A 91,139-nucleotide genomic window follows, 5' to 3' on the forward strand; every position below is an offset into this window, starting at 1 on the left:
AACTGTGCGCGGCGTTGTGCTTCGGTGTACTGTCCTGGATTTCGTTGGCGAAGGTCGATGCAGGCGTGGCGGTGGCCGTCGGGATTGCCCCGCTGCTGGTGATGCTGGCGGGAACGGTGGGTGCCGTCGTTGTCGGAGTCCGCCTCGAGTTCGCTTTTGCGATGTTGTCCAATCTTCGCCCCTACGGGACGGACTGGATCTACCTCGTGCCGCGTCCGCTCATCACACCCACGTACTACTTCCTGAGGCTTCCCGACCAGATTCCGGTGTCCTTGCTGAGTGACGTGCCGCCCGCTTTTCTCAAGGCGGCGACGTCCGGGGAGATGGCTGTGCACAAAGCGACTGCCACCCGGCTGGCGCGGGTCTTCCGTCATCACGGAGCGACCTTGGTCGCTTGCCGCGCGCTCGCGGATACGAGGCTCGGCAAAATGGTGCCGGTGACGCCGGATAATCCCGCCGCCTGGAATGACCTATCCTCCGACCGTCCGCGTTGTCTGCTGTTTCCCCCGCTGATCCCGGCTGATCTGTCGGATCCTGTCATCGGCTGATTCGATGTGTGGCCTGCACGTCGGGTCGTTCCGAGTTCCACCACCGAGTCGTCGCGATCTCGAATTCCTCCCAGAAGATCTCGTTGGACTCTTCGCCATGCCCGAGACCATTGCGTAGCACCTCCCAATCCAGCCGATCCGAATCGCCCGCCGAGGTGATGATCGGGCGGAGGTGCTCCACGATATGGGCGACATCGCCATTATTGGCGCGAATCGCGGCCCAGAAGCAGTCGTTGCGGAATTCTTCTTCGAACAGCGTGCAGATCCGGCGGGGCAGCGGGCGTCGCGGGCTGTCGCCGGTCGGTTCGCCGTACGGATCGGATGCCAGCTCGGCGGGAAGCGACGAGTGATAGTTCTCCCACCAGGAAAGGTCCGGAGGGTAGTTCTGTGGCGCATATGCGAAGGCCATCGACGGTATCGACTCCGACGATGCTCGCCACGCGTAGCGAATGGCGGCATATCCGCCCGCAGACCATCCGTTCCAGACAATGGCCGCGAGATCGTTTCGCCGGGCGAGGTCGACCGCCAACCGGAGCAGATCATCCGACATCGGCTCGGCCTGGAGGAACCAGCCGATACGGGATTCTGGATGCATCCGTAATACCGGGTCGGAGACGAAGACGGTGATCGCGCCCAGCTCCGCCGATGAGGCGAAGCGGCCGAAGATCGGGGGCTGGTACTTGGGCCGCGTCACCATGCCGTGGAAATTGACCAGTAGATAGGGCTTGACACGCGTGGTCGGGTACGCGACGGCGTATTCGAGTGTGCGGCCGCACTCAGCGCCGGCCGGACCTTCATTCAGGGTTCCGCGCTCGATATGCGCGTACCTGCGTTGTGAATCTGTGTAGTTGGTCATGATCCCCCGTGAAACCAGCCGCCCTGGAAAGGAATCCGGGCATCCTCAGCATATCGTTGCTCCGGGCGGATAGTCCGGCGGTGGCCGCAGAGTTCGTGCGCACCGACGACACCCTTGTCGATATCTAGAACGCGTTCTAGATTCGATGGCGTGACGCAGGAGTCGGCAGAAGTTCTCGGATTGTGGAATATCGCCGCGGCCCAGCCGCGGCGAATCGCACTGGTCGCACCTTCGGGACGGATGGTGACCTTTCGGGAACTGGCCACCCTCGCCGACCGGTACGCGGGTGGCCTGCGGGCGCTCGGCCTGCGTCCCGGTGCCACGGTGGCAAGCATGCTGCCCAATGGCGTCGAGGCGGTCGCGATGTATTTCGCGGCCTATCAGAGCGGGCTGTATCTGGCCGCGGTGGACTGGCATCTGACCGTGCCGGAGATCGCCAACGTGCTCCTCGACAGTGGGGCCGAAGCGTTCGTCGCAGGGCAGCGGTTCGCCGAATCCGCCCGGCTCGCCGCCGACGCCGCGAGATTGCCCGTCGCGGCGCGGTTTTCCGATGGCGAGATCGAGGGGTTCAAATCACTGGCGTGGCTCGGGGCGGCGGGTATCCGCAGGCCGGGTGACCGCACGGTGGGTGCGTCGATCTGCTACGACGTGCGAACACCGCAGCAGCTCACCGGAATCCGGCGCCCGCTCACCGGGGCCGATCCCGATGTGGTGGCACCGCATTCGACCGGATTCTTCGGTTTGTTCGCGCTCGCGCCGCACAGTGAACATGTGCATCTGTGCGGTTCGGCGCTGTCGGGTGCCGAGGCGCTCGACTTTCTCACCGTCTCGATCCAGCTGGGCCATCGCGCGGTGCTGATGGATGGCTGGGATGCCGCCGAAGCCTTGCGATTGATCGAACGGCACCGGGTGACCCACAGTTTCGTGACACCGGCGCAGTTCGACCGCCTGCTCGCGTTGCCGGAAGCGATCCGGCTCCGATATGACCTGTCGTCGCTGCGCCGGATCGTGCACGGGCCCGCGCCGTGCCCACCGGCGACCGAGCAGCGCATGCTCGACTGGTGGGGCCCGGTGCTCACCGGCTACCGAAACGCCACCGAGGGCGTCGCGGTGCCCGGCGACCCGGACCGCCACTCGAATCTGATTCCCGGCTGACCGGTGTTCAGGCGGCTTCGCGCAGCTCCGGCTCCAGGCCGAACAGCGGGAACAGCTTGTCGGTGTCGAGGAAGAAGTTGAGCCCGGAGATCTCGCCGTCGGTGAATTCCAGGACGGTGATCGACCACGGCACCCACACGCCGGGCTCATCGCCCGGCTTGTAGTGGCCGAAGGCGGGCAGACCATTGGCGCCTTCGAGCCGGACCAGACGCGAATCCCGGCAGGCCGAGCCGTGGCCGAGCATGAACTCCGCGACATTGGCCGGCCCGGACACCCAGAACTCGAGCGGCGGCATGGACAGCGCCACATCGGTTTTCAGCAGTGTGGTGAGGCTGTCCATATCGTAGGACTCGAACGCCTTGACGAAATCGTCGATCAGTTTGCGCTGATCGTCGTCGGACTCGTCATAGGTGTCGGTGACCGCGGGCTGGACCTTGGACATGGTGGCGCGGGCGCGCTGCAGGGCGCTGTTCACCGAAGCCGGCGACATGGTGAGCGCCTCGGCCGTCTCGTTGGCGGAGAAGCGCAGCACCTCGCGCATGATCAGGATGGCGCGCTGCGTGGCGGGCAGATGCTGACAGGCCGCGACGAACGCCAGCCGCAGCGTATCCTTGGCGCTGGCGTGCTCGGCCGGATCGGCGCCGAAAGCCAGGGCGTTGGGGATGGGCTCGACCCAGACGTAATCCGGCTGCGGTGCGGTGAGCGGTGAATCCGGGCTCGACGGACCGGACATATCCATCGGCCGCGCCCGGCGCTGCGGACCGTCGAGCATGTCCAGGCAGACATTGGTGGTGATCCGGTACAGCCACGACCGCAGACTGGCCCGGCCCTCGAACCCGTCGTAGGCCTTCCAAGCGCGGGTGAAGGTTTCTTGCACCGCGTCTTCGGCCTCGAACGAGGATCCGAGCATGCGGTAGGCGTAGGCACACAACTCGCGGCGGTGTACCTCGAAAGTATCCATGACTTCGGCGGTGGCTGCGCCCGACGTCTCGCTCATGGATGTCACTGTGGCACAAGCCACCGACAACAAACAGACGTCGAAGCGGTCGTTTGCCGATGGAAACACCACCTCAGTCACACATCTCACCAGTACCGCCAGTAACGGGTATCGGCATTCTGAACCCGGATTCGGCGACAGCGATGAGTTTGCGAAACGGCCCCCGTCTCTATGGGTGAAGCGAGCAAACAACGACCGAGAGGCCGAAATAATGAGCAGCAAGATGATCTTCGTCAATCTCCCCGTGACCGACCTGCCGCGGTCCAAGAACTTCTACGAGGCGCTCGGCTGGAAGGTCAACCAGGACTTCACCGATGAGAACGCCTCCTGCATCGTGATCGACGACAACATCTGCCTGATGCTGCTGACCAGGGAGTACTTCGCCACCTTTGCCACCCGCCCGATCGCCGATACCGCGGCGACAACGAGCGCGGGCTACGCGCTCTCGCTCGGCAGTGCGCAGGAGGTGGACCAGCTCACCGATGCGGCGGTGGCGGCAGGCGGGCGTGAAGAGGTCAACGAGGACAAGCGCGCCCAGGAGGCCCAGGTCGGCATGCACGGACGCACCTTCCTCGACCCCGACGGCCACCAGTGGGAGCCCTTCTGGATGGACTACCCGGGCGCCAACTGACCGCACACAGCGAACGTCCCCGGCGCGTCGAGCCCGCCGGGGACGTTCGTGGTTTCGGTGCGATTCAGTTGCCGGTGAAAGTCGGCTTGCGCTTCTCGGAGAAGGCCTTCGGGCCCTCCTTGGCGTCGGCCGACTTGAACACCGCCATGCCGAGCTCGGCGTCGATCTTGAAGGCGTCCTCCTCGGGCAGGCATTCGGTTTCGCGGATGGTACGCAGGATCGCCTGCACCGCAAGCGGGCCGTTGGCCGCGATCTTCTCGGCCAGCTCCAGCGCCTTGTCCAAGGCGGTGCCGTCGGGCACCACATGGCCGATCAGGCCGATCTCCTTGGCTTCGGCGGCGGTGACGTGCCTGCCGGTGAGCAGGATGTCAGCGGCGACGGTGTAGGGAATCTGGCGTACCAGGCGCACGGCCGACCCGCCGAGCGGGAACAGGCCCCAACGCGCCTCGGACACGCCGAACTTCGCGCTCTCGCCCGCGACGCGGATATCGGTGCCCTGCAGGATCTCGGTGCCGCCGGCGATGGCGGGGCCCTCGATGGCCGCGATCAGCGGCTTGGTGAGCCTGCGGCCCTTGAGCAGCGCCTCGATCTTCGACAGATCCCAGCCGCCGCCGGAGAACGAATCGCCGGGATGCTGCGAGGTCATCGCTTTCAGATCCGCGCCGGCACAGAAGGCGCCGCCCGCGCCGGTCAGAATCGCGACCCGGATATCGGGATCGCTGTCCACCTGATCCCAGGCATCACGCATGATCGCCATCATCTCGCCGGAGAGGGCATTGCGGGCCTCGGGGCGGTTCATGGTGACGATGAGAACGTGGTCGCGCTTCTCGACGAGGCAGTGCGGCATCGCGGAAATCTCCTGGCTCGAGGACGTGGTGTGAAAGGCACCCTTGTCAGGAACGATAACACGTTCTATTTTTAGGTCTGTGAGCTACAACATAGCGGACCTCATCGAGCACACCATCGACCTCATGCCCGACCGCGTCGCACTGGTCGACGACGTTCGTGAGGTCACCTATGCCCAGTTGGAGGAGCGGACCAACAAGCTAGCCCATTACCTGCAAGAACAGGGCGTCCAGCCGGGCGACAAGGTGGGCATCTACTCGCGCAACACCATCGAGGCCGTCGAGGCGATGGTCGCGGTGTTCAAGGCGCGCGCAGTGATGGTCAACGTGAACTTCCGTTACGTCGAGAACGAGTTGCAGTACATCTTCGAAAACTCGGACATGGTCGCGTTGATTCACGAGCGTCGCTACAGCGACAAAGTGACCGCCGTGCGGCCGAACGTGCCAAGTTTGACGACCGTGATCGTGGTCGATGACGATACCGCCGGACAGGTGTCCACCGCAGCGGATTCGGCCGATTACGAAACCGCCCTCGCCGCTTCCTCGGGCGAGCGTGACTTCGGTGAACGTTCCGCCGACGACATCTTCATGCTTTACACCGGCGGCACCACCGGCATGCCCAAGGGTGTGATGTGGCGCCAGGAGGACTGGTGGCGGGTGCTCGGCGGTGGCACCAACTTCGGCACCGGCGAGAAGATCGAAGACGAATGGCAGCAAGCCAAGACGGGCGCGAGCGGCGCGCAGATGGTGCGCTACCCGATCCCGCCGATGATCCACGGTGGTTCGCAGGCCGCGACCTTCCACGGCCTGTTCGACGGCGGCAAGACCATCATGCTGCCGGAGTTCAACGGCCACAGCGTGTGGCAGGCGATCGACCGGCACGGCGTGAACATGATCTTTATTACCGGCGACGCGATGGCCCGCCCGATGCTTGACGCACTGCGTGAGGGCAACCCGGAAACCGGTGCGGCCTACCAGCATACGAACCTGTGGGCCATGGCGAGCAGCGCCGCGTTGTTCTCGCCCACGCTCAAGGACCAGTACCTGGAACTGCTGCAGACCACCATGATCACCGACTCGATCGGCTCCTCGGAGACCGGGTTCGGCGGCTTGGCAGTCGCGGCCAAGGGTGCGACGCACACCGGCGGACCGCGGGTGAAGATCGACGCGTCCACCGAGGTGCTCGACGACGACGGCAACCCGGTCGCGCCGGGTTCGGGCCAGGTCGGCATGATCGCCCGTAAGGGCCATATCCCGCTCGGCTACTACGGCGACCCGGTCAAGACGGCCGCGACGTTCAAGGAGTTCAACGGGGTCCGCTACTCGATCCCGGGTGACTACGCCCGCGTCGAGGAGGACGGCACCGTCACCCTGCTCGGCCGTGGTTCGGTGAGCATCAACAGCGGCGGCGAGAAGATCTACCCGGAAGAGGTCGAGGGCGCCCTCAAGACTCATCCCGAGATCTTCGACGCCTTGGTCGTCGGTGTCCCCGACGAGCGCTGGGGCCAGCGGGTCGCCGCGGTCGTCCAGTGTCGCGGCGACAAGCGCCCGACTCTCGACGAACTGCGCCCGGTCCTGACCAAGGAAGTCTCGTCCTACAAGATGCCCCGCAGCCTCTGGTTCGTCGACGAGATCAAGCGTTCCCCGGCCGGCAAGCCCGACTACCGCTGGGCCAAGGCACAGACCGAAGACCGCCCCGCCGACGAACACGCCGACGCGAGCGGCAAGTAGCCACACCCTCGATCAGGGCCGCCGCGAACACCGCGGCGGCCCTGATCGTCGTTTCCGCGCACTTCACTCGATGACAGAACGAAATCGGCCCGCCGGATGTCCGGCGGGCCGATCTCGTTGTCGGACGACTCAGGCCGAGTCGGCCAGGTGCTGCGCGAGGGGGAGTAGGTGGTCGGGGGTGGGGCCCAATGCGAATTCGTTGTGCTTGGCGGCAGTGAAGTAGTTCTGCACGATGTGGTCGCGGTCGATGCCGACGCCGCCGTGGACGTGTACGAGGGTGTGGGCCACGCGGTGGCCTGCTTCGGCGGCCCAGAACTTGGCGGTATGGACCGCCGGTGCCGCGGGCAGGTCTTGCGACAGTTGCCAGGCGGCCTGGGTGACGGTCAGGCGCAGGCCGCCGACATCGATGTAGGCGTCGGCCAGGCGCTGGGCCACGGCCTGGAAACTGCCGATGGCCTTACCGAACTGTTCGCGTTCGCGGGCGTAGTCGGCCACCAGTTCCAGTGCGCGTTCCAGGGTGCCGAGCTGCTGGGCACTCACGCCGAGCCAAGCCCGAAGCAGCAGCCAATCCAGGATCTCGGCGCCGGTGTCCACGGTGCCGAGCAGTTCTGCGGGGGTCTCGGCGAGTTCGACGGCGAATTCCGCGCTGCGGTCGACCACCTGCTGGGCGGTCACCTGCACAGAGGAATGCGACGGGTCGACCAGCAACACCGCGGTCTGCCCGGACACGGTGGCGGGCACCAGGATCCGATGCGCGCGGTCGGCGACCGGGACGGTGGTCTTGAGGCCGGTGACGCGCCAGCCGTCGGCGGTCTCGGTGGCGGTGGTGTCCGGTTTTCCGGTATCCCAATTCCGTTCCTCGGTCAGCGCGGCACTGAGGATCACCTCGCCCACGCCTGCCTGCCGGGCGAGTTCCTGCTGGTCGGGGCTGCCGTAGCGCGCGAGCGCGCCCGCACCGAGCACGATCGAGGACAGATACGGTGCGGCCGCGACGTACCTGCCGAGTTCACGCAGAATCGAGGTCTGCTCCAGCACGCCGAAATCGTTGCCGCCGACTGATTCCGGTAGCGCTGCCGCGAGCACACCGGTCTCGGCCAGTGACTGCCACAGCGGTTCGTCGAAGCGCACCGCGGCGGTATCGAGTTCGCGCAGCCGGTCGTCGGTGACCAGCTTGGCGCATACCTCGCCGGTCAGCCGGGCCAGATCGCCCTGGGCCTCGGTAGGGGTGAAATCCATGGTGAATACCTACTTTCGAAGTCCGGTCTCAGCGGGCGGAGGCGGGCTGCTTCAACGCGGTCATGGCGATGATGTCGCGCTGGACCTCGTTGGTGCCGCCACCGAAGGTGAGGATCAGCGCCGCGCGGTGCATCCGCTCGAGCCGGCCACGCAGCACCGACCCGGGGGAGTCCTGGCGCAGGTAGGCCTGCGGTCCGAGGACCTCCATCAGCAGCCGGTAGGCCTCGGTGGCCAGTTCGGTGCCGTACACCTTGCACGCCGAGGCGTCCCACGGACGCGGTGCGGCGTCACCGCCGGCATCGGCGCGGCTGGCGATCTCCCAGTTCAGCAGCTTCAGGTATTCGACCTTGGCATGGACGCGGGCCAGGTTCAGCCGCACCCATTCCCGATCGATCACCCGCGAACCATCCGAGGAGGTGGTCTCGCGCGCCCACTCGACGGTCTGGCTCAGTGCGAGCGCCAGCGGCGCGGACGAGGTGAGCGCGACGCGCTCGTGGTTGAGCTGGTTGGTGACCAACGGCCAGCCGCCGTTCTCCTTACCGACCAGCGAGGTCGCGGGTACGCGCACGTCCTGGTAGTAGGTGGCGCTGGTATCCGGCCCGGCCATGGTGTGCACCGGGGTGTAGGAAAAGCCTTCGGCGTCGGTCGGCACGATCAGCATGCTGATGCCCTTGTGCTTCTTGGCCGTCGGATCGGTGCGGCAAGCCAGCCAGATGTAGTCGGCGTAGGCGATGAGGCTGGTCCACATCTTCTGGCCGTTGATGACGTAGTCGTCGCCGTCGCGCACCGCGGTCGTGCGCAGCGAGGCCAGGTCGGTGCCCGCACCGGGCTCGGAGTAGCCGATGGCGAAGTGCAGCTCACCGGCGGCGATCTTCGGCAGGAAGAACTTCTTCTGCTCGTCGCTGCCGTAATGCATGATCGTGGGCGCGACGGAGTTGATGGTCAGGAACGGCACCGGCGCGCCCGCGATGGCGGCCTCGTCGGTGAAGATCAGCTGATCCAGCATCGGCCGATCCTGGCCGCCGAACTCTTTGGGCCAGCCGAGGGCCAGCCAGCCGTCGCGACCCATCTCCTGCACGACCTCGCGGTACACGTTGCCCTGCCCGTATTCGCCGGTCTGCGCGCTGAGCGCGACGCGGCGTTCGGGAGTGATCAGCTTGGCGAAGTAGTCGCGCAGCTCCGCTCGTAGCTCTTGCTGCTGCGGCGTGTAGGCGATGCGCATGGGCGTTACCTCGGGCCTTCATTCATCGAAAATGGACACGCGGATAGGAAACCGGCGTTCCGATCATTGCATATCGACTGAAACATGTTCCAGTATTGATAGTGGATCCACTCGATGTCGGCCCGAACGGCCGCATCGGCTTGTTACTCTTCGGCGAGAGCCGCGGTGAAGGAGTTCTGATGAAGGTCAGTGTTGATCTCGACCAGTGTGAAGCGAACGGAATCTGTGTCGGAATCGCCCCCGACGTGTTCGAACTCGACGATGAAGACGTGCTGCACATCGCCGAGGGCGAAGTGCCCGCCGATCGTGTCGCCGAGGTGGAGGACGCGGTCGCGCAGTGCCCGAAAGCGGCGTTGAAATTATTGTGATCGACTCTTGCCGTGAACTGGAACACGTTCTAAAGTCGGCTCGGTGAACGATAACGATGTGAGCCTTGCCGGACGTGTTGCGATCGTGACAGGGGCGGGTGCAGGCCTCGGCCGCGCCGAGGCGCTGGCCCTCGCCGGTGCCGGCGCCTCGGTCGTCGTCAACGACCTGTCCGACTCGGAGGCCGTGGCTCAGACCATGGCCGACATTCGCGCGCTCGGCGCGAAGGCGGAATTCGTCGCGGGCAGTATCGCCGAACGGGCCACCGCCGACGAGCTGATCCGTACCGCCACCGAGGCGTTCGGCGGGCTGGACATCGTGGTCAACAACGCGGGTATCACCCGCGACCGGATGCTGTTCAATATGTCCGACGAAGACTGGGACGCGGTCATCGCGGTACATCTGCGTGGCCACTTCCTGCTGTGCCGCAATGCGGGCGCGTACTGGCGGGCCAAGTCCAAGGAGGCCGGCGGGCCGGTGTACGGCCGCATCGTCAACACCTCCTCCGAGGCCGGCCTGCTCGGGCCGGAGGGGCAGGCGAACTACGGCGCCGCGAAGGCGGGCATCACGGCGTTGACATTGTCCTCGGCGCGCGGCCTGTCCCGCTACGGCGTGCGAGCGAATGCGATCTGCCCGCGGGCCCGCACGGCGATGACCGAGGCGGTGTTCAGCGACGCTCCCGAGGGTGTCGTCGATCCACTCTCGCCCGATCATGTCGCGCGGTTAGTGGCCTATCTGTCCTCCCCGGCGGCTGAATCGGTCAACGGCCAGGTGTTCGTGGTGTACGGCCCGATGGTCGCGCTCATGGCGGCGCCGGTCGTCGAGCAGCGCTTCGACGCACCGGGTGAGCAGTGGTCGGCCGGCGATCTGGCCGCCACGCTGGGCGGGTACTTCGCCGAGCGGCCCGAAGGTCGTACGTTCTCTGCAACAGCACTACACGAACTGGGCTGACCAGCCCGGTTGACCGCAGACCGTCCCATTTGCTTTCTGAACGGCCGTCCAAGAGTTGATCAGTCGTCCAGCAGTTGGTAGACATGAGGATCGTATGTGCCAGGGCTCACAACCGTGATGCTCACCACGTATGAAACAGGTTTCAATCCGAGTCCTCGGATTGAGATGAAATAGCACTTCAAATGGGGCCAAAAGCCCTCGCGGAATTCGGTGAACATGTTCTACTTGTCCGCGGCGGAGTTGCGGCAACGCGCCCGCCGGCTGGATCGGTATTCAGGCAAGGAGGATCGGCGATGAACGAAGTCCTTGCCGTGCCACTAAGGGCTGTCGGCGGGTTCTTCGAACTCACCGCGGACGTGGTGCGCGCGAGTGTGCGCCGGCCGTTCCAGCTGCGTGAATTCATTGACCAGTCGTGGTTCGTCGCCCGCGTATCCATCGTTCCGACGGTGCTGGTCGCCATCCCGTTCACGGTGCTGGTGAGCTTTACGCTCAACATTCTGCTGCGCGAGATCGGCGCCGCCGACCTCTCCGGCGCAGGTGCCGCATTCGGCTCGGTCACGCAGGTCGGGCCCATGGTCACCGTGCTCATCGTGGCCGGAGCCGGCGCCACCGCTATCTGCGCGGACCTCGGCGCTCGCACGATCCGCGAGGAGATAGACGCGATGCGGGTCCTTGGAATCGACCCCATCCATCGACTGGTCGTGCCGCGTGTGCTCGCATCGATGTTCGTCGCGGCCCTGCTGAACGGCCTGGTAAGCACGATCGGAATTCTCGGCGGCTTCCTTTTCTCGGTGTTCCTGCAGGACGTCAATCCGGGTGCGTTCGTCAACGGCATCACGTTGCTGACACATTTCCCGGAACTGGTCATATCCGAGGTGAAGGCGACCCTGTTCGGCCTGGCCGCCGGCCTGGTCGCGTGCTATCTGGGGCTGAACGTCAAGGGAGGGCCCAAGAGTGTCGGAGACGCCGTCAATCAGACTGTTGTCTTCTCGTTCATCGTGCTGTTCGTGTTGAACGTCGTCGTGACCGCCGTTGGCCTCAAGTTCGCGATGCGGTGAGAATATGGCATTCGTAATCGCATCCCGCTTCCCGCGGATGACCAATCGTGCCCGCCGGGCCGTTGCAGCGTTCGATTCCATCGGCAACCATGCGGTCTTCTACCTGCGATCGGTGGCGTCGGTACCTCGCGCACTGATGCACTACCGCACCGAAACCATCCGGCTCATCGCCGAAATATCCATGGGGACCGGAGCTCTGGCGGTCATCGGCGGCACCGTCGCGATCGTCGGGTTCCTGACCTTCGGTGCGGGTAGCGTCATCGCCATCCAGGGCTACAGCTCGCTGGGCAATATCGGCGTCGAAGCTCTTACCGGCTTCTTTGCCGCATTTATCAACGTCCGAATCGCGGCCCCGGTGATTTCGGGTATCGGGCTGGCGGCGACGCTTGGAGCCGGTACGACCGCGCAGCTCGGCGCCATGCGGGTATCGGAGGAAATCGACGCGTTGGAGGTCATGGCGATCCGTCCGGTGCCATTCCTCGTCGGTACTCGCATCCTCGCGGGCATGATCGCCATCGTTCCGCTGTATTCACTCGCGGTCGTCGCTTCGTTCCTGGCGAGTCGTTTTTCGACAGTGGTCGTCTACGGACAGTCGGCGGGCGTATACGACCACTACTTCGAAACGTTCCTGATTCCCAGTGACATCCTCTGGTCGTTCGCGCAGGCGATCTTCATGGCCGTAGCGGTCATGGCGATACACACCTACTACGGGTTCCACGCCGCCGGCGGACCGGTCGGCGTCGGCGTCGCGGTCGGCAATGCGGTGCGGGCCTCGCTGGTCGCGGTGGTCATGGTGACGTTGTTGACGTCGCTGGCGATATATGGCACCTCCGGCAACTTCCATCTCTCCGGGTAGGGCATCGAAAATGGCGGGTACGCACGATCGAAATGCGGCCGGGGGCCCCATGGGCGCCGGCCCGGTTTCGAAAGAACGACGGAAAGACACTCTGGAGAAGCCGTGGGTCATCCGGCTCGCCGGTATCGGTATGGTGCTGGGCCTGGTGGCTGTGGTTGTCGTCTGTCTGGTCATGTTCATGGGCGGTTTCGAGAACACCGTCAGGGTCTCGGTCGACACCGCTCGCGCGGGGCTGGTGCTCGATCCCGATGCCAAGGTCCGAATTCGCGGTATCCAGATCGGCACGGTAGCCGGAATCGAGAACACCGCCGACGGTGCACGGCTGGAGTTGGCGATCGATCCCGACCAACTGGAGTTGGTGCCGTCGGATGCTGTCGTTGATATTCGCTCCACCACGGTGTTCGGCGCGAAGTATGTCAACTTCGTCGCGCCGCCGGATGCTTCGACAGAGCCGATGCAGCCGGGTGCGGTTGTGCAGGCGACCCAGGTGACCGTCGAATTCAACACGCTGTTCCAGCATCTCAATGACGTCCTCGGCAAAATCGATCCGACCAAGCTCAATGCCACATTGACCGCGATCGGCTCAGCCCTCGACGGCCGTGGAGACACACTGGGGCAGCTACTCGTCGACAGCGAGGCATACCTGCGTGATATCAACCCGATCTTGCCCGCGCTCCAGGCGGACCTGCAGAAGACGGCCGCAGTGAGTGGGCTGTACGCCGACACCGTCCCGAACCTGTTGCGTACCACCGATAATGCCGTGGTCACCAGTGCGACGATCGTGGACAGCGAACAGAACATCGACGCGCTGCTGGCCAACCTCATCGGACTCGCGAACACCGCGACCCCGCTGTTGAACGACACCGAGGGCCCGATCGTCGAAGCGCTCAGGCTCCTGGAACCCACCACGGGACTGCTCAATGAGTATCGTTCGGGGCTGTACTGCACCATCGTCGGCCTCGGCTCGAACATGCATATCGTCAATGACATCTTCGGCGGTCGCTATCCGGCCGTCACGATGAACGCAGGTGTCATGCCCGGCGGCGAACCGTACAAATACCCGGAGGACCTGCCGAAGGTGAACGCGACCGGGGGCCCGCACTGTGAAGGAATCTTGGATCGTGTACCCGGTGTCAACGCCAATTACCTGGTCACGGACACCTCTCAGGGTCACGTCTGGCAGCCGGCGACGCAGCCACACGTGAACGCCACTGTCTTCGAGTTGCTGTTCGCCGGAATGCCGGGGGTGAAGTGATGAGGTTCAAACCACGGGCTGTCACAGTCAAGCTCGGGTTGTTCACCTTGGTGATGGTGCTGATCCTCGGCATGCTCGGGGTGGTCTTCAGCCAGATGCGATTCTCCAGGGAGAACGGGTACCACGCGGTGTTCACCAGTTCCTCCGGCATCCTTCCGGGGTCGCAGGTTCGCATCGCGGGCGTTCCGGTCGGCTCGGTGAGCGAGGTCTCGGTCGGCGACGACAATCTGGCGCACGTCGAATTCGATGTCGATCGCAAATACCGGCTGTATGAGAGCACCGAGGCCACCGTCCGATACGAAAATCTCGTCGGTGACCGTTATCTCGAACTGCTCGAGGGCCCCGGTAGCGCGGAGGTGCTCGCCGCCGGCGGCACCATCCCCTTGGAACAGACCAAGCCCGCACTGGATCTGGATCTATTGCTCGGTGGCTTCAAACCGCTGCTGCGTGGCTTGAATCCGGCGCAGGTCAACGACCTCACCGGGGCGTTGCTGAAGATCTTCCAGGGTCAGGGCGGCACATTGGTCTCGCTGCTGAACAGTTCGGGCTCGTTCACCCAGACGCTCGCCGATCGTGATGCCCTGATCGGCAGCGTGATCGAGAACTTGAAGACCGTGCTGTCCACCATCGACGAACGCGACGAGCAATTCGCCACCACCCTCGACGAGCTGCAGCGTTTGATCAGTGGGCTGTCCGCGGACAAGGATCCGATCGGTGACGCCATTCCGAGGCTCGCCGGAGCCACCGGCGATCTCACCGAACTTCTGCAAACGGCGCGACCAGATCTGAAGAACACTATTTCCGAGCTGGGCCGGGTCTCGCAGAACCTGGACGACAACTCCGGTGAGCTGCAGTGGATTTTCGAGAACCTGCCGGAAACCTACAAGAAGCTGGTCCGGATCGGCTCGTATGGTTCATTCCTGAACATCTACGTATGTGCCGCGGACATCATGGTCGACGGGCCTGACGGCAAACCAATGCTCCTCAAGCCGCCAGGAACCCAGACGACTGGAAGGTGCGCCAAGTGAACGGGCGACGCTCACCGCTGATCAATTACGGCATCGTGGGGATCGTGCTTGCGGTCGCCATCGCGCTGTCCACACTGCAGTTCGACCGCTTGCCCTTCGTGCGCTCGGGCGCGACGTACACCGCCTATTTCGCTGATGCCGGTGGTCTGGTGACCGGTGATCAGGTGCAGGTCGCGGGTGTGCGCTCCGGCCAAGTCGAGGAGATCAGCCTCGATGGCGACAAAGTGCTCGTCCGTTTCTCGATGAGCGAATCGATTCCGTTGGGCGACAAGACCTCCGCCGCCATCGAAACCAACACCCTGCTGGGCCGAAAGGCGCTCGCGGTGACGCCGACCGGCGACGGAAGATTACGCGCGAGCGATCCGATCCCCCTGGAGCGCACCCGTTCGCCGTATTCACTCAACGACGCGCTCGGTGACCTCGCGACCACCGTCCAGGGTTTGGATATGGAGCAGGTGAACGCGACGCTGGACACACTGTCGACGGCTTTCGCCGACACACCGGCCCCGCTGCGGGCTGCGCTCGACGGCGTCACCGCGCTGTCGCGCAGCATCAATACCCGCGATCAGGCACTGGTCGATCTGCTCGGTAAGGCGCAGAACGTGACCAAGGTGCTCTCCGACCGTGCCAACCAGATCAGCGCGCTGGTGGTGGATGGCAACGCACTGCTCGGCGAGCTGGATGCCCGCCGCGGCGCTCTCAGCCAGCTCATCGTGTACATCGACGGGCTCGCCAAGCAGCTGACCGGCGTCGTCAATGACAATGAGGCCCAGCTCAAACCCACACTGGACACGCTGAATTCGGTGCTGACGCTGCTGCAGGACAACCGGCAGAACCTCTCCGATGCGATCGACGCCCTCGGTCCGTATGCGGGCGCGCTCGGCGAGCAGGTCGGCAGCGGCCCGTACTTCCAGGCGTACATCTCGAACTTCACCAGCAAGGGATTGCAATTGCTGATCGATGCGATGGTGTGGCCGCAGCATCTGCCCGAGAGCCTCAAGTCCTTCCTCGATCCGCTTCCGTCTATCGAGCCGGGGATTGTGGAGCCGCCGCGATGAACGCACTTCGAAAAGTCACTGGATTGCCTCGTTGGACGCGAACCGTCGCGCTGGCCGCGGTACTCGCGATCGTGCTCGGCGTCGGCTGGTTCCTGTTCGACAACGTCGGCAAAACACAGATCACCGCGCAGTTCCCGTCGACCAGCGGCTTGTACGCCGGTGACGATGTGCGGGTGCTCGGCGTCAAGGTCGGACGGATCGACTCGGTGGAACCCGGTAAGGATCACGTCACCGTAAAGATGACAGTCGATCGTGGGATCGATCTGCCGGCCGACGCGGCAGCGGTGATCATTTCGCCGTCTCTGGTGACCGCGCGCTTCGTTCAGCTGGCGCCCGCGTACACCGGAGGGCCGAAGCTTTCGGATGGCGGAACCATTCCGATCGAGCGGACCGCAGTTCCGGTCGAATGGGATGAGATCAAGACGGAGTTGTCCAACCTGGCGACAGCGCTCGGCCCCGTCGGTGAGGACGAGCAAGGGTCGTTCGGGCGGTTTGTGGATACCGCCGCCGAAAACCTCGACGGCAACGGCGAGGCTTTCCGCAACACCCTGCGCGAGCTGTCCGGCGCGATCAGCACGCTGTCGGACGGCCGGACCGACCTGTTCTCGACCATCCGCAATCTGCAGACGTTCGTGGACGTGTTGTCCAAGAGCAACGATCAGATCGTGCAGTTCGGCGACCGGTTGGCCTCGGTGTCATCGGTACTGGCCGGGGTTTCGGAGGAGTTGGGTGCCGGTCTCGACAGTCTGGATATCGCGGTTCAGGACGTCCAGCGGTTCATCGAATCACGCGGTGGTGCGCTCACCGAGAGCGTGGAACGGTTGAGCGATGTCACCCAGTTGCTGGTGGATAAGCGTCCGGAGCTGGAAGGACTGTTGCACCAGGCGCCGACCGCGCTGGTGAACTTCTATCAGCTGTACAAGCCCGCCCAGGGCTCGCTGACCGGCTTCCCGGTGTTGACCAATATGGCTGATCCGGTCAGCTTCATCTGCGGCTCCATCCGAGGGGCGGCGACCAATGATTCGGATAAGAGCGCGGATCTGTGCGCACAGATGCTTGGACCCACATTGCAGAAGCTGGCAATGAATTATCCGCCGTTGATGCTCAACCCGGTGACCACTGCCGGTGCGTTCCCCGAGCAGTTGGTGTACAGCACGCCGGAGCTCGCGGCCCGTGCAGGAACTCAGGTGAGTGTTCCGAAGTCGCTGGCCGACATGGTCGTCCCAGGGGGCAAATGATGTTGTCGACAGGACGTAAGCGTATCGGCGGCGTGATGGTCGCTGCCTGCGTCGCGATCGGGGTGAGCGGCTGCGAATGGAGCGGCTTGAACTCATTGCCGATGCCCGGCGCCGTCGGCACCGGAGCGGATTCGTGGCAGGTCGATATTCAGATGCCGAATGTGACCACGCTGACTCGCAATTCGCCGGTCCGTGTCAACGATGTGATCGTGGGGACGGTGACCGATATCGAGGTGGAGGACTGGCACGCGCTGGTCACGGTGAGCCTGGAAAAGGATGTGCAGCTGCCGTCCAACGCGACTGCCAAGATCGGGCAAACCAGTCTGCTCGGGAGCAACCACATCGAATTGGCCGCGCCAACCGATGTTCAGGGGCAGGGCAAGCTGCGCGATGGTGACACCATTCCGCTCGAGCGAGCGGGTGCCTTCCCGACCACCGAGGAGACGCTGTCCGCGCTGTCGGTGGTGCTCAACGGTGGTGGTCTCAGCCAGATCGAGAACATCACCACCGAGCTCAACAAGGCTCTGGTGGGTCGCACCGATGAGATCCGCGATCTGCTGCCGCAACTGAATCAGCTCATCGGCACGCTCGACACCCAAACCGGCGACATCATCGCGGCCATGAGTGAACTGGACCGGTTCTCCGGAATCCTCGCCGGGCAGAAGGACATGCTCGCTTCGGCGATCGAGAACATTCATCCGGCGCTGACCGTGCTCGCCGACCGGCGAGAGAGCATCACCGGGACGCTCACTGCGCTCGGTGGCCTCAGCGATGTGGTGAGCCGCATCGTGCAAAACGGCGGCGACAATCTGACGGCCAACCTGGCAAACCTGTGGCCGACGCTGCAGGAACTGGCGAACACCGGACAGAATCTCAGCACATCGCTGAGTATGCTGCTCACCTTCCCGTTTCCGATGCACGCCCTCGATGGTGCGGTCCGAGGCGACTACCTCAATGTGAAGGTCATCTACGACCTGACATCGGAGCGGTTGTCCAAGAACTTCCTCACGGGTACGGCGGTCGGGCCGCGCTACACCGGTGTCGAGGGGGCGCTCGGCCAAGTGGGCGGGACCGACGGAGCGCCGGTCGATCCGAGAACCGCGCCACTGCAGCCGAGGCCGCAAGGGCCGCCGCCCAGTATCCCGGGGCTGCCACCGATTCCAGGGCTTCCTGCTATTCCCGGTATCACTGTGCCGCAGGGGAGTGGACGATGAAACTCACGCGATTCGTCAAGGTCCAGCTCGCCATCTTCTCCGTGCTGACGATTATCGGCCTCGGAGTGATGGGCGGGGCATATGTGAAGTTGCCTGCCATGGTCGGGATAGGCCGCTATGACGTGACGGTCGAGCTGGCCGCGACGGGCGGGCTGTACGAGACTGCCAACGTCGCTTATCGCGGTACCAATATCGGCAAGGTGACCGCTGTCCGGCTCACCCCTGATGGGGTAGCAGCCGAGCTGTCGATCGACAGTGACTACAAGATCCCCGCCGATGTAGAAGCGTGGGTGCGTAGCGTTTCCGCGGTCGGCGAGCAGTATGTGGACCTCGTTCCCGGCGAGGACACCGACGGTGCCAATCTGTATGACGGATCTGTCATTCCGGTCGAGAGCACGAAACTGCCGCAGGATGTCGGCGCCATGCTCGACCAGGCCGACCGACTCCTGGAGAGTGTGGCCGATACCGAGTTGCGACTGGTCATCGACGAGGCCTTCAAGGCGTTCGATGGCGCGGGGCCGGACCTGCAGCGGTTCATCGACTCGGCTTCCCTGTTGGTCCAAGAGGCGAAGAACAACGCGGAGCCCACCAAGGATCTGATCGCGAAGATCGGGCCATTGCTGGATACCCAGATCGAGTCCGATGCGGCTATCCGTACGTGGACACGGGATTTGGCCACATTGACCGATCAGCTGCGCGAACATGACCCATCGCTGCGTAACGTCATCGACAAGACTCCCGCCGCTGCCGCTCGTGCCTCCGACCTCTTGAGCGATGTCACCCCGACGTTGCCTTTGCTCGCCCGGAATCTCGTGAGCGTCGGACAGGTCGCCTACACCTACAACGCAGGTCTCGAACAGCTTTTGGTGATTTTTCCGCCCTTGATCGCGGGTCTGTTGACGGCAGCGACCGGTGGCCCGCTCGAGTACGGCGTTATCGTGGATTTCATGGTCGGACTCAACGGCCCGATCGGGTGCACCACGGGTTTCCTTCCGCCTGATCAGCGTCGGTCCGCTGCCGAACTCGACGCACCGGACACCCCGGCGAATCTGTATTGCAAGGGCCCGCAGAATGCGCCCTATGCGGTGCGTGGCATTCGCAACATGCCCTGCATGGAGGTCCCGGGCAAACGAGCCCCATCGCCCGAGCTGTGCCGCGATCCCGAGGGGTACGTGCCGCTCGGCGACAACCCGCCGTTCGGCCCGCCGAACCCGGTCACCCCGTCGGGCGAGCCCGCCGCCGGTGACGGCAACGGTGTCGCCCCGGCCAGCGCCCCTGGCGGAACCCGCCCGGCCTCGGTGGAGACCCGGACGTACGATCCGAAGACGGGTACGTACGTCGGTTCGGATGGTCGTACGTATCGGCCGGCACATATCGGCTCGGACGGTTCCGGGGTTGTCCCGGCGAGCTTGACAGCGATGTTCCAGGAGCAGATGCAATGAGTGACAGCAACGGAGTGCGCAACCGCGCCCGACGGCGCGCGGTGCGCTCGGAAGGTCCGCCACCGGACGAGGTCGGCGTTGACGTGCGGGTAGACCACACCACTGCGCCGCCCACGCAGCAGCAGCCAGCGGAGGAGAAGGCGCCGACCGCGGAGCCCGAGGAATCGCCCCGCGACCCGGCTGTTGACGAGAAGACCGTCGATCCGGCCGGCGATGAGAAGACTGTCGCCGAATCGGCGGAGACCAGCACCGATCCTGCTGCGGATGCGAACACCGAAGCTGGTGCGCAGACGCAGGTGAAAACATCCGATTCGGCGGAGGCGGGGGCACTCTGGCAGCGGGTTGTGGCGGTGGCGGCCGTTGTGCTGGCCGTCGCCCTGCTGGCAGGCGGTGCGTACATCATGAATCTGCGCGGCGATATCGCTGATCAGCAGACACGGCGCGCCGACTATGTCCAGACGGCGAAACAGGCCCTGCTGAACATCACGAGTATCAGTGCCGAGACCGCCGAGGCCGATATCAACAGAGTGTTGGAGGTCTCCGCGGGTGATCTCGCCACCGAGTACGAACAGCGCAAAACCGACTATGCCGGGATTGTGAAGAAGGCAGAGGTCCGGGCCAAGGGCAAGGTGATCGACGCTGCCATCGAGAGCTCTGACGATCACTCGGCCATCGTGCTCGTTGCCGTCGAGCAGACGCTGACCAACGGCGCTAAGGAAGGCCAACAGCAGCGTCAGTACCGCTTCCGTGTGACGGTCTCCGAAACCGACAAGGGGCTGGCAGCGACACGAATGGAGATGGTCGTATGACAGCGAAATTGCGCGATCGGTTGTTTGTGGTGGGGGCAGGTGTCCTGCTCGTCGCCAGCCTGGCCATCGGTTCCTGGATGGGCTACGGGTATTGGCAGGACCGCCAGGCCGAACAGGCCCGCGAAGACTCGGTAGCCGTGGCTCGCCGAGCAGTCGAAGGGATGTTCGGCTACAACTTCAAAACGATCGATGCCGACATGGCCAAGGTCACCGAGGACATGTCCGATGACTTCAAACAAGACTGGGACAAGGTGACCGAGACCGTCCTCGTGCCCGGCGCGAAGGAACAGGAACTCGTCGTCAAGGCCACCATCGTCGGCTCCGGCGTGATCAAGACCGAGGCGGACGAGGCCGAGGTCATGATCTTCATCAACCAGCAGACGACCGGCAAGGACCCTGCCTCGGGTACATACGACGCCAGCCGATTGCGGGTGAAACTGGAGCGCCCGGACGATCGCTGGCTGGTTTCCGACGTCGATCCGATCTGATCCGCTCGCCCTGATCGTTCGTTGATCGAGTCGGTGGGCGCTGTCGACAAACGTCGTCGCAGGTCCGTAGTTCCCATTCGTGCGGTCGCGGATCGACCGTAATCGTTGGCATACGTGGCCGGCCGGCGACCTTGGTCGTCGCGGCGTAGTTCGGCGTTTTGCCGGCGCGTCCGTCCAGTGTCGCGCCCGAGCACGGCGTGTCGAACACGCATTCGATTGTGCGATGTAACTTGCGTGCATGGTGTCCTCAAAGCACGAGGCGATGCATCGGCTCTTTCGACACGACCCGGGCGCTTTCGCCAGCGCGTTCCGCGCCATCGGCCTAACGTTCCCCGACCCGATCGCCGTCGAGCAGGTTTGCGTCGACCTCACCGAGACCGCGCCACTCGAGCGGCGAGCCGATAGCATCCTGCGCATCACTACAGCCACCGACAAGTTTCTGGTAATCGTCGAGGCGCAAGGCAAGGTCGATTCGTCCAGACCGGGAGCGTGGACCTACTACCTGGCATTCGTACAGGAGAAGCACCGGGTCCCGGCGATATTGGTCGTTCTCTGTAGTGATCGAAACACTGCCGCGTGGGCCGACGCGGGTTTTACGATCGGGCACCACCTCGCCCCGAACCTGACGCTGAAACCACTCGTCTTAGGGCCCGCCAACGTCCCCGCCGTCTCGGATCCCGACATCGCGGCTGCCAACCTGCCACTGACAGCTTTGTCTGCGATTACCCACGCCACCGAGCCTGATATCGGTGCAATACTGGACGCAGCCGCCGCCGCGGTGCGGGAGCACGGCGACCAAGACGACGTTCAACTGTTCATCGAACTGATCGACCGCGGTCTGACCAACACACCTGCCGCCGGACAATGGAGGAAACTGATGGCGATCGAACTGTCGTTTTTCCGAGGCGACACTGCACAGCAGCTGCGGGACGAGGGGCGCGAAGAAGGCCTTGCCACAAGCGTGCTGCGGGTGTTGCGGCGTCGTGGTGTCGTCCTCAGCACCGCCCAAGAGCTGTCGATCTCGTCGTGCCACGACCTTGCCCGGCTCGGTGAGTGGCTCGAACGCGCAGCAGTTGCCGACTCTGCTGAGGACGTGTTCGGACGCTGAGTCTCAGCCTGCTGTCTTTTCGCGGGGCAATCTGACCGCGAAGGTGGTTCCTTTGCCGACGGTACTGCGCACGTCGACGCTGCCGCCGTGCGCACCGACCAGCGCCTGCACTATCGACAGCCCCAGCCCCGTCCCTCCGCTGTCGCGGCTACGTGAGGTATCGGTGCGGTAGAAGCGTTCGAAGATCCGGGCAGCCTCCTCGGCAGGCAGACCTGGGCCGGTATCGGTGACCTCGAGCAGGACCTCGTCGTCCATCGGAGTGAGTGCAACGGTGATCGCCGCATCGGGTGGGGTGTGCACGAGTGCGTTGTTCAGCAGGTTGGCCAGCACCTGACGCAGCCGGGCGTCGTCGCCGGGAACCTCGTAGGTGCCGGTTCCCGGCCGCGCCTCGAGATCGATACGGCGTGGCGGCGACTCCGGATGACGTCCCGCGGCCACGGCTCGTGCGCTGTGCACGGCGTCGCTGGCCAGGGCGAGCAGATCGACCGGCTCTCGTTCGAGTGGGCGCTGGGCGTCGAGGCGGGCCAGCATGAGCAGGTCGCCGACGAGCACGCTCATCCGGTTGGCTTCGCTTTCGATGCGCTCCATGAACAGGCCCGCGTCAGTGGCGGCGCCCTGCCGGTAGAGCTCGGCGAATCCACGGATGGTGGTGAGCGGGGTGCGCAGTTCATGGCTTGCGTCGGCGACGAAGCGTCGCATATTGGCTTCCGAGCGCCGGGCCGCCTCCTCGGAGGCTTCGGTCGCGGCGAAGCCGGTCTGGATCTGGGTGAGCATCGCGTTGAGCGAGGTGGCCAGGCTGTCGACCTCGGTGTTGGTGCCGCGCACCGGGACTCGCCGATGCAGGTCGCCCGCCGCGATTTCGGCGGCGATCTCCTCGACCTCGATCAGCCGCCGCAGACTGCGCCGGATCACGAAGTACCCGGCCACCGCCAGCGCCGCCAATACCAGCGCACCGATCACCAGTTCCAGCACGATGAGCCGGTCGATGATGGCCTCGGTCTCGTCCATCCGCAGCGCGACCAAGCTGGTGCCCTGCGGTCGCTCGGTGTAGAGCACCCGCCAGTTCGACGAGCCGCCGTCGACGGAACCGGTGGTGAATGGCTGGGAGCCGGGGTCGGCGGGCACATCGGGCGCACCGGCGTCGTTGTCGTTGATGTGTACTACCCGCCCGGACGAATCCGACAGGCGTGCGTAGAAGAGCCTCGGCGGCTGCTCGATATCGGTCGGATCCGGGGGCCGCGGCAGGAACGGCCTGCTGGGGTTGGCCCAGGTGTGGGTGGCCTCGTAGAGCTGCCGGTCCAGGCGGTCGACCAGGACGGTGCGTAGCGAGGAGGTCACCGCGACACCCGAAGCCAGCAGTCCCGCCGCCGCGAGCACCACAAGCGCGAGCACCAGGGTCACTCGCAGGGGAATCGCCGCCGCCTTGGCCGCTATCCGATCCTTCACCGCCGCCCGCTATCCGGTTCGCGCAGTACATAACCCACCCCACGCAACGTATGAATCAGCCGCTGCTCGCCGGTGTCGACCTTCTTGCGCAGATACGAGACGTAGGTTTCCACCACACCGACCTCGCCACCGAAGTCGTAGCGCCACACATGATCCAGGATCCGCGGCTTGCTGAGCACCGTCCCCGCGTTCACCAGGAAATACCGCAGCAGCGTGAATTCGGTGGGCGACAACGACACCGGCTCGCCGGCCTTCCACACCTCATGGGTGTCGTCGTCGAGTTCGATATCGGCGAAGCGCAGCCGGGTCCGTTCGGGCGCCGGTGCCGCCTGGCCCGCGCGGCGCAGGACCACCCGCAGCCGCGCCACCACCTCTTCGAGGCTGAACGGTTTGGTGATGTAGTCGTCGGCGCCGAGAGTCAGGCCGGTTACCTTGTCGTGCACGTCGTCGCGGGCGGTGAGGAACAGCACCGGCGCGTCGAAACCGTCGGCGCGCAGGCGGCGCAGCAGGCCGAACCCGTCCATGCCCGGCATCATCACGTCGACGATGAGCGCCTGCGGCCGGAAGGAGCGCGCAAGGTCCAGCGCCTGCGCGCCGTCGGCGGCGGTGGCGACCTCGAAGCCCTGGAAGCGCAGACTGACGGCGAGCAGTTCGACGATCATCGGCTCGTCGTCGACCACCAGCACCCGCGCCTCGGGTGCCTGTTGCGGCGTAGCGGTCATCGGTCCATCGTCGCCCCCGCCGCTGGGTTTCGGCTGCGGACTCGCTGTGTGGTTGCTGTGAACGCCCGGGTCAGCGGTGAGGTTCGGAGTACATGTCGTCGTCGGAGAGCAGGGCGCTGCCCGCGACCTGGTCGTGCGCCAGGGCGTCGAGGAACGCACGCGCCCAACGGTCCACATCGTGGGTGAGGACTTGCCTGCGCAGCGCCCGCATCCGGCGCCGCTTGGTATCGCGGTCATCGGTCAGCGCCGAGGCGATCGCGTCCTTCACCGAATCCAGGTCATGCGGATTGCACAGGTAGGACTGCCGCAATTCCGCTGCCGCGCCGGTGAATTCGCTCAACACCAGCGAACCGTTCAAGCCGCTGTGACAGGCGACGTATTCCTTGGCCACCAGGTTCATACCGTCGCGCAGCGGCGTCACCAGCATGGCGTCGGCGGCCACGAAGAATGCGATGAGTTCCTCGCGCGGGATGGGCCGGTGCAGATAGTGCACCACCGGGGAACCGACCATGGCGAACTCGCCGTTGATCCGGCCGACCTGACGTTCGATATCGCCGCGCATCTTGATGTAGCTCTGCACCCGCTCCCGGCTCGGGGTGGCCAGCTGCACCATCACCGTGTCTGCCGGATCGATCCGGCCCTCCATCAGTAGCTCCTCCAGCGCGTTGAGCCGGATATCGATGCCCTTGGTGTAGTCGAGCCGGTCCACGCCGAGCAGGATGTTCTTCGGGTTGCCCAGCTCCGAGCGAATCTTGGCGGCGCGTTCGCGCACCGAACGGCGACGCGAATGCTCGTCGAGTTCGGCGGAGGAGATCGAGATCGGGAAGGCGCCCACGCGCACATTCCGGAATCCCACCTGCACCACACCCAGCTTCGACCGGACACCGACGGTGCCGCGCGAGGTGGGCTGACCGGCCAGCCTGCGGGCCAAGTACAAGAAGTTCTGCGCACCGCCGGGCAGATGGAAACCGATCAGATCGGCGCCGAGCAGGCCCTCGATGATCTCGGTGCGCCACGGCATCTGCATGAACAGTTCCACCGGCGGGAACGGGATGTGCAGGAAGAAACCGATCGTCAGATCGGGGCGCAGCATACGAAGCATCTTCGGCACCAGCTGCAGCTGATAATCCTGCACCCAGACCGTGGCACCCTCGGCGGCGACCTTCGCGGTGGCCTCGGCGAAACGCCGGTTCACCTGAACGTAGGCGGCCCACCATTTGCGGTCGTAGACCGGCCGCACGATGACGTCGTGGTAGAGCGGCCACAGGGTGCCGTTGGAGAAGCCCTCGTAGTAGTCCTCGACCTCCTGTGCCGTCAGCGGCACCGGATGCAGTTCGAGACCGTCCTCGATGATCGGATCGACATCGGCATCCGGGACACCGGCCCAGCCGACCCACGCGCCCTTGTTGCTGCGCAGGACCGGTTCCAGCGCGGTGACCAGCCCACCGGGGCTGCGCTTCCAGCGCGTGCTGCCGTCAGGGAGCTTTTCCAGATCGACCGGGAGCCGGTTGGCGACCACGACGAAACCGGAGTTGCCGCCGCCCGAGCCGATCGGCTGTGCCTCGACCGGTTCGGGTTCGGCCACCCCGGTGTCGATCGGACCGGAGCCGTTGGGCGCGGAAACGAGCGACCCGGATGGATCCGATTCGGCGTAGTCGGAGTCGTTGTCGTCGGACGGCTGGTCGGTCATCTGGTCCACTCACGCATCCTTGTCTGAGGGCCGGCGTTCACGGCTGCCCGATATTCCTCGGCTGCCGCCTTCGGGCCGTCGCTCACGCCGCGCTGCGCTTCGCTGTTCCCGGTTCAGTTGTGGATGGATCGCCGGACGTCGCCGTTGGCGGCCGTCGATCCGGATAAGGCGTTCAGGCTCCTATTCGCCCCGCATGCCCTGGCCGATGCCGAGCATCGACAGCAGCATCCGGCATTCGTCGGCGTCCGCTGCGTAGGCGGCGACGACGCGCTGGGCCTGACGGGCGGTTTCGTCGGCCAGCGGCTCCAGGTCCTCGTCGGCGATTCCGTTCGCGCTGCTCTTCGCGGCCATCTTCAGTCCTCCCAGCAAATTGCGCTCGTACGTGCGAATAGTCAATGGTATCTGGCGCGCGGTCCGGGCATGCCCAGTGCCGGAGCCCACCCGGTGTACCGGTGCTCGCGGTACCGATACCGTGGGCAGCGCAGTACCAACCTTACGAAAGGGTATGCGGATGCCGCTGGCCACGGTGAACGGAATTTCACTCAACTACCAGGTCAAGGGCGACCGAGCCAAGGGCACGGACACGAAGGGCGCCGGTCCGCTTGTCGTCATGATCATGGGCACCGGCAGCCCCGGACGGGTCTGGGAGCTGCACCAGGTGCCCGCTCTCGTCGCCGCGGGCTATCGGGTGTGCACCTTCGACAACCGCGGTATCGCGCCGACCTACGAGGCCGTCGACGGCATGACCATCGACCAACTGGTCGCCGACACCGCGGGCCTGATCGAACTGCTCGACGAGGGCCCGGCCTTGGTCGTCGGCACCTCGATGGGCGCGCGCGTCGCCCAGGAGCTGTCGCTGGCCCGCCCCGAGCTGGTGCGCAAGGCGGTGTTCCTCGCCGGACACGGGCGCCTGGACCAGTTCCAGAAGACGCTGTCGCTGGGTGAACACGATCTGGACGCGAGTGCCGTCTCGCTGCCGCCCAAGTACGAGGCGGCGGTGACCGCGGTGATGAACCTGTCGCCCGCCACCATGGCCGACCCCAACGCCGCCAGGGACTGGCTGGATCTGTTCGAGTTCACCGGCGGCCCGGTCACCCCGGGTATCCGCGCTCAGCGACGAATGGATCACGATTTCGATCGGGTGCAGGCGTACCGGGCCATCACAGTGCCCTGCCTTGCGGTCGGGTTCGCCGATGACCGGATGATCCCGCCGTACCTGTCGCGTGAGGTCGCCGATGCCATCCCCGGCGCCCGCTACCAGGAAATTCCCGACGCCGGGCACTATGGTTACCTGGAGCGGCCGGAAGCGGTGAACAAGATCCTGCTGGATTTCTTCGCCGCCTGATCGTGGGGCCCGAGGTAACCGCCCGGCCGTAACGTCTCCCTTGCTAGGGTCGACACAACGCTCGGGGTTTCCGACGCCCGCGGTTCGCGTAACCCGGCGGCGGTCGACCCAGCAGCGATCCCGTACACAGCGCCAGTATCCAGTGAGGTGAAATGAGCACCAATCCCTTCGACGACGAAGACGGCCGCTTCTTCGTTCTGGTCAACGACGAGGAACAGCACTCCCTGTGGCCGGCCTTCGCTGAGGTCCCGGCCGGTTGGCGAGTGGTGTTCGGCGAAGACAGCCGTGCCGCGTGCGTCGAGTACGTCGAGAAGAACTGGACCGATATGCGTCCCAAGAGCCTGCGCGACGCCATGGCCGCCGACGATGCGGCCCGTCAGGGCGCCCAGTCCTGACCACGGCCGATACTGCGCCGGGACATCCTCGACTGGACTGCGTACCGCATGGCACCGTAAACCCGGTGTCACGCGGTACGCACGCCCGGTTATGATGACTCCGCTTTCCGCCTCCTTAGCTCAGTGGTAGAGCACCGCTCTTGTAAAGCGAAGGTCGTCAGTTCAATCCTGACAGGGGGCTCCAACAGCGAGGCCCTTACCTGAGGCGTTATCCAGGTAAGGGCCTATTCGTGTCTGGGCCTTCGTGTCGCCGACTGCTGTAGCGGTACCGATCAGTCACCCGGATACGCACCGTGATGACCGATCCGAGGGATGCACGGGATACGCGACAGCGCGCTCGGCGCTGACCATCTGTTGACAGTCGCGATAGCCCGAGCGATCGCCGAGATGGTGCAGACCTCCCCAGTTATCAGCGGATATGACCCAGTATCGATTAGGAGATGTGACCCGGATCACTCTTTAAAGATGATATCACGGGCGATACTATAGATGCGTGTCGAAGGTGGAGAAGCTGCTCGCCAAGATAGCGGAATCGCCGAAGAACATCCGGTATGAAGAGCTCTACTCGGTCTGCCAGGAGCACTTCGGAATCCCCCGCCAAACAGGAAGCAGCCACGCCGTTTTCAGCACACCATGGCCAGGAGATCCCCGCGTCAACATCCAGGAAGGCGACGGAGGGAAAGCCAAGGCCTACCAGGTCAGGCAAGTCCTGGCCGCGATCGACAAGCTTCGTCAGATGGAACCGGAGGAGGGTGCCTGACATGTCTGATCTCTACAACCTGCCAGACGCCGCGCACTACGCCTATCGAGTCCTCTGGTCCCCAGAGGACGATGAGTTCGTGGCACTGTGCACTGAGTTTCCATCGCTCTCTTGGCTGGCTCCAACCCAGGAGGCGGCACTAGAGGGGCTTCGGGAACTGGTAGCCGACACGATCAAGGACATGGCCGTCAACGGCGAGGCCGTCCCTCAACCGCTCTCCGAAAGGAGCTACAGCGGAAGGTTCCTCGTGCGCACATCGTCTGAACTTCATGCTCGTCTGTCACGAGAAGCCGCCGAACAAAATGTCTCGCTGAACCAGCTTCTAAACCAGCGACTGGCACGCGGCTAGCTGCCGGTCGGTCGGCGAGGCTGCCGAAGACCAGGTTTGAACCCAAATCGTGCACTTTGCAGGGGGGATCTGCTGCTGACGACCTGCCGCGCGATCAGGATCGCAGCACGCGAGGCGGTCGCAGAGCCGTTGTTCCTCGACCCACCTCACCCGAGGTGGGTCGAGTTATATCCGAGACCTGCAACGCCTCGAGCCGACGACCGCGGAGGAATCCGAATTATCCTACGGCGCAACAGGCATCGCGCGCTCCGAACGAATTCACCTGTCGAAGTCGATGGTCCTTCCCGCGGGGGCGGTGCGCAGACGGTTATGCCCACCCACACCCGCGTATGCGCGGCATGCTGCTGCGTTATCGACCATCTTGAAAAGACCGGCCCGCGCCGCATGGGGCGCGGGCCGGTCTGCGCCCTGGCCCATCAGCGCGTAGTTCCCGGGGATTGATGCCCCTACGAGTTCGGCTCCGGGTGATCGGTCGGAGTATGAATGATGTCGAAGTACACCGCCTTGTCCTCGGCATCGGGGTACACGCGGTAGGTGAATTCCGTGTCGGTCAAGGTGACGATCTCGACGTCGCGGCGGAATTGTTCTTCTCCCGCCTCATTTTTGGCGACGAGGGTCCGTGTCTTACCGTCCGGTGAGACCGACCAGTCGCCCTGCATCTTCGGTGAATCGTCGAGGTTGTACATGGTGAAGGTGCCATCCGGCTTGAAATAGGCGAAGCCGACGTAATTGCTGACGTTGGGGTCGGTCAGCGGCACTATCGCACCACTGGCGTCTGTCGCGGAGGTGGTTTCCCACGGCGTGGAGGCCAGCACGGCAGCCGGTGAACCAGGCGTCACCGCCATGGTGGTCGTGGTGGTAGCCGCGTCGGTCGTTGTCGTCGCAGCGGAGGTTGTCGTCGCCGCCGAGCTGTCGTCAGAGCTGTCATCGGCACAGGCGCCGATCAGACCGACCGCCGCGATAGCCAGAAAAACAGGGGCAACCTTTATCATCGGTACCTTCTCACGTGTCAGCGGAGCTATCACACGAACCTGGCAGAAGTCACGGTAATCCCAACGACATGGTTTGTGGGGTGTGTTGCTTTCATGCTCGGCGAATCGCAGGGCCCTTTTGTTATGGAGTGACCATCGGAAAGGCAGGATCGAAATCGTCGAGCAGGTCGGCGAAGGTGCTGAGCACGGTGTCGTCGCCATCGAGGGTGATCTTGCCCCCGCCGGCCAGTGTCGCCCCGGCCTCGGGCTTCAACAGCGTCGCCACCAGGAACGGTTTGGCGCCCGATATCGCCAACTGGGCGTCGTCGACCTTGCCGCGGCGGGCATTGAGGACGCCGCGCCGGATCCACATCGTCCACTGTTCACCGGCGTCGGTGAAATCCAGGTTGATGCGTAGATCGATGTCGGCGGCATCGATCGCGCGCTGCCCCTCGGCGAGAATCTTGTCGGCGCCGGCGAACTCGACGAAACGCTTGGCGGCCTCGACCGGCGGATGCGGATGCAAGGACACCGGATCGCCGTCCCACATCCCGAGTTCCTTGGTGTACACCGCGCGCACGTCGTGATGCACGGTGCCGTGGTAGCCGCGGTTGGCCCAGTTGCGGCCGAGTTCGTCGGGCAGCTCGATCTCCTCGGCCGCCTCGAGCGGTGTGTATCCCTTGTTGGCCAGCCGCAGCGCCTGGTCGTGGATGTATTTGTAGGTATCGCGCTGTGATTCCAGGAACGCGGTGATCTGGTCGTTCCCCCAGACCGGCCAGGTGTGCGGCCCATAATGCACTTCGGCGTCGGCACCCCAGCGTTCCAGGGTCTCGTCGAGGTATCTGGCGAAATTGCGAGCGTCACGGGTGCGTGCGCCGCGCAGTGTCTGGATGTTGTGCAGCGAGTGATTCGCGTTCTCCGCGCAGGTCAGCGCCTTGAACTGGGGAATCCAGATGTGCATTTCCTCCGGCGCCTCGGTGTCGGGGGCGTAGAGGAACTCGAACTCGATGCCCGCGATCTCGCGGCGAGTACCGGTCTCGGTGATGAGATCGGTCGGCGACATGTAGGACACCGACGGGCCGCGAGTCGCCTGGAGCCCGATACCGCAGGTCAGGAATCCCTGCGGGCCCGGCGGCAGCATCGAGCCGAACGCATAGAAGCTACGGCGCGCCATAGCGTTTCCGGCCACCACATTTTCACCGATGGCGAATTTGTCGAACTGTAGTCCAGGCGCGATGATCGGCACCTTGCCCGATGCCACGTCCTCGGCCGACACCACACCCTTCACGCCGCCGTAGTGGTCGATATGGGTGTGGGTGTAGATCACCGCCCGCACCGGTTTATCGGTGACGTGCTCCCGGATCAGCTCCATACCCTGCCGAGCCGACTCGACACCCGCCATGCAGTCGATGACGACGATGCCGTCCTCGCCCTCGATCACGGTCATATTGGCGATATCGTTGTTGCGCGCCTGGTAGACGCCCTTCGTCACCTCGAACAACCCGCCGACGCTCACCAGCTGCGACTGGCGCCACAGACTCGGATTCACCGAATCCGGCACCGGCGGGTCTCCGGCGAGATAGTCGAACTGGGTGGGGTCGAACACCACCTTCGAGCTGTCGGCATCGGAATACACCGGCCCGGGTAGCGGCGCGATCAGACCACGGCGTGCGTCCGTGAAGTCGGCTCGATCGTCCATATCGTAGAGCTGGGTCGCCGCTCGGTTGATCTCCGTCGTGGCGGCACTTGGCGGTTTCGGGTGCTGGCACATCGCGGGCTCCTGTCGAGACGATGTCGTCGCGCTCGAGCCTCGCCCGTCGACCATGAACCGGCATCACCCTTACCGGATGAACTTCCACTCGCGCGGCGACGAGCACGACAGGCCGCCGTGCTCGTCACGCGTGCTGCGGAACGCTCACCCCTTCTTGGCCACGTAGTAGCTGTTCAGCGGGTCCGCATCCTCATGGTGGATCTTGACATCGGTGAAGCCGGCGTCGGCCAACATCGACAGTGCCGTCTGCTCGCCCCAGACCGTGCCGAGGCCGTCGCCGTCGAGGCCGAGCGAGACGGTCATGCAGTGCATGGTCGAGACGGTGTACAGGAAGGGGCCGAAGGGCAGGTCCGAATTGTCCTCGAGGTGGCTCGAGGCCTGGATGTCGACCATGAGGAAGACGCCGTCATCTCGAAGCGCCGCCGCGATATTCCCCAGCACGGTGGCCGGATGGGCCTGGTCGTGGATGGCGTCGAAGACGGCGATCGCGTCGTATGCGTCGGTGACGCCGAGGTCGGTCACATCGCGCACCACGAAGGTCGCGTTGGTCAAGCCCAGTTGCGTGGCCTCCGCTCGTGCCGCGTCGATCGCTTCGACCGAGAAGTCGTATCCGGTGAATCGACTCGCCGGGAAGGCCTTCGCCAGCAGGTTGATCGCGTGCCCGCGACCGCAGCCGATATCGGCGACATCGATACCGTCACGCAGCCGCACATCCAGACCCGGCACCATCGGCAGGATGGAGTCGATCAGCGCGGCGTCGAGCGTGCCCGCACTGAACTCGGCCATGAACTGGTGGAACCGGGGATAGTTGTCGTAGGAAAGCCCGCCGCCGACCCGGAAGCATTCGGCGATAGCGGGTTCGACCTCACCGAGCATCGAGACGACCTGCATGAAACGCGCGAGATTGTTCGGCCCCGCCGCACGGGTCAGCGCTGCGGCATGTGCGGCAGGCAGCTGGTAAGTCTGTGCGGCCGCGTCGAATTCGACGATCCCCGACACGGTCATCGCGCCGAGCCATTCCCGCACGTACCGCTCGTTCAGTCCGGTGGTGGCGGCGAGATCGGCACATGTCACCGGGTTCGGCAGCATGGCCATGGCGTCGAACAGCCCGGTCTGATGCCCGATGCTTGTCATCATCGCGGTACACGCGTCGTTGAGGACGCCCACCATCTTGGCGGCGAATTCTTCGACGGTGGTCTCGGTGGGTGCCGGATGGACAGTAGTCATGATGCGCTCCTCTTCGACTCGCCGCAGAATCCGCGGCCGGAATGCCGTCGCCATCGAGTGCGGCAGCGAGAGGAATTACGGGGAACGCGTGCGCATCGGTTCATCGCCGAGCGGAGTCGGTCCGTGCATCGGGTGGGGAGCAGCGGTGTGGGGAGCGAACGAGGCTCCCCACATCGAACCCCTCAGTCCGGGACGTTGGCGCTGTGGCCGAGGTCGCGCAGGGCCTGCTTGATTTTGGCCTGGGCTTCGTCGAGGGACTCGGGGGACGGGTTGGGGTCGGCGCCGGAGATGTCGAAGTTGCCCATGGTGAAGGCAGGGAAGACGTGCACGTGCAGGTGCGGGACCTCGAGGCCTGCGATCAGCAGACCGGCGCGGGGAGCGTCCCACGCGGCGCGCACGGCCTGGCCGATCGTCTGGGCGACGCCGGTGAGCCGGGCGAAGGTCTCGGGGTCGAGGTCCTGCCACTGGTCGATTTCCTTGCGCGGAACCACAAGGGTGTGGCCCTGGGTGACCGGCGCGATGGTGAGGAAACCGACGAATTCGTCGTCCTCCCATACGAATCGACCGGGGAGCTGACCAGCGATGATCGCACTGAAAACAGAAGCCATGATCGCAGGTTACGCGCACCGGTGACGGTCGGAGCGCTGCCGCCTACACCGCGACGAAATGCGACAGCATGCCCTGCACCTCGTAGATGTCGACCTGCCGGTTGAACTTCTTCTGCAACGGCGTGGAGCTGCCCGCGATCCAGATGGCCAGCTCGGCATCGAGGTCGAAGGTGCCCGCGGTCTCCACCGAGAAATGAGTGATCGAGCGGTAGGGGATGCTGTGGTAGCTCACCTTGCGGCCGGACATGCCCTGCTTGTCGACCAGGATCAGCCTGCGGTTGGTGAACAGGATGGCATCGCGGATGAGCAGGTAGGCGGCATAGATCTGCTCACCGTTGCCGAGGAGCTTGGCGTATTCCTGCTGGGCCTGGCCGGGATCGATCCGCCCGGCGTTGCCCATGATTCCGTCCATCAGACCCATGGCCCGCACATCCTCGCGTGCTCGGGTGGGGGAGCGCCCCCCACTTCGGTTGTCTCCAACCATCATCCACGGCGTTGCCGCGCGCAGTCGGCGCTATGGACGGGACCCGCGCCGTCCAGGGTGAATGGGCGTTCGCGCGCGAGGGCGCCGGGTGCCGCGAGCCGCGAACCTGACACGCGGAGCGGGACCGATGCACCTATAAGCTGTCTGCCGTGCGCGTACTCGTCATCGGTTCCGGAGCCCGTGAACATGCCCTTGTCCTCGCCCTGCGTCGCGACCCCGCGGTGCAGGCAGTGGTGGCCGCACCGGGTAATGCGGGCATTGCCCAGCACGCGCAGATCCGTCCGGTCGATCCCAGCTCCGCCGAGGCCGTGGTCGCGCTGGCCACCGAGCTGGCCGCCGACCTGGTTGTGATCGGCCCCGAGGTGCCGCTGGTGCTCGGCGTCGCCGACGCGGTGCGGGCCGCGGGGATCGCCTGTTTCGGCCCGTCCGCCGCCGCTGCCCGGATCGAGGGCTCGAAGGCGTTCGCCAAGGATGTGATGGCCGCCGCGGGTGTGCGCACCGCGCACAGCGAGATCGTCGACAATCCGGCCGAGCTGGATGCCGCACTGGACCGCTTCGGACCGACCTGGGTGGTCAAGGACGACGGGCTGGCCGCCGGTAAGGGCGTGGTGGTCACCGCCGACCGGTCCGCCGCCCGCGATCACGGCGCCGAACTGCTGGAACAAGGTCATCCGGTGCTGCTCGAGTCGTTCCTGGACGGTCCAGAGGTTTCCCTGTTCTGCCTGGTCGACGGTGAGACGGTGGTGCCGCTGCTGCCCGCGCAGGACCATAAGCGCGTCGGCGACGGCGATACCGGACCCAACACCGGCGGCATGGGCGCCTACACCCCGCTGCCCTGGCTGCCCGAAGACACCGCACGCGCGATCGTCACCGATGTGGTGGAGCCGGTCGCCGCGGAGATGGTGCGCCGCGGCAGTGGCTTCTCCGGGCTGCTCTACGCCGGGCTGGCCATCGGCGCCGAAGGCCCGGCCGTTGTCGAGTTCAACTGCCGTTTCGGTGACCCGGAAACCCAGGCCGTGCTTGCCCTGCTCGACAGCCCGCTCGGCGAGCTGCTCTACGCCACCGCCACCGCCACCCTGTCCCAGGTGCAGCCGCCGCGCTGGCGCGATGGTTCGGCGATCACCGTGGTGGTCGCCGCCGAGAACTACCCCGGCCGTCCCCGGCTCGGTGACGTCATCACCGGTGCAGGTGAGAACTCGGCCGACGACGCCGCCACGGTGCTGCACGCCGGTACCGCGCAGCGTGAGGACGGTGCGCTGGTCTCCGCCGGTGGGCGCGTGCTCAGCGTCGTCGGCACGGGCACCGACCTTGCAGCCGCACGCACTGCCGCCTACGAGCGGATTGCCGGCATCAAGCTTCCGGGCAGCCACTACCGGACTGATATCGGCCTTGCCGCCGTCGAGGATCGCATCAGCGTGTAGTCGAGCGGGCGCCCGCGTGGTTCAACACCGCCACGGCTCTGCGTCGGATGAGTTCCGGTCGGTCCCGCGATGTCGTCCGATCCGCAGCGCGGGTGTGGTTTCGGGCCGGGACACCGTGATCTCGGTCGGGGCGCTGTGGTGTCGGTCGAGCCTTCGGCACGGATCGAAGAAGGGCGGATCCAACCGGGCAGCGGCCCGCAGTTGTGCCGAATCCCGTCCGGATCCCGGCGCGCCGCGCGGTTGTCCAGCGAGCCGAGCCGTCAGTTCACCGCTCAGCTGTAGGTGAGCCCGTGTAGCGCCAACCAGCGCTGCGGGTCGACGTGTTGCCCGCCGACGATGACCTCGAAGTGCAGGTGGGGGCCGGTGGAATCGCCACGGTTGCCCATGCGGGCGATCTGCATGCCCGCCGGGACGCGTTCGCCGACGGAGACGAAGAAGTCGTACATGTGGCCGTAGACGGAGATGCTGCCGTCGTCGTGGCGGATGCGAACCCAGAGGCCGAACCCCTGTGCCGGGCCCGCGTCGATGACGGTGCCGTTGGCGACCGCGTAGATCGGGGTGCCGATCGGACCGGCGACGTCGATGCCGTTGTGGAAGGTGCCCCACCGCGACCCGAACCCGGAGGTGAACGCGCCGATCGCGGGCAGGACGAAGCCGCCCGCGCCCGGCGCGATGCCGCCGGGCAGCACGGTGCCGGGGATCATCGAGACCGCGGGCGGTGGTGGGGCGCCCATCCACGGCTGCCGTTCGCCGGACGCTGCCGCCGCCGCTTCATTCCTCGCGCGCTCCAGGGTGGCGCGGGCCGCAGCGGCCACAACTGCCTGTTCACGCAGGCGTTCGCCGTGGTCGACGGCATCGAGGTAGCGCCGCACCGACGGTGTGGTCGTCTGCATCTGCCAGGGGTAGGCCACCGCGATCCGCTGCACCTGCCCCGGCGCGGGCCCGCTGTCGGTGACCATGCCGAGGAAGGTGGAGTCCGCCGCCGCGAACAACGCGACCACCGTGACCCCGCCGATCAGCACCCGGTGTTTGCGCAGGGTGGCGCGCACCTCGTCACCGGTCGGGCGCTTGGCCAGCAGCTCCTGAATGTCATCGCGGGACGGCCGCTTCCGGGTCAGCTCACGGACCCGCTCGACATGCGGCCCGATGAAGGCACGCAGCCCAGGCCGCTTTCCCTCGCCTCGCGTCCGCCAATCCGGTGCGAGCACGACCCCGCCCACCATGGGCACGTCTTTCAAGCGCTCGGATGCGGGGATGTCGGCTTCGCCGTCCCCGGGCGCGCGGGACTCGGCGGCTGCGAGGGCGCTCGCCTCATTACCGCCTGCTGCCGATTCCGAGTCCGCGTCATCGCCCGGTGCGCTCGCTTCGGACCCGGCGGCCGTGGCGGATCCAGTGCTTCTGGTCTCGTCCGGTTCGGCGGTCGGTTCGCTGTCCGGGAAGTCGAGGTCGGGTTCCGAGGGCTCGACGACGGTGGTCGCGACCGCCCGCCGGTTTCGGCGCAGCCGGGGAAACCGCAGTGCGCGGGAGCGGGTGATGGTCACGGGCGTGTCATCGGCGGAGTCGGTGCGGCGCTGTTCGCCGAGCCCGGTCTCGTCGGCCGCGCGGCCGTCGGTGGCGGGCTCTTCGACGGAGTCCTGGTCGAGTGTCGACCGGGGGGCCTTCTCGAGCATCAGGTGCGACCATATCGCCCGACAGCGGTGAGCGTGTGCTCTACCGTCTGTCGGGTGTTCACAGAATCTCGGCGGTCGACCATTCCACCTTTTTACGTGATGGATGTCTGGAAAGCCGCAGCGGAACGAGCCAGGACGCACGGCGATGTGCTGGTGCTGGCGGCCGGGCAGCCGTCGACGCCCGCGCCCGCGCCGGTGCTGCGCGCGACCAAGGCCGCGATCGACGCCGAATTGCTAGGCTACACCGAAACTTTCGGCATCCTGCCGTTGCGTGAGGCGATTGCCGAACACCACCGCGACACCTACGGCTATCCGGTCGACCCCGACGATGTGGTGGTGACGACCGGTTCCTCCGGTGCGTTCACCCTCATCTTCTTGGCCGCCTTCGACCCCGGCGACACCGTGGTGGTGGCTCGTCCCGGCTATCCGGCCTACCGCAACACCTTGACCGCGCTCGGTTGCCGGGTGGTGGAACTCGACTGCGGCGCAGAGACCCGCTTCCAGCCCACCGTCGCCATGCTCGACGCGCTGCCCGAACCGCCGAAGGGCTTGGTGGTGGCCAGTCCGGCCAACCCGACCGGCACCATGATCGACCCCGATGAACTCGCCGCCGTCGCCCGCTGGTGCGAGGACAACGGCACCCTGCTGATCTCCGACGAGATCTACCACGGCATCACCTACGGCGGGGAGCGCACCGCGTCGGCGTGGGAGACCTCGCGCGAGGCAGTGGTGATCGGCTCGGTGTCGAAATACTTCTCGATGACCGGCTGGCGGCTGGGCTGGATGCTCGCCCCGACCGGCATGCGCCCCGCGCTGCAACGACTGGCCTCGAACATGACCGTCTGCCCGCCCGCCATCTCGCAATACGCGGCGCTGCACGCCTTCGGCGCTGAGTCCAAAACCGAACTCGACGGCCACGTCCGCCGCTACGCCACCAACCGGAAACTGCTGCTCGACGGCCTCGCCGAACTGGGCATCACCGATCTGGCACCGGCCGACGGCGCCTTCTACGCCTACGCCGATATCGCCGATCTCACCAGTGATTCCCGCGCCTGGTGCGCCGAGGTGCTCGAGCACACCGGCGTCGCGCTGGCACCCGGACTCGATTTCGACACCGTCGCCGGGAACCACACCGTGCGCTTCTCCTTCGCCGGCGCGACCGCCGACATCGAAGCCGCGCTGCTGCGCCTAGCTGACTTCCTGCGACGCTGAGCACTAACCAAGCGGTCGAAGATAGTGTCCGGCAACAACTTCGCACAGTACGACACCATCGCCGCGCGGATGCGGTAAAAACATCGGTGGCTGCTAAATCCTTCCGATTCCGCACGGATGAACTGATGATGACTGGCACGATGGCACGGTGATAACCGCGACGACCCCGAAAGGCGAACGGCGTCGCCAAGCTCTGGTAGCAGCTGCTGCCGAGCTCCTACTCGAAGGTGGGTTCGATGCGGTAAGACACCGCTCCGTCGCGACACGGGCCGAGTTACCCCTTGCGTCCACGACGTACTACTTCGAATCGCTGGAAGATCTGATCGCCAGGGCGGTCGAGTTCAGCGGTAATGCGGAGCTGGAGGCGATGCGCCGCAGGATCGGCGAGGTGAGCCACCGCCGACGCGGCGCCGAGGCCACCGTCGAGCTGGTCCTCGACCTTTTGATCGGTACCGATAGCCAGGACGAGGACGCGCGCGGGCAGCTGATCGCCCGCTACGAGCGCACGGTCGCCTCCGCCCGGCATCCCGAGCTGCGTGAAGTGCAACAACGACTACGTGCCCAACTCGACGATCTCCTTGCCGATGTGCTGCGTCGCTCCGATCGGGTGGTACGGCAGGAGCAGCTGCGCAGACTGGTCGCGGTGGTCGACGGTGCGGTGGTCGCGGCACTGACCGAACGCGACCCGCAGCCGCGGCGGATGGCCCGCGGCGCGCTGCTGGAAGTGATCGACATCGTCGCTCCCGCGACGCCCAGCAGGTCGACAGGTTCCGAGCACTAGACTGACCGGACGTGAGCCTCGTCCCGAACGTCCTAGCCACCCGCTACGCCAGCCCCGGGCTGGTGCATCTGTGGTCCCCCGAGAACAAGATCGTGCTCGAGCGGCGGCTGTGGCTGGAGGTGCTGCGGGCGCAGGCCGAGCTCGGCATCGACGTGCCCGACGGTGTCGTCGCCGACTACGAGCGCGTCATCGACCAGGTCGACCTGGCTTCCATCGCCGAACGTGAGCGCGTCACCCGCCACGATGTGAAGGCCAGGATCGAGGAGTTCAACGCTCTCGCCGGGCACGAGCACGTGCACAAGGGCATGACCAGCCGCGACCTCACCGAGAACGTCGAACAGCTGCAGATCCGGCTCTCGCTCGAGCATGTGCACTCCCACGGTGTCGCGATCGCCGCCCGACTGGCCGAACGCGCCGCCGAATATCAGGTGCTGGTGATGGCGGGCCGTTCGCACAACGTCGCCGCCCAGGCCACCACCCTCGGCAAGCGGTTCGCCTCCGCCGCCGACGAGCTGCTGATCGCGCTGACCCGGCTGCGTGAGCTGATCGACCGCTACCCGCTGCGCGGGATCAAGGGCCCGATGGGCACCGCCCAGGACATGCTCGACCTGCTCGGCGGCGACGCGAACAAGCTGGCCACCATGGAACAGCAGGTGGCGCGCCATCTCGGCTTCGCCACTGTGCTGACCAGTGTCGGCCAGGTGTACCCGCGCTCGCTGGACCACGATGTGCTCTCGGCGCTGGTGCAGGTGGGCGCAGGGCCGTCGTCGTTCGCGCACACCATCCGGCTGATGGCGGGCCACGAGCTGGTCACCGAGGGCTTCCAGCCCGGCCAGGTCGGCTCCTCGGCTATGCCGCACAAGATGAACACCCGGTCCTGCGAGCGCGTCAACGGCCTGCAGGTGGTGCTGCGCGGCTACGCGTCGATGGCCGCCGAGCTGTCGGGCGCGCAGTGGAACGAGGGCGACGTGTTCTGCTCGGTGGTGCGCCGCGTCGCGCTGCCGGACGCCTTCTTCGCCATCGACGGCATGATGGAGACCTTCCTGACGGTGCTGGCCGAGTTCGGCGCCTACCCGGCCGTCATCTCCCGCGAACTGGACCGCTACCTGCCATTCCTTGCCACCACCCGCATCCTCATGGCGGCCGTGCGCACCGGCGTCGGCCGTGAGACCGCACACGAGGTCATCAAGGAACACGCGGTGGCCGTCGCGCTGGCGATGCGTGAGCAGGGTCGCGAACCCGATCTGCTCGATCGCCTGGCAGGCGATTCCCGGATGCCGCTGGACCGGGAGGCGCTCGACGCCGCCCTTGCGGACAAGTCGGCGTTCATCGGCGCTGCCGGTGCGCAGGTCGGTGATGTGGTGGCGCAGGTGGACAAGCTCGTCGCCGCGTATCCCGAGGCTGCTCGCTACACGCCGTCGCCGATTCTCTGAGAGGGCGGGTGAATCCGTACACGATCTTCGCCGACATCATCGCCGGGAGGGAACCGGCCAGCCGCGTCTACGAGGACGATGACGTCATCGCGTTCATGGATATCCGTCCGTTGACGCCAGGGCATCTGCTGGTGGTGCCCAAGGTGGCCGCGCGCAGCCTGGAGGAGCTCGATCCGGAGATCGGCGGCAAGCTGTTCCGGGTCGCGCAGATGCTCGCTGCCGCCCTGCGGACCAGCGAGGTGGGGTGCGAAGGGGTGAACTTCTTCCTGGCCGATGGAGTTACCGCAGGTCAAGAGGTATTTCATGTGCATCTGCAGGTCATCCCACGCACGATCGGGGACGGTTTCGGGCTGAAGGCGAGACCGACCACTCCGCACCGGGCGGATCTCGATTACCTCGCGGGTGCCATCAGGGGTGCGTTGAATCGCTGACCCCTCACCTGGGTAACACACGTGAAAGCGGTTACGTACCGGGCAGTTTGCTGCCGAAACGCCGAATCTTCAAATGACCGCCGACAACTCGTGCCTGGGTTAGTTTAGAGGGCCATTGTCATGCGCTGATACAGGAGGGGAAGTGCGTAGAGCAAGAATTGCTGCCGTGGTGCTGGCATTCGCGGCGGCACTGATCGGCCCGGCGGTGGTGTCACCCGCGCCGGCGTCGGCGGCCCGCCTGGTCCGCGTCGACGAGCTGAGCCCCACCCGATCGGCGATATTCGTCGAATCCGCAGCGATGGGCCGCACGATCCAGGTGCAGGTCCTGCACCCGGCCGGCGGCGGATCGCGGGCCTCGTACTACCTGCTCGACGGACTCGACCCCGGCGTCGGCCAGAGCACCTGGACCAATGCCACCGACGCCGAACGCTTCTTCTCCGGCCGCAACGTGAACGTGGTGCTCCCGGTCGGCGGCCAGGCCAGCTACTACACCGACTGGATCCACGACGACCCCCGCTTCGGCCGGTACAAGTGGGAGACCTTCCTGACTCAGGAGCTGCCGCCGATCATCGACGCCCAGTTCAACGGCAACGGGGTCAACGGCATCGGCGGCCTGTCCATGGGCGGTAACGCGGCCTTCATCCTCGCCGCCCGCCATCCCGCGCTGTATCGCGCCGTCGCCGGGTACAGTGCCTGCCCCGACACCGCTATGGCGCAGGGTGCGGTGATGTTCTCGGTCGCCAATCGGGGCGGCAACCCGCTCAATATGTGGGGGCCGCCCGGCAGCCCCGCCTGGGCCGCACACGATCCCGCGCTGATGCTGGAACAGCTGCGCGGCAAGACCCTCTACCTGTCCACCGGCACCGGCATCCCGGGCCCGCACGAGGCCGAGATCAAGCCGCAGCTGGCGGAGAACATCTTCCTCGGCGGCCCGGTCGAGCTCGGCGTGAACCTGTGCACCGTCGCCTTCGAGCAGCGGTTGCGTGCCGCCGGAATTCCGGCCCGGATCGATTACAGCCCCGTCGGCACCCACTCCTGGTCGTACTGGCAGGACACGCTGCACGCCTCCTGGTCCACCATCGGACCCGCGCTCGGCGCCTGAGCCCCAGCATTCGGCGTTCGATCAACCGGCCCCGGCGCATATGAGCGCCGGGGCCGGTTCGCGCCACTCACCCTGTGCCGTCCACCCCGGTGTGCGACAGTTCCGACGCACGGTCGACACCGAGATCCTGGCTCGGCGCCGGGCTGCGGCCGAATCCGGGCGGGCGGTGTACCGGCGACCCCGGCTACGGTGGTGCGCATGGCTCTCGACAGTGGTAGCGGATCGACAACCGACGACCAGACGGTGACGGCGCCGATCGCCAAGACGGTGCCCCTCGAGCGGGTGCACCACGACGACGTCTTCGTCGACGAATACGAGTGGCTGCGGGACAAGGAAAGCCCCGAGGTCATCGCCTACCTGGAGGCGGAGAACGCCTACACCGAGTCGCGGACCTCGCATCTGCGCCCGCTGCGGGACAAGATCTTCGACGAGATCAAGGCCAGGACGCTGGAGACCGACCTGTCGGTGCCCACCCGCGTCGGCGACTACTGGTACTACTCGCGCAGCTTCGAGGGCAAGCAGTACGGCGTGCACTGCCGGTGCCCGATCGACGCCGACGCCACGGGTATTTATGCCTGGACCCCACCCCAGCTGGACGTCGACACCGAGATCCAGGGCGAACAGGTCCTGCTGGACAGCAACGCCCTCGCCGAAGGCCACGACTTCTTCGCCCTCGGTGCCTTCTCGCTCAGCTACGACGGCAACCTGCTCGCCTACTCGGTCGACACCGCGGGCGACGAACGCTACACATTGCGCTTCAAGGATCTGCGCACGGGCGAGCTGCTCGGTGACGAGATCCCGCGTACCGCGCCGGGCGCCACCTGGTCGCTGGACGGTACCCACGTCTTCTATCAGACCGTCGACGAATCCTGGCGCCCCGACACCGTCTGGCGCCACCGCCTCGGCACCGCGACCGACGCGGACGCGAAGGTCTTCCACGAGCCCGACGAACGCTACTGGGTCAGTGTCGGAGCGACCCGCTCGGAGAAGTACCTGATGATCTGGGTCGGCTCCAAGATCACCACCGAGGGCTGGGTGCTGGAATCGGACAACCCGGAGGGTGAATTCCGGGTGCTGCTGCCGCGCCGCGAAGGCGTGGAGTACGCCGCCGAACATGCCGTGGTTGCGGGCCAAGACCGGTTCCTGATCCTGCACAACGACGTCATCGCCGAGGGTAAGCCGGGCGCGGGCGCGAAGGCGGAGAACTTCGTCCTCGCCGAGGCGCCGGTGGCCGATCCGGCGGAGATGACCGTGCTCATCGACCACCGCGACGATGTGCGCCTCGAGGACGTCGACGCTTTCGCCGGGCATCTGGTGCTCAGCTACCGGCGCGAAGCGCTGACCCGCGTCGCGGTCTGGCCGCTCGGCCCGGACGGCTACGGCGAACTGCGCGAACTCGACTTCGGGCTGGAACTGTTCGCCGCCGGTGTCGGCGCGAGCCCGGAATGGACCCAGCCGACGCTGCGTCTTGGCGTCACCTCCTTCATCACACCGATGCAGGTGTTCGACTATGTGCCTGCCACCGGTGATCTGATGCTGCGCAAGGAGCAGCCGGTGCTTGGCGGCTACGACCCGAGTGACTATGAGCAACACCGGGATTGGGCGCTCGCCGAGGACGGCACCCGCATCCCGATCTCGGTGATCAAGCGCAAGGATCTCGACACCACCGCACCGAAGCCGTTGCTGCTCTACGGTTACGGGTCCTACGAGGCCAGCATGGACCCGTCGTTCTCGGTGTCGCGGCTGTCGCTGCTGGATCGGGGCATGGTGTTCGCGGTGGCGCATGTGCGCGGCGGTGGTGAGATGGGCAGGCTCTGGTACGAGAACGGTAAGACGCTCACCAAGAAGAACACCTTCACCGATTTCGTGGCCTGTGCCCGTCATCTCGTCGATAACGGCACCACCGCCGCCGATCGCATGATCGCCGACGGCGGCAGTGCCGGTGGTCTGCTGGTGGGTGCGGTGGCGAACCTGGCGCCGGAACTGTTCGCGGGCATCCTCGCCAATGTGCCGTTCGTCGACCCGCTGACCTCGATCCTGGATCCGTCGCTGCCGCTGACCGTCATCGAATGGGACGAGTGGGGTAACCCGCTGGCGGACAAGGACGTCTACGACTACATGAAGTCCTATTCGCCCTACGAGAACGTCGAGGCCAAGGACTATCCGGCCATTCTGGCGATCACCAGCATCAACGACACCCGCGTGCTCTACGTGGAGCCGGCCAAGTGGGTGGCCAAGCTGCGCGCCACCAAGACCGGCGACTCCCCGCTGCTGCTCAAGACCGAGATGAGCGCGGGCCACGGCGGCGTCAGCGGTCGCTACGAGAAGTGGAAGGAAGTGGCGTTCGAGTACGCATGGGTGCTCGATACCGTTGGTTCGGCCGCCTGATCCGGTCAGGCCCGGAGGAGGCAGCGAAGCGTCACCACGTAGGGCGCGGATCAGGTGTAATCGGGCACAGCCTGACCAGGTAAGGGAGTTCGTCGGGCGGTCATCCGGACAGCACGTCGAATACATCTGCGGCTGGCACCGTAGGTTCATGAACGCTGAGCTGATCGTGTCGGTTTCCGGTATCCGGGACACCACCCGGGACGCGGCGATCGAATTCGCCGCGGAGATGGATCGGCGTGACGTGCGGCTGTCGCTGCTGGTGGCGCCCCGGTTGAAGGGCAAGTACCGGCTGGTGAACGACCCGGCCACGCAGTCATGGCTGCGCGGCAGACGGGCCGAGGGTGACGCCATCGTCCTGCACGGCTACGACCAGGCCGCCACCAAGCGCAGGCGCGCGGAATTCTCGACCTTGCCCAAGCATGAGGCGCTGCTTCGGTTGACTGCCGCCGACCGGGTGCTAGAGCAGGTCGGCCTGCGCACCCGGTTGTTCGCCGCACCGCGCTGGGATGCGTCGGCGGGCGCGCTCGCGGCCCTGCCGCAGACGGGTTTCCGGCTCGCGCTCGGCCTGACGACCATGCTCGACCTGGAACGCAATACCGCCCAGAAATCCAGGGTGTACGGGATCGGCGAGGGGTTCCGCGCCGAACCGTGGTGGTGTCGCGCGCTGATCATGGGTGCGGCCCGCACCGCGCGTCGCGGTGGTGTGCTTCGCCTGGCCATTTCGGGTGCTCAGCTGGGTCGTTCCGGTCCGCGGCAGGCCGTGCTCGACGCCGTCGACCTCGCCCTCTACCACGGTGCGGTCAGCGACGTGTATCGCTGGGAACCGTTCACCGCGGCGCGGGCGGCATGAGACGCCGCCGCCCCGGTTGGGCGATCTAGGGGCGGCGGCGTCTACCTGCGCGGAGCGTGTTGTCACGATTTGGGTGATGGTTGCGTGTCAATAGCCTGAATCGACCCGATGACCTCACGGTTTCATGCCACAGTGGTCACGGCGGCGTGGTGTCGGCCGCTTCTGGATTGCTGTATCGGGCAGGACCGAGCAGGCAGGAGGGAGCGATGACCGCGACCACGACGAGCGCCACCGCCACCAAATACATCTCCTGGGTGACCTTGGCGCTGATGACCACCAGCTCGGTGGCCAGTCTGCGGTCGGCGCCGACCATGGCCGTCTACGGCCTGGCGTGTGTGTTCCTCTATCTCGTTCCCGCGCTGCTGTTCCTGCTACCGACCTCGCTGGTGGCGGCGGAACTGGCGTCGGGCTGGCAGGGCGGGGTGTACCGGTGGGTCGGCGACGGCCTGTCCAAGCCGCTCGGGTTCCTCGCGGTGTGGTGCCAATTCGCGATGACGATCTTCTACTACCCGAGCCTATTGGCCTACGTGGCAAGCACTTTCGCCTACATCATCCATCCGTCGCTTGCGGCCAACGGCGTGTATGTCGCGATCGTCATCATCACCGTCTACTGGGCGGGGGTGTACATCTCCTCGCAGGGCACCAAAACGGTGGCGGGTCTGTCGAGTATGGGTCTGGTGATCGGCACGTTGATCCCCGGCACTGTGCTGGTGCTGTTGGGATTGGTGTTCCTGGCGCAGGGCAATCCGTCCGCTGCGCCGATGGATGGCGACCATCTGCTCCCTGCCTGGGCGGGCCTGGCCAGTCTGGTGCTGATCGTGAACAACTTCCTCAGCTACGCGGGCATGGAGATGAACGCGGTGCACGTGTCCAGCCTGCGCAATCCCGGCCGCGAATTCCCCAGGGCGATGTTCATGGCCGCGGGTCTGGTCCTGCTGATCTTCATCCTGCCGGCCCTGGCGATCAGCTGGGTGGTGCCCGCGGCGAACCTGAGCCTGACCGCAGGCGTGATGCAGGCCTTCGACGGGTTTTTCGGGCATTTCGGGATCGACTTCCTGACCCCGATCGTCGGTATCGCGCTGGTCGCCGCGGCGTTGGGCGGGATGCTCACCTGGCTGGCGGGCCCATCGAAGGGGTTGCTGCTGATCGGGCGCTCCGAGGGTTACCTGCCACCGATCCTGACCAAGACGAATGCCCATGGCGTGCAACAGAACATGCTCGTCGCGCAGGGCGTGTTCACCACGCTGATCGCCTTGCTCTACGCATTCATCCCGAATGTCTCCAGTGCCTACTGGATTCTGTCGGTCATCACCACGCAGGTGTATCTGATCATGTACGTGCTGATGTTCGCGGCGGCTGTTCGATTGCGCCGCAATCAACCCGATCATCCGCGCGGTTATCGGGCGCCCGCTCTGGTCGGGTTGTGCGTGATGGGCGCAGTGTCGTCGGTGGCGGCGTTCATCATCGGGTTCGTACCGCCCTCGCAGTTCGGTGGCGGTAACACCCTCGTCTACGTGCTGATCGTCGGTGGCGGGCTCGGGATTGTCGGCCTGCTGATTCCGTATCTGTTCTATCGATTCCGGCGGGAGAGCTGGAAGATCGCGGCGCCGGAGGTGGCGGCATGATCGGGTCAGCGCCCGGAGGCGTCAGCCTGCGTCACCACGGAGGGCGCCCCGCTCATGCCAGAAAGGGCATGGCATGACGACCGGCGACGCGCCCGATCGCAAGCGGCGCATCATCTACATCACCACGATCGTGCTGCTGTGCACGTTCGCACTCTTCGGTCTCGCACAGTTCGACCGCATCCGCGACGATCACCAGGCCGATGTGCTGGCGGGACAACTACACGACCAGCTGGTCGCCGCGGGTCTGCCCGCACCCGACCCGCAGATCATCGCGAATTCGCTGGGCCGTGACGGTGGGATCGTGTGCCAGGACCCGTCCTCAGCGCTGATCAAGGCCCGATATCAGCAGTCGATCACCACCGGGGCGGGCGGACCGGGCCAGCGGCCGGTGATCGGTCCGAGCGATATGGTGCGGGCGGTGGAGCTGGCGATCGCCACCTATTGCCCGGAGCGGCTCGATGACTATCTGAATCAGGTGGGGGACATGAAGTTCGACGATACGACGAAGTGAAGGTGCCATGACCTCCGATGACACACGCGTATCCGACCTGCGTAAACGGGTCGCCGAACAGATGCCGCAGGCGCGAGCCGACCTCGCGCAGCTGGTTGGGCTGAAATCGGTGGCCGATCCGCGCCAGTTCCCGCCCGAGGAATGCGAACGCACCGCGTATTGGGTGGCCGACGCGTTCGCGGCGGTCGGGCTCACCCGGGTCGGCCTGCACGAAACACCCGACGGCAGTAAGGCCGTCATCGCCTCGCGCCCGGCCCCGCCTGGCGCGCCGACGGTGCTGCTGTACTGCCATTACGACGTGCAACCACCGCTCGACGATGCTGCCTGGCGGACCCCGGTGTGGGAACTCACCGAGAAGGACGGCCGCTGGTACGGGCGCGGTGCCGCCGATTGCAAGGGCAATATCGTCATGCACCTGACGGCGCTGCGGGCGCTGGGCACCGATCTGCCGGTGGGTGTCACGCTGGTTGCCGAGGGCTCGGAGGAGCAGGGGACCGGCGGGTTGGAGCGTTTCGTCGAGGCGAATCCGGATCTGCTGCGGGCGGACGCGATCCTGGTGTGCGACAGCGGGAACTTCGCGGTGGGCGTGCCGACGTTCACCGAAACGTTGCGCGGCAACGTCAATGTGGTGGTGACCGTGGAAACCCTTGCTGGGCCGTTGCATTCGGGCATGTTCGGCGGGGCGGCGCCGGATGCGCTCGCGGCGATGATCAAGCTGCTGGATTCGCTGCGCGACGAACATGGCAACACCACCGTCGATGGGCTCGCGAATGACGAAACCTGGTCCGGTGTGCAGTATCCCGAAGATCAGTTCCGCACCGATGCCGGTCTGCTCTCCGGTGTCGGCCTGCTCGGTGACGGCACCGTCGCCGACATGCTGTGGGCTCGCCCGGCGCTCACCGTTCTCGGCATCGACGCCCCCAAGGTGGTCGGTTCCTCGGCCGCGGTCCAGCCGATCGCCCGCGCCCGCCTCAACCTGCGCATTCCACCCGGCACCGACCCGGAGAAGGCCCACCAGGCCCTGGTTGCGCACCTGAAATCCCATACGCCGTGGCAGGCGAAACTCAATATCGAACTCGAATCCACCGGCGCCCCGTTCCGCTCCGGCCGCGGCGGCCCCGCCCGCGCCGCCATGGAATCGGCCCTAGCCACCGCCTACGGCCGCCCCGCCACCACCCAGGGCCAAGGCGGCTCCATCCCCCTGTGCAACGTCTTCGCCGACACCTACCCCGACGCCGAAATCATGCTGCTCGGCGTAGAAGAACCGCAGTGCCTCATCCACGCCCCCAACGAAAGCGTCGACCCCACCGAGATCGAACACCTCGCCCTGGCCGAAGCGCTGTTTCTGTCCTCCTACACCCGGTAGTGCGGGACGGCCTCTATCGGCGCGGATGGATTTCCACGGTCCAGTGCGGGGTGTGGAGGCGCGGTTCAGAACTCGGCGGAATCTTCCGGCTGGAGGACGCGGAATTCGGTTCCCGCCGGCCCCATTTCGGCGAGGCGGCCGAAGTAGATGCCTTGGGCTTCGGGGGCGATGATGCCGAAGTGGATGGGGATGGCGGTGCGGGGGGCGACGGCGCGGAGGTAGTCGACGGCTTCGCTGATGCGCATCCAGGGGGCGACGGCGGGGATGGCGAGGACGTCGACGGGGTTGGGTGGGACCCAGAGGGAGTCGCCGGGGTGGACGAGCTGGGCGGGGTCGGCGGGGGTGCCGAGTTGGAAGACGGTGTTGTCGATGACCGGGATGTCGGGATGGATGACGGCGTGGCGTCCGCCGCCGCCGGTGATGCGCAGGCCGTCCAGGTCGATGACGTTGCCCGCGTGCACCGCCTCCCACGCGCCGCCGCGCTGCTGAGCGGTCTGTGGATCGCTGAACAGGCGGGCCTGCGGGTTGGCCGCGATGAGCGCCTCGATCCGGTTCGGGTCGATATGGTCGGGATGCTGATGGGTGACGGCGATCGCGTCGAGGCCGGTGATGCCTTCGAAGCCGTGCGCGAAGGTGCCGGGATCGAACAGGACCTTTCTGCCGTGCAGCTCCACGAGGATGCAGGAATGACCGAAGTGGGCTATGCGCATACGGCCACGTTAGGCGCAGTTGCGAATACGCTCCAGCCTCTCGGTGAGTAAGGCTGTGGGACGCGCCACAACGGGCAGGACACAACCAACCCGCTACCGCGCCGGTCGTGCCCTACAACTACGCTGTTCAGGTAACCCCCACCACCACTCGAGGAGCAACGCGTGGCACGAGTCGTTGTCGAGGTGATGCCGAAGGCCGAGATCCTGGATCCGCAGGGTCAGGCCATTGTCGGTGCACTTCCGCGCCTGGGATTCCAGGGAGTCTCGGACGTCCGGCAGGGCAAGCGATTCGAACTCGAGGTCGGCGATGACGTCAGCGACGACGAACTCGCGCAGATCGCGGAATCGCTGCTGGCCAATACGGTCATCGAGGAGTGGAAGGTGGTCCGCGTCTCATGACATCGCGCATCGGGGTCATCACCTTTCCCGGCACGCTCGATGATGTGGACGCCGCCCGCGCGGTCCGGCTGGCCGGCGCCGAGGCGGTCGACCTCTGGCACGCCGACGCCGATCTGAAGCAGGTCGACGCCGTCATCGTGCCCGGTGGGTTCTCCTACGGCGACTACCTGCGAGCCGGTGCCATCGCCCGGTTCGCGCCGGTCATGGGCGAAGTCGTACGCGCCGCCGAAAACGGCATGCCGGTGCTCGGCATCTGCAACGGCTTCCAGGTGCTGTGCGAGGCCGGGCTGCTGCCCGGTGCGCTCACGCGCAACGAGGGCCTGCACTTCATCTGCCGTGACGAATGGCTGCGCGTGGACGCCGTCGACACCGCCTGGACCTCCCGCTACGAGCCTGGCGCCCAGATCCTGGTCCCGTTGAAGTCCGGTGAGGGCCGCTTCCAGGCATCCGACGCCGTGCTCGACGAGCTCGAGGGCGAGGGCCGCGTGGTGTTCCGCTATGCGGGCGACAACCCGAACGGTTCGCAGCGCGGTATCGCGGGCATCACTTCGGCCAACCGCCGCGTCGTCGGCTTGATGCCGCATCCGGAACACGCCACCGAGCCGCTCACCGGCCCGAGTGACGACGGGCTCGGCCTGTTCCTCTCGGTGCTGGACACGCTCGTCAGCGCCTGAGGTCACCGAGCGGTCAGCGGGCCGAATAGCCCGAACGACAGCTGCCGGACAATTACCTTTCGCCCACCTCTGAGCGACAACACGAAACGTTGTCGCTCAGAGGTGGGCGAAGTGTTCTCCTCGGTGGGAGCCGTTCCGCCTGCGGGAACGTAGCCGGGTTCGTGGACTCGGGCGCCCAGCGTCCGCATACCGGAATCACACCGCCACGATGGGCACTCGCGGCACGGACCCACGAACCGGCGCTGCGCATAGGATCGCGGTATGCCGGTTTCCTCCACCGCGGCTTCGGCCGCCGGGCTGTGTGCCTTCATCGATGAGTCGCCGTCACCGTTCCACGTGTGCCATACGGTCGCACAGGATCTCGACGAGCACGGATTCACCCGGCTCGACGAGACCTCGGTGTGGCCGACCGATGGGCGCGGACGCCATTACGTGGTGCGCGGCGGCTCGCTGGTGGCGTGGGCCGATCACGATCCCGAAGCGGCGGCGCCGTTCCGGGTGGTCGGCGCGCATACCGACAGCCCCAATCTGCGGGTCAAACAGCATCCGGATCTGAGTGCCGCGGGCTGGCAGCTGGTGGGTCTGGAACCCTACGGCGGTGCCTGGCTGAATTCGTGGCTCGACCGTGAGCTCGGCTTGTCCGGGCGGTTGAGCGTGCGTGAGGGAAACACCGTCGGACAGCGGCTGGTGCGCGTCAACGAGCCGATCCTGCGGGTGCCGCAGCTGGCGATCCACCTGTCCGAGGATCGGCGCGGAGTGACCCTCGACCCGCAGCGGCATGTGAACGCCATCTGGGGTGTCGGCTCCGAACCGCGCTCGTTCATCGCTTACGTCGCCGAGCATGCGGGCGTCGATCCGGACACAGTGCTCGGCTGGGAACTGATGACCCACGATCTGGACCCGAGCCGGTTGGTCGGCCGCGACCGAGATCTTGTCAGTGCGCCTCGCCTGGACAACCAGGGCACCTGCTACGCGGGCCTGCGCGCCTTCCTCGCCGCCATCGACACCCCCGGTGCGGCGGTACCGGTGCTGGCCATGTTCGACCACGAGGAAGTCGGCAGCCAGTCCGACCGCGGCGCGCAGTCGGATCTGCTGCCGACGGTGCTGGAACGAATCGTGCTGACTCGCGGCGGCGGCCGTGCCGAATACCTGGCGGCGCTGGCCGGTTCGATCTGCGCCTCCGGCGATATGGCACACGCGACCCACCCGAACTATCCGGACCGGCACGAACCCGCCCACCGCATCGAGATCAACGGTGGCCCCGTGCTCAAGGTGAATCAGAATCTGCGCTACGCCACCGATGCCACCGGCGCGGGCGCGTTCGCCCTCGCCTGCGATCAGGCCGGGGTGCCGCTGCAACGATATGTGCACCGCGCCGATCTGCCGTGCGGATCCACCATCGGCCCGATGACGGCCGCCCGCACCGGCATGCCCACCGTTGATGTCGGCGCGCCGCAGCTGGCAATGCATTCGGCCCGTGAGCTGATGGGCGCCGCCGATGTGGGGTCCTACGCCGCGGCGCTGGCCGCCTTCTTGACCCCGGAGACCGCGGGCCGATAGGTCAGCACGGCGACAACGAACACCGCGAACGTGGTGATCACGTAGCCGCTGCCGATGATCTGCTGCCACCAGGCCCAGTCGAGTTCGCGGTCGGCTTCATGGGGCAGCAGCCAGTGCGGGCCGATCAGGAACATCACCGTCATCGCGGCGACCGCGCCGATCAGCCAGGGATTGCGCCGGCCGCGGGCGATGGCGTCGGCGGTCAGCAGCAGTGCGGGCGCGACCCACACCCAGTGGTGCGACCAGGACACCGGCGAGACCAGCAGGATGGCGGCCGCGTTCACCATGAGCGCGGCCACCGACGCGCCGGCCACGATGAGCCTGCGCATCCACAGCGCCGCGAGGCCGATGGCGATCAGCGACAACGAGATCCAGATCACCGTGGCGAGCGAATCGGACACACCGAGCCGGAACGCGAAACCCTTCAGCGATTGGTTGCCCGCGTAATAGGGCGGGCCGATGCGGCCGGTGTCGGCGAGGGTGTGGAACCAGTACTCCACCGAATCGCTCGGGAAGATCAGGAACCCGAGCCCGACCGCGCCGATCGCGGAGACGACCAGCGTGCCCGCCGCCTTCCAGTCCTTGCGCAGCAGGAAATAGAGCAGATATCCGGCCGGGATCAGCTTCACCGAAACCGCGATGCCGATGAGCATGCCGCGCGGCCAGAAGGGCTTGCGCACCAAGCAGTCCAGGGCGACCGCGGCCATCAGGACCAGGTTGATCTGGCCGAAGGAGTAGGTCTGGCGCACCGGTTCGAAGAAGCCTGCCAGCGCGACCGCGGCAATGACGACGGCCAGCGCGCTCATCCGGTCCAATTCGGGACGGATCCGTGCCAGCACCAACCACAGTGTGATGCCGAGACTCAGCACCGACGTGGCCAACACCACGATCTCGGCCACGCCGAGCGGCATGAGCGCGAGCGGGGCGAAGAACAGCGCGGCCAGCGGGGGATAGGTGAACGGCAGTCCGATGCCGAACACCTTGGGCATGGGGCCGTAGAGGTCGCCGTCGTCGAGCCATACCCGCGCGCCGTTGCGGTAGACCTGCAGATCGATATAGCCGTCCCACCAGTGGACCAGGGGGGCGATGATCGCGTAGATCAAGAACAGCGCGATCGCACCGGCCAGCCAACGCATCTGGCGTGCGGACAGGCCGCCGGTGCCCGCGAGCGCTGCGCCAATGCCGAGCGCTCCGTCGTTGTTGGACGCTACGACATCGCCGTTCGAACCGGGGCGTGCGTCAGCGGTGGTGACGGGCTGCTCGGCCGGTTCCGCAACCCCCGATCGATCGTTCACCGGGACAGATTAGCGGGTACCCCTATGCCCCGGGGTCGGCCGGGTTTGCCCCGGCAGTAGTCGCGTTTGCCCCGGCAGTAGACTCGCAGGCGTATCTCGCGGCAATTCAGCAACTCGGCGCATCGCAGCGGCGGTCGTCTGGATTGTCTCCGCATGCCTGGCCGAAAGGACCCTGGTAATCCCGTGACTCCGCAGGTCGACACGGTCGCAACCGCAGCAGCCACTCCGGACATTCCGCAGCCGTACCTCGAGCTCGGGCTCAAGGATGACGAATACGCCCGGATCAAGGAGATCCTCGGTCGCAGGCCGACCGACGCCGAACTGGCGATGTACTCGGTGATGTGGAGCGAGCACTGCTCCTACAAGTCGTCGAAGGTGCATCTGCGCTACTTCGGCGAGACCACCACCGAGGAGATGCGCGCCTGCATGCTCGCCGGTATCGGTGAGAACGCGGGCGTGGTCGACGTCGGCGACGGCTGGGCGGTCACCTTCAAGGTGGAAAGCCACAATCACCCGTCCTACGTCGAGCCGTATCAGGGCGCCGCGACCGGCGTCGGCGGCATCGTGCGCGACATCATGGCGATGGGCGCTCGCCCGATCGCGGTGATGGATCAGCTGCGCTTCGGCGCCGCGGACGCCACCGATACCCGTCGCGTGGTCGACGGTGTGGTGCGCGGCGTCGGCGGCTACGGCAACTCGCTCGGGCTGCCGAACATCGGCGGCGAGACCGTCTTCGACGCCTCCTACCAGGGCAACCCACTGGTGAACGCGCTCTGCGCGGGTGTGATGCGGGTCGAGGATCTGCATCTGGCCTTCGCCTCGGGTACCGGCAACAAGATCATCCTGTTCGGCGCTCGGACCGGCCTCGACGGTATCGGCGGCGTCTCGGTGCTTGCCTCGGACACCTTCTCCGGCGACGAGTCCGGTGCCGGCCGCAAGAAGCTGCCGAGTGTGCAGGTCGGTGACCCGTTCACCGAGAAGGTGCTCATCGAGTGCTGTCTGGAGCTGTACGCCGCCAAGCTTGTCGTCGGCATCCAGGACCTCGGCGGCGCCGGGCTGTCGTGCGCCACCTCCGAGCTCGCGGCCGCCGGTGACGGCGGTATGCGCATCGAGCTCGACAAGGTTCCGCTGCGCGCCGCCGATATGACTCCGGCCGAGGTGCTGTCCAGCGAATCCCAGGAGCGCATGTGCGCGGTGGTGACGCCGGAGAACGTGGACGCGTTCATGGCCGTATGCCGCAAGTGGGATGTGCTGGCCACCGTGATCGGCGAGGTCACCGATGGTGAGCGCCTGATCGTCAGCTGGAACGGCGAGACCGTGGTCGACGTGCCGCCGCGCACCGTCGCCCACGAAGGCCCGGTCTACGAGCGCCCCGTGCAGCGCCCGGACTCCCAGGACGCGCTGATCGCCGACACCCCCGACACCCTGACTCGGCCCAAGACCGCCGACGAACTGCGCGCCACCCTGCTGCAGATGGTGTCGAGCCCGCAGTTGTGCAGCCGCAAGTGGATCACCGAGCAGTACGACCGCTACGTGCGCGGCAACACCGTGCTCGCCGACCACGCCGACGCCGGTGTCATCCGGATCGACGAGGAGACCGGCCGCGGTATCTCGCTGGCCACCGACGCCTCCGGCCGCTACACCAAGCTGGATCCCTACACCGGCGCCCAGCTCGCGCTGGCCGAGGCGTACCGCAACGTCGCCACCACCGGCGCCACCCCGAAGGCCGTCACCAACTGCCTGAACTTCGGCTCGCCGGAGGACCCGGGCGTGATGTGGCAGTTCCAGCAGGCGGTGCGCGGTCTGGCCGACGGCTGTGTGGAACTCGGCATCCCGGTCACCGGCGGCAATGTCAGCTTCTACAACCAGACCGGCCAGGACGCCATCCTGCCGACGCCGGTGGTCGGCGTTCTCGGCGTCATCGACGATGTGCACCGCCGTATCCCGACCGGCCTCGGTCTCGAGCCCGGCGAGACGCTGATCCTGCTCGGTGACACCCACGACGAGTTCGGTGGGTCGATCTGGTCGCAGGTCGCCCACGATCATCTGGGTGGTGTCCCGCCCAAGGTCGACTTCGCCAGGGAGCGGCTGCTGTCGGAGGTGCTGACCGCGGGTTCCCGCGACGGCATGATCAGCGCCGCTCACGACCTTTCCGAGGGCGGTCTCGCCCAGGCGGTGGTCGAGGCGGCGCTGGCCGGCGAGACCGGTTGCCGCATCCTGCTTCCCGAGGACGCCGACCCGTTCGTCGCACTGTTCTCCGAATCGGCCGGCCGGGTGCTCGTCGCCGTGCCGCGGTCGGAGGAGACCAGGTTCACCCGCATGTGCACCGCCCGCGAACTGCCGTGGGTGCGTATCGGTGTGGTCGACCAGGGTGCGGATTCGATCGAGGTGCAGGGTCAGTTCTCGGTGCCGCTGAGCGAACTGCGCGAAGCGCACGAAGCCACCCTGCCCAAGCTGTTCGGCGCCGCCGTCTGAGCCGAGTCCCGCTGGGACCGAACACGACACGACACTCACCCCGTCCGTACCCGGACCCCTCGTGATCACCGGGCCCGGGCGGGGTGAGTTCTTTCAAGCGACAGACTTGAACGGATCGTGCTCGGCGATCAGCTTCTCCATCCGCGCATCGTCGAGGCGCCCGCGGATGGAGTCCGACTCGTGCTTGTCCCTGACGACTTTGGCCAGAGTGAATGTGCTGGTCACCAGGAACAGAACGGTCATGGCGAGGAATCCGCGCTGCCACTGATCCAACGGCAGATAGAAGATTCCGACGCCCGCCCCGAACAAGCTGATGCCGAACGCGATCGCGGCCTGGGCGATGTAGGCCGAGGTGGTTTTCGGCTGTGCGTTTGGTGTACTCATGGTTATCGAGTGTGCTGCGCCGGGGGGCGGCGGCAACCGGGTACAACTACTCGAGCGCGGTGGGTAGTTGCCGCGCCGTGGGTGGGGCAGCATTCCTGCATTGTCGTAGCGTGCCGCCATACTGTCCTGGTGCTCGAAACGGCGTCCACCCTCACGAAGCTGCGCACGCGCGGCGTCGCGGCGGTGCACCGTGCCGAGGAGATCATCGACCTGAACTACGTCGGGCTGGTGGTCGCGACGGTGTTCTTCGCGCTGTCGGTCACGCCGTCGCTGGTGCCACGCGACTGGATGTTCCAAGGTCTGATCAGTGGTATCAACGCCGCCATCGGCTACGGCGTCGGATGCGTACTGGAGTGGCTGTTTCGGTTGTGGGTGCGCCCGCGGCTGACCAAGATCCCCGCGCCGCCCACTTGGGTGCGCTACGGGGTGAAGTCGGCGGTTCTGCTGACAGCCGCCGTCATCGCCGGATACATGCTGGTGCAGTCGGCGCGCTGGCAGCGTGAGATCACCGCGCTGATGGGTATGGAAGGCACCACCACGCCTGCGTACCTGCGCACGGGGCTGCTCAGCGTCGCGGTCGGTGTGCTGGTCGTCGCGGTGTATCGGACGGTGCGCGAGCTGATCCTTTTTCTGGCCCGTCAGCTCTATCGCTGGGTGAAGGTGCCGCGGGAGCTGGCGCCGGCGGCGGGCTTCCTGGTACTGGTGCTGCTGGCGGTCACATTGTTCAACGGCGTGGCCACGCGTGCGTTCTTCGCGGTCGCGAACTCGGCGTTCAGCGTGCGCAACGACCACACCTCCGAGTTCGCGGTGCAGCCGCAGCTACCGGAGAAGTCGGGCAGCCCGATGTCGCTGGCGAAATGGGACACCCTCGGATTCGAGGGCCGCTGGTTCGTCTCGCACGGCCCGAACGCCGCCAGAATCACCGAGGTCACCGGGTCACCGGCCAAGGAGCCTATCCGGGCCTATGTGGGGCTCGAGTCCGCCGAGGACGGCGAAACCCAGGCCGAGCTGGCGGTTGCCGAACTCGAACGAGCGGGTGCCTTCGACCGGCAGGTGATCGTGGTCATGACCACGACGGGCACCGGCTGGGTGAATTCGATGGCGGCAGGCGCGATCGAATACATGTACGGCGGCGATACCGCCATCGTGGCCACCCAGTATTCGTATCTGCCCAGCGTGCTGTCGTTCCTCGCGGATAAGAGCAAGGCCGCTGCCGCGGGCCGCGAGGTGTTCGATGCCGTGTATCAGCACTGGTCGGCGCGGCCGGAGGACCAGCGGCCGAAGCTGTTCGTCTACGGCGAGAGCCTCGGATCGCAGGGTTCGGAGGCGGCTTTCGATGGGCTGGCCGATCTGCGGGAAAAGGTCGACGGCGCGCTGTGGGTCGGCCCGCCCAATTCGAATCGGTTGTGGCAGCAGTTCGTCGCGCGGCGCGATCCCGGCTCGCGGGAGGTGGAACCGGTGTACGCCGACGGGTTGGTGGTCCGATTCGCCGCCGACGCGGCCGATCTGGCGCGACCAGGCCCGGAATGGCGGAACCCGCGCATCGTCTACTTGCAGCATCCCTCCGATCCGATCGTCTGGTGGTCTGCGGATCTGATCTTCTCGCAACCGGATTGGTTGTCCGAGCCGCGCGGCGCCGACGTATCCGGTCGGATGCAGTGGGCACCATTCGTCACGTTCTGGCAGGTCACCGCTGATCTCACCAATGCTCAGGGCGTCACTGACGGGCACGGGCACCGCTACGGCAGCCTGGTGCTCGACGGCTGGGCGGCCATCGCGGCGCCACCCGGTTGGAATCCGGAGCTGGCCGAACGGATCCGGCACGAGATCGAGCTCTCCGAGGCGTACGAGCGGCAGATCAAGTGAGCGGTCGCGTCGTGCTCGCGGTGGGTCTGCCACTGCTGTGGAGCAATTGGCTGGTGCCGCGTCTGCCAGAGGACATGCGGGTGCGGACCGTCGTCAACGCGAGTGTCGCCACCGGCTATGCCGTCGCTTTCGGTGCGCGCCCGAACTGGTCCTCGTCGCGGGGATGGCGGTACGGACTCGGCGCCGCCGGAATCGTCGCGGCCGGTTACGGTGCGGCGGTGGCCATTCCGGCGGTGCGCCGCGCGCTGGCCGAGCGTCCGGACCGAGCTCCCGGTGTCGCGACCGGCGAATGGATCGGCGTGCACATTCCGCTCGGCACCGTCTACAGCGAGGAACTGATCTTCCGCGCCACCCTCGAACCCTTGCTGGACAACACCTTCGGCCCCCGCGTCGGATCGCTGGTCGGCGCCACCACCTTCGGGCTCTGGCATATCGCGCCCGCCCGCGCCGCAGGGGAGAACGTGCCGGTGACCGTCGCCGTGACCGCCGCCGCTGGTGCGCTCTTCGGCCTGCTGCGCCGATATACCGGCAGCACCACCGCGCCGGCCCTGCTGCATTGGGCGATCAATGCGGGCGGTGTGCTCGCCGCACGATTGGCTGCCCGGCGCCGCTGAGCGGGGAGCGCGACGACCCGATCGACACGACCTCGTCACGTACATCGACTTGGGTCGCTATATCGAAGATCGTCGAGATCAGTCGATTCGGCCGTGCCCTATTCGGTGGGACGGCTGCCCAACCGCAAGATCGGCAGCCACCGAGAGACCTCGTCGGCGCGGCTGCCGGACGCGGTGAGGGCACCCGCGTCGCGTGCGTCGGCGAAGTCCAGTAGGCCGGTGGCGAGCAACAGCCAAGTTCGCGGGTCGGTTTCGACGACGTTGGGTGGGGTGCCGCGAGTATGCCGTGGCCCCTCGATGCATTGCACGGCAACGAACGGCGGCACCCGAACCTCCACCGAATGCCCCGGAGCCGATTCGGCCAGCGTGCGCGCCGTCATCTTGACGGCTGCCCCCAACTCTGTGCGCGCAGGTGCAGGCGCTGTGTCATCGAGCAGCCACTGGCGTACCGCCGTGACCGCGGCCCGCATCTCTTCCGGTTTCACCACCGTGCGTCGCACCACGGGCCCGACCATACTGCGGCCCACCGACTCGATCTGTACCTGCGTATCGGGCGTGCGCCGGCCTCGGACACGAGCCGCCCACACACCTAGTCCGAATCGGTGTTGACGGGCGTCGCGTTGTCTGCGCCCTTATCCGGTTTGCCGGGCACTGTCGCGTCGGGTTCGCCTTCGGCGGATGGGGACTTGTCACCGACGGACTCGTCCGTGACGGCAGGCTCGGCACCCGACGCGCCGCCACCGGACGACGCGCCCACCTTGGCCGCAACCGCGACCCGGTTCCCGCGATGCAACCCCTTGTAGTCGTAGTACCGGGTGATCACCGCGCCGAACACGAGGGCGAAGGCCAGGCCGAGCAGCGCCATCCACACGCCGCGGCTCAGGCCCGCGGAGAAGCTGCCGTCGAAGTACAGGATCGAGCGGACGCCGAGGAACACCTGGTGCATCGGCTCCCAGGTGGCCAGCCAGTGGAAGTACTTGGGTGTCGCCTCGATCGGGACGGTGCCGCCGGAGGAGGGCAGGCCGAGGATGATGAACAGGATGAGGTTGACCAGCAGACCCGCCGTACCGATGGCGGCGAGGATGGACAACCCGGTCATCCCGACTGCGGTCAACGCCAGCGCGCCGTAGAGGTAGAGGCCGAGTGGGTGGTCGATCGGCATGCCGAGGATCTTCGCCACGCCCAGATAAACGCCCGAGATGATGTTGGCCGCGATGACCATCACACCCCATTTGATGAGCAGGGTATTGAACCGGGAGATCGGCGTCGGCGGGAAATGCACGTACCAGGGGCCGTATTCGGTCGGGACGAAACCGAGGGCGGCGTCGATCATGGTGTGGATGATCATCGCGCCGACCACACCCGCCAGCAGAATCAGCAGTGCGTAGAAGAACGCGGTCAAGCCTTGGCCGGTTCCGTCGGGCAGCGGACGGTACTGCTGGTAGACGATCTGCACCGGATCCGCCAGCGCCACCCGCGCCGCACCGCTCGGCTCCGGACCCGGTGGCGCGCCCGGCTCCGGCGCGAGCTGCGTGTTCACCTGGTCGGTGAGCTGCTGCCCGACCTGCTGACGCACCTGGGTCAGGGCCTCATCACCGACCCGCAATACGATCTGGGTGCCGAACGCGCCCATGCGCGGATTGGTCTGCAGAGTGATGATCGGACGCTCGATATCGCCGGGGATGACGCTGCCGACTCCGAGAATGCCCAGTCGCTTGCTGAAGTCGCTCGGGATGACGATCGCGCCATAGATCTGCCCGGTCTGCATCATCCGCTCGGACTCGCTGATGCCGACCACCCGCAGATCGACTTTGTCGGCGGGCATACCCTGCTCCAACGCGTCGGCGATCTGTTTGCCGAAGTTCACATGTTGCGTGGCATCGGGCGGCCCTGTGACGTCACCGACATCCTGATTCACCAGCGCGATGGGGAAGTCGTGCAGATTGCCTTCCGGATCGGCGACGTAGTCGAGGTACATCACCCCGAGCAACGCCGTGAGCAGGGTTAACACACCGATCGGCAGCAATATGCGCACCCCGAGGCGGCGATCCGGCCCCTTCGCCGCTGCGCTGTCCGTAGTCGTCACGGCTCGCACGGTAACAGCCGGAAGTCCCCGATATCGGCGACTGCGCCGCACCGATTTGCTGCGAGGATGCGCGTACCTCCGCATTCGCTGCGGCCATGCGCGGGCTGATGACGGGCACGCCCGGCTGTGTTCTCGGGGGCGGTGGTGAATGTCGCCGCGGATTCACCCGTAGAATGACGGTGCCCCCAGCCCGCCCGAACAGGGAGCACACGGTGACCAACGCCGACCTGCCGGTTGTCAGCAATCCCGCCCCCGCGGATCAGGACGAGAATCCACCACGCGAGGAGTGTGGTGTCTTCGGAGTCTGGGCGCCAGGCGAAGACGTGGCCAAACTCACGTATTACGGCCTGTACGCACTGCAGCACCGTGGCCAGGAGGCCGCGGGTATCGCAGTCGCCGACGGATCGCAGGTGCTGGTCTTCAAAGACCTCGGCCTGGTCAGTCAGGTGTTCGACGAGCAGACCCTGGCCGCGATGCCTGGACATGTCGCCGTCGGGCACTGTCGCTACTCCACCACCGGCGCTACCACCTGGGAGAACGCCCAGCCGATCTTCCGCACCACCGCCGTCGGTTCCGGATTGGCCCTGGGCCACAACGGAAATCTGGTGAATACGGCCGAATTGGCCGATCGGGCAAGGGAACTCGGGGTGCTGGGCGGTATGCCCCGCGGTGGCCGTCCCGGTCCGGTCGCCGCCACCTCCGACTCGGATGTGATGACGGCACTGCTGGCCCATGCCGCCGCCGATTCCAGCATCGAGCAGGCCGCGATGAAGCTGCTGCCCACCCTGAAGGGCGCCTTCTGCCTCACCTTCATGGACGAGCACACCCTGTACGCGGCGCGTGATCCGCACGGCGTGCGCCCGCTGTGCCTCGGCAGGCTGGATCGTGGCTGGGTGGTCGCGAGTGAGACCTCCGCGCTCGATATCGTCGGCGCCTCGTTCGTCCGCGAGATCGAGCCGGGTGAGCTGCTGGCCATCGACGCCGACGGTGTGCGTTCGCTGCGGTTCGCCACTCCCGAGCCCAAGGGCTGTGTCTTCGAGTACGTCTACCTGGCGCGCCCCGACAGCACCATCTCCGGTCGCTCGGTGCACGCGACCAGGGTCGAGATCGGCCGCAGGCTGGCCGGGGAGCATCCGGTCGACGCCGACCTGGTGATCCCGGTGCCCGAGTCCGGCACACCCGCCGCGGTTGGTTACGCACAGGGCTCCGGCGTGCCGTACGGGCAGGGCCTGATGAAGAACGCCTATGTGGGCCGCACCTTCATCCAGCCGAGCCAGACCATCCGTCAGCTCGGTATCCGCCTCAAGCTCAACCCGCTGCGCGAGGTGATCCGCGGCAAGCGCCTCATCGTCGTCGACGATTCGATCGTGCGCGGCAACACTCAGCGCGCGCTGATCCGGATGCTGCGGGAAGCCGGCGCCTTGGAGATCCACGTCCGGATCGCCTCGCCGCCGGTGAAGTGGCCGTGCTTCTACGGCATCGATTTCGCCTCCAGGGCCGAACTCATCGCCAACGGTGCCGGCTCGGACGACAGCTATGACGACATGGTGGAGAACGTGCGCCGCTCGATCGGCGCCGACAGCCTCGGCTACATCTCCACCGAGGGCATGATCGCCGCTACCGAGCAGCCGCGAACCCGGTTGTGCTGCGCCTGTTTCGACGGCGAGTACCCGATCGCGCTGCCCACCGAGGTGGCCATCGGCAAGAACGTGCTCGAGGGCATGCTCAACGGCCAGTCCGAGACCGCGCTGCTCGGCGAGAACGCCAACGCGAGCGCGTTGAGCAGGCCCTGAACTCGCCGCGCCGACACGCGACGGTAGCGTGATCAGGCAATCTATCCGCCGATTCGGTTTGGAGCTATCACCGAAAATGAGTGAACAGACCCCCAGTGGTGCCGGAGCCTCGTATGCCGCGGCCGGTGTCGACATCGAGGCCGGCGACCGCGCAGTCGAGTTGTTCGCACCACTGGCACGCAAGGCCAGCCGCCCCGAGGTCCAGGGTGGCCTCGGCGGTTTCGCCGGGCTGTTCGCGCTGAAGGGTGGTTACCGCGAGCCGCTGCTGGCTGCCTCCACCGACGGCGTCGGCACCAAGATCGCCGTCGCGCAGGCCATGGACAAGCACGACACCCTCGGGCTGGACCTGGTCGCCATGGTCGTCGACGATCTGGTCGTCTGTGGCGCCGAGCCCCTGTTCCTGCAGGACTACATCGCCGTCGGCAAGGTCGTCCCGGAGCGGGTCGCCGAACTGGTCTCCGGCATCGCCGACGGGTGCGTGCGCGCCGGTTGCGCTCTGCTCGGCGGTGAGACGGCCGAACATCCCGGCCTGATGGATCCCGATGATTACGACCTGTCCGCGACCGGTGTCGGCGTGGTCGAGGCCGACGCGGTGCTCGGTCCCGAGCGGGTGCGTCCGGGTGACGTGGTGATCGCGATGGGTTCCTCGGGTCTGCACTCCAACGGCTACAGCCTGGCCCGCAAGGTGCTGCTCGATATCGACCGCATGTCGCTGACGGGGCACGTCGAGGAGTTCGGCCGCACCCTCGGTGAGGAGCTGCTCGAGCCGACTCGCATCTACGCCAAGGACTGCCTGGCCCTGATCGCCGAGACCGATGTGCGCACCTTCGCCCACGTCACCGGTGGTGGACTGGCCGCGAACCTGGCTCGGGTGCTGCCTGCGGGCCTGGTCGCCGAGATCGAGCGCGGTACTTGGAATCCGGCGCCGGTGTTCAAGATGATCGCCCAGCGCGGCCGGGTGGAGCGGCCCGAGATGGAGAAGACGTTCAACATGGGCGTCGGCATGGTGGCCGTGGTGGCACCGGAGGATGTCGATCGCGCGCTGGCGGTGCTGACCGCGCGGCATATCGAATGCTGGACCCTCGGCACGGTGACCAAGGCCAAGGATGCGAGCGCACCGCGTGCGGTCCTGGTTGGCGATCACCCGCGCTTCTGATCCGGACTACGACGGAGCCGGTCGGCCTTCGGGTCGGCCGGTTTTCGTGTTCCGGGGGATCGAGCGCTACGGGCGTCCAGAGGGATCGAGTACCACGGGTGTCCAGTGAACGAGGACTTCGGATATCCCGTGGAATCCAGCAGTCGGGTGGTTCCCCGGTGTGCTGAGCATTCCGGTCACCGACAGCGGATGTGCGGCGGTGGGTGATCCACTGACGGCGGTTCGACCGAAGGAGCAGCGACTGCCCCGAGACGGGCCATGGCGACCCGGGTATGAGTTGCGGCTGCGGATCTACCGAAGCGGTGCGAGAACGCGGTGAGTGCTCGAACCGAGCTTTCGATCAGGTCTCGACAGTGATGTCGAGACCTGATGTCAGGCGAACCTCAGCGGCGGGCGATGCGACCGGATGGCAACGACTTAAGGGGAGGCCCGCTGGCCTCCCCCTCACGCGTTGCGACCGAGTCAGCGTCGCCAGTCGTCGTAGTCGTCGTCCTCGTTGTTCCAACGGGACAACGACTCGTCGGCATCGTGCTCATCGGACAGCACGTCACTCCGCTGAGAGTGGGGGCTACCCGACAGCTCGCGATCCGACAGCTCACGCTGAAGGCTCGCGAAGTCGGTTGATGGCGAGCTGTACTTCAGCTCGCGTGCAACCTTGGTCTGCTTTGCCTTAGCCCGGCCACGGCCCATGGCTGACCCCCTCGCGTCACAGCGGGGCGGCCTGGGGATTGGTGGCGGCCCCGTTCGAATTAATACTCTTCCTGACAGACACTCTAGCGCGTGTGCGGCGGTCGCGCTTCCAGGAGTGGTCGAACAGCTACCGAACCGAAGCCGTTTGCCCGAAGCTCGCCTGACTACAGCACGCCGGGGATCGCGCGAATGACGCCGACCCGCGCACCGCCACCCAGTACCGCCGGTGCCGCCAATTCGGCGAGGGCATCGGACCACTCGACGCCCATCCGTTGCAGAATCGCCAGCGTCAGCGGCATCCGGGCCCGATCGGCGCCGTCATCGATCTTGTAAGCGAACGATGTTCCGTCAGGTAGTGCGCCGGCGTGCACCCCGTCAGCGCCGATCTTGCAGACCAGGCCAGGGGTGGCGTCCATGGTCAATAGATCGGGGCCATTGGTGCCCGAAATCACTCGCGGATGGGTGCGAATGGCGTCGGCGACCCGGCGTTCGGGTGTTCCTGGCGCTGCCGTTGCCATCGCGGCGAAGGCACGGGCCAGGTTGATCAGCGAGACCGGGATGATGGGCAGGCCACACCCGTCGATGCCGAGGTCGGTTTCGGGTTCGCCGGTCATCTCGATGACCGTCGAGATGACCGCCCGCTGCAGGGGGTGGGAACTGTCGAGGTATCCGGTGGTCGGCCAGCCGTTGATCGCACATGTCGCGAGCATCGCCGCATGTTTGCCCGAACAGTTCATGTAGATCCGGCTCGGTGGCCGGTCGTGGCACAACACCATGGCGCGGGCGCGTTCGTCCAACGGCAGATCGGGTGGGCACTCGAGGGCGGGCTCGTCGAAGCCGAAGCGGTCCAGCAGCCGCCGGACCAGATCGACATGGTCGGGTTCGCCGAAATGCGAGGCCGTCGCGATGGCCAGTTCGGCGTCATCGACCGGATCGAATCCGTTGCGCAGCAGGGTGACCGCCTGCATCGGCTTATTGGTCGACCGCGGGTAGATCGGAACGTGGACCTCGCCGAGCGCGAAGGTGGGATCGCCGTCGGCGCCGAGGACGGCCACCGACCCGCGGTGCACGCATTCACGGAATCCGGAACGGACGACCTCGACCAAGTCCACGCTCACGCTCGCGCTCCTGCCTTCAGAGGGTCGCCGTCGTCGCGCCGTTGTGCCGCACGTTCGGCGTTCGCGCGGCGGCGGTGGTGGCGGTCGATCTGCATGCGGATGTCATCGGAGACGGTGGGCTCGGCGGCCAGCAGCAGCTCCAGGCGAGCAGGGTCGGCGCCGGTGAACACGTCACGGACGGTGATGCCGTGGTCCGGTACGTGCACCACATCGACCGTATCGCCTGCGCCGATCGTGCCTTCGGTGAGAACCCGCAGGTAGGTGCCGGTATTGGCGCGCAGGGCGAATCGCTTGACCCACTGTTTTTCCCCGCTCCAGTGCTGGAAGGTCGCGCACGGTACGCGAGGAGCGCTGACCTCGAGCAGGGTGTCGCCGATGGCCCAGCGGGCGCCGAGCACCGCGTCGCTGACCGGCAGGCCGGAGATCCGCAGATTCTCGCCGAACCAACCCGCGGGCAGTTCCCGATCGAGTTCGGTGGCCCAGTCCCTGGCGTCCTCGTCGGCGTAGGCGTAGACGGCTTGGTTGACCCCGCCGTGGTGGGCGGTATCGCAGACGTGGTCGCCGTCCAAGCCCAGTCCGCGCACCCCGACCCGGCCCGCGACCGGACGTTTGTCGATGGCCGTTCGGCCTACCCGGCCGGGAACCTCGAGTTCGGCGTGCAGCACGCATACCGCGAGGACTTCTCCGGTGTCACCGGCGCGCATAGCTGAACTCCCCTCCCCGGGGCGGTCGGCGTCGGAGGCGGTACTCAGCGGCCACGGAGCCGATCGACCGCCATGCGGCCCGCCTGGGGGGTGTCGTCGACCACGACCGAGTCCGGGTCGATGGCGGCGGCCGTCGGCCCGGCCTCCAGCTTGGCATCGGCCGGTACGGCGCGTTTGATCAGCGCGAGGGCGATCGGACCGTACTCGTAGTGATCGATGACAGTGCCGATCCGGCCGACCGATCGCCCGCCGGCGGTCACCGCATCGCCCGGTGCCGGGCGGTCGTCGGCCGAGCCGTCCAGATGCAGCAGTACCAGCTGCCGGGGCGGCTTGCCCAGGTTGTGCACCCGCGCGACGGTCTCCTGTCCGCGGTAGCAGCCCTTGTCCAGGTGCACGGCGCCGTATGCGGCGACGTCGCCGATCCAGCGGGCCTCATGCGGGATGGTGCGGTCGTCGGTGTCGATCCCGATCCTGGGGCGCAGCGCGGTCACCCGCAGCGCCTCGAAGGCCCACATACCGGCAGGTGCGGCGCCGGCCTCGGTGAGGGCGGTCCACCATGCGGTGAGCCGCTCACGGGGAACGACCAGGTCGAACGAGTCGCCGGTCGGCCACGGCATGCGGCGCAGGAAACCGCCGTCGGGAAGTGCAACCGCCTCATAGACGTCGGGCAGGGATTCGATACCGAGGGCGCCGGTCAGAGTCTCGACCTGCGGGCCGAGCAGGCTCAGGACCGCGTGATCGGTGGCCTCGCGCGGCTTCGCATCGGCCCAGAACACCATCTTGGCGAGGAAGTCCAGCAGGGCGGGGCCGCGTTCGGCCTCGGTGTCGATCCAGGCCGTGCCGTCGAGGTCGGTGAGCACGAAGTGGTGCTGCACGCGGCCGTTGAGATCGAGGTCGAGACTCTCGGCGGAACGGCCGTCGGCCAGGCTCGCCACATGCTGGCTGGTGATGGTGTGCAGCCAGCTCAGCCGCTCGGCGCCGGTGATGGCGAGCACGAAACGGTGCGACCGGTCCACGATCGCCACTCGCTGCGCGGCGGCGCGTTGTTCGCCGAATGGATCACCGTAATGCCACGCGACAGCGGCGTCGGGCGTACCCGGCGCTCCCGCGACGGCTCCCGGAACAGCAAGGACAGGGCTGGGTGCGGAGACCACGGACACGCCACCCACTGTAGGCGCGTCCCCGAAGTGCTGCCGGAAGCGCCCCGGACCCCGCACCCGTGCGGGCTCGTGCGCCCGTAGCCCGTCGCGCAGGGGCGCAGTGGCCTACGCTTCTTCGCATGGTGGATCGAGTTCTTGTAACACTCGACGGTGAGGTCCGAGATGCGGACGCGCCGTTGTTGTTTGCCGACGATATCGGCGCATTGCGTGGTGATGGCGTTTTCGAAACGATTCTGGTGCGCGAAGGCAGTGCGTGCGCCCTCGAATTCCATCTCGCCCGGCTGCGCCGCTCGGCTCAGGCTCTCGACCTGCCCGAACCCGAACTCGGTCGCTGGCGCGAGGCGGTCGAGACGGCGGCCAAGGAATGGGGCGCCGAGCGGGAGGGGCTGATGCGGCTGGTGCTGACCCGCGGCCGCGATGCCGATCTCAACAGCATGAAGGCCTCGGTGACCTCCGGCGAGCTGTCGGAAACGGTGCCGGTGCCGACCTCGTTCGTCCTGGTGGTCGGGGTGCCGGAGCGGGTGGCCAAGGCCAGGACCGAGGGTGTCTCGGTGGTGACGCTGGCCCGCGGTGTCTCGATCGATCTCGCCCAGGCGGCGCCGTGGCAGCTGCTCGGCGCGAAAACCCTGTCGTACGCGACGAATATGGCCGCTTTGCGCTTCGCCGCGCGGATGGGTGCCGACGATGTGATCTTCACCAGTACCGAGAACCGGGTCCTGGAGGGCCCGCGGTCCACCGTGGTGATCGTGCGCGACAAGCAGCTGATCACCCCGCCCGCGAAGAACGGGGTGCTGCCCGGCGTCACCCAGCGCGCGTTCTACGCCGAAGCGGAGCGGGCGGGCTACGACTGCCGCTACGAATCCCTGTACACCGCCGACCTGCTGACCTGCGACAGCATCTGGATGCTGTCGAGCATCACGCTTGCGGCGCGGGTGAATTCGCTGGACGGGCTGCGCATGTCGGCGCCGGACAATGCGCAGGAGATCATCGGTCTGGTCGAGCGTGGAATCGAACGGGCCGGAGCCATCGGCGACTGGTGAGACGCGCGCGCTGACCACACCTCCTGGCGAGCGGTCGGCGTGTCGTGTCGTGCGACACGTTGACCGGGCTGACCTGCCGCGTAATCTTTACTACGACACGTCGTAGATCGCCAGGAGGTCGATGTGAGTGCCTTGGACGTCTCGCGGTGGCAGTTCGGCATCACGACCGTCTACCACTTCCTGTTCGTGCCGCTCACCATCGGTCTAGCCCCGCTCATCGCGGGCATGCAGACCGCGTGGGTGATCACCGGCAAGGAGCATTGGTACCGGCTCACCAAGTTCTTCGGCAAGCTGTTCCTGATCAACTTCGCCCTCGGCGTGGCCACCGGCATCGTGCAGGAATTCCAGTTCGGCATGAACTGGAGCGAGTACTCCCGCTTCGTCGGCGACGTGTTCGGCGCGCCGCTCGCGCTGGAGGGCCTTGTCGCCTTCTTCATGGAGTCCACCTTCATCGGACTCTGGATCTTCGGCTGGTCCCGGCTACCGAAACTGGTACACCTGGCCACCATTTGGATGGTCGCCATCGGCGTCAACGCCTCGGCGTACTTCATCATCGCCGCCAACTCGTTCATGCAGCATCCGGTCGGTGCCCGCTACAACCCGGAGACCGGGCGCGCGGAACTGACCAGCATCGTCGAGCTACTCACCAACAACACCGCACTCGCGGCGTTCCCGCACGTCGTGGCGGGTTCGTTCCTCACAGCGGCCACCTTTGTCGCGGGTGTCTGCGGCTGGTGGATGGTGCGCAACGCACGCAGCGGTGACGAGAAGAAGCTCGCCGATGCCAGAACCATGTGGCGCCCAGCGGCGCGGGCGTCGCTGCTGGTGATCGTGCTGTCCGGGGTCGCGTTGATCTACACCGGCGACGTCCAGGGCAAGCTGATGTTCGAGCAGCAGCCGATGAAGATGGCGTCGGCGGAATCGTTGTGCCACACCGCGACCGATCCGAAATTCTCCGTGCTGACGGTCGGCACGCACAACAACTGCGACAGCGTCACTCACGTCATCGAGGTGCCCTTCGTGCTGCCGTGGCTGGCCGAGGGCAAGTTCACCGGCGTCACCCTCGAAGGTGTCGTCGACCTTCAGGAAGCCGCCGTAGAGAAGTTCGGCCCGGGCGACTACCGGCCCAATCTGTTCGTCACCTACTGGTCCTTCCGCGCCATGATCGGCCTGGCCGGCGGCTCGGCACTGCTGGTGTTCGCCGGATTGTGGGTGACGCGGCGTGGGCGGGTACCGGACCAACGCTGGTTCTCCTGGCTGAGCCTGCTCGCCATCCCCACCCCGTTCCTGGCCAACAGCGCAGGCTGGGTGTTCACCGAGATGGGGCGTCAGCCATGGGTCGTGGTACCCAACCCGACCGGTGACCCGAACCTGCGATTACTGGTGCAGGACGGTGTATCGAATCATTCCGCGACGACGGTGTGGGTCTCGCTGATCACCTTCACCATCCTGTACGGCCTGCTCGCGGTGGTCTGGTTCTACTTGCAGCGCCGCTACATCATCGAGGGGCCGGACAAACCCGCCGCACCCGTGCCTGCCAAGGGCGGCCCGGACGATACCGGCGGCCCCGGTGGCACACCGCGCACCGAAGAGCCTGCCGTCGAACAGCTTTCGTTCGCCTACTAGGAGCCGACGATGGATCTGCAAGAATTCTGGTTCGTTCTGATCGGCGTCCTGTTCACCGGCTACTTCGTGCTGGAGGGCTTCGACTTCGGTGTCGGCATGCTGATGCCGGTGCTCGGAAAGGGCTCCGACACGCGCAGGCGCGTCGTGCTCAACACCATCGGCCCGGTGTGGGACGGCAACGAGGTCTGGCTGATCACCGCAGGTGGCGCCATGTTCGCGGCGTTCCCGGAGTGGTACGCCAGCCTGTTCTCCGGGTTCTATTTCCCGCTGCTGTTGCTGCTTGTCGCGTTGATCCTGCGGATCTGCGCCATCGAATATCGCGGCAAGATCGACGATCCGGTCTGGCGGGCCCGCTGCGACATCGGTATCGGCATCGGGTCCTGGATTCCGGCGCTGGCCTGGGGCTGGGTGTTCGCCAATATCGTGCGCGGAGTCCCGCTGGACGCCGACCACCAGATGACCGGGTCGTTCCTGGAGCTGCTGAGCCCGTACGCACTGCTCGGCGCGTTGACGACCGGCCTGCTGTTCGCCTTGCACGGTGCGGTGTTCCTGAGCTTGAAGACCGGCGGCGAGGTACGCGATGACGCGGTGCGCACCGCGCGGCTGCTGCTTGCGCCGACCGCCTTGGTTGTCGGCGGGTTCGGGTTGTGGACCCAGCTCGCCTACGGCACCGGCTGGACCTGGATTCCACTGGGCCTTGCGGTGTTCGGCCTGATCGTCGCCGCGGCCGCGTGCTTCGCCCACCGCGACGGCTGGGCATTCACCGGCACTGCGCTGGTGGTGGTCGCCGCGTCGGCGCTGCTGTTCGGGTCGCTGTTCCCGGATGTGCTGCCCTCGACATTGGATGCCGCGTTCAGCCTGAACGTGGACAATGCCTCCTCCACGCCGTACACGCTGAAGGTGATGAGCTGGGCCGCCGTGATCGTGACGCCGGTCGTGCTCATCTACCAGGGCTGGACGTACTGGGTGTTCCGTAAGCGGATTACTGTTGAGCACATCCCGCCCGGTATCGGTCTGTCTCCCCAACCTGTCGAGGAGTAGGTCATGGCCCGTCGCGCGCCCATCGACCCGCGCCTGTGGCGGTACGCGCGTTCGGCGCGGCGCTATCTGGCACTCAGTGTCGGGCTGTCGGTCCTGACGACGATCACCATCGTGGTCGCCGCGGTGATGATCGGGCGAGTGCTGGCGGGTGTGATCACCGATCCCGGTGCCCGAGAGATCGGCGTATGGAGCGTCGAGTTGATCGTGCTCGCGCTGGCCGTCGGCTGCCGGGTGCTCGCCACCTGGGCGCAGGCCAGGGTGGCGCACCGAGCTGGCGCCTCGGTGGTCGCCGAACTCGAGCAGTCGGTGCTCGAGGCCGGGGCGCAGTTGCCGCCACGGGAGCTGGAATCACGCAGAACCGAACTGGCGGTTGTGGTCGGTAGCGGGTTGTCCGGATTGCGCGGCTACCTGGTCGGTTATCTGCCCGCGCTGATACTTGCGGTGCTGGTGCCGCCGGTGGTGCTTGTCGTCATCGCTGCGCACGATCTGGCCTCCGGCGTCATCGTGGTGATCACGCTGCCGCTGATCCCGATCTTCATGATCCTCATCGGGCTGCTCACCGAAGGCCGGTCGCGCGCCACCCTCGACGCCACCACCCGGCTGTCGGATCAGCTGCTGGATCTGTTCGCCGGCATGCCGACGCTGCGCGCGCTGGGGCGCGAGAGCGCGGCGGGCGAATCGGGCGTTACCGGCGCACGTGGCCCGTCGGTCGCCGTGGCCGAGGCCGGGAACACGGCCGGTGCCGACGGTTCGTCGCGCGCGGGCGCGAAGGCCGCACCCGCACCGGCGTCGGATCGACCGGACGCCCAGCCCCGCACAATGGCCGGCCGGGTCCAGGAACTCGGCGACGATCTACGCCGCCGCACGATGTCCGCGCTGCGGATCGCCTTCCTGTCCTCGATGGTGCTGGAGATGCTGGCGACCCTGTCGGTCGCGCTCATCGCCGTCTCCATCGGCCTGCGACTGGTCTTCGGCGAAATGAGCCTGTACGCGGGGGTTGTCGCGCTGGTGCTTGCGCCGGAGGTGTATTTGCCGCTGCGGACTGTGGGGGAGCGGTTCCACGCTGCGCAGGACGGAATGGCGGCGGCGGACAAGGCTTTCGCGGTGCTCGATCCGGGTGGCGCGGGTTCTTCGGATTCTCGGCCCAAGCAAGATGCGGCTGATCCGAGCGCCGGGCGTGACGCCGTCGGGCACAGCCTGGATTCGCCAGGGGTGGGGCGTTCGGCTGCGACCGATTCGCCTGCCAGCGGGCTCATCGAACTGCGCGACCTCAGTGTCGGAGCCCGCGACGGTATGGCGCCCGATGGCCTTTCGGCGGTGCTCGAGCCGGGGCGGGTGTCGGTGCTGACCGGCCCCAACGGTTGCGGTAAATCGACTGTGCTGCAAGCGGTTCTCGGGTTGATCGCACCGGACCGCGGGGTCGTGAAGGTCGACGGTATCGACGTGGCCGACCTCGATGCGACCCGGTGGTGGGCCAGGGTCGCGTGGCTGCCGCAGCGTCCGGTGCTGGTACCCGGCACCTTGCGGGAGAACTTGGAGTTGCTAGGTGCACGCGTCGCCGAGCCCGCACGCACACAGTCGGCGCGCGTGCTCGACGAACTCGAGGCCGCCTGCGCGGCAACCGGTTTCGACGCGGTTCTCGACGGGCTCCCGGACCGCTGGGATACCAGGGTCGGCGCGGGCGGTGCGGGCCTGTCCCTCGGCCAACGCCAGCGCATGGCGCTCACCCGCGTCCTGGCCGCCGACCGCCCCATCCTCCTGCTCGACGAACCCACCGCCCACCTCGACGCCGAGAGTGAGGCCGGTGTCCTTGCCACACTCACCGCCCGCGCCCGTGCCGGGGCGACCGTCGTCATCGTCGCCCACCGCCCGCCGTTGCTCGCCATGGCGGACAAGGTGATCGAAGTACCGGCCTCCACACGGCTTTCGGAGATCGGGGAGGGCCTCTATGTCTGAGGTCGTGCGGGACCTGCGGGCGATGTGGATCATGCTGCGGATGTCCCCGTGGCGGGTGGCTGTCGCCGTCGGATGGGGTGTGCTGGCGCTGGGGAGTGGGCTGGCGCTGGCCGCGCTGGCGGCGTGGTTGATCGCGCGGGCGTGGCAGATGCCGCCGGTGCTGGATCTGACCGTTGCGGTGGTGGCGGTGCGTGCGCTCGGTATTTCGCGCGGGCTGTGCCGGTATCTGGAGCGGCTGGCCACCCATGATGTGGCGTTGCGGGCGATGACGACGGCGCGGACGGCGACCTATCGGGCATTGGCCCGGTCGGATCTGTGGATACCGCGACGGAGTTCGGCCCCGGCGACTGTCGTACGCAACGCATCCACCACAGTCTCGGTCGAGAAGCAGGGCGCCGCGCTTTCGGCAGGGCGATCGGCCACGCACCTTCGCCGCGGTGACCTGCTGGTGCGGGTCGGCAGCGATATCGACGACCTCGGCGCGGTGGTGGTGCGGTCGTTCGTGCCGATCGCGGTGGCGCTGGTGCTGTCGGTTGCCGCCGTGGTGCTGCTCGGTCTCATCTCGATCGGTGCCGCCGCGATTCTGGCCGTGGCGCTGGTCGTTTCGGGCGTCATCGCACCCTGGCTGTCGGCACGCGCCGCGGCCGCGGCAGAACGGGCGGTGCGCGCCGACCGAGCCGAATTCACCGCACAGGCCCTGACGGTCCTCGACCACGCCGCCGAACTGCGCGTCGCCGGCCGCCTGGACGACGCCATGGCCGCGGCTTCGGCCGCGAGCAAGCGCGCCGTCGCCGCCGAAGACGCCGCCGCCTCCCGCAGCGCTTGGTCGGCCGCCGCCACCCCGCTGTCCATCGGTGCCAGCGTGCTCGGCGCCCTGCTCATGGGCATCACCCTCTACGGCCCGAACGGCGGCGCCCCCGGTGCCATGACCCCGATGGCCCTGACCATCCTGGTCCTGCTGCCGCTGTCGGCCTTTGAGGCCGTCGGCCCGCTCCCCGCCGCCGCCCAGACCCTCACCACTGCCCGCGCCGCACTGCACAGGCTCGAAGCAGCCAGTGCCTCCGAACCGAATCTGCTCGGCGACGGCTCCGGCGGCATGCCCGGGGGCCTGCCTGCGGTCGACCCCACCGCTGCCGGCTCGTCGCAGGCTCTGTCGCCGCACCGAAATTCCGACCACCCTCGAGCTGCCGGGACGTCCGGGTCGGCGCACGATCCCCTCAGCGGCTACCCGCAACGGCCGGACGCCCGTCGAATCGCGGTGATCGGCCCTAGCGGCGCAGGCAAGACCACCCTCCTGATGGCGTGGGCGGGTCTATTCGACACCCCGGTCCCCGGCATCACCTTCTTCGCCGAGGACGCCCACCTCTTCGGCACCAGCGTCCTCGAGAACCTGCGGGTCGCGCGCGGCGATCTCACGGCCCAGAGGGGCGAGCGTGCGCTGCGTGCGGTTGGTGCGGGCCCGTGGCTCGACTCCCTGCCGGAAGGCATTCACACCGATCTGGTCGGCGGTGCGGCGGCGGTCTCCGGTGGTCAGCGGCGTCGGATCCTGCTCGCGCGGGCGCTCATCTCGCCGGCAGGTGTCCTGCTCCTCGATGAGCCGACCGAACACCTGGAGGCGGAAGCGGGCGCGGAGCTGCTGCGGGCGCTGCTCGACGAGCACAGCGGGCTGGTCGAACCGGACCGGACAGTGGTCGTCGTCACACACCAGCTGCCGCCCGACCATCCCGCCGACCTCGTCCTGCACGTCGACGCATCAGGCCAGGTCAGCAAGGTTGTGGACGGCCGTGAAACCACCAGTTCCGCCCCACGCGAAATTCCGTTGCCGACCTCGTGACGCGTGGCTAGATTCGTCAGTACACAAGGAAGGAGGTGGTCTGAAGAATGTTTGACTCTTGGACGCGTGAGGTGGCTGCCAACTAGGCGTCACCGCTGTACGGATTCCCGTCGGCGAGGGCGCTGATAGTGAATCCCAGGCAGTCACCCGACCCCCGAGTCCCCGATCCTGTCCGATCGGGACCGATGTGCCGAGCACACCGGAACGGCTCGGGGGTCGTTCCATATCCACAGGAAGACAGAGAAAAGCGCGGCACCCGAATCGGGATACCGCGCTCGGTGGAGCAGCTCAGCCGATATAGCGCTGCAACCGCGCCGACAGCCGAGGCGCCAACGGCCCGTCCGCGACCACACGCTCCTCGACGTAGGCCAGATCCCCGCCCTCGACGATCCCGTACAGCCGCTTGGCGCCGCCGACGACCACACCGGATTGGCTGCGGATCACCACATCGGTGGCCAGCTCCCAGGACGACTGGGTCAGCGCCTCACCGTAGAACAGCTCGACGATGCCGGAGCTGTGCGTCAGCAACAGTTCGATGACCTCGTCGTCGGCGTCGGTGCCGACCCGCCAGAAGCCGGTCTCGCGCAGATCGGGGCCGCCGTAGCTGCCGTCGGAATCGATGACCCAGGAGCGGGAATCCCAGGCCAGGAAGTCACCGCCGTCATGGGAGACGATGATCTGCTGACCGAACCGGTAATCGCCACGCTCGGGATCGTTGCCCTCGCCCTCACCGCGCCAGACGCCGACCATCGGCAGCAGTGCGAGCATGGCCGAACTCAGATCCGGCCCGAGCCGCAGATTCGCGGTGTCCTCGGGCAGCGGAAGGTCCGGCAGCACCGGGATATTGCGGGCGCCGGTCGATTTCGCCCGCTCGACGGCGTCGGCCACGGCCTGATCGCCGCTACGCCGCTCCGGCTGTTCGGCCGGGGCGTTGCCGTTCATGTTCTCACTCGCTCGCTCGGCCGGATCGGAACCTTCGCTCGCGAGATCACTCATGATTCGGTGAAGAGCCGGTAGAAGACATACAGGCCGAACCATCCGATGAGGATGGACACAGCCACCAGCAGAATCTCGAAGAAGAGGACCACATCTGGAGTCTAGCTATTGCCGTGCGGCGATACGCAAACGGCCCCGTAGCCCCCTGACGGGGAGGCCACGGGGCCGTTGTTGCCGAAGCGAAGAGTTACTTCGCGACCGCGACGTCCACGCTGTGGATGCCCGCGCCCTCGGGGCGGACCTCGGCCGAGCCGTTGCCCGCCGAGCTCAGCGCACGCACGGTCCACGCGCCCGGCGCGGCGAAGAACCGGAAGTCACCGGTCCCCGACGCCACGACCTCGGCGGTGAAATCACCGTTGCCGTCGAGCAGGCGCACGAACGCGCCGCCCACCGGCTGGCCGTCGGTGCTCAGGACACGACCGGTGATGACCGTCTCCTTCTCCACGTCGACCCCCGCGGGGATGGCCTGGCCCTGGGTAGGTGCTGCACACATATTGATTACGCTCCCAACTCGATCGGTGCGCCGACGAGCGAACCGTATTCGGTCCAGCTGCCGTCGTAGTTCTTGACGTTCTGGTGGCCCAGCAGCTCCTGCAGCACGAACCAGGTGTGCGAGGAACGCTCACCGATGCGGCAGTAGGCGATGGTGTCCTTGGAGCCGTCCAGGCCGGCCTCGGCGTAGATCGTGGTGAGCTCGTCGTCGGACTTGAAGGTGCCGTCCTCGTTCGCGGCCTTGCTCCACGGCACGTTGATGGCGCCGGGGATGTGGCCGGGACGCTGGCTCTGCTCCTGCGGCAGGTGCGCGGGAGCCAGGATCTTGCCGGTGAACTCGTCAGGGGACCGGACGTCGACCAGGTTCTTGGCGCCGATGGCCGCGATGACCTCGTCGCGGAACGCGCGGATCGACACATCCGGGGCGGACGCCTTGTACTGGGTGGCCGGGCGGCTGACCGCAGCGGTGGACAGCGGACGGCCGTCGAGCTCCCACTTCTTACGACCGCCGTCGAGCAGCTTGACGTTGTTGTGGCCGTACAGCTTGAAGTACCAGTAGGCGTATGCGGCGAACCAGTTGTTGTTGCCGCCGTAGAGCACGACTTCGTCGTCGTTGGCGATACCGCGCGCCGAGAGCAGATCGGAGAACTGCTCCTGGTTCACGAAATCACGACGAACCTGATCCTGCAGGTCCTTCTTCCAGTCGAGCCGGACGGCGCCCTCGATGTGACCGCCGTCGTAGGCGGAGGTGTCCTCGTCGACCTCGACGAAGACCACGCCGGGGGCGTTGAGGTTCTCTTCGGCCCAGTCAACGGAGACCAGGACATCGGAGCGGGCCATGTTGTTCCTTTCGGTGGTGACTTGCAGGGTCAGTTCGGTGCCGGGGTCCGGCGGAAACGGGCTACCAGCGGATAGATCCGGCAGCCGAGGCAGATCCCGAACGCCGCATTCAGGAACGCGGCGAACAGAGCGAAGCCGGCGAAGATCGCGCCGACGACGGGGGCGCCGAGCACGAAGCCCAGCAGGCTCACGGCCGTGAAGGCCAGGCCGAGTAGTTGGGCGAACCGCAGCGGTGCCTCGGGTTCGGTCCCGGCGGGAGCGACGGGACCGGAGGAGGCAGCTTGCGTAACCACGGAGGGACCCGCGAGCGCCGTATCGGATACAGCGACCGGGCCCGAGCGCGGGGCGACGAGGTTCGCGTAGATGCGGCCGTACGGGTGACGTTTGGGCCCGTTGACGGCGCCGAGTCCGAAGACGACCGCCTGTGCCGCGATGAGTACGGCGGCGGTCACGGGGGAGAAGGCGGCGGCGATCAGGACCAGGACCAGGACGGCCGTGGTGATCCATGCGACGAAGCGCGGTCCGCGCACGTCGACGAAACCGGCCGGGATCGACCTGGTTCCGGAAGATTCAATGGAATCGGTGGACATCGGAGGTACTCCTGCGCTCGAGATGCTGTTCGGCGGGAAATTTGCCAATTCGCCGGGGGATCAAGGGATCTCTCGCGCGGCGAACGCTGGTCGGCGTCAGGAAATCTGAGCGGGCCGACCGATCAGCGGCACAGGCAGCAACAACCACCGAGCCGACACAGATCAACTGTGCGGCGTCGGGTGAGCATCAGCTCGCGGTGGGATTGCACGGAAGGCAGTTTACCCAATTCCCGGGGAGAATTGGAGCCCGGGTTGATCGAGAAGCTGTCCGGCCAGGTCGACGGCCGGTTTTCAGACTGTCAGCGGCGTCAGCGCACTGCGCAGATCGCCGACTTGCGGGACACCGGAGATGCGGAAGCGCTCGCGGCCCTCGGCATCGAAGACGAACGTGGTCGGCAGCGACATCACATTGAGCGCCTTGGCCAGGGTGGGGTCGGCATCGATATCGACCTCGATATCGCGCGGCGGCTGCGGCGAATCGGCCAAATCCTCGGTGACACCGGCGACTACGCGACGCACGGCCGTGCACGGGCCGCACCAGTCGGCGGAGAAATGCAGCACGGCGGGACCGGATCCGGTGACGCCCGCGGCGGCAAGCAGCTCGGCGCGTTCATCGGTGCCACTGTCGAGAGTGGCCGGGCGGACGGTGCCTTCGCGGCTGCGTAGATACAGCCCGACGGCGACACCGGCCAGCAGCATCACCACCAGAATTGTGATTTCGATCATTGTCGCCGCAATCTGTCGAGGTCGATCGTCACGTTCTCACCCCTGCCCTCGACGACGATCTGGCCGCCGAGCGCGAAGACCTCGGTGGGCCGGATGCCGAACGGAAGTTCCTTCGTATCGATGGTACGGGTGAATCGGGCCAGCACGGCGGGGGCGTCGGCCTCGGGGACGACGACGCTGGAGGTGTCGTCGGGGCCGCGGTAGAAGCCGGTGGCGATGACGCGGATCTGATCGCCGTCCAGCAGCAGATCGGCCTGGACGCTGACGCGCTCGCCTGCGATCTTCGCGCCGAACTGTCCGGTCGGTGCCTTGGGCAGGGTTCCGGTCAGCACCAGGGCGCCCGCAGTGGTCATACCCGTGCCGCCAGAGCCGCCGGTGCCGTCGGATTTGTCCGCCGGACGGGAATGAACCTGCAGGTCGGGAATGCCGAACAGTCTGCCGAGCTCGATCGGTTCCACCCGCATGCGCACGTCGACCCGGTCCACCGGCACGCTGCGGACCTGGCCGTCGACCAGGTCGCCCAGTGGCAGCCGCATGCCGGTGAGGGTCGCCTCGACGGCGATCTCACCGGGGATGTCCGGACGCATGCTGCGTGCGTGGATCTCGATGTTGTCGTAGCGGCCGTTGAACGCCTGACGCAGGAACGGGAAACCGTGGAAGGTCACCTCTGGGTCGGCGCTCAGATCGGCGCCTTCGCGCAGGGACCGGGACACGCGGTACTCCGAATACGCGGCGGCGCCGAAATCGATGACCACCGCCAGTCCCGCGAGACACAGCAGCCCGATAATCAGCTTGCGCATGTGATGAACAGTAACTGGGCCGCTCACCCGGATGACAAGCTCATCGGCTCATACGCGCTAATCTTGCATCCGATCACCTGTGACCAGCGACGTGGCACGCGGCGACGATGCCGGGCTTTCGCGTAGCTACGAAATGGGAGGAGTGCTTGTGGAGCTGCTCCTGCTCACGTCCGACCCCAACCCGGATTCGGTGCTGCCCTCGCTCGCGCTGCTGGCGCATACGGTGCGTCCCGCGCCGACGGAGGTGGCCTCGCTGCTCGAGGCCGGGACCGCGGACGTCGCCCTGGTCGACGCGCGCACCGACCTCGCCGCCGCCCGCGGACTGTGCCGCCTGCTCGGCAGCACCGGATCATCGGTGCCGGTGGTGGCGGTGCTCACCGAGGGCGGCCTGGTCGCCGTCAACGCCGACTGGGGTCTGGACGACATCCTGCTGCCGGGTACCGGCCCGGCAGAACTGGACGCGCGCCTGCGGCTGCTGGTCGGCCGCAACGGTGGTGTCGCGAGCCCGGAGAGCACCGGCAAGATCACCCTCGGCGAGCTGGTGATCGATGAGGGGACCTATACGGCCCGGCTGCGTGGCCGTCCGCTCGATCTCACCTATAAGGAATTCGAGCTGCTGAAATACCTGGCCCAGCATGCGGGGCGGGTGTTCACCCGCGCCCAGCTGTTGCAGGAGGTGTGGGGCTATGACTTCTTCGGCGGCACCCGCACCGTCGACGTTCACGTACGGCGGCTGCGCGCCAAGCTCGGCAGCGAATACGAATCGCTGATCGGCACCGTCCGAAATGTTGGCTACAAGGCCGTGCGGCCGGCGCGCGCCAATGCCAAGGGCGAAGCGCCGAGCTTCCCCGAAGAGGAAACCAACGGTTCCGACGACTCCCCGCTGACCCCGATCAACGGTAACGCCCAATAACGGCACGGTAGATAACGGGCCGCTCGCCAGCGGTGGGGAATGCCCGTTTTGCCGCTAAATTGGCGGGTAGTGCGACTCCGGGGTTTTCTGCGGCACAGTGGATGGGTGGTATGCGAATGAGCGACATGACGTTGCGCTGGAGCGATCAGCTCGACGCCGGGATCGCCGAACAGGTCCGGGCGTCGCTGGATCGAGCGGTGGAAGCCGACGGCGTGGCACCTGTCTCCGAACAAGCCGTGCTGTCGCTCCGGGAGCCGGGTGCGGCCCGTCATCTGGTGGGTCTGCGCGAGGATGCGGTGATCGGCTACGCGAACCTCGCGCCCGCGCACGGTGATCATCCGGCGATGACGGAGGTCGTGGTCGATCCCGAGGCCCGCGGCAACGGATACGGCACCGAGTTGGTCGCCGAAGCGCTGTCGGCGGGCGGTGTGGGAGCGCGGGTCTGGGCCCACGGGAACCTGCCCGCCGCGCGTGCGGTGTCGGCGCGGCTCGGGCTGACGATCGCGCGGGAACTGTGGCAGATGCGCCGCGATCTGGCTACCGAAGAGCTACCCGAACTGGCGGCGCCGGAAGGCATTCTGCTGCGCACTTACGCGGGCCCGGACGACGACGCCGAGCTGCTGCGGGTCAACAACGCCGCCTTCGCCTGGCATCCGGAGCAGGGCGGCTGGACCGAGCGCGATATCGCGGTGCGCCGCGACGAGCCCTGGTTCGACCCGAAGGGTCTGTTCGTCGCGGTCGATCCGGCCGAGCCCGATCGGCTGCTGGGATTTCACTGGACGAAGGTCCACACCGAACTCGACCCACCGCTCGGTGAGGTCTACGTGGTCGGCATCGATCCGGCGGCGCAGGGCCGAGGCCTCGGCAGGCTGCTCACCCTGGCGGGTCTGCACTATCTGCGTGATCGCGGGCTGAGCGCGGTGCTGTTGTATACCGAGGCCGACAACGAGTCCGCAGTGCGCACCTACACCCGGCTCGGCTTCACCGTCGCCCATGTGGATGCCGCCTACACCGCCGCTGACCACGCGAGCTGATATCCGGGCGAACCGGACACGAACACCTCACCCAACTGAACGGTAATCAGACGATCAGGGGAGCTCGAGTAAATGTGGGGCAAATGTCACAGCGGTCAGCGCGGTTATCGTCAGGCTGTTCACCTTCCGTTCACCCAGCCTGGTCCAACTGTCAACCGGGCGAATCTACGTTACTTGTGGGCAGCAGGCGCTGCCTGGTGCGCAAGTTCCCCGCGAACCGCACCACATCACCCGCCCGGGCCGGTGAGGGGCCGGGCGAGTAGTACGCAACATGCGGAGGAATTGTGAACTTCAAGCGCAGCAGCGCACTCGTCGGTGTGCTGGCCGCCGGGGCCATGACGCTCGCCGGTTGTGGCAGCGACGACAACACCTCGGCCACCGGTACCGAGGCGAACACCAATGTCGCCTGCGGCGGTAAGGAAGCGTTGAAGGCCAGTGGCGCGTCTTCGCAGAAGAACGCCATGGAGATCTTCACCGCGGCGTACGAGACCAACTGCGACGGCCAGACTCTCAACTACACCTCGAGCGGTTCCGGCGCGGGCGTCAGCGAGTTCATCGGCAACCAGACCGATTTCGGTGGCTCCGACTCGCCGCTGAGCGCGAAGAAGGACGAGCCCGTCAAGGCCGAGCAGCGCTGCGCCTCGCCGGCCTGGAACCTGCCGACCGTCTTCGGTCCCATCGCCATCACCTACAACATCGACGGCGTCACCGACCTCGTGCTCGACGGCCCGACCGCCGCCAAGATCTTCAACGGCACCATCAAGACCTGGGACGCCCCCGAGGTCAAGGCGCTGAACCCGAATGCCGCGCTGCCCGCCGAGCCCATCGCGGTGGTTTTCCGCAGCGACGACTCCGGCACCACCGACAACTTCCAGCTCTACCTCGACGCCGCCTCCGACGGCGCCTGGGGCAAGGGCGCGGGCAAGGTCTTCGCCGGCGGTGTCGGCGAGGGCGCCAAGGGCAACGAGGGCACCTCGGCCGCGGTGAACAACACCAAGAACTCGATCACCTACAACGAGTGGGCTTTCGCCAAGGCGCAGGATCTGTCCATCGCGCAGATCATCACCTCGGCGAGCCCGGAGCCGGTGACCCTGTCGGTCGATTCGGCCGGTAAGGCGATCGATGGCGTGAAGATCAAGGGTGAGGGCAACGACCTGGCCCTCGACACCTCGTCGTTCTACAAGCCGACTCAGGCCGGGGCCTACCCGATCGTGATGGCGACCTACGAGATCGTGTGCTCCAAGTACTCCGACGCCGACACGGCCACCGCCGTCAAGGCGTTCCTGACCTCGGCCGTCACCAACGGCCAGGAGGGTCTGGAGGGCGCCGGATACATCCCGATCCCGGACCAGTTCAAGACCCGGCTGACTGCCGCGATCAACGCCATCTCCTGATCGTCAGCCAGCCATGACCGTGCACCCTGAGGTGGCCCCCGCCGGTTCGTCGAAGTCGACGAGCCGGCAGGCGGCTGGAGATACTGCGCCTATGTCGAGCGAACCCAAGCCCGAGACACCTTCTGTCAAGGGACGACAGCCCCACAGCCAGCGGACCGAAACGATCTTCCGGTCGCTGGCCACGGCAGCAGGCGCGACGATCGTCGGCGCCATCGCGCTGATCGCGCTGTTCCTATTGATTCGCGCGGTTCCCTCGGTCATGGCCAACGAGGCCAACTTCTTCACCAGCACCGAGTTCTCCACCACCGATGCCGACCACCTGCGGTTCGGTATTCGCGACCTGTTCATGGTCACGGTGCTGAGCTCGATCTTCGCGCTGGTGGTCGCGGTGCCGATCGGCGTCGGCATCGCACTGTTCCTGACCCACTACGCGCCGAGCCGCATGGCCAAGCCGTTCGCGATGCTGATCGATCTGCTGGCCGCGGTGCCCTCGATCGTCTTCGGTTTGTGGGGCTTTCTTGTGCTGGCGCCCCAGATCGAACCGGTGCAGCGTTTCCTCAACGAGAAGCTGGGCTGGTTCTTCCTGTTCGCCGACGGCAACGTCTCCATCTCCGGTGGCGGCACGATCTTCACCGCGGGTGTGATTCTCGCGGTGATGATCCTGCCGATCATCACCTCGGTCTCGCGCGAAGTGTTCGCGCTGACCCCGGTCTCGCATATCGAGGCCGCCCAGGCGCTCGGCGCGACCAAATGGGAAGTCGTACGGATGACGGTGCTGCCCTACGGCCGCAGCGGTGTCATCGCCGGATCCATGCTCGGCCTCGGCCGCGCGCTCGGTGAGACCATCGCGGTGCTCATCGTGCTGCGTACCGCCGCACAGGCCGGCAGCTGGTCGCTGTTCGACGGCGGCTACACCTTCGCCTCGCGCATCGCCGCCTCGGCCGCGGAGTTCAGCTCCGCGCTGCCCACCGGCGCCTACATCGCCGCGGGCTTCGTGCTGTTCGCCCTGACCTTCGTGGTCAACGCGCTGGCCCGGCTGGCGTCCGGCGGAAAGGTCAACCAGTGATGACTACGACGACGACGCTCGACAAGCCGGTCAAGGCACCGACCTTCCGGCATGTGAGCACCGGCCGCCGGATCCGCAACAACCTCGCCACCGGCCTGATCACGCTGTCGTTCGGCATCGCGCTGATCCCGCTGGTGTGGGTGCTGTGGATGGTGGTCAGCAAGGGTTTCGAAGCGATTGTCGCCCCCGAATGGTGGACCAATTCGCAGAAGGGCGTGCTGCCCGACCAGACCGCGGGCGGTGTGTACCACGCGATCTACGGCACCATCGTCCAGTCGGCCGTCGCCGCGATCATCGCGGTGCCGCTGGGCATCATGGCAGCCATCTACCTGGTCGAATACGGCCGCGGCAGGCTGGCCAAGGTGACCACCTTCATGGTCGACATCCTCGCCGGCGTCCCGTCGATCGTCGCCGCGCTGTTCATCTTCGCGCTGTGGATCGCGACCATGGGCTTCCCGCAGAGCGCACTCGCGGTCTCGCTGGCCCTGGTGCTGCTGATGCTGCCGGTGGTGGTGCGCAGCACCGAGGAAATGCTCAAGCTCGTCCCCGACGAACTGCGTGAAGCCTCCTACGCGCTCGGCGTGCCGAAGTGGAAGACCATCCTGCGCATCGTCGTCCCGACCGCGCTGCCCGGCATGATCAGCGGCATCCTGCTCGCCCTCGCCCGCGTCATGGGCGAGACCGCGCCGGTGCTGGTGCTGGTCGGCTACAGCAAATCGATCAACTTCAACGTTTTCGACGGCAATATGGCCTCGCTGCCGCTGCTGATCTACCAAGAGCTGGCGAACCCCGAACCGGCCGGCCGGCTTCGGGTGTGGGGCGCGGCGCTGACCCTGATCCTGATGATCGCGCTGCTGTACCTGGCCGCCGCCGCGGTCAACAAACTGCTCACGCGGAACCGATAGAAGCGAACGGATACCCACGATGGCCAAGCGGATCGATATCAAAGACCTGAACATCTACTACGGCAAATTCCATGCCGTGGCCGACGTAGATCTGACTGTGCTGCCCCGCAGCGTCACCGCCTTCATCGGGCCGTCGGGCTGCGGTAAGTCCACCGTGCTGCGTTCGCTCAACCGGATGCACGAGGTCACCCCGAGCGCCCGCGTCGAGGGGGCGGTAATGCTCGACGGTGAGGACATCTACGGCTCGCAGATCGACCCGGTCGGTGTGCGCCGCACCATCGGCATGGTCTTCCAGCGCCCGAACCCGTTCCCCACCATGTCGATTCGCGACAACGTGGTGGCCGGGCTGAAGCTGCAGGGTGTGCGAAGCAAGAAGGAACTCGACGAGGTCGCCGAGCGCTCACTGCGCGGGGCGAACCTGTGGAACGAGGTCAAGGACCGGCTCGACAAGCCCGGCGGTGGCCTGTCCGGTGGTCAGCAGCAGCGTCTGTGCATCGCCCGCGCCATCGCGGTCTCGCCGGACGTGCTGCTGATGGACGAACCGTGTTCGGCGCTGGACCCGATCTCCACCCTGGCGATCGAGGACCTGATCACCGAGCTCAAGAAGGAATTCACCATCGTCATCGTCACCCACAACATGCAGCAGGCCGCGCGCGTGAGTGACCAGACCGGTTTCTTCAACCTCGAGGCCCAGGGCAAGCCCGGCAAGCTGATCGAGATCGACGACACCGAGAAGATCTTCTCCAACCCGTCGCAGAAGCAGACCGAGGACTACATCTCGGGTCGCTTCGGGTAAAGCTCATCCGCCTCCCCGCGATTCTGGCCGGACTCGGGTGTCACGGGCGAGGCGTTGGCGGCCGGCGGTAGAGCTGGTGGTCGGGTTCGCCCGTACCCGGTGAGTTACCCGGACCGCGCCAGATCAGTTGTGGCGGTGAGCAAAGGAGGGTCCGCGAGCATCGCGGACCCTCCTTCTTCTTTGTATTAAACCTCGGCGTCTTGGTCCGGCGGCAGCTCACCCGTGACCAGGAAGACCACTCGGCGGCCGATCTCGACGGCGTGGTCGGCGAAGCGCTCGTAATAGCGGCCGAGCAGCGTGACATCGACGGCCGCGGCGACCCCGTACTTCCAATCGCGGTCCATCAGCAGGGTGAACAGGTGGCGATGCAGATCATCCATCGCCTCGTCTTCCTGGTTGAGCTGGGCCGCGCGTTCGGGATCGCGGGTTTCGAGCACTTCCTTGGCGCTGGCACCCATGCTGACCGCGATCCGGCCCATTTCGGCGAAGTAGCCGTTGACCGATTCGGGCACCGCGTGGTTCGGGTGCCGCCTGCGGGTCACCTTGGCGACGTGCAGGGCCAGCGCACCCATCCGGTTGACGTCGTTGACGATCTGGATGGCGCTGACCACCTGCCGCAGATCACCCGCGACCGGCGCCTGCAGCGCGAGCAGCGCGAACGTCCGTTCTTCGACATCGGAGATCATCTCCGAGATCCGGTCGTACTCACTGATCACCTGTTCGGCCAACGACAGGTCGGCCTGGAGCAGCGACTGGGTGGCCCGCTCCATGGCCGAACCCGCGAGACCGGCCATCTCGCCCAACAGCTGAGCGAGACCGGCCATTTGCTCGTTGTAGATGACACGCATGAAAACTGACACTAGTTCCCGGCGCTGTCCAAGTCACGAACAGCGGGTGAAATGCCGGGGCCGGGTCAGGAGCAGATGTCGTCGGCGGCGTTGATGTGCTCGAGATCATCGGGCAGCGGGGCCGTCGTTGCGCTCGCGGCCGCGGCGGGGACGTCGGTGATCGCCTGGCCGACGGCGGCCGGCTCATTGACAACGCCCTGGTAATCGGAGCCCAGAACGACTTCGATGATGCCGCCCAGGTCCTCCTCCTCGGCCGACGCGATGCTCGCGCCGGGGATCGCGCTGGCGACCGTGGCGGCCTCCGCCTCGTAGCCGGTCGAGTAACGCACGATCGTGGTATCCGTCGTACCCCCGGTGTAGTTGCCGGTGTTGTAGATCGGGAAGCCCACGTTGTTCAGCTTGTTGGCAGCGGTGGCGGCCTGGCCACTGACCCCGGAGCCGTTGGAGACCAGCAGCGACACGGTGCTCGGGTCCACGGCCACGTAGGCGGGTGGCGCGGGTGCTGCGGGCGTGTCCGGCGGGGTCGGCGCAGCCGCACCCGGCTTTTCACCCGGCAACGGCCGGTCATCACGAATCGCCTTGAAAATGGCCTTGATGTCGGTTTCGCGCGGGATCTCGTTGCCGTAGGTGGTGGTGCCCGCGGTCGGGATGGTCAGGAACGTGACCGCACCGGCATCCACCTTCGCCAGCGAGCGGCCGAGGGTCAGCAGGTCGTCCGGCTTGACCTTGTCGACGAAGGTGGCGTCAGAGAAGGCCTTGATGAATCCGTTGAGCTTGCCGAGGTCGAGCAGGACTTTGCTCGACAGCGCGGTCCGTAGCAGCGAAGCCAGGAATTTCTGCTGCCGGTTGATGCGGTCGTAGTCGCCGCGGATCTCGCCGTAGACCTTGCGGGCGCGCACGTAGTTGAGCGCGGTCTCACCGTTGATGGTCTGCTTGCCCGCCTTGTCCAGTACGGTGCCGAGCTCGTCGTCGATGAGCGGTTCGGTCGTGCAGACCTCGACCCCACCCACCTGATCGACCATCGCCTCGAAGCCGGCGAAATCGATGCCGATGAAATGGTTGATGGTGCTGCCGGTCAACCGCTGGATGGTCGATACCAGGCACTTGGGCCCGCCGAGCGCGTACACCGCGTTGAGCTTGGCGCCCATCTCCGAGGCGTAGCTCTCCTCGGTGTAGCCGTTCTTCGCATTGTCCCAGCCGTCGCATTTGGGTCGAGTGACATCCAGGTCGCGAGGGAAGGACACCATGACCACGCGCTGGCGGTTTTTCGGAACGTGGACCAACAGCACCGTGTCGGCGCGGGCACCTTCGGCATCTTCGATGGTTCCCGCGCCCAGCTCCCCGTTCGCGCCTGCGCGGGTATCGGTGCCGACGATGAGGTAGTTCTCATCGCCGAGCTGTGCGTTGCCGTCGATGACGTCTTCGGAGTTGTCGCCGAGCGCCGAGACCTGGTTGAGGCCATTTTCGCCGGCGCGCAAGTAGGTCCAGCCGCCGCCGGTGATCAGCAGCGCGACGGCGGCTGAGACGGCAAGCGCGGCCCGCCCGGCCAGGCGCGCGCGGCGATGCTTGCGCAGCTTGCTCTCCGCCAGCCGGGTCCGCCGCGGCGCACCGACGGCTTCCGGCGTTGCGGCGTTTTCGGTGGTCGGCCAGGAGCCGGTCTTGGCCCGAGCCCGGCCGGGACGTTTGGTCTCGTCGACCGGCGGGATGACATCGGTGACGACCTCCGGTGGGTCCGGGTTCCCACGCCTACTCGCCTCCGCTGTGCCCGCGATGTCCTGGACGACCGGCGACGCACCTGTCTTCCCGGCTCCGCGCGATGGTGTGCTGCCCGATTGCCGGCCGCGGCCCGAGGTGGGCTCGAGCGCCGCTGAATCGGATGCGGCGGGGGCGGGCTGTCGGCGTTTCGGGTCCGGGCGGGTCGGTCCCGCGGTCCCGGGTTCACCGGTCCGCCGTGCGGCATCCGGCTGACGTCGCATCGCACCGGTCTCCCTGCCGCGCCGCGATGCGTCAGCGGGCGGGAGCGGGGTCTCACCGGCGATGGGGTCGATCCCTCGGCGCTGGGTCGGCTCACCGCGACGCTGCGCGGACCGCCTGCCCTCATCGGGCGGGGGCGGGGCCGACTGTCGCTGGTTCGCCGCGGGGCGGCGCTGGGGAGGGGGCTGCTGATCGAGCCCGGGGGCCGGCTGTGGCGGCCTGCCCTGCCTGGCGCCCGGTGCGGGTCGCTGGTCCGGCGCGATCGGCTGCCGCGATGCGGTGTCGGGCCGTCGCTGCGGGGACTGCGGCTGACGTTGGGGTGCGGGGCGCCCCTGCGGCTCGGGACCGCGGCCCGGTGCGGGCTCGGCGGCCCGGCGCCTGCCGGTGCGCTCGTTGTCTACCCGGTTGACGAGATCCTGGACCGAGATCGACGTGGACTCGGTATCCGGCGTGACATCGGCATGGCGGGATCTGCGCGGCGCGTCGGCGCCGTCTTGTTCGGGGGAACCCGCCGCGGGATACCGCTCCCACGGGGCGCGACCTCCGGGCCGTGGCGAATGCCCGTGCCGATCGTCACCCACCAACGAACCTCGCTTTTCGTTCTGTCTCATTGCTCGGCCGGACTGTTGAATCCAGTCTTACCGCTGATCGGCCGGGTGCGGTGCTGTTGCCACCGCATCCGGCCGACCGAAGTGATTCCGCAATGATAACGATTCCGCCACGGTCGGCCACCCGACGCAAGCCCGGGCCTACCGAAACGTCATATGCCGAAGCGAATGCTGGGTGGTTGCCCGATCGCGATATCGGCGCCGGATTCAGCCGCCGCTGTGCATCAGGTCGGCACCCGCGGGGACGGCCGGATCGTCCGGATCGTCGAGCCAGCCGTGCGGCAGCGCGACCTTTCCCGGTGAGCCTTGACGGCCACGAGGGCCCTCGGCATCGCGGGGGAACGGCGCGGTGGGATCGAGCTGACCGATCAGGTCCTCGAGCTGGGCCAGGCTCGACACGGTCGCGAACGACCGGCGCAGATTCGCCCCGACCGGGAACCCCATCAGGTACCAGGCCATGTGTTTGCGCAGGTCACGCATGGCCTTGTCCTCGCCGTCGTGCTCCGAGAGCAGTGCGCCGTGCCGATACAGCACCTCGCCGACGCGGCCGAGGTTCGGCGGTTCGGGCAGCGGCTCGCCCCGCAGCGCGGCCTGCAACTCGGCGAACAACCACGGCCTGCCGAGGCAGCCGCGCCCGACGACGACACCATCGCAGCCGGTCTCGTCCATCATGCGTACGGCATCGTCGGCGGAGAAGATATCGCCGTTGCCGAGTACCGGGATCGTCGTGACGGCTTCTTTGAGCCGGCCGATCGCCGACCAGTCGGCCTGCCCGGAATAGCGCTGAGCGGCCGTGCGCGCGTGCAGCGCGACCGCGGCGGCGCCCTCGGCTTCGGCGATCCGGCCCGCGTCCAGGTAGGTCAGGTGGTCGTCGTCGATGCCGATGCGGAACTTCACCGTCACCGGGACACCGGCGGCCTCGGCCCCGGCGACCATTTCGCGCACGATCCGGGCGAACAGTGCCCGCTTGTACGGCAGTGCCGCACCACCACCGAGCCTGGTCACCTTGGGGACCGGGCAACCGAGGTTGAGGTCGATGTGATCGGCCCAGCCCTCGCCGACGATGATGCGCACGGCCTCGCCGAGCGTGGCCGGGTCGACGCCGTAGAGCTGCATCGACCGCGGATGTTCGTCCTCGTCGAACGACATCATGTGCAGGGTCTTCTCGTTGCGTTCCACCACCGCGCGGGCGGTGATCATCTCGCAGACATAGATCGAGGTCGGGCTGCCGAATTCGCGGCACAGTTTGCGGAACGCCAGATTCGTGATTCCGGCCATCGGCGCGAGCACTACCGCCGGATCGACCGGATACGGTCCGATCCGCAGCGCTGTGCTCAGCTCGCTCGTCGTCATCGTCACGCCCTCCAGTGTCTCATCCGCCCGGCACTGCTCAGCGCGTCGATCGGCTCACACCCGGGCCGGAGGCGATCGGCCGGTCAAGTGGTGTATGTGACCCTCGGTTCGAGACACTTGTGACCAATTCGTTAGCCTCATGTTCGCAAGGCATCGCCGCCGGGGAGTTTGTGCGATGCGGTATGCGATCGAAAGAGGATCAATGACCGAGCACTCCGGAAGCGGCGCCACCGCGACCATCGACAAGGAAGCCGCTGCGGCTCCTACGGCGCCGACACCCGAATCCAACCGACCCGGCACCGTCTCGGTGCAGGTCTCGACCATCGTCCGTGGCGCCGTTATCGGTGCGTTGGCGATCGCCGTCGTGGTGCTCGCCGCACTGTGGTGGTTCGCGCGCGGCGATGTCGCCGACCGCGAGGCGCGCGCTGCGGCCGACGCCCGCGCCGAACAGGTCGCCACCGAGTACGCCGTCGGTGCGGCAACCGTGAACTACCAGGACATCAACGGCTGGGTGAGCAGCCTCAAGGCGGGCACCACTGATCAGCTGGCGGGCAAGATGGACTCGACCGTGCCACTGCTGAAAGACCTCCTGGTACCGCTGAAGTGGACCTCCACCGCGTCGCCGATCACCGCGAAGGTGATGTCCGAGGACAACGGCATCTACCAGGTGAGCGTGTTCGTCAACGTGAACTCCACCAATGCCCAGACCCCGGACGGCGCGCAGACCACCGTCAGCTACAACGTGACGATCGATGAGGGCGCCGACTGGAAGATCACCCAAGTGGGTGGGGTCGACGGTGCGCTCTCGCTGAAGTAGCGCACTATCGCGGCTGTGCACACCCAGCGGTCCGGGTGCTACAGCCGACGCTGATCACAATGAAGCGCCCGCCGACCCAAACCGACCGCCGAGCCGCCATTCTGGCGTCTTATAAAATAACCGAAGCCACCGGTACCGGCTAGTAGTGCTGTGCGG

At 66.6% G+C, this 91,139-nt stretch carries 85 protein-coding genes and 1 tRNA gene (1 of these 86 running past the window's edge); 53 read left to right on the forward strand and 33 right to left on the reverse strand.

Going from position 1 to position 91,139, the window contains the following annotated elements; all coding sequences use genetic code 11:
* On the forward strand, positions 1-548 hold the 3' end of the coding sequence (locus tag ACFXNW_RS04385) for a hypothetical protein (RefSeq protein WP_379415786.1). Its footprint begins 850 nt before the window's first position; only the last 548 of its 1,398 coding nucleotides appear in the window; its start codon lies beyond the left edge, outside the window; the stop codon is at positions 546-548.
* On the opposite strand, the gene ACFXNW_RS04390 is transcribed toward ACFXNW_RS04385, so the two are convergent.
* Positions 538-1,404 carry a hypothetical protein gene (locus tag ACFXNW_RS04390; RefSeq protein ID WP_379415788.1) on the reverse strand — a complete coding sequence of 289 codons (867 nt, stop codon included), beginning with the start codon at positions 1,402-1,404 and terminating at the stop codon, positions 538-540. The two genes, ACFXNW_RS04385 and ACFXNW_RS04390, sit on opposite strands and share 11 nt — an antisense overlap.
* Before the next feature lie 150 nt (positions 1,405-1,554).
* On the opposite strand from ACFXNW_RS04390, the gene ACFXNW_RS04395 reads away from it, so the two are divergent.
* A complete protein-coding gene (locus ACFXNW_RS04395; protein ID WP_379415789.1) occupies positions 1,555-2,559 on the forward strand; it encodes an AMP-binding protein in 1,005 nt (334 codons plus the stop codon).
* A 7-nt stretch (positions 2,560-2,566) separates the two neighbouring features.
* Here the strand turns inward: ACFXNW_RS04395 and ACFXNW_RS04400 are convergent, their stop codons facing one another.
* On the reverse strand, positions 2,567-3,556 hold the full coding sequence (locus tag ACFXNW_RS04400) for a sigma-70 family RNA polymerase sigma factor (protein WP_379415790.1): 990 nt from the start codon (positions 3,554-3,556) through the stop codon (positions 2,567-2,569).
* A gap of 211 nt (positions 3,557-3,767) precedes the next feature.
* Here ACFXNW_RS04400 and ACFXNW_RS04405 point away from each other — a divergent pair, with 211 nt between their 5' ends.
* Positions 3,768-4,187 (forward strand): VOC family protein, encoded by a 420-nt coding sequence (locus tag ACFXNW_RS04405; RefSeq protein WP_379415792.1) that lies wholly within the window; start codon positions 3,768-3,770, stop codon positions 4,185-4,187.
* Between the two features lie 64 nt (positions 4,188-4,251).
* Here the strand turns inward: ACFXNW_RS04405 and ACFXNW_RS04410 are convergent, their stop codons facing one another.
* On the reverse strand, positions 4,252-5,034 hold the full coding sequence (locus ACFXNW_RS04410) for a crotonase/enoyl-CoA hydratase family protein (protein WP_379415793.1): 783 nt from the start codon (positions 5,032-5,034) through the stop codon (positions 4,252-4,254).
* A 79-nt stretch (positions 5,035-5,113) separates the two neighbouring features.
* Here ACFXNW_RS04410 and ACFXNW_RS04415 point away from each other — a divergent pair, with 79 nt between their 5' ends.
* Complete coding sequence (locus ACFXNW_RS04415; RefSeq protein WP_379415794.1) at positions 5,114-6,763, forward strand: acyl-CoA synthetase; 1,650 nt, start codon at positions 5,114-5,116, stop codon at positions 6,761-6,763.
* Positions 6,764-6,892: 129 nt separating this feature from the next.
* On the opposite strand, the gene ACFXNW_RS04420 is transcribed toward ACFXNW_RS04415, so the two are convergent.
* Both ACFXNW_RS04420 and ACFXNW_RS04425 read right to left on the reverse strand, forming a co-directional pair.
* Positions 6,893-7,999: an acyl-CoA dehydrogenase family protein gene (locus ACFXNW_RS04420; protein WP_379415795.1), complete on the reverse strand. Its 1,107-nt coding sequence runs from the start codon at positions 7,997-7,999 to the stop codon at positions 6,893-6,895.
* 28 nt (positions 8,000-8,027) lie between these two features.
* A complete protein-coding gene (locus tag ACFXNW_RS04425) occupies positions 8,028-9,221 on the reverse strand; it encodes an acyl-CoA dehydrogenase family protein (RefSeq protein WP_379415797.1) in 1,194 nt (397 codons plus the stop codon).
* 179 nt (positions 9,222-9,400) lie between these two features.
* On the opposite strand from ACFXNW_RS04425, the gene ACFXNW_RS04430 reads away from it, so the two are divergent.
* The 13 genes from ACFXNW_RS04430 (at position 9,401) to ACFXNW_RS04490 (ending at position 22,092) form a co-directional block, all read left to right on the forward strand.
* Positions 9,401-9,589: a ferredoxin gene (locus tag ACFXNW_RS04430; RefSeq protein WP_163826308.1), complete on the forward strand. Its 189-nt coding sequence runs from the start codon at positions 9,401-9,403 to the stop codon at positions 9,587-9,589.
* Between the two features lie 43 nt (positions 9,590-9,632).
* Entirely contained in the window at positions 9,633-10,538 is a 906-nt protein-coding gene (locus ACFXNW_RS04435) for a 3-oxoacyl-ACP reductase (protein WP_379415798.1), read from the forward strand.
* Between the two features lie 293 nt (positions 10,539-10,831).
* Positions 10,832-11,596, forward strand: coding sequence for an MlaE family ABC transporter permease (locus ACFXNW_RS04440; protein ID WP_379415799.1), 765 nt, complete (start codon positions 10,832-10,834; stop codon positions 11,594-11,596).
* Positions 11,597-11,600: 4 nt separating this feature from the next.
* Positions 11,601-12,452: an MlaE family ABC transporter permease gene (locus ACFXNW_RS04445; protein ID WP_379415801.1), complete on the forward strand. Its 852-nt coding sequence runs from the start codon at positions 11,601-11,603 to the stop codon at positions 12,450-12,452.
* A gap of 49 nt (positions 12,453-12,501) precedes the next feature.
* Positions 12,502-13,707, forward strand: coding sequence for an MCE family protein (locus ACFXNW_RS04450; RefSeq protein ID WP_379415802.1), 1,206 nt, complete (start codon positions 12,502-12,504; stop codon positions 13,705-13,707).
* Entirely contained in the window at positions 13,707-14,735 is a 1,029-nt protein-coding gene (locus tag ACFXNW_RS04455) for an MCE family protein (protein ID WP_379415804.1), read from the forward strand. Before ACFXNW_RS04450 ends, ACFXNW_RS04455 begins: the two co-directional genes overlap by 1 nt.
* Positions 14,732-15,793 (forward strand): MCE family protein, encoded by a 1,062-nt coding sequence (locus tag ACFXNW_RS04460; protein ID WP_379415806.1) that lies wholly within the window; start codon positions 14,732-14,734, stop codon positions 15,791-15,793. Before ACFXNW_RS04455 ends, ACFXNW_RS04460 begins: the two co-directional genes overlap by 4 nt.
* Positions 15,790-17,031 (forward strand): MCE family protein, encoded by a 1,242-nt coding sequence (locus ACFXNW_RS04465; protein ID WP_379415808.1) that lies wholly within the window; start codon positions 15,790-15,792, stop codon positions 17,029-17,031. Before ACFXNW_RS04460 ends, ACFXNW_RS04465 begins: the two co-directional genes overlap by 4 nt.
* A complete protein-coding gene (locus ACFXNW_RS04470; RefSeq protein WP_379416295.1) occupies positions 17,031-18,245 on the forward strand; it encodes an MCE family protein in 1,215 nt (404 codons plus the stop codon). Before ACFXNW_RS04465 ends, ACFXNW_RS04470 begins: the two co-directional genes overlap by 1 nt.
* Positions 18,242-19,687 carry an MCE family protein gene (locus tag ACFXNW_RS04475; protein WP_379415809.1) on the forward strand — a complete coding sequence of 482 codons (1,446 nt, stop codon included), beginning with the start codon at positions 18,242-18,244 and terminating at the stop codon, positions 19,685-19,687. Before ACFXNW_RS04470 ends, ACFXNW_RS04475 begins: the two co-directional genes overlap by 4 nt.
* Positions 19,684-20,496 (forward strand): hypothetical protein, encoded by an 813-nt coding sequence (locus tag ACFXNW_RS04480; RefSeq protein ID WP_379415811.1) that lies wholly within the window; start codon positions 19,684-19,686, stop codon positions 20,494-20,496. Before ACFXNW_RS04475 ends, ACFXNW_RS04480 begins: the two co-directional genes overlap by 4 nt.
* The gene (locus tag ACFXNW_RS04485) at positions 20,493-20,984 is read left to right on the forward strand and encodes a h domain protein (RefSeq protein ID WP_379415812.1); all 492 of its coding nucleotides are present in this window, start codon (positions 20,493-20,495) and stop codon (positions 20,982-20,984) included. Before ACFXNW_RS04480 ends, ACFXNW_RS04485 begins: the two co-directional genes overlap by 4 nt.
* Positions 20,985-21,222: 238 nt before the next feature.
* Positions 21,223-22,092 (forward strand): hypothetical protein, encoded by an 870-nt coding sequence (locus ACFXNW_RS04490; protein ID WP_379415814.1) that lies wholly within the window; start codon positions 21,223-21,225, stop codon positions 22,090-22,092.
* A 3-nt stretch (positions 22,093-22,095) separates the two neighbouring features.
* Here the strand turns inward: ACFXNW_RS04490 and ACFXNW_RS04495 are convergent, their stop codons facing one another.
* The 4 genes from ACFXNW_RS04495 to ACFXNW_RS04510 all read right to left on the reverse strand — a co-directional run bounded on the left by ACFXNW_RS04495 (position 22,096) and on the right by ACFXNW_RS04510 (position 26,301).
* Positions 22,096-23,538, reverse strand: a complete 1,443-nt coding sequence (locus ACFXNW_RS04495) for a sensor histidine kinase (RefSeq protein ID WP_379415815.1) — start codon at positions 23,536-23,538, stop codon at positions 22,096-22,098.
* Complete coding sequence (locus ACFXNW_RS04500; RefSeq protein WP_379415816.1) at positions 23,535-24,260, reverse strand: response regulator transcription factor; 726 nt, start codon at positions 24,258-24,260, stop codon at positions 23,535-23,537. Before ACFXNW_RS04500 ends, ACFXNW_RS04495 begins: the two co-directional genes overlap by 4 nt.
* 70 nt (positions 24,261-24,330) lie before the next feature.
* Positions 24,331-25,959 (reverse strand): trehalose-6-phosphate synthase, encoded by a 1,629-nt coding sequence (locus tag ACFXNW_RS04505; protein ID WP_379415818.1) that lies wholly within the window; start codon positions 25,957-25,959, stop codon positions 24,331-24,333.
* Between the two features lie 171 nt (positions 25,960-26,130).
* A complete protein-coding gene (locus ACFXNW_RS04510) occupies positions 26,131-26,301 on the reverse strand; it encodes a hypothetical protein (protein WP_379415819.1) in 171 nt (56 codons plus the stop codon).
* Between the two features lie 160 nt (positions 26,302-26,461).
* On the opposite strand from ACFXNW_RS04510, the gene ACFXNW_RS04515 reads away from it, so the two are divergent.
* The 5 genes from ACFXNW_RS04515 to ACFXNW_RS04535 all read left to right on the forward strand — a co-directional run bounded on the left by ACFXNW_RS04515 (position 26,462) and on the right by ACFXNW_RS04535 (position 28,799).
* Positions 26,462-27,295 carry an alpha/beta fold hydrolase gene (locus ACFXNW_RS04515; RefSeq protein WP_379416297.1) on the forward strand — a complete coding sequence of 278 codons (834 nt, stop codon included), beginning with the start codon at positions 26,462-26,464 and terminating at the stop codon, positions 27,293-27,295.
* Positions 27,296-27,447: 152 nt separating this feature from the next.
* Positions 27,448-27,690: an MbtH family protein gene (locus tag ACFXNW_RS04520; RefSeq protein ID WP_011207082.1), complete on the forward strand. Its 243-nt coding sequence runs from the start codon at positions 27,448-27,450 to the stop codon at positions 27,688-27,690.
* Positions 27,691-27,799: 109 nt separating this feature from the next.
* A tRNA-Thr gene (locus ACFXNW_RS04525) sits at positions 27,800-27,874 on the forward strand.
* Positions 27,875-28,183: 309 nt separating this feature from the next.
* Positions 28,184-28,450: a toxin HicA gene (locus ACFXNW_RS04530; RefSeq protein ID WP_379415821.1), complete on the forward strand. Its 267-nt coding sequence runs from the start codon at positions 28,184-28,186 to the stop codon at positions 28,448-28,450.
* Position 28,451: 1 nt separating this feature from the next.
* Positions 28,452-28,799 (forward strand): type II toxin-antitoxin system HicB family antitoxin, encoded by a 348-nt coding sequence (locus tag ACFXNW_RS04535; protein ID WP_379415823.1) that lies wholly within the window; start codon positions 28,452-28,454, stop codon positions 28,797-28,799.
* Positions 28,800-29,245: 446 nt separating this feature from the next.
* Here the strand turns inward: ACFXNW_RS04535 and ACFXNW_RS04540 are convergent, their stop codons facing one another.
* From ACFXNW_RS04540 to ACFXNW_RS04560, 5 genes are all read right to left on the reverse strand, one after another.
* Positions 29,246-29,992 (reverse strand): DUF4822 domain-containing protein, encoded by a 747-nt coding sequence (locus ACFXNW_RS04540; protein WP_379415824.1) that lies wholly within the window; start codon positions 29,990-29,992, stop codon positions 29,246-29,248.
* Positions 29,913-31,541 carry an alkyl/aryl-sulfatase gene (locus ACFXNW_RS04545; protein WP_379415826.1) on the reverse strand — a complete coding sequence of 543 codons (1,629 nt, stop codon included), beginning with the start codon at positions 31,539-31,541 and terminating at the stop codon, positions 29,913-29,915. Before ACFXNW_RS04545 ends, ACFXNW_RS04540 begins: the two co-directional genes overlap by 80 nt.
* 144 nt (positions 31,542-31,685) lie before the next feature.
* Positions 31,686-32,768, reverse strand: a complete 1,083-nt coding sequence (locus ACFXNW_RS04550) for a class I SAM-dependent methyltransferase (protein WP_379415827.1) — start codon at positions 32,766-32,768, stop codon at positions 31,686-31,688.
* 182 nt (positions 32,769-32,950) lie between these two features.
* Positions 32,951-33,376 carry an HIT family protein gene (locus ACFXNW_RS04555; protein WP_379415829.1) on the reverse strand — a complete coding sequence of 142 codons (426 nt, stop codon included), beginning with the start codon at positions 33,374-33,376 and terminating at the stop codon, positions 32,951-32,953.
* 43 nt (positions 33,377-33,419) lie between these two features.
* Complete coding sequence (locus tag ACFXNW_RS04560) at positions 33,420-33,797, reverse strand: PH domain-containing protein (protein ID WP_163826314.1); 378 nt, start codon at positions 33,795-33,797, stop codon at positions 33,420-33,422.
* 212 nt (positions 33,798-34,009) lie between these two features.
* Here ACFXNW_RS04560 and purD point away from each other — a divergent pair, with 212 nt between their 5' ends.
* Positions 34,010-35,281, forward strand: a complete 1,272-nt coding sequence (gene purD / locus ACFXNW_RS04565) for a phosphoribosylamine--glycine ligase (RefSeq protein WP_379415830.1) — start codon at positions 34,010-34,012, stop codon at positions 35,279-35,281.
* A gap of 272 nt (positions 35,282-35,553) precedes the next feature.
* Here purD and ACFXNW_RS04570 read toward each other — a convergent pair whose 3' ends face one another.
* Positions 35,554-36,951, reverse strand: a complete 1,398-nt coding sequence (locus ACFXNW_RS04570; protein WP_379415831.1) for a M23 family metallopeptidase — start codon at positions 36,949-36,951, stop codon at positions 35,554-35,556.
* 54 nt (positions 36,952-37,005) lie between these two features.
* On the opposite strand from ACFXNW_RS04570, the gene ACFXNW_RS04575 reads away from it, so the two are divergent.
* The 10 genes from ACFXNW_RS04575 (at position 37,006) to ACFXNW_RS04620 (ending at position 48,650) form a co-directional block, all read left to right on the forward strand.
* The gene (locus ACFXNW_RS04575) at positions 37,006-38,163 is read left to right on the forward strand and encodes a pyridoxal phosphate-dependent aminotransferase (protein ID WP_379415832.1); all 1,158 of its coding nucleotides are present in this window, start codon (positions 37,006-37,008) and stop codon (positions 38,161-38,163) included.
* A gap of 148 nt (positions 38,164-38,311) precedes the next feature.
* The gene (locus ACFXNW_RS04580; protein ID WP_379415833.1) at positions 38,312-38,944 is read left to right on the forward strand and encodes a TetR/AcrR family transcriptional regulator; all 633 of its coding nucleotides are present in this window, start codon (positions 38,312-38,314) and stop codon (positions 38,942-38,944) included.
* An 11-nt stretch (positions 38,945-38,955) separates the two neighbouring features.
* Positions 38,956-40,377 (forward strand): adenylosuccinate lyase, encoded by a 1,422-nt coding sequence (gene purB / locus ACFXNW_RS04585; RefSeq protein ID WP_379415834.1) that lies wholly within the window; start codon positions 38,956-38,958, stop codon positions 40,375-40,377.
* 8 nt (positions 40,378-40,385) lie between these two features.
* Positions 40,386-40,808, forward strand: a complete 423-nt coding sequence (locus ACFXNW_RS04590) for an HIT family protein (protein ID WP_379415835.1) — start codon at positions 40,386-40,388, stop codon at positions 40,806-40,808.
* A 142-nt stretch (positions 40,809-40,950) separates the two neighbouring features.
* Positions 40,951-41,910 (forward strand): alpha/beta hydrolase, encoded by a 960-nt coding sequence (locus ACFXNW_RS04595; RefSeq protein WP_379415836.1) that lies wholly within the window; start codon positions 40,951-40,953, stop codon positions 41,908-41,910.
* A 198-nt stretch (positions 41,911-42,108) separates the two neighbouring features.
* On the forward strand, positions 42,109-44,298 hold the full coding sequence (locus ACFXNW_RS04600; RefSeq protein ID WP_379415837.1) for a S9 family peptidase: 2,190 nt from the start codon (positions 42,109-42,111) through the stop codon (positions 44,296-44,298).
* A gap of 148 nt (positions 44,299-44,446) precedes the next feature.
* Positions 44,447-45,148, forward strand: a complete 702-nt coding sequence (locus tag ACFXNW_RS04605) for a DUF2334 domain-containing protein (protein WP_379415838.1) — start codon at positions 44,447-44,449, stop codon at positions 45,146-45,148.
* Positions 45,149-45,354: 206 nt separating this feature from the next.
* On the forward strand, positions 45,355-46,773 hold the full coding sequence (locus ACFXNW_RS04610) for an APC family permease (protein ID WP_379415839.1): 1,419 nt from the start codon (positions 45,355-45,357) through the stop codon (positions 46,771-46,773).
* 73 nt (positions 46,774-46,846) lie between these two features.
* Positions 46,847-47,284 carry a hypothetical protein gene (locus ACFXNW_RS04615; RefSeq protein WP_379415840.1) on the forward strand — a complete coding sequence of 146 codons (438 nt, stop codon included), beginning with the start codon at positions 46,847-46,849 and terminating at the stop codon, positions 47,282-47,284.
* A 7-nt stretch (positions 47,285-47,291) separates the two neighbouring features.
* Positions 47,292-48,650: a dipeptidase gene (locus ACFXNW_RS04620; RefSeq protein ID WP_379415841.1), complete on the forward strand. Its 1,359-nt coding sequence runs from the start codon at positions 47,292-47,294 to the stop codon at positions 48,648-48,650.
* 65 nt (positions 48,651-48,715) lie between these two features.
* On the opposite strand, the gene ACFXNW_RS04625 is transcribed toward ACFXNW_RS04620, so the two are convergent.
* Complete coding sequence (locus ACFXNW_RS04625; protein ID WP_379415842.1) at positions 48,716-49,360, reverse strand: MBL fold metallo-hydrolase; 645 nt, start codon at positions 49,358-49,360, stop codon at positions 48,716-48,718.
* 162 nt (positions 49,361-49,522) lie between these two features.
* Between ACFXNW_RS04625 and purS the strand changes: the two genes are divergently transcribed.
* From purS to ACFXNW_RS04640, 3 genes are all read left to right on the forward strand, one after another.
* Complete coding sequence (gene purS / locus ACFXNW_RS04630; protein WP_036532785.1) at positions 49,523-49,759, forward strand: phosphoribosylformylglycinamidine synthase subunit PurS; 237 nt, start codon at positions 49,523-49,525, stop codon at positions 49,757-49,759.
* A complete protein-coding gene (purQ, locus tag ACFXNW_RS04635; protein WP_379415843.1) occupies positions 49,756-50,433 on the forward strand; it encodes a phosphoribosylformylglycinamidine synthase subunit PurQ in 678 nt (225 codons plus the stop codon). The genes purS and purQ overlap by 4 nt, the downstream gene beginning before the upstream one ends.
* A gap of 261 nt (positions 50,434-50,694) precedes the next feature.
* On the forward strand, positions 50,695-51,993 hold the full coding sequence (locus ACFXNW_RS04640; RefSeq protein WP_379415845.1) for a M18 family aminopeptidase: 1,299 nt from the start codon (positions 50,695-50,697) through the stop codon (positions 51,991-51,993).
* Here ACFXNW_RS04640 and ACFXNW_RS04645 read toward each other — a convergent pair.
* Complete coding sequence (locus ACFXNW_RS04645) at positions 51,942-53,288, reverse strand: glycosyltransferase 87 family protein (RefSeq protein WP_379415847.1); 1,347 nt, start codon at positions 53,286-53,288, stop codon at positions 51,942-51,944. The genes ACFXNW_RS04640 and ACFXNW_RS04645 overlap by 52 nt on opposite strands.
* Before the next feature lie 153 nt (positions 53,289-53,441).
* Here ACFXNW_RS04645 and purL point away from each other — a divergent pair, with 153 nt between their 5' ends.
* Positions 53,442-55,763 (forward strand): phosphoribosylformylglycinamidine synthase subunit PurL, encoded by a 2,322-nt coding sequence (purL, locus tag ACFXNW_RS04650; RefSeq protein ID WP_379415848.1) that lies wholly within the window; start codon positions 53,442-53,444, stop codon positions 55,761-55,763.
* 93 nt (positions 55,764-55,856) lie between these two features.
* Here the strand turns inward: purL and ACFXNW_RS04655 are convergent, their stop codons facing one another.
* The gene (locus ACFXNW_RS04655) at positions 55,857-56,147 is read right to left on the reverse strand and encodes a YiaA/YiaB family inner membrane protein (RefSeq protein ID WP_379415850.1); all 291 of its coding nucleotides are present in this window, start codon (positions 56,145-56,147) and stop codon (positions 55,857-55,859) included.
* Positions 56,148-56,276: 129 nt separating this feature from the next.
* On the opposite strand from ACFXNW_RS04655, the gene ACFXNW_RS04660 reads away from it, so the two are divergent.
* Both ACFXNW_RS04660 and ACFXNW_RS04665 read left to right on the forward strand, forming a co-directional pair.
* Positions 56,277-58,013: an alpha/beta hydrolase gene (locus tag ACFXNW_RS04660; RefSeq protein ID WP_379415852.1), complete on the forward strand. Its 1,737-nt coding sequence runs from the start codon at positions 56,277-56,279 to the stop codon at positions 58,011-58,013.
* On the forward strand, positions 58,010-58,627 hold the full coding sequence (locus ACFXNW_RS04665) for a CPBP family intramembrane glutamic endopeptidase (RefSeq protein ID WP_379415853.1): 618 nt from the start codon (positions 58,010-58,012) through the stop codon (positions 58,625-58,627). Before ACFXNW_RS04660 ends, ACFXNW_RS04665 begins: the two co-directional genes overlap by 4 nt.
* 98 nt (positions 58,628-58,725) lie before the next feature.
* Here the strand turns inward: ACFXNW_RS04665 and ACFXNW_RS04670 are convergent, their stop codons facing one another.
* Together ACFXNW_RS04670 and ACFXNW_RS04675 are read right to left on the reverse strand one after the other, a co-directional pair.
* A complete protein-coding gene (locus tag ACFXNW_RS04670) occupies positions 58,726-59,130 on the reverse strand; it encodes a sterol carrier family protein (protein WP_379415855.1) in 405 nt (134 codons plus the stop codon).
* Positions 59,131-59,216: 86 nt separating this feature from the next.
* Positions 59,217-60,605: a YhgE/Pip domain-containing protein gene (locus ACFXNW_RS04675; protein ID WP_379416299.1), complete on the reverse strand. Its 1,389-nt coding sequence runs from the start codon at positions 60,603-60,605 to the stop codon at positions 59,217-59,219.
* 320 nt (positions 60,606-60,925) lie between these two features.
* Here ACFXNW_RS04675 and purF point away from each other — a divergent pair, with 320 nt between their 5' ends.
* Entirely contained in the window at positions 60,926-62,506 is a 1,581-nt protein-coding gene (gene purF / locus ACFXNW_RS04680) for an amidophosphoribosyltransferase (protein ID WP_379415857.1), read from the forward strand.
* A 76-nt stretch (positions 62,507-62,582) separates the two neighbouring features.
* Positions 62,583-63,662: a phosphoribosylformylglycinamidine cyclo-ligase gene (purM, locus tag ACFXNW_RS04685; protein WP_379415859.1), complete on the forward strand. Its 1,080-nt coding sequence runs from the start codon at positions 62,583-62,585 to the stop codon at positions 63,660-63,662.
* Between the two features lie 462 nt (positions 63,663-64,124).
* Here purM and ACFXNW_RS04690 read toward each other — a convergent pair whose 3' ends face one another.
* From ACFXNW_RS04690 to ACFXNW_RS04705, 4 genes are all read right to left on the reverse strand, one after another.
* Positions 64,125-64,352: a DUF3073 domain-containing protein gene (locus ACFXNW_RS04690; RefSeq protein ID WP_379415860.1), complete on the reverse strand. Its 228-nt coding sequence runs from the start codon at positions 64,350-64,352 to the stop codon at positions 64,125-64,127.
* 164 nt (positions 64,353-64,516) lie between these two features.
* The gene (locus tag ACFXNW_RS04695; protein ID WP_379415862.1) at positions 64,517-65,470 is read right to left on the reverse strand and encodes an asparaginase; all 954 of its coding nucleotides are present in this window, start codon (positions 65,468-65,470) and stop codon (positions 64,517-64,519) included.
* A complete protein-coding gene (locus tag ACFXNW_RS04700; RefSeq protein WP_379415863.1) occupies positions 65,467-66,174 on the reverse strand; it encodes an MOSC domain-containing protein in 708 nt (235 codons plus the stop codon). Before ACFXNW_RS04700 ends, ACFXNW_RS04695 begins: the two co-directional genes overlap by 4 nt.
* A gap of 44 nt (positions 66,175-66,218) precedes the next feature.
* Entirely contained in the window at positions 66,219-67,334 is a 1,116-nt protein-coding gene (locus tag ACFXNW_RS04705; protein WP_379415864.1) for a YgfZ/GcvT domain-containing protein, read from the reverse strand.
* Positions 67,335-67,453: 119 nt separating this feature from the next.
* On the opposite strand from ACFXNW_RS04705, the gene ACFXNW_RS04710 reads away from it, so the two are divergent.
* From ACFXNW_RS04710 to cydC, 5 genes are all read left to right on the forward strand, one after another.
* Positions 67,454-68,374: an aminodeoxychorismate lyase gene (locus ACFXNW_RS04710; protein ID WP_379415866.1), complete on the forward strand. Its 921-nt coding sequence runs from the start codon at positions 67,454-67,456 to the stop codon at positions 68,372-68,374.
* 123 nt (positions 68,375-68,497) lie between these two features.
* The gene (locus tag ACFXNW_RS04715; protein ID WP_379415868.1) at positions 68,498-70,000 is read left to right on the forward strand and encodes a cytochrome ubiquinol oxidase subunit I; all 1,503 of its coding nucleotides are present in this window, start codon (positions 68,498-68,500) and stop codon (positions 69,998-70,000) included.
* A gap of 9 nt (positions 70,001-70,009) precedes the next feature.
* Entirely contained in the window at positions 70,010-71,041 is a 1,032-nt protein-coding gene (gene cydB / locus ACFXNW_RS04720) for a cytochrome d ubiquinol oxidase subunit II (RefSeq protein WP_379415869.1), read from the forward strand.
* 3 nt (positions 71,042-71,044) lie between these two features.
* Positions 71,045-72,997: an ABC transporter ATP-binding protein/permease gene (locus ACFXNW_RS04725; RefSeq protein WP_379415871.1), complete on the forward strand. Its 1,953-nt coding sequence runs from the start codon at positions 71,045-71,047 to the stop codon at positions 72,995-72,997.
* Positions 72,990-74,831, forward strand: coding sequence for a thiol reductant ABC exporter subunit CydC (cydC, locus tag ACFXNW_RS04730; protein WP_379415873.1), 1,842 nt, complete (start codon positions 72,990-72,992; stop codon positions 74,829-74,831). The genes ACFXNW_RS04725 and cydC overlap by 8 nt, the downstream gene beginning before the upstream one ends.
* 288 nt (positions 74,832-75,119) lie before the next feature.
* Here cydC and ACFXNW_RS04735 read toward each other — a convergent pair whose 3' ends face one another.
* The 6 genes from ACFXNW_RS04735 to ACFXNW_RS04760 all read right to left on the reverse strand — a co-directional run bounded on the left by ACFXNW_RS04735 (position 75,120) and on the right by ACFXNW_RS04760 (position 79,275).
* The gene (locus tag ACFXNW_RS04735; protein ID WP_379415875.1) at positions 75,120-75,827 is read right to left on the reverse strand and encodes an FABP family protein; all 708 of its coding nucleotides are present in this window, start codon (positions 75,825-75,827) and stop codon (positions 75,120-75,122) included.
* Positions 75,828-76,014: 187 nt separating this feature from the next.
* The gene (locus ACFXNW_RS04740) at positions 76,015-76,320 is read right to left on the reverse strand and encodes a DUF1416 domain-containing protein (RefSeq protein WP_163827652.1); all 306 of its coding nucleotides are present in this window, start codon (positions 76,318-76,320) and stop codon (positions 76,015-76,017) included.
* Between the two features lie 5 nt (positions 76,321-76,325).
* Positions 76,326-77,159, reverse strand: a complete 834-nt coding sequence (locus ACFXNW_RS04745) for a sulfurtransferase (RefSeq protein ID WP_379415877.1) — start codon at positions 77,157-77,159, stop codon at positions 76,326-76,328.
* Between the two features lie 29 nt (positions 77,160-77,188).
* Positions 77,189-77,749, reverse strand: coding sequence for a DUF4395 domain-containing protein (locus ACFXNW_RS04750; RefSeq protein ID WP_379415878.1), 561 nt, complete (start codon positions 77,747-77,749; stop codon positions 77,189-77,191).
* 291 nt (positions 77,750-78,040) lie between these two features.
* Complete coding sequence (locus tag ACFXNW_RS04755) at positions 78,041-78,475, reverse strand: thioredoxin family protein (RefSeq protein WP_379415880.1); 435 nt, start codon at positions 78,473-78,475, stop codon at positions 78,041-78,043.
* Positions 78,472-79,275 (reverse strand): LmeA family phospholipid-binding protein, encoded by an 804-nt coding sequence (locus tag ACFXNW_RS04760; protein ID WP_379415881.1) that lies wholly within the window; start codon positions 79,273-79,275, stop codon positions 78,472-78,474. The genes ACFXNW_RS04755 and ACFXNW_RS04760 overlap by 4 nt, the downstream gene beginning before the upstream one ends.
* Before the next feature lie 148 nt (positions 79,276-79,423).
* Here ACFXNW_RS04760 and ACFXNW_RS04765 point away from each other — a divergent pair, with 148 nt between their 5' ends.
* The 6 genes from ACFXNW_RS04765 (at position 79,424) to pstB (ending at position 85,383) form a co-directional block, all read left to right on the forward strand.
* Entirely contained in the window at positions 79,424-80,188 is a 765-nt protein-coding gene (locus tag ACFXNW_RS04765) for a winged-helix domain-containing protein (protein WP_379416301.1), read from the forward strand.
* A 116-nt stretch (positions 80,189-80,304) separates the two neighbouring features.
* Positions 80,305-81,222, forward strand: coding sequence for a mycothiol synthase (mshD, locus tag ACFXNW_RS04770; RefSeq protein ID WP_379415883.1), 918 nt, complete (start codon positions 80,305-80,307; stop codon positions 81,220-81,222).
* A 284-nt stretch (positions 81,223-81,506) separates the two neighbouring features.
* Positions 81,507-82,616 carry a phosphate ABC transporter substrate-binding protein PstS gene (pstS, locus tag ACFXNW_RS04775; protein ID WP_379415885.1) on the forward strand — a complete coding sequence of 370 codons (1,110 nt, stop codon included), beginning with the start codon at positions 81,507-81,509 and terminating at the stop codon, positions 82,614-82,616.
* A gap of 91 nt (positions 82,617-82,707) precedes the next feature.
* On the forward strand, positions 82,708-83,682 hold the full coding sequence (gene pstC / locus ACFXNW_RS04780) for a phosphate ABC transporter permease subunit PstC (RefSeq protein WP_379415887.1): 975 nt from the start codon (positions 82,708-82,710) through the stop codon (positions 83,680-83,682).
* Entirely contained in the window at positions 83,682-84,587 is a 906-nt protein-coding gene (gene pstA / locus ACFXNW_RS04785; protein WP_379415889.1) for a phosphate ABC transporter permease PstA, read from the forward strand. The genes pstC and pstA overlap by 1 nt, the downstream gene beginning before the upstream one ends.
* Before the next feature lie 19 nt (positions 84,588-84,606).
* Positions 84,607-85,383, forward strand: a complete 777-nt coding sequence (gene pstB, locus ACFXNW_RS04790) for a phosphate ABC transporter ATP-binding protein PstB (RefSeq protein WP_379415890.1) — start codon at positions 84,607-84,609, stop codon at positions 85,381-85,383.
* 185 nt (positions 85,384-85,568) lie between these two features.
* On the opposite strand, the gene phoU is transcribed toward pstB, so the two are convergent.
* The 3 genes from phoU to dusB all read right to left on the reverse strand — a co-directional run bounded on the left by phoU (position 85,569) and on the right by dusB (position 90,166).
* On the reverse strand, positions 85,569-86,231 hold the full coding sequence (phoU, locus tag ACFXNW_RS04795) for a phosphate signaling complex protein PhoU (protein WP_379415891.1): 663 nt from the start codon (positions 86,229-86,231) through the stop codon (positions 85,569-85,571).
* A 65-nt stretch (positions 86,232-86,296) separates the two neighbouring features.
* Complete coding sequence (locus ACFXNW_RS04800) at positions 86,297-88,786, reverse strand: LCP family protein (protein ID WP_379415894.1); 2,490 nt, start codon at positions 88,784-88,786, stop codon at positions 86,297-86,299.
* 234 nt (positions 88,787-89,020) lie between these two features.
* A complete protein-coding gene (gene dusB / locus ACFXNW_RS04805; RefSeq protein ID WP_379416302.1) occupies positions 89,021-90,166 on the reverse strand; it encodes a tRNA dihydrouridine synthase DusB in 1,146 nt (381 codons plus the stop codon).
* 202 nt (positions 90,167-90,368) lie between these two features.
* Here dusB and ACFXNW_RS04810 point away from each other — a divergent pair, with 202 nt between their 5' ends.
* A complete protein-coding gene (locus tag ACFXNW_RS04810) occupies positions 90,369-90,983 on the forward strand; it encodes a hypothetical protein (RefSeq protein WP_379415895.1) in 615 nt (204 codons plus the stop codon).
* The last annotated feature ends 156 nt before the right edge of the window (positions 90,984-91,139 follow it).

It is taken from the genome of Nocardia sp. NPDC059180 (genome assembly GCF_042754945.1).
Lineage (GTDB): Bacteria > Actinomycetota > Actinomycetes > Mycobacteriales > Mycobacteriaceae > Nocardia.

Excerpts from the sequence above, each read along its gene's own strand:
- ACFXNW_RS04620 (WP_379415841.1), top strand. The coding sequence starts at position 47,292 with ATGACCTCCGATGACACACGCGTATCCGACCTGCGTAAACGGGTCGCC.
- ACFXNW_RS04405 (WP_379415792.1), top strand. The coding sequence starts at position 3,768 with ATGAGCAGCAAGATGATCTTCGTCAATCTCCCCGTGACCGACCTGCCG.
- ACFXNW_RS04740 (WP_163827652.1), bottom strand. The coding sequence starts at position 76,320 with ATGTGTGCAGCACCTACCCAGGGCCAGGCCATCCCCGCGGGGGTCGAC.
- cydB (WP_379415869.1), top strand. The coding sequence starts at position 70,010 with ATGGATCTGCAAGAATTCTGGTTCGTTCTGATCGGCGTCCTGTTCACC.
- ACFXNW_RS04610 (WP_379415839.1), top strand. The coding sequence starts at position 45,355 with ATGACCGCGACCACGACGAGCGCCACCGCCACCAAATACATCTCCTGG.
- ACFXNW_RS04420 (WP_379415795.1), bottom strand. The coding sequence starts at position 7,999 with ATGGATTTCACCCCTACCGAGGCCCAGGGCGATCTGGCCCGGCTGACC.
- ACFXNW_RS04600 (WP_379415837.1), top strand. The coding sequence starts at position 42,109 with ATGGCTCTCGACAGTGGTAGCGGATCGACAACCGACGACCAGACGGTG.
- ACFXNW_RS04625 (WP_379415842.1), bottom strand. The coding sequence starts at position 49,360 with ATGCGCATAGCCCACTTCGGTCATTCCTGCATCCTCGTGGAGCTGCAC.
- ACFXNW_RS04560 (WP_163826314.1), bottom strand. The coding sequence starts at position 33,797 with ATGGGTCTGATGGACGGAATCATGGGCAACGCCGGGCGGATCGATCCC.
- ACFXNW_RS04725 (WP_379415871.1), top strand. The coding sequence starts at position 71,045 with ATGGCCCGTCGCGCGCCCATCGACCCGCGCCTGTGGCGGTACGCGCGT.
- ACFXNW_RS04640 (WP_379415845.1), top strand. The coding sequence starts at position 50,695 with ATGCCGGTTTCCTCCACCGCGGCTTCGGCCGCCGGGCTGTGTGCCTTC.
- ACFXNW_RS04430 (WP_163826308.1), top strand. The coding sequence starts at position 9,401 with ATGAAGGTCAGTGTTGATCTCGACCAGTGTGAAGCGAACGGAATCTGT.
- ACFXNW_RS04540 (WP_379415824.1), bottom strand. The coding sequence starts at position 29,992 with ATGGCGACGACACCGTGCTCAGCACCTTCGCCGACCTGCTCGACGATT.
- pstB (WP_379415890.1), top strand. The coding sequence starts at position 84,607 with ATGGCCAAGCGGATCGATATCAAAGACCTGAACATCTACTACGGCAAA.
- ACFXNW_RS04400 (WP_379415790.1), bottom strand. The coding sequence starts at position 3,556 with ATGAGCGAGACGTCGGGCGCAGCCACCGCCGAAGTCATGGATACTTTC.
- ACFXNW_RS04755 (WP_379415880.1), bottom strand. The coding sequence starts at position 78,475 with ATGATCGAAATCACAATTCTGGTGGTGATGCTGCTGGCCGGTGTCGCC.
- ACFXNW_RS04520 (WP_011207082.1), top strand. The coding sequence starts at position 27,448 with ATGAGCACCAATCCCTTCGACGACGAAGACGGCCGCTTCTTCGTTCTG.
- ACFXNW_RS04605 (WP_379415838.1), top strand. The coding sequence starts at position 44,447 with ATGAACGCTGAGCTGATCGTGTCGGTTTCCGGTATCCGGGACACCACC.
- pstC (WP_379415887.1), top strand. The coding sequence starts at position 82,708 with ATGTCGAGCGAACCCAAGCCCGAGACACCTTCTGTCAAGGGACGACAG.
- ACFXNW_RS04450 (WP_379415802.1), top strand. The coding sequence starts at position 12,502 with ATGGGCGCCGGCCCGGTTTCGAAAGAACGACGGAAAGACACTCTGGAG.
- ACFXNW_RS04440 (WP_379415799.1), top strand. The coding sequence starts at position 10,832 with ATGAACGAAGTCCTTGCCGTGCCACTAAGGGCTGTCGGCGGGTTCTTC.
- ACFXNW_RS04485 (WP_379415812.1), top strand. The coding sequence starts at position 20,493 with ATGACAGCGAAATTGCGCGATCGGTTGTTTGTGGTGGGGGCAGGTGTC.
- ACFXNW_RS04510 (WP_379415819.1), bottom strand. The coding sequence starts at position 26,301 with ATGGCCGCGAAGAGCAGCGCGAACGGAATCGCCGACGAGGACCTGGAG.
- ACFXNW_RS04700 (WP_379415863.1), bottom strand. The coding sequence starts at position 66,174 with ATGCGCGCCGGTGACACCGGAGAAGTCCTCGCGGTATGCGTGCTGCAC.
- ACFXNW_RS04535 (WP_379415823.1), top strand. The coding sequence starts at position 28,452 with ATGTCTGATCTCTACAACCTGCCAGACGCCGCGCACTACGCCTATCGA.
- ACFXNW_RS04500 (WP_379415816.1), bottom strand. The coding sequence starts at position 24,260 with ATGACCGCTACGCCGCAACAGGCACCCGAGGCGCGGGTGCTGGTGGTC.
- pstA (WP_379415889.1), top strand. The coding sequence starts at position 83,682 with ATGACTACGACGACGACGCTCGACAAGCCGGTCAAGGCACCGACCTTC.
- ACFXNW_RS04735 (WP_379415875.1), bottom strand. The coding sequence starts at position 75,827 with ATGAGTGATCTCGCGAGCGAAGGTTCCGATCCGGCCGAGCGAGCGAGT.
- mshD (WP_379415883.1), top strand. The coding sequence starts at position 80,305 with ATGAGCGACATGACGTTGCGCTGGAGCGATCAGCTCGACGCCGGGATC.
- ACFXNW_RS04570 (WP_379415831.1), bottom strand. The coding sequence starts at position 36,951 with ATGCTCGAGAAGGCCCCCCGGTCGACACTCGACCAGGACTCCGTCGAA.
- cydC (WP_379415873.1), top strand. The coding sequence starts at position 72,990 with ATGTCTGAGGTCGTGCGGGACCTGCGGGCGATGTGGATCATGCTGCGG.
- purM (WP_379415859.1), top strand. The coding sequence starts at position 62,583 with ATGAGTGAACAGACCCCCAGTGGTGCCGGAGCCTCGTATGCCGCGGCC.
- ACFXNW_RS04490 (WP_379415814.1), top strand. The coding sequence starts at position 21,223 with ATGGTGTCCTCAAAGCACGAGGCGATGCATCGGCTCTTTCGACACGAC.
- ACFXNW_RS04545 (WP_379415826.1), bottom strand. The coding sequence starts at position 31,541 with ATGTGCCAGCACCCGAAACCGCCAAGTGCCGCCACGACGGAGATCAAC.
- ACFXNW_RS04515 (WP_379416297.1), top strand. The coding sequence starts at position 26,462 with ATGCCGCTGGCCACGGTGAACGGAATTTCACTCAACTACCAGGTCAAG.
- ACFXNW_RS04410 (WP_379415793.1), bottom strand. The coding sequence starts at position 5,034 with ATGCCGCACTGCCTCGTCGAGAAGCGCGACCACGTTCTCATCGTCACC.
- ACFXNW_RS04475 (WP_379415809.1), top strand. The coding sequence starts at position 18,242 with ATGAAACTCACGCGATTCGTCAAGGTCCAGCTCGCCATCTTCTCCGTG.
- purL (WP_379415848.1), top strand. The coding sequence starts at position 53,442 with ATGCCTGGCCGAAAGGACCCTGGTAATCCCGTGACTCCGCAGGTCGAC.
- ACFXNW_RS04690 (WP_379415860.1), bottom strand. The coding sequence starts at position 64,352 with ATGGGCCGTGGCCGGGCTAAGGCAAAGCAGACCAAGGTTGCACGCGAG.
- ACFXNW_RS04470 (WP_379416295.1), top strand. The coding sequence starts at position 17,031 with ATGTTGTCGACAGGACGTAAGCGTATCGGCGGCGTGATGGTCGCTGCC.
- ACFXNW_RS04550 (WP_379415827.1), bottom strand. The coding sequence starts at position 32,768 with ATGACTACTGTCCATCCGGCACCCACCGAGACCACCGTCGAAGAATTC.
- ACFXNW_RS04760 (WP_379415881.1), bottom strand. The coding sequence starts at position 79,275 with ATGCGCAAGCTGATTATCGGGCTGCTGTGTCTCGCGGGACTGGCGGTG.
- ACFXNW_RS04480 (WP_379415811.1), top strand. The coding sequence starts at position 19,684 with ATGAGTGACAGCAACGGAGTGCGCAACCGCGCCCGACGGCGCGCGGTG.
- ACFXNW_RS04710 (WP_379415866.1), top strand. The coding sequence starts at position 67,454 with ATGGTGGATCGAGTTCTTGTAACACTCGACGGTGAGGTCCGAGATGCG.
- ACFXNW_RS04445 (WP_379415801.1), top strand. The coding sequence starts at position 11,601 with ATGGCATTCGTAATCGCATCCCGCTTCCCGCGGATGACCAATCGTGCC.
- purQ (WP_379415843.1), top strand. The coding sequence starts at position 49,756 with ATGACATCGCGCATCGGGGTCATCACCTTTCCCGGCACGCTCGATGAT.
- ACFXNW_RS04810 (WP_379415895.1), top strand. The coding sequence starts at position 90,369 with ATGACCGAGCACTCCGGAAGCGGCGCCACCGCGACCATCGACAAGGAA.
- ACFXNW_RS04655 (WP_379415850.1), bottom strand. The coding sequence starts at position 56,147 with ATGAGTACACCAAACGCACAGCCGAAAACCACCTCGGCCTACATCGCC.
- ACFXNW_RS04675 (WP_379416299.1), bottom strand. The coding sequence starts at position 60,605 with ATGTACCTCGACTACGTCGCCGATCCGGAAGGCAATCTGCACGACTTC.
- phoU (WP_379415891.1), bottom strand. The coding sequence starts at position 86,231 with ATGCGTGTCATCTACAACGAGCAAATGGCCGGTCTCGCTCAGCTGTTG.
- ACFXNW_RS04555 (WP_379415829.1), bottom strand. The coding sequence starts at position 33,376 with ATGGCTTCTGTTTTCAGTGCGATCATCGCTGGTCAGCTCCCCGGTCGA.
- ACFXNW_RS04615 (WP_379415840.1), top strand. The coding sequence starts at position 46,847 with ATGACGACCGGCGACGCGCCCGATCGCAAGCGGCGCATCATCTACATC.
- ACFXNW_RS04425 (WP_379415797.1), bottom strand. The coding sequence starts at position 9,221 with ATGCGCATCGCCTACACGCCGCAGCAGCAAGAGCTACGAGCGGAGCTG.
- ACFXNW_RS04750 (WP_379415878.1), bottom strand. The coding sequence starts at position 77,749 with ATGTCCACCGATTCCATTGAATCTTCCGGAACCAGGTCGATCCCGGCC.
- ACFXNW_RS04390 (WP_379415788.1), bottom strand. The coding sequence starts at position 1,404 with ATGACCAACTACACAGATTCACAACGCAGGTACGCGCATATCGAGCGC.
- ACFXNW_RS04745 (WP_379415877.1), bottom strand. The coding sequence starts at position 77,159 with ATGGCCCGCTCCGATGTCCTGGTCTCCGTTGACTGGGCCGAAGAGAAC.
- dusB (WP_379416302.1), bottom strand. The coding sequence starts at position 90,166 with ATGACGACGAGCGAGCTGAGCACAGCGCTGCGGATCGGACCGTATCCG.
- ACFXNW_RS04455 (WP_379415804.1), top strand. The coding sequence starts at position 13,707 with ATGAGGTTCAAACCACGGGCTGTCACAGTCAAGCTCGGGTTGTTCACC.
- ACFXNW_RS04465 (WP_379415808.1), top strand. The coding sequence starts at position 15,790 with ATGAACGCACTTCGAAAAGTCACTGGATTGCCTCGTTGGACGCGAACC.